At 64.2% G+C, this 115,090-nt stretch carries 98 protein-coding genes, 2 tRNA genes and 3 pseudogenes (2 of these 103 cut by a window edge); 63 read left to right on the top strand and 40 right to left on the bottom strand.

All coding sequences use genetic code 11. The features are described 5' to 3' along the window. On the bottom strand, window positions 1-258 hold the 5' end (the start) of the coding sequence (locus tag AQ611_RS12450; protein WP_069234697.1) for an MFS transporter. The gene continues 957 nt to the left of window position 1, outside the view; only the first 258 of its 1,215 coding nucleotides appear in the window; it begins with the start codon at window positions 256-258; the stop codon falls past the left edge of the window. A gap of 471 nt (window positions 259-729) precedes the next feature. Between AQ611_RS12450 and AQ611_RS12440 the strand changes: the two genes are divergently transcribed. The 3 genes from AQ611_RS12440 (at window position 730) to AQ611_RS12425 (ending at window position 3,575) form a co-directional block, all read left to right on the top strand. After that, window positions 730-1,461: an SDR family NAD(P)-dependent oxidoreductase gene (locus AQ611_RS12440; protein WP_069234695.1), complete on the top strand. Its 732-nt coding sequence runs from the start codon at window positions 730-732 to the stop codon at window positions 1,459-1,461. A gap of 423 nt (window positions 1,462-1,884) precedes the next feature. After that, the gene (locus tag AQ611_RS12430) at window positions 1,885-3,321 is read left to right on the top strand and encodes a YeiH family protein (RefSeq protein WP_069234693.1); all 1,437 of its coding nucleotides are present in this window, start codon (window positions 1,885-1,887) and stop codon (window positions 3,319-3,321) included. Continuing rightward, window positions 3,318-3,575, top strand: coding sequence for a hypothetical protein (locus AQ611_RS12425; protein ID WP_059513949.1), 258 nt, complete (start codon window positions 3,318-3,320; stop codon window positions 3,573-3,575). Before AQ611_RS12430 ends, AQ611_RS12425 begins: the two co-directional genes overlap by 4 nt. A gap of 26 nt (window positions 3,576-3,601) precedes the next feature. On the opposite strand, the gene AQ611_RS12420 is transcribed toward AQ611_RS12425, so the two are convergent. Together AQ611_RS12420 and AQ611_RS12415 are read right to left on the bottom strand one after the other, a co-directional pair. Next, a complete protein-coding gene (locus tag AQ611_RS12420; protein ID WP_069234692.1) occupies window positions 3,602-4,324 on the bottom strand; it encodes a DUF2239 family protein in 723 nt (240 codons plus the stop codon). 108 nt (window positions 4,325-4,432) lie between these two features. Continuing rightward, window positions 4,433-5,335: a LysR family transcriptional regulator gene (locus AQ611_RS12415; protein ID WP_069234691.1), complete on the bottom strand. Its 903-nt coding sequence runs from the start codon at window positions 5,333-5,335 to the stop codon at window positions 4,433-4,435. A 144-nt stretch (window positions 5,336-5,479) separates the two neighbouring features. Between AQ611_RS12415 and AQ611_RS12410 the strand changes: the two genes are divergently transcribed. Then, on the top strand, window positions 5,480-6,253 hold the full coding sequence (locus tag AQ611_RS12410; protein WP_059513939.1) for an SDR family oxidoreductase: 774 nt from the start codon (window positions 5,480-5,482) through the stop codon (window positions 6,251-6,253). Window positions 6,254-6,479: 226 nt separating this feature from the next. Here the strand turns inward: AQ611_RS12410 and AQ611_RS12405 are convergent, their stop codons facing one another. Next, window positions 6,480-7,769 (bottom strand): DUF2242 domain-containing protein, encoded by a 1,290-nt coding sequence (locus AQ611_RS12405; protein WP_083237312.1) that lies wholly within the window; start codon window positions 7,767-7,769, stop codon window positions 6,480-6,482. Window positions 7,770-8,360: 591 nt separating this feature from the next. On the opposite strand from AQ611_RS12405, the gene AQ611_RS12400 reads away from it, so the two are divergent. The 13 genes and pseudogenes from AQ611_RS12400 (at window position 8,361) to AQ611_RS12340 (ending at window position 22,422) form a co-directional block, all read left to right on the top strand. Continuing rightward, window positions 8,361-9,221 carry a WcbI family polysaccharide biosynthesis putative acetyltransferase gene (locus AQ611_RS12400; protein ID WP_335645233.1) on the top strand — a complete coding sequence of 287 codons (861 nt, stop codon included), beginning with the start codon at window positions 8,361-8,363 and terminating at the stop codon, window positions 9,219-9,221. Beyond that, complete coding sequence (locus AQ611_RS12395; RefSeq protein WP_069234689.1) at window positions 9,218-10,306, top strand: GSCFA domain-containing protein; 1,089 nt, start codon at window positions 9,218-9,220, stop codon at window positions 10,304-10,306. The genes AQ611_RS12400 and AQ611_RS12395 overlap by 4 nt, the downstream gene beginning before the upstream one ends. A gap of 567 nt (window positions 10,307-10,873) precedes the next feature. After that, window positions 10,874-12,739 (top strand): phosphoenolpyruvate carboxykinase (GTP), encoded by a 1,866-nt coding sequence (locus tag AQ611_RS12385; RefSeq protein ID WP_069234687.1) that lies wholly within the window; start codon window positions 10,874-10,876, stop codon window positions 12,737-12,739. A 369-nt stretch (window positions 12,740-13,108) separates the two neighbouring features. Then, on the top strand, window positions 13,109-14,026 hold the full coding sequence (locus tag AQ611_RS12380; RefSeq protein WP_069234686.1) for a 3-hydroxyacyl-CoA dehydrogenase NAD-binding domain-containing protein: 918 nt from the start codon (window positions 13,109-13,111) through the stop codon (window positions 14,024-14,026). Window positions 14,027-14,048: 22 nt separating this feature from the next. Continuing rightward, a pseudogene (locus tag AQ611_RS25555) lies at window positions 14,049-14,189 on the top strand (malonate transporter subunit MadM); the annotation flags it as partial. Between the two features lie 345 nt (window positions 14,190-14,534). Next, entirely contained in the window at window positions 14,535-16,181 is a 1,647-nt protein-coding gene (mdcA, locus tag AQ611_RS12375; protein ID WP_069234685.1) for a malonate decarboxylase subunit alpha, read from the top strand. A gap of 17 nt (window positions 16,182-16,198) precedes the next feature. After that, window positions 16,199-16,516 (top strand): malonate decarboxylase acyl carrier protein, encoded by a 318-nt coding sequence (mdcC, locus tag AQ611_RS12370; protein WP_059513918.1) that lies wholly within the window; start codon window positions 16,199-16,201, stop codon window positions 16,514-16,516. Continuing rightward, entirely contained in the window at window positions 16,513-17,634 is a 1,122-nt protein-coding gene (locus AQ611_RS12365; protein WP_231935847.1) for a biotin-independent malonate decarboxylase subunit beta, read from the top strand. The genes mdcC and AQ611_RS12365 overlap by 4 nt, the downstream gene beginning before the upstream one ends. Next, entirely contained in the window at window positions 17,621-18,346 is a 726-nt protein-coding gene (gene mdcE / locus AQ611_RS12360; RefSeq protein WP_059513915.1) for a biotin-independent malonate decarboxylase subunit gamma, read from the top strand. Before AQ611_RS12365 ends, mdcE begins: the two co-directional genes overlap by 14 nt. Next, window positions 18,321-19,169, top strand: coding sequence for a malonate decarboxylase holo-[acyl-carrier-protein] synthase (gene mdcG / locus AQ611_RS12355; RefSeq protein WP_069234684.1), 849 nt, complete (start codon window positions 18,321-18,323; stop codon window positions 19,167-19,169). The genes mdcE and mdcG overlap by 26 nt, the downstream gene beginning before the upstream one ends. After that, the gene (gene mdcB / locus AQ611_RS12350) at window positions 19,166-20,332 is read left to right on the top strand and encodes a triphosphoribosyl-dephospho-CoA synthase MdcB (RefSeq protein WP_083237311.1); all 1,167 of its coding nucleotides are present in this window, start codon (window positions 19,166-19,168) and stop codon (window positions 20,330-20,332) included. The genes mdcG and mdcB overlap by 4 nt, the downstream gene beginning before the upstream one ends. Beyond that, entirely contained in the window at window positions 20,329-21,264 is a 936-nt protein-coding gene (gene mdcH / locus AQ611_RS12345) for a malonate decarboxylase subunit epsilon (RefSeq protein WP_069234683.1), read from the top strand. Before mdcB ends, mdcH begins: the two co-directional genes overlap by 4 nt. 285 nt (window positions 21,265-21,549) lie before the next feature. Further along, complete coding sequence (locus AQ611_RS12340; protein ID WP_059513902.1) at window positions 21,550-22,422, top strand: alpha/beta hydrolase family protein; 873 nt, start codon at window positions 21,550-21,552, stop codon at window positions 22,420-22,422. 347 nt (window positions 22,423-22,769) lie between these two features. Here the strand turns inward: AQ611_RS12340 and proP are convergent, their stop codons facing one another. Both proP and AQ611_RS12325 read right to left on the bottom strand, forming a co-directional pair. Further along, window positions 22,770-24,281 (bottom strand): glycine betaine/L-proline transporter ProP, encoded by a 1,512-nt coding sequence (gene proP / locus AQ611_RS12335; RefSeq protein ID WP_069234682.1) that lies wholly within the window; start codon window positions 24,279-24,281, stop codon window positions 22,770-22,772. A 269-nt stretch (window positions 24,282-24,550) separates the two neighbouring features. Continuing rightward, on the bottom strand, window positions 24,551-24,820 hold the full coding sequence (locus tag AQ611_RS12325; protein ID WP_069234680.1) for a hypothetical protein: 270 nt from the start codon (window positions 24,818-24,820) through the stop codon (window positions 24,551-24,553). Between AQ611_RS12325 and AQ611_RS12320 the strand changes: the two genes are divergently transcribed. Then, window positions 24,819-25,151: a YnfA family protein gene (locus AQ611_RS12320; protein WP_059514174.1), complete on the top strand. Its 333-nt coding sequence runs from the start codon at window positions 24,819-24,821 to the stop codon at window positions 25,149-25,151. The two genes, AQ611_RS12325 and AQ611_RS12320, sit on opposite strands and share 2 nt — an antisense overlap. Window positions 25,152-25,472: 321 nt before the next feature. Here the strand turns inward: AQ611_RS12320 and dnaQ are convergent, their stop codons facing one another. From dnaQ to AQ611_RS12300, 3 genes are all read right to left on the bottom strand, one after another. Beyond that, the gene (dnaQ, locus tag AQ611_RS12315; protein ID WP_069234679.1) at window positions 25,473-26,216 is read right to left on the bottom strand and encodes a DNA polymerase III subunit epsilon; all 744 of its coding nucleotides are present in this window, start codon (window positions 26,214-26,216) and stop codon (window positions 25,473-25,475) included. A gap of 240 nt (window positions 26,217-26,456) precedes the next feature. Further along, window positions 26,457-26,903, bottom strand: a complete 447-nt coding sequence (rnhA, locus tag AQ611_RS12305) for a ribonuclease HI (RefSeq protein WP_059570555.1) — start codon at window positions 26,901-26,903, stop codon at window positions 26,457-26,459. Continuing rightward, window positions 26,900-27,712: a class I SAM-dependent methyltransferase gene (locus tag AQ611_RS12300; RefSeq protein WP_059513890.1), complete on the bottom strand. Its 813-nt coding sequence runs from the start codon at window positions 27,710-27,712 to the stop codon at window positions 26,900-26,902. Before AQ611_RS12300 ends, rnhA begins: the two co-directional genes overlap by 4 nt. A gap of 19 nt (window positions 27,713-27,731) precedes the next feature. Between AQ611_RS12300 and gloB the strand changes: the two genes are divergently transcribed. The 3 genes from gloB (at window position 27,732) to AQ611_RS12285 (ending at window position 31,692) form a co-directional block, all read left to right on the top strand. Next, entirely contained in the window at window positions 27,732-28,544 is an 813-nt protein-coding gene (gloB, locus tag AQ611_RS12295; protein WP_069234677.1) for a hydroxyacylglutathione hydrolase, read from the top strand. A 158-nt stretch (window positions 28,545-28,702) separates the two neighbouring features. Then, complete coding sequence (locus tag AQ611_RS12290) at window positions 28,703-30,289, top strand: transglycosylase SLT domain-containing protein (RefSeq protein ID WP_059513884.1); 1,587 nt, start codon at window positions 28,703-28,705, stop codon at window positions 30,287-30,289. Window positions 30,290-30,462: 173 nt separating this feature from the next. Further along, window positions 30,463-31,692 (top strand): MFS transporter, encoded by a 1,230-nt coding sequence (locus AQ611_RS12285; RefSeq protein ID WP_069234676.1) that lies wholly within the window; start codon window positions 30,463-30,465, stop codon window positions 31,690-31,692. 60 nt (window positions 31,693-31,752) lie between these two features. On the opposite strand, the gene AQ611_RS12280 is transcribed toward AQ611_RS12285, so the two are convergent. The 4 genes from AQ611_RS12280 to AQ611_RS12265 form a co-directional block, all read right to left on the bottom strand. Beyond that, on the bottom strand, window positions 31,753-33,069 hold the full coding sequence (locus AQ611_RS12280; RefSeq protein ID WP_069234675.1) for an SGNH/GDSL hydrolase family protein: 1,317 nt from the start codon (window positions 33,067-33,069) through the stop codon (window positions 31,753-31,755). 243 nt (window positions 33,070-33,312) lie between these two features. Further along, complete coding sequence (locus AQ611_RS12275) at window positions 33,313-34,254, bottom strand: glycosyltransferase family 2 protein (protein WP_083237310.1); 942 nt, start codon at window positions 34,252-34,254, stop codon at window positions 33,313-33,315. A 536-nt stretch (window positions 34,255-34,790) separates the two neighbouring features. After that, window positions 34,791-36,074, bottom strand: coding sequence for an SGNH/GDSL hydrolase family protein (locus AQ611_RS12270; protein WP_069234673.1), 1,284 nt, complete (start codon window positions 36,072-36,074; stop codon window positions 34,791-34,793). A gap of 231 nt (window positions 36,075-36,305) precedes the next feature. Continuing rightward, on the bottom strand, window positions 36,306-37,448 hold the full coding sequence (locus tag AQ611_RS12265; protein WP_069235281.1) for a DUF6670 family protein: 1,143 nt from the start codon (window positions 37,446-37,448) through the stop codon (window positions 36,306-36,308). 184 nt (window positions 37,449-37,632) lie between these two features. Here AQ611_RS12265 and AQ611_RS12260 point away from each other — a divergent pair, with 184 nt between their 5' ends. The 6 genes from AQ611_RS12260 to AQ611_RS12235 all read left to right on the top strand — a co-directional run bounded on the left by AQ611_RS12260 (window position 37,633) and on the right by AQ611_RS12235 (window position 45,289). After that, window positions 37,633-38,673, top strand: a complete 1,041-nt coding sequence (locus AQ611_RS12260) for an AraC family transcriptional regulator (protein WP_069234672.1) — start codon at window positions 37,633-37,635, stop codon at window positions 38,671-38,673. Between the two features lie 362 nt (window positions 38,674-39,035). After that, a complete protein-coding gene (carA, locus tag AQ611_RS12255; protein WP_059513866.1) occupies window positions 39,036-40,184 on the top strand; it encodes a glutamine-hydrolyzing carbamoyl-phosphate synthase small subunit in 1,149 nt (382 codons plus the stop codon). A gap of 33 nt (window positions 40,185-40,217) precedes the next feature. Further along, window positions 40,218-40,880, top strand: coding sequence for a leucine efflux protein LeuE (gene leuE, locus AQ611_RS12250; RefSeq protein ID WP_069234671.1), 663 nt, complete (start codon window positions 40,218-40,220; stop codon window positions 40,878-40,880). Between the two features lie 57 nt (window positions 40,881-40,937). Then, window positions 40,938-44,192, top strand: a complete 3,255-nt coding sequence (gene carB, locus AQ611_RS12245) for a carbamoyl-phosphate synthase large subunit (RefSeq protein ID WP_059513857.1) — start codon at window positions 40,938-40,940, stop codon at window positions 44,190-44,192. Between the two features lie 117 nt (window positions 44,193-44,309). After that, window positions 44,310-44,786: a transcription elongation factor GreA gene (gene greA, locus AQ611_RS12240; protein ID WP_038749766.1), complete on the top strand. Its 477-nt coding sequence runs from the start codon at window positions 44,310-44,312 to the stop codon at window positions 44,784-44,786. Continuing rightward, window positions 44,786-45,289, top strand: a complete 504-nt coding sequence (locus tag AQ611_RS12235) for a DUF4149 domain-containing protein (protein ID WP_069234670.1) — start codon at window positions 44,786-44,788, stop codon at window positions 45,287-45,289. Before greA ends, AQ611_RS12235 begins: the two co-directional genes overlap by 1 nt. A gap of 151 nt (window positions 45,290-45,440) precedes the next feature. On the opposite strand, the gene AQ611_RS12230 is transcribed toward AQ611_RS12235, so the two are convergent. Further along, entirely contained in the window at window positions 45,441-45,992 is a 552-nt protein-coding gene (locus AQ611_RS12230; protein ID WP_059513851.1) for a YhbY family RNA-binding protein, read from the bottom strand. Between the two features lie 204 nt (window positions 45,993-46,196). Here AQ611_RS12230 and AQ611_RS12225 point away from each other — a divergent pair, with 204 nt between their 5' ends. The 11 genes from AQ611_RS12225 to phoR all read left to right on the top strand — a co-directional run bounded on the left by AQ611_RS12225 (window position 46,197) and on the right by phoR (window position 58,270). Further along, window positions 46,197-46,859, top strand: coding sequence for an RlmE family RNA methyltransferase (locus AQ611_RS12225; RefSeq protein ID WP_059513848.1), 663 nt, complete (start codon window positions 46,197-46,199; stop codon window positions 46,857-46,859). Between the two features lie 166 nt (window positions 46,860-47,025). Beyond that, window positions 47,026-48,915 (top strand): ATP-dependent zinc metalloprotease FtsH, encoded by a 1,890-nt coding sequence (gene ftsH, locus AQ611_RS12220; protein ID WP_059513845.1) that lies wholly within the window; start codon window positions 47,026-47,028, stop codon window positions 48,913-48,915. A 99-nt stretch (window positions 48,916-49,014) separates the two neighbouring features. Continuing rightward, window positions 49,015-49,905, top strand: a complete 891-nt coding sequence (folP, locus tag AQ611_RS12215) for a dihydropteroate synthase (protein WP_059514168.1) — start codon at window positions 49,015-49,017, stop codon at window positions 49,903-49,905. Window positions 49,906-49,930: 25 nt separating this feature from the next. Continuing rightward, window positions 49,931-51,289, top strand: a complete 1,359-nt coding sequence (gene glmM, locus AQ611_RS12210) for a phosphoglucosamine mutase (protein ID WP_069234669.1) — start codon at window positions 49,931-49,933, stop codon at window positions 51,287-51,289. A 259-nt stretch (window positions 51,290-51,548) separates the two neighbouring features. Then, complete coding sequence (gene pstS / locus AQ611_RS12205) at window positions 51,549-52,580, top strand: phosphate ABC transporter substrate-binding protein PstS (RefSeq protein ID WP_059513840.1); 1,032 nt, start codon at window positions 51,549-51,551, stop codon at window positions 52,578-52,580. Between the two features lie 114 nt (window positions 52,581-52,694). After that, entirely contained in the window at window positions 52,695-53,681 is a 987-nt protein-coding gene (pstC, locus tag AQ611_RS12200; RefSeq protein ID WP_069234668.1) for a phosphate ABC transporter permease PstC, read from the top strand. After that, entirely contained in the window at window positions 53,678-54,571 is an 894-nt protein-coding gene (pstA, locus tag AQ611_RS12195; protein ID WP_059513832.1) for a phosphate ABC transporter permease PstA, read from the top strand. The genes pstC and pstA overlap by 4 nt, the downstream gene beginning before the upstream one ends. 15 nt (window positions 54,572-54,586) lie before the next feature. Continuing rightward, the gene (pstB, locus tag AQ611_RS12190; protein WP_059513829.1) at window positions 54,587-55,435 is read left to right on the top strand and encodes a phosphate ABC transporter ATP-binding protein PstB; all 849 of its coding nucleotides are present in this window, start codon (window positions 54,587-54,589) and stop codon (window positions 55,433-55,435) included. 21 nt (window positions 55,436-55,456) lie between these two features. Next, window positions 55,457-56,161, top strand: a complete 705-nt coding sequence (gene phoU, locus AQ611_RS12185) for a phosphate signaling complex protein PhoU (RefSeq protein WP_059513826.1) — start codon at window positions 55,457-55,459, stop codon at window positions 56,159-56,161. A 26-nt stretch (window positions 56,162-56,187) separates the two neighbouring features. Continuing rightward, complete coding sequence (phoB, locus tag AQ611_RS12180; protein ID WP_059513823.1) at window positions 56,188-56,889, top strand: phosphate regulon transcriptional regulator PhoB; 702 nt, start codon at window positions 56,188-56,190, stop codon at window positions 56,887-56,889. A 70-nt stretch (window positions 56,890-56,959) separates the two neighbouring features. Further along, a complete protein-coding gene (phoR, locus tag AQ611_RS12175) occupies window positions 56,960-58,270 on the top strand; it encodes a phosphate regulon sensor histidine kinase PhoR (RefSeq protein WP_069234667.1) in 1,311 nt (436 codons plus the stop codon). Window positions 58,271-58,514: 244 nt separating this feature from the next. Here the strand turns inward: phoR and ppk1 are convergent, their stop codons facing one another. Continuing rightward, a complete protein-coding gene (ppk1, locus tag AQ611_RS12165; protein ID WP_059513813.1) occupies window positions 58,515-60,578 on the bottom strand; it encodes a polyphosphate kinase 1 in 2,064 nt (687 codons plus the stop codon). A gap of 281 nt (window positions 60,579-60,859) precedes the next feature. Between ppk1 and ppx the strand changes: the two genes are divergently transcribed. Beyond that, window positions 60,860-62,374: an exopolyphosphatase gene (gene ppx / locus AQ611_RS12160; RefSeq protein ID WP_059513810.1), complete on the top strand. Its 1,515-nt coding sequence runs from the start codon at window positions 60,860-60,862 to the stop codon at window positions 62,372-62,374. Between the two features lie 102 nt (window positions 62,375-62,476). On the opposite strand, the gene AQ611_RS12155 is transcribed toward ppx, so the two are convergent. Continuing rightward, window positions 62,477-62,932 (bottom strand): hypothetical protein, encoded by a 456-nt coding sequence (locus AQ611_RS12155; protein WP_069234665.1) that lies wholly within the window; start codon window positions 62,930-62,932, stop codon window positions 62,477-62,479. Window positions 62,933-63,432: 500 nt separating this feature from the next. After that, a tRNA-Pro gene (locus tag AQ611_RS12150) sits at window positions 63,433-63,509 on the bottom strand. A 157-nt stretch (window positions 63,510-63,666) separates the two neighbouring features. On the opposite strand from AQ611_RS12150, the gene AQ611_RS12145 reads away from it, so the two are divergent. Continuing rightward, window positions 63,667-64,128, top strand: a complete 462-nt coding sequence (locus tag AQ611_RS12145; RefSeq protein ID WP_069234664.1) for a SixA phosphatase family protein — start codon at window positions 63,667-63,669, stop codon at window positions 64,126-64,128. Window positions 64,129-64,278: 150 nt separating this feature from the next. Next, window positions 64,279-65,097 carry a GNAT family N-acetyltransferase gene (locus tag AQ611_RS12140; protein ID WP_059513804.1) on the top strand — a complete coding sequence of 273 codons (819 nt, stop codon included), beginning with the start codon at window positions 64,279-64,281 and terminating at the stop codon, window positions 65,095-65,097. Window positions 65,098-65,408: 311 nt separating this feature from the next. Here the strand turns inward: AQ611_RS12140 and AQ611_RS12135 are convergent, their stop codons facing one another. Further along, the gene (locus tag AQ611_RS12135) at window positions 65,409-65,579 is read right to left on the bottom strand and encodes a hypothetical protein (protein WP_069234663.1); all 171 of its coding nucleotides are present in this window, start codon (window positions 65,577-65,579) and stop codon (window positions 65,409-65,411) included. A 174-nt stretch (window positions 65,580-65,753) separates the two neighbouring features. On the opposite strand from AQ611_RS12135, the gene AQ611_RS12130 reads away from it, so the two are divergent. Beyond that, a complete protein-coding gene (locus tag AQ611_RS12130; protein ID WP_069234662.1) occupies window positions 65,754-65,972 on the top strand; it encodes a lipoprotein in 219 nt (72 codons plus the stop codon). Window positions 65,973-66,140: 168 nt separating this feature from the next. Here the strand turns inward: AQ611_RS12130 and AQ611_RS12125 are convergent, their stop codons facing one another. After that, window positions 66,141-67,529, bottom strand: coding sequence for an MATE family efflux transporter (locus AQ611_RS12125; protein ID WP_069234661.1), 1,389 nt, complete (start codon window positions 67,527-67,529; stop codon window positions 66,141-66,143). 7 nt (window positions 67,530-67,536) lie between these two features. Then, a complete protein-coding gene (locus AQ611_RS12120) occupies window positions 67,537-67,857 on the bottom strand; it encodes a DUF2288 domain-containing protein (RefSeq protein WP_059513795.1) in 321 nt (106 codons plus the stop codon). Between the two features lie 752 nt (window positions 67,858-68,609). Here AQ611_RS12120 and AQ611_RS25550 point away from each other — a divergent pair. After that, on the top strand, window positions 68,610-68,756 hold the full coding sequence (locus AQ611_RS25550; protein ID WP_156789223.1) for a hypothetical protein: 147 nt from the start codon (window positions 68,610-68,612) through the stop codon (window positions 68,754-68,756). A gap of 84 nt (window positions 68,757-68,840) precedes the next feature. On the opposite strand, the gene AQ611_RS12105 is transcribed toward AQ611_RS25550, so the two are convergent. Both AQ611_RS12105 and AQ611_RS12100 read right to left on the bottom strand, forming a co-directional pair. Next, window positions 68,841-69,533, bottom strand: a complete 693-nt coding sequence (locus AQ611_RS12105) for a peptidoglycan DD-metalloendopeptidase family protein (RefSeq protein WP_059513786.1) — start codon at window positions 69,531-69,533, stop codon at window positions 68,841-68,843. Between the two features lie 372 nt (window positions 69,534-69,905). Next, complete coding sequence (locus tag AQ611_RS12100; RefSeq protein ID WP_069234658.1) at window positions 69,906-70,811, bottom strand: aldose epimerase family protein; 906 nt, start codon at window positions 70,809-70,811, stop codon at window positions 69,906-69,908. A 540-nt stretch (window positions 70,812-71,351) separates the two neighbouring features. Here AQ611_RS12100 and AQ611_RS12095 point away from each other — a divergent pair. Together AQ611_RS12095 and AQ611_RS12090 are read left to right on the top strand one after the other, a co-directional pair. Continuing rightward, window positions 71,352-72,182, top strand: coding sequence for an undecaprenyl-diphosphate phosphatase (locus AQ611_RS12095; protein ID WP_059513780.1), 831 nt, complete (start codon window positions 71,352-71,354; stop codon window positions 72,180-72,182). A gap of 168 nt (window positions 72,183-72,350) precedes the next feature. After that, a tRNA-Arg gene (locus AQ611_RS12090) sits at window positions 72,351-72,427 on the top strand. A 10-nt stretch (window positions 72,428-72,437) separates the two neighbouring features. Here the strand turns inward: AQ611_RS12090 and AQ611_RS26345 are convergent. The 3 genes and pseudogenes from AQ611_RS26345 to AQ611_RS26140 all read right to left on the bottom strand — a co-directional run bounded on the left by AQ611_RS26345 (window position 72,438) and on the right by AQ611_RS26140 (window position 73,890). Further along, a pseudogene (locus tag AQ611_RS26345) lies at window positions 72,438-73,493 on the bottom strand (tyrosine-type recombinase/integrase). Beyond that, window positions 73,403-73,744 (bottom strand): DNA-binding protein, encoded by a 342-nt coding sequence (locus AQ611_RS25545; protein ID WP_146011834.1) that lies wholly within the window; start codon window positions 73,742-73,744, stop codon window positions 73,403-73,405. The pseudogene AQ611_RS26345 and the gene AQ611_RS25545 overlap by 91 nt, the downstream one beginning before the upstream one ends. Beyond that, window positions 73,741-73,890, bottom strand: a complete 150-nt coding sequence (locus tag AQ611_RS26140) for a hypothetical protein (protein ID WP_180978184.1) — start codon at window positions 73,888-73,890, stop codon at window positions 73,741-73,743. The genes AQ611_RS25545 and AQ611_RS26140 overlap by 4 nt, the downstream gene beginning before the upstream one ends. A 56-nt stretch (window positions 73,891-73,946) precedes the next feature. Between AQ611_RS26140 and AQ611_RS26730 the strand changes: the two are divergent. Both AQ611_RS26730 and uvrA read left to right on the top strand, forming a co-directional pair. After that, window positions 73,947-74,069, top strand: a pseudogene (locus AQ611_RS26730) (tape measure protein); the annotation flags it as partial. Window positions 74,070-74,337: 268 nt separating this feature from the next. Next, complete coding sequence (gene uvrA, locus AQ611_RS12080) at window positions 74,338-80,247, top strand: excinuclease ABC subunit UvrA (protein WP_069234657.1); 5,910 nt, start codon at window positions 74,338-74,340, stop codon at window positions 80,245-80,247. A 181-nt stretch (window positions 80,248-80,428) separates the two neighbouring features. Here uvrA and AQ611_RS12075 read toward each other — a convergent pair whose 3' ends face one another. The 11 genes from AQ611_RS12075 to AQ611_RS12025 form a co-directional block, all read right to left on the bottom strand. Beyond that, window positions 80,429-81,691, bottom strand: a complete 1,263-nt coding sequence (locus tag AQ611_RS12075; RefSeq protein WP_059513774.1) for an APC family permease — start codon at window positions 81,689-81,691, stop codon at window positions 80,429-80,431. 37 nt (window positions 81,692-81,728) lie between these two features. Then, window positions 81,729-82,751, bottom strand: a complete 1,023-nt coding sequence (locus tag AQ611_RS12070; RefSeq protein WP_069234656.1) for a zinc-dependent alcohol dehydrogenase — start codon at window positions 82,749-82,751, stop codon at window positions 81,729-81,731. Beyond that, entirely contained in the window at window positions 82,748-83,608 is an 861-nt protein-coding gene (locus AQ611_RS12065; protein WP_083237308.1) for a thioesterase II family protein, read from the bottom strand. The genes AQ611_RS12070 and AQ611_RS12065 overlap by 4 nt, the downstream gene beginning before the upstream one ends. Window positions 83,609-83,647: 39 nt before the next feature. Continuing rightward, window positions 83,648-84,583 (bottom strand): SAM-dependent methyltransferase, encoded by a 936-nt coding sequence (locus AQ611_RS12060; RefSeq protein ID WP_069234654.1) that lies wholly within the window; start codon window positions 84,581-84,583, stop codon window positions 83,648-83,650. 1 nt (window position 84,584) lies between these two features. Continuing rightward, the gene (locus AQ611_RS12055; protein ID WP_059513762.1) at window positions 84,585-84,857 is read right to left on the bottom strand and encodes an acyl carrier protein; all 273 of its coding nucleotides are present in this window, start codon (window positions 84,855-84,857) and stop codon (window positions 84,585-84,587) included. A 62-nt stretch (window positions 84,858-84,919) separates the two neighbouring features. Next, window positions 84,920-85,750: an acyl-CoA desaturase gene (locus AQ611_RS12050; protein WP_197517118.1), complete on the bottom strand. Its 831-nt coding sequence runs from the start codon at window positions 85,748-85,750 to the stop codon at window positions 84,920-84,922. A 239-nt stretch (window positions 85,751-85,989) separates the two neighbouring features. After that, window positions 85,990-86,958: a LysR substrate-binding domain-containing protein gene (locus AQ611_RS12045; protein ID WP_059513756.1), complete on the bottom strand. Its 969-nt coding sequence runs from the start codon at window positions 86,956-86,958 to the stop codon at window positions 85,990-85,992. 207 nt (window positions 86,959-87,165) lie between these two features. Beyond that, complete coding sequence (locus tag AQ611_RS12040) at window positions 87,166-88,293, bottom strand: aminotransferase class I/II-fold pyridoxal phosphate-dependent enzyme (RefSeq protein ID WP_069234651.1); 1,128 nt, start codon at window positions 88,291-88,293, stop codon at window positions 87,166-87,168. Window positions 88,294-88,338: 45 nt separating this feature from the next. Next, window positions 88,339-89,298, bottom strand: a complete 960-nt coding sequence (locus AQ611_RS12035; RefSeq protein WP_069234650.1) for a C-terminal binding protein — start codon at window positions 89,296-89,298, stop codon at window positions 88,339-88,341. A gap of 56 nt (window positions 89,299-89,354) precedes the next feature. Then, window positions 89,355-90,344 carry a TauD/TfdA family dioxygenase gene (locus AQ611_RS12030; RefSeq protein ID WP_180978180.1) on the bottom strand — a complete coding sequence of 330 codons (990 nt, stop codon included), beginning with the start codon at window positions 90,342-90,344 and terminating at the stop codon, window positions 89,355-89,357. 115 nt (window positions 90,345-90,459) lie between these two features. Continuing rightward, complete coding sequence (locus AQ611_RS12025) at window positions 90,460-90,972, bottom strand: GNAT family N-acetyltransferase (RefSeq protein WP_059513744.1); 513 nt, start codon at window positions 90,970-90,972, stop codon at window positions 90,460-90,462. A 281-nt stretch (window positions 90,973-91,253) separates the two neighbouring features. Between AQ611_RS12025 and AQ611_RS12020 the strand changes: the two genes are divergently transcribed. The 12 genes from AQ611_RS12020 to AQ611_RS11965 all read left to right on the top strand — a co-directional run bounded on the left by AQ611_RS12020 (window position 91,254) and on the right by AQ611_RS11965 (window position 106,407). Further along, window positions 91,254-92,309, top strand: coding sequence for an acyl-CoA desaturase (locus tag AQ611_RS12020; protein WP_197517117.1), 1,056 nt, complete (start codon window positions 91,254-91,256; stop codon window positions 92,307-92,309). A gap of 6 nt (window positions 92,310-92,315) precedes the next feature. After that, window positions 92,316-94,079 carry a fatty acyl-AMP ligase gene (locus AQ611_RS12015; protein WP_069234648.1) on the top strand — a complete coding sequence of 588 codons (1,764 nt, stop codon included), beginning with the start codon at window positions 92,316-92,318 and terminating at the stop codon, window positions 94,077-94,079. A 71-nt stretch (window positions 94,080-94,150) separates the two neighbouring features. After that, window positions 94,151-95,449 carry an MFS transporter gene (locus tag AQ611_RS12010; protein WP_146011835.1) on the top strand — a complete coding sequence of 433 codons (1,299 nt, stop codon included), beginning with the start codon at window positions 94,151-94,153 and terminating at the stop codon, window positions 95,447-95,449. A 175-nt stretch (window positions 95,450-95,624) separates the two neighbouring features. After that, window positions 95,625-96,575: an N-acetyl-gamma-glutamyl-phosphate reductase gene (gene argC / locus AQ611_RS12005; RefSeq protein ID WP_069234646.1), complete on the top strand. Its 951-nt coding sequence runs from the start codon at window positions 95,625-95,627 to the stop codon at window positions 96,573-96,575. Between the two features lie 942 nt (window positions 96,576-97,517). Then, window positions 97,518-98,063 (top strand): Csu type fimbrial protein, encoded by a 546-nt coding sequence (locus AQ611_RS12000; RefSeq protein WP_069234645.1) that lies wholly within the window; start codon window positions 97,518-97,520, stop codon window positions 98,061-98,063. A 62-nt stretch (window positions 98,064-98,125) separates the two neighbouring features. Continuing rightward, a complete protein-coding gene (locus AQ611_RS11995; protein ID WP_059513712.1) occupies window positions 98,126-98,686 on the top strand; it encodes a Csu type fimbrial protein in 561 nt (186 codons plus the stop codon). A gap of 89 nt (window positions 98,687-98,775) precedes the next feature. Then, complete coding sequence (locus AQ611_RS11990; protein ID WP_069234644.1) at window positions 98,776-99,300, top strand: Csu type fimbrial protein; 525 nt, start codon at window positions 98,776-98,778, stop codon at window positions 99,298-99,300. Window positions 99,301-99,316: 16 nt separating this feature from the next. Then, a complete protein-coding gene (locus AQ611_RS11985; RefSeq protein WP_069234643.1) occupies window positions 99,317-100,153 on the top strand; it encodes a fimbrial biogenesis chaperone in 837 nt (278 codons plus the stop codon). A 65-nt stretch (window positions 100,154-100,218) separates the two neighbouring features. Further along, window positions 100,219-102,612 carry a fimbria/pilus outer membrane usher protein gene (locus tag AQ611_RS11980; protein WP_059513702.1) on the top strand — a complete coding sequence of 798 codons (2,394 nt, stop codon included), beginning with the start codon at window positions 100,219-100,221 and terminating at the stop codon, window positions 102,610-102,612. A gap of 13 nt (window positions 102,613-102,625) precedes the next feature. Then, window positions 102,626-103,591 carry a Csu type fimbrial protein gene (locus AQ611_RS11975; RefSeq protein WP_059513698.1) on the top strand — a complete coding sequence of 322 codons (966 nt, stop codon included), beginning with the start codon at window positions 102,626-102,628 and terminating at the stop codon, window positions 103,589-103,591. A gap of 86 nt (window positions 103,592-103,677) precedes the next feature. After that, window positions 103,678-105,774: an ATP-binding protein gene (locus tag AQ611_RS11970; protein WP_069234642.1), complete on the top strand. Its 2,097-nt coding sequence runs from the start codon at window positions 103,678-103,680 to the stop codon at window positions 105,772-105,774. Next, window positions 105,775-106,407 carry a response regulator gene (locus AQ611_RS11965; protein WP_059513693.1) on the top strand — a complete coding sequence of 211 codons (633 nt, stop codon included), beginning with the start codon at window positions 105,775-105,777 and terminating at the stop codon, window positions 106,405-106,407. It abuts the gene before it with no gap. A 93-nt stretch (window positions 106,408-106,500) separates the two neighbouring features. Here AQ611_RS11965 and AQ611_RS11960 read toward each other — a convergent pair whose 3' ends face one another. Continuing rightward, window positions 106,501-108,078, bottom strand: a complete 1,578-nt coding sequence (locus AQ611_RS11960) for an acid phosphatase (RefSeq protein ID WP_069234641.1) — start codon at window positions 108,076-108,078, stop codon at window positions 106,501-106,503. A 245-nt stretch (window positions 108,079-108,323) separates the two neighbouring features. Here AQ611_RS11960 and AQ611_RS11955 point away from each other — a divergent pair, with 245 nt between their 5' ends. From AQ611_RS11955 to AQ611_RS11945, 3 genes are all read left to right on the top strand, one after another. Next, window positions 108,324-109,712, top strand: coding sequence for a cytochrome-c peroxidase (locus AQ611_RS11955; RefSeq protein ID WP_069234640.1), 1,389 nt, complete (start codon window positions 108,324-108,326; stop codon window positions 109,710-109,712). Between the two features lie 266 nt (window positions 109,713-109,978). Next, window positions 109,979-110,365, top strand: coding sequence for a hypothetical protein (locus tag AQ611_RS11950; RefSeq protein WP_059514160.1), 387 nt, complete (start codon window positions 109,979-109,981; stop codon window positions 110,363-110,365). Window positions 110,366-110,378: 13 nt separating this feature from the next. After that, window positions 110,379-110,846: an NUDIX hydrolase gene (locus AQ611_RS11945; RefSeq protein WP_069234639.1), complete on the top strand. Its 468-nt coding sequence runs from the start codon at window positions 110,379-110,381 to the stop codon at window positions 110,844-110,846. A 167-nt stretch (window positions 110,847-111,013) separates the two neighbouring features. On the opposite strand, the gene AQ611_RS11940 is transcribed toward AQ611_RS11945, so the two are convergent. Then, entirely contained in the window at window positions 111,014-112,723 is a 1,710-nt protein-coding gene (locus tag AQ611_RS11940; protein WP_069234638.1) for a glutamine--tRNA ligase/YqeY domain fusion protein, read from the bottom strand. A gap of 253 nt (window positions 112,724-112,976) precedes the next feature. Here AQ611_RS11940 and AQ611_RS11935 point away from each other — a divergent pair, with 253 nt between their 5' ends. Continuing rightward, window positions 112,977-113,189: an ornithine acetyltransferase gene (locus AQ611_RS11935; RefSeq protein WP_082709859.1), complete on the top strand. Its 213-nt coding sequence runs from the start codon at window positions 112,977-112,979 to the stop codon at window positions 113,187-113,189. 423 nt (window positions 113,190-113,612) lie between these two features. Here the strand turns inward: AQ611_RS11935 and AQ611_RS11930 are convergent, their stop codons facing one another. Together AQ611_RS11930 and AQ611_RS11925 are read right to left on the bottom strand one after the other, a co-directional pair. Further along, window positions 113,613-114,422, bottom strand: coding sequence for a hypothetical protein (locus AQ611_RS11930; protein WP_059513677.1), 810 nt, complete (start codon window positions 114,420-114,422; stop codon window positions 113,613-113,615). Between the two features lie 93 nt (window positions 114,423-114,515). Next, on the bottom strand, window positions 114,516-115,090 hold the final stretch of the coding sequence (locus tag AQ611_RS11925) for a CaiB/BaiF CoA transferase family protein (RefSeq protein ID WP_059513675.1). It continues 646 nt past the right edge of the window; only the last 575 of its 1,221 coding nucleotides appear in the window; the start codon falls outside the window, past its right edge — the gene reads right to left on this strand; the stop codon is at window positions 114,516-114,518.

Genomic DNA, 115,090 nt, shown 5'->3' with positions numbered 1-115,090 from the left:
GAGCGCGAGCAAGCCGCGCACGAGTCGCTTCGGGTCCGCCCGGTCGGCGCTTGGGACGACGAGCAGGATGCCGAGCGCATAGCCGATCTGCGCGGCGGACGCGACCCTGGCCGCGGCGGACGGCGTGGTGTGAAAGCTGTCCGCCATCGCCGAGAGCAGCGGCTGACAGAGGTACACGTTGGCGACGGTGATCGCGCAAGCGGCGGCCATCGTGGGGATGGCCGCGGGGGAGGCGCTGGACGGCCGGTTTTCTGGCATGACGTTTCCTGAATGTGAAGGCCGATCGAGCCGGCGGAACGCAGGACATGGCGGCGATGCGCGCGGTTCGGCACGAGGTTCGTCGGGAAGGGCGCTTGGATAATTTTATACTGCACTGTGCAGTGCAATCTACGATATGATCCATCGAGCCCGCCGCGCGGGGCGTCGCGAACATGCTGGTGCATGTTCGCATCGATCCGTGCGATGGCAGACGAGCGGCAGACGAGCGGTAAGAAGCGTCCGGTCTCGTGCGCAAGTGCGTCAAGGCGTTCTCTGCGTGCGCAGCGTGCGGGTGAGTCCGAGCACGTTGCCGTCATTGCGAGAACGCGCCGCGTGGCGAGGCCGGAGGAGCATTTCGCATCGCCGCCGTTCGATTTTCACGACGCGGACCGCGCGTCGCCGGGGCGAATGCCGGCATGAGGCCCGCACGGGCGGCGCGGGCCTGACCTTACCCTATCGGAGAGCGGAGAAATGGAACGGTTGAACGGAAAAGTGGCGCTCGTCACGGGCGGCAGCAAGGGCATCGGCCGCGCGATTGCGCTTGCATACGGCGCGCAGGGCATGAAGGTCGCGCTCACCTATATGCGCGACAAGGCATCGGCCGACAAGGTCGTGGGCATGATCGAGGCGCTGGGCGGCCACGCGCAGGCATTACAGGTGGATGTCTCACGTGAATCGAGCATCGCCGGCATGATCGAGCAGGCGCATGCCGCGTTCGGGCAGGTCGACGTCGTGGTGAACAATGCCGGCATCACGCTGCCGAAGCGGTGGCAGGATCTGACGGTCGACGATTGGAACAATGTCATCGCGACGAACCTCTCGTCGGCGTTTCTCGTGACCAAGGGGCTGGTTCCGGGCATGGCGGCGCGGCAGTGGGGGCGCGTCATCATGCTGTCGTCTGTCGCGGCGCAGTTGGGCGGCGTGGTTGGGCCGCATTACGCCGCATCGAAAGCGGGCTTGATCGGCCTTGCGCATGGTTATGCGTCGGCGCTGGCGAAGACGGGCGTGACGGTCAACACCATCGCGCCCGCGTTGATCGACACCGGAATGCTCGCGGGCAATCCGAATGTCAGTAAGGAACTGATTCCCGTCGGCCGTTTCGGCAAGCCGAACGAAGTGGCCGATATCGCCGTGCTGCTGGCGGGAAACGGCTACATCACAGGGCAGACTTTCAACGCGAACGGCGGCTGGTACATGAGCTAGCGCCACGCGCCGCCTGAATCGACGCAGCGCGCCGATCGCGCTTGCCGCGTGCGTTTCGCGAGCCGGCTGTGGTTCACGCAACCGTAAGCGGTGAGGCCATTTGCTTCGGATATCGAATCAATGTTCGCCGGGCGGTTCGCCGCGCGCCGAGCGCGCGGGCTGTGCGAAATAACGCGACGGCGGGCGAAACGATCGGACCGTCCGATTTTGCCCGCACCGCACGCCGAGCACGCGCGCGAAGTCCGGCCGACGGGCGTCGCGCCAATGTCCGCGGCGGCGGCGCGCGAATCTTGCGCGATTGACGTGATATGCATAGTCGAAAGCGACCTTTCCATTTGCGAAGCCGTTGCCAATAATAAAAAACCGTCGCCGTCGCGCGCTCGACGGCAGGCGTTCGGGATGGCTTCGCAAGGAGGAGGGTTCATGGGCGGATCACAACGGGGTACGACGCCTGCGGGCGCGCTGGACAAACGCGGCGCCGACGGCCATCGTCCGGCGCGGCCCGGCTGGTGGCGCGCGCTGATTTCGAATGAGGACTGGTGGTCGATCTGGATCGGGCTCGGCCTGGTGCTGGCCGCCTATTTGCTGTTCGCGTTCGGCGGCAGCATCAAGGGCTTGGCGGTTGCGCCGGCGAAATGGTCGGACGTCGGCCAAGCCGCACGCGATCTCGGCACGCATTTGACGCGCTATGTCGCGTTGTTCGCGGTGTTCGGCGCGCTGTTTTCGATCAGCGTCGCGGCGCTTGGCCAGAAGCTCGCGCATTTCGTGCCGTCGTTTGCGATCGTGTTCGTCGCATCGGCGTTGATCTATGCGCTCGGCGCGTGGTCCGACGCCGCGAAGTACAACCTCGAGCCGCCGCTGGTCGCGCTGGCGCTGGGGCTCGTGTTGTCGAACGCGTTTGCGTTGCCCGAGTGGTTCCGCGCCGGGCTGCGCGTCGAGTTCTATATCAAGGTCGGCATCGTGCTGCTCGGCGCGACGCTGCCTTTCACGCTGCTCGTCTGGGCCGGCCCGATCGCCGTCGTGCAGGCGAGCCTCGTGTCGCTCGTTACGTTCTTCACGATCTTCGCGGTGGCGGGGGCGCTCGGACTCGACAAACGGTTTGCCGCGGTGCTCGGCGCGGGCGGCGCGGTGTGCGGCGTGTCGGCGTCGATTGCGATTGCGGGCGCGGTGCGCGCGAGGCGCGAGGACGCGGCGATCTCGATCACGCTCGTGATTCTGTGGGCGATCGTGATGATTTTCGCGTTGCCGTTCGCGTCGCGCGCGCTCGGCCTGCCGACCGGCATCGCGGGCGCATGGATCGGCACGTCGGAGTTTGCCGATGCGGCGGGGCTTGCCGCCGCGCAGGCTTATGGCGATTTCGCCAAACACGGCGCGGGCGCGATCGCCGGCGCGCCGGAGGCGGCGCTGCAGGCGTTCACGCTGATGAAGGTGGTCGGCCGCGATATCTGGATCGGCATTTGGGCGTTCGCGCTCGCGATCGTCGCGACGACGCGCTGGGAACGCGCGGACGGCGTGCGCGCGCAGCCGCGCGCAAGCGAGATCTGGGCGCGCTTTCCGAAGTTCGTGATCGGTTTTGTCGTGGCGTCGGCGTTCGTCACGTGGGTCGCGAGCCATTACACGCTCGCGGATTACCGAAAGATCGTCACGCCGGAGCTGGTTGCGCCGATCACCGTATTGCGCACCTGGGCATTTATTTTCTGCTTTTTCTCGATCGGCCTGACGACGCGGCTCAAGGCGTTGTCGGCAACCGGTGCGAGGCCGTTTGCCGCGTTCACCGCCGGCGTGGCCGTCAACGTGATCGTCGGCTATTTGCTGTCGGTCTATGTGTTCGGCGGCTACTGGGCGAGCCTTGGACAATGAGCGCAATGCCATCGTCGCGCGCGCACGCCGACGGCGGCGATCCGCCGGGCCGCTGCGCGCAATGCCGGTATTGGGACGCGGCGCGCGGCAGCCTCGAAGCGGCGATCGCCGGGCTGGGCGCGCTCGGTTCGGCTTATGGAGCGAGCGTGGCCGAGAGCCGGCTATGCAGACGATGCGAGCGGATCGTATCGCCCGGCGACGGTTGCCGGGCGTTCAGTCCGATCGAAGCCGGCGGCTTGGGCGACGCTCGCTGATGCGGCCGGCGAATACGGCCGGCCGATCAAGCACCGTGATGCGATGCGTCACTCGTGTCCTCACGATCGTATGCGAGCGCGATCGTATGGCTGCGCACGTCGTCGGGCCACGAGGTGATCGATGCGTGCAGACGGTCCGCATCGTTCGCGAAGAGCGCGCGCGCTGCTTCCTCGAAGCCGGGCAAATCGCCCGCGATGGCCGACATGAAGTGATAAGCGCGCTCCTGGGCCTGGCGGTTCCGATCTTGCTGCGCGTGGGTGCGCCGCGCTTCGTCGACGAGCTTTCGCAACGCGACCGACGCGCCGCCAGGCTGCGTCGACAGCCATTCCCAATGACGCGGCAGCAGCGTGACCTCGCGCGCGATCACGCCGAGCTTGGGCCGGCCGCGCCCGCGCGGCTCGTCGGTGGGCGGGCGTGTGGCGCCGCCGGTGTTCGAGCCGTGCGCCGCGCCCGCGCCGCCCCCGTGCATATCGGGCGTATCAGACGCCGGGTCCGTACCCTTGCCGGCACGGGATGCGTCGGCAGGCGCGGGCTGCACGCTGGCAAAGCGCGCGGCAATGTCGTCGTCCGAGCCTCGGGTGTCGATGTCGATCGAGCGGCCGGTCGCATTGTCGAAGATCAGGATCGGGCCGGCCGATGGGTTGCCGGCCGCGCGTTTGACTGCCAGCGCGACGCTTTGCAGCGAGCCCGACGTAAGCAGCCGATAGCCGTCAAAAGCCGTGTGAGAAGGAAGGGGAAGATGTGTCATCGCATGTGTCGAATGGCGGGAGAATGCGAATTTATACCCGGGTATAAATAGAGTGTCAATAATATCCGGGTAATAATTGTGCGACCATGCGGCGGATGCCCGCCAGCGCTACAGCAACACCTGTTCGCGCAGCAATGCGTCGAGCCATTCCGCAAACACCTGGAAGCGCCGCGACAGATGCTGCCGGTGCGGATACAGCAGCGCCATCGGCATCGGTGCGGCGCGATAGTCCGGCATCACCTCGACCAGTTCGCCCGCGCGCAAATGCGCGGCCACGTCGTATGCGGGAACCTGGATCAGCCCGAGCCCCGCGACACAGCACGCGATATACGCCTCCGCGCTGTTGACGGTGACACGCCCGCGCCGCGACAGGCGCCTGACTTCGTTGTGCTCGACCCATTCCCACGGAGCGATCCGCCCGTTGGACGGCGACGCGTAGTTGATCGGCTGATGATGCTCGAGATCGGCGGGCGTGGCGGGTATGCCGTGGCGCGCGAGATACGCGGGGCTCGCGACGTTGATCAGCGGCAAATCGCCGATGGGGCGCGCGATCAGCCCGGAATCGCTCAGCGCGCCGACTCGCAGCACGCAGTCGACACGCTCCTCGATCAGGTTCACCGCGCGGTCGGTGACGCCGAGATCGATGTCGATCTGCGGATACCGGTCGAGGAAGGCGGGCAGCGCCGGCGCGACGATCAGGCGGCCGATCCGGCCCGGCATGTCCACGCGCAGCGTGCCGCTCGGCCCGATGCTGGTATGGCGGAACAGGTTCTCGGTTTCCTCGACGTCGGCGATCAGGCGCAGGCAGCGTTCGTAAAGCGCCGCGCCGTCCTGTGTCACGGTGACCCGGCGCGTGGTCCGGTTGAGCAGGCGCGCGCCGAGGCGGCCTTCGAGTTCCTGCACGGCGGCCGATACCGACGAGCGGGGCAGGCCGAGCGTATCGGCGGCGCGCGTGAAGTTCGCGCATTCGACGACGCGTGCGAAAACGCGAAACAGATCGATCCGGTCCATGACCTTGGGCGCGACGTGATTGTCCAGAAATTCTGACGACTGATGTCAGAGAACATGGCTTTATGGGGATTTTCTGGAATATATCATCCGAAGACGCAAGAGGCGGCACCGGGCCGCTTCTGTCCAACAAAAGGGAGGGCCTTCATGGCTGACCACAGCATCCAGGGCAAGACTGTCGTGATCGCGGGCGGCGCGAAGAATCTGGGCGGACTGATCGCGCGCGATCTTGCCGCGCATGGCGCGAAGGCGGTGGTGGTTCACTACAACAGCGCAAGCTCGAAGGCGGACGCCGAAAAAACCGTGGCCGACGTGAAGGCGAAGGGCGCGCAGGCCGTGGCGCTGCAGGCGGATCTGACGACGGCCGGCGCGGTCGAAAAGCTGTTCGCCGATGCGGTGGCCGCGTTCGGCCGTCCGGATATCGCGATCAACACGGTGGGCAAGGTGTTGAAGAAGCCGATGGCGCAGATCAGCGAGGCGGAGTACGACGAGATGTCGGCGGTCAATTCGAAGGCCGCGTTTTTCTTCCTGAAGGAAGCGGGCAAGCACGTGAACGACAACGGCAAGATCCTGACGCTGGTGACGTCGCTGCTTGGCGCGTTCACGCCGTTCTACGCGGCGTATGCGGGGATGAAGGCGCCGGTCGAGCACTTCACGCGCGCCGCGGCGAAGGAACTGGGCGCGCGCGGAATCTCGGTGACGGCAGTCGGGCCGGGGCCGATGGATACGCCGTTCTTCTATCCGGCCGAAGGCGAGGATGCCGTCGCGTATCACAAGACGGCCGCGGCGCTGTCGCCGTTTTCGAAGACCGGGCTGACCGATATCGAGGATGTCGTGCCGTTCATTCGGCATCTCGTCAGCGATGGCTGGTGGGTGACCGGGCAGACGATTTTGATCAACGGCGGATATACGACCAAATAAGCGATCGAATCAGCGGTTGGATAGGTGGCCACGTAAGGGTGCCATTCGTCAACCGTCAGCGCAAAATCATCGCCGGGCAGCTTGCCGCAGTATTCGCCCGGGCTATGGCCCAGTGGCGCGCCCGGAGTGATCGGCGACGATCATTCCGGGCGCGTTTTTTTGTTTTCACGCGAGTGGCCGTGGCGGCGTGGCGGGGGCGCGATGGCGAAAGACTGGAGCGGGCGGTCTAATGCCCGTCGCCGGCAGCCGGCCGGCCCGCGATGTCGCTGGCCGTATCCGCTTGCGGCCGAGTGCCCGGCAACGATATTGCCGCGTTGGCGTCGGGCGAGACCGGCAAGCCTGACGGGACCGCCGAGACCGGAGCGCTCGTGGCGGGTTGGAGCGCCGGGGGCATCGAAATCGGTGCGCGCGGGTTGGCTGGCGCTGCCGCCGACACCGACGCGGCGGCGCCAGCCGGCGGCAGGGCTTGCGACGAAGGGGCGGACGCCGGCGACGCCGGCGCGGGGGATTGCGATGGCGCGGGCGCAGACGATGGAGCGGGCGATGACGATGACGCGGGAGCAGGCGCGGCCGACGGTGCCGCGTCGACGCGTGGCGTCGAGGCTCGCGGCGCAGCCGGCATGGAGGCCGCGTCTGGCGCCGGTTTCGACGCGGGCGCGAAAACGGCAGCGGGCATCGGCGCTGGCGGCGCCGCACGCATAGACGCCGGCGGCGGCGCGGGCGCCGGGGTAAGCGTCGAGGCCGGCGCGGGTGGATGCGCCGGAGTATCCGCCGGCGCCGGCGCCGGCGTGGACGCCGCAGCCGCCGGCGCGGCGTTTGCCGCGGCGTCCGACGCCGGCTCGTTCGAGCCCGCTGCCGCGGGCGGCGGGCTCGGCGTGTTCAACTTCATCGGCGTTTCATCGGCCGTCGCGGCGGGCTCGGGCAGCGGCGCGACGCGTTCTTTCTGCGCCGCGGCGACCGTGGCCTTGTCGCGCCGCGTCGGGTCGATCTTCAGGAAATGATCGACCAGGTTGAAGAAGCGCTCATAGAACATACCGGCCGGAATGGTTTCGCTCGCGATCTTGACCATCGCATCGTCGCTCGAGCCGATCGGCAGCGACAGCGAGCCGAACACGCTCAAGCCGACGCTCGCGGACGTGTTGGTTTTCTTCAGCGAATAGCGATCCTGAACCGCGTTCACGTAGGCGACGCTCGATGCGCCGTCTGCATCGGCGTCCGCGCACACGACATGGAATTCGATGACGACGTGTGAATCGTTGCTCGGCTGGAAGTTCTTGCTCCCGTCGATCGCGTCGGGGCGCGTCGCGCTCGCCATATAGCCTTGGCTGAGCAGCGCGCGGCGCGCGGCCTCGCACGTGGCGGCCGATTTGTCGTGGAACGTGCGCGCATACGGGCTGGCGGCCGCGTCGAACTGCTCCTGCTGATACAGCGGTTTCTGCGTGCTCGAGCACGCGCAGAGCAAGGCCGCGGTCGCCATGGCGCACGCAACGGGGAACGGTCGGATTCGATTCTGCATGGCGTCAGTCAAAGGGGGCGCCCGCCGTGTCGGGCGCCGGATATCGCGTGGCAAGCCGGTCATTATAGTTTTTCCTGGTGCAGGGCAGCATGACGCGCCGCCGTGCAGTCACGCCGCCTGCCGCGCGGCGGAATCGGAAAATTCCGAAATTACGGCATTTCGCCAATCGCGGCGATTATTCGGGAGAACATTTGTCGAATGTTTTCTTGGGGATTTTCAATCTTCCGGAATTTAAATCTTATAAATATGATGATTGACGCTTTGAGGCGATGAATGGTTTTGGTCCCATGTTCTTGGGATTTTCAATCTTCCGGAATTTAAATCTTATAAATGTGATGATTGACGCTTCGATGTGGTGAATGGTTTTGATCCCGCGTTTTAGAAAAAATTACCTGCAAAGCAGGAAAATACCGCGATTGCCGGGGAAATTTATTCCGGATAGGCGCGCCGGGAGCGATTCCGCTTGAATTGATTCCCCGCCTACGCTTCTATTCGCATTCTGGCGATTTGTATAAAAACTGATTATCTTTCTGCTACGCTATGCGCAGCCAGATAGATTGATTCATTAACAGTATTTCAATCGAGAATGAAATGACCGTGAAAGAAAGATGGCTGGTCATGTCGAATTGCCAGGTTGCGGGGATGACTCATTCGCTATCGCTGATCTGTCCTCACGCGAAAGTCGAATCATGTGATTATTGGGGTTTTCAGCACAGCGCCGATTTCTGGCGCCAGCATATTCGCGTTTACGATCATATTATTGCGATTCCCGAATTTCAGCGCCTCGGCATCGTGGATCTCGAAGCGATGCCGAACGTGCTCATGATGCCCGCGGTCTACTTCCGCGCATACCATCCCGATCTGCAATACGTGTTTCACGCCGGCAAGCCGGTTAAAAGCCCGCTCGACGATTATCATTCGACGATCGTTTTTGCCGCGTACCAGCATGGGTGCTCGGTGGCCCGGACCAAGGCGCTCTTCAACGAAAAAACTTACGACGCGCTTTGTTACTTTTCCCAGTGGGAGCGCGAGAAAAAAGACTTTCTCGACCGATATGCCGAGTACGACCTCGATTTCTCGCCCGAACTGAGCAGATGGACGCGTGCCGGCGCGTTCATGCACAGCGTCAATCATCCGAAGGCGCATGCGCTGCATGACGTCGCGTTGAAAGTCGCGAAGAAGGTGGCGGGCGACGCGGTGGTCGAGTCGGGCATCGTTCCTCACGACACGCTCGTGCGGCTGCCCGTGTTTCCGATCTTCCCGGAGCTGGCCGAGCGTTTCGGCGTCGAGCATGGCAGTTATCTGTTCAAGGGCGCCGATTACGATTTGCTGACGCTCGACGAATTCATCGAAGCGTCGTTCGCCGCATATGCGAACTTCGACAAGAGCGAACTGTACGGAAACAGCCCGCATCTCACCCGAGCCTTGCAAATGATCGGGGGCGAACTATGACGAATCCCTACAAGCATCTTCCCGCGCATCAGTTTTGGCGCAAGGCCGTCGCCAACACCGAGATGCATGCGTTCGATCCGGTGGTCGCGCCCAAATTCACGATCAGCGCGCAGCAGAAGGTCGGCACCGCGGGCAGTTGCTTCGCCCAGCATATTTCGCGGCGTCTGGCCGGAATCGGATTCAATTATTTCGTGCCGGAATCGGGCGCCGATTTTTCAGAAAGCGAGCGCAAGCGCCTTGGCTACGGCGTATTTTCCGCACGGTTCGGCAACCTTTATACCGTGCGGCAGCTGTTGCAGCTGTTCGAGGAATCGATGGGACGGCGCACGAAGACCGAGACCGTTTGGCGGCGGCCGGACGGACGCTACGTCGATGCGTTCCGCCCGGCGGTCACGCCGGAAGGCTACGGCAGCCCGGACGCGGTGCTGGCTGCGCGTGCCGAGCATCTGCCGCATGTGAGGAAGATGTTCACCGAGATGGACGTTTTCGTATTTACGCTCGGGTTGACCGAGAGCTGGTCCAATCGCGCGCACGGCGAAGTGTTTCCGCTCGCGCCGGGCGTGGCCGGCGGCGCTTACGACGAAGCCGCATACCGCTTCACGAACTTGACCGTGTTCGACGTGATGAGCGATTTGCGCGCGTTCCTGCTTCAGCTCAAGCAGGTGAACCCTCGCGTCAACGTGCTGCTGACGGTCTCGCCGGTGCCGCTCATCGCCACCTACGAGAACCAGAACGTGCTCGTCGCGACCACCTATAGCAAATCGGTGCTGAGAGTCGCCGCGCAGACGGCATGCAACGAGTTCGACTGGGTCGACTATTTCCCTTCCTACGAAATCATCACCGGCCACTACAACGCCGGGCGCTACTACGAAAGCGATCTGCGCGAAGTCAACAACCTCGGCGTGAGCCACGCGATGCGCTGTTTTCTCAAGCACTACACGACGAGCGGCGCACGGCCCGCCGCGGAGTCCGCGCAAGCCGTGCAGCCGGCGCTCCCGGATGCGCTGCTCGACGACGCGCACGCGGCGCCGTCGATCGGCAGCGTCATCTGCGACGAGGAATTGATCGAGCGGGTTTCCCGCTGACCGGGGGCCGTGCGCGCGCGCCGGCAGCGCCGGCGCGCGCTTTCTTGCCGGCAGCCGATGGAGGCCCGGCGCGGCCGATCGCGCCACCCGCGCACGCGCCGAAAATCGGCCGCGCCGGATCAAATCCGCGTATCCGGCGCGCGCATCCGGTTAAGCCATGCTTGGGCCGCCGCGTTCGCACACAGGCGTCGGTGAAAACCCTCGGCTTCGAGCAGTCCGCCGATGCTGGATTGCACCCATTGCGGATCGTGAATGCGCCGCCACAAGCCTGTCACGTCGGGCCCGCGTGCCCGGCCTGCCGGGCCGCGCGTTGCTGCGGCGCAGCGCGAGCGGCATGCATTGCGATGGTATGCTGGATTACCTTGATCGTATGGCAGGCGTATCAGCAAGCATGTCGGAGCCGTTGTTCCATTACTCTAAGAAGAACGAATGCGAATGCTCCGGCGCCTTCGGCGCCGAAATGGCGGGCGCGCTGCCCGCCGCGCGCGCGTCCCGCCTGCGGCCCCGCTCCCGTTGCGGCGGCGCACCGAACACGATATTCCGATTCAACAACCTGGAGACATGCTAATGACCCGAAGCAACGTGGTCGCGGCCACGCGCACCGTTTCGCTCGATGTACCCGAATACGTCAAACATCGCGGCCTGATCGACTGGGTCGCGCGCATCGCCGAGCTGACCGAGCCCGAGCGCGTCGTCTGGTGCGACGGCTCGCGGCAGGAATACGATCGCCTCTGCGACGAGATGGTCGCGCAGCGCACGATGATCCGCCTGAACCCCGCGAAGCGGCCGAACTCGTTTCTCGCGCTGTCCGATCCGTCGGACGTCGCGCGCGTCGAGGACCGCACGTTCATCTGCAGCGAATCGCGCGACGACGCCGGCCCGACCAATCACTGGATCGCGCCCGCCGAAATGCGTGCGACGCTCGACGGCCTGTTTCGCGGCGCGATGCGCGGCCGCACGCTGTACGTGGTGCCGTTCTCGATGGGGCCGCTCGGCTCGCCGATCGCGCATATCGGCGTCGAGCTGTCCGATAGTCCCTATGTCGCGGTGAACATGCGGATCATGACGCGCATGGGCCGCGACGTGCTTGCCGCGCTCGGCGAGCACGGCGATTACGTGCCGTGCGTGCACAGCGTCGGCAAACCGCTGGCCGCCGGCGAGAAGGACGTGCCGTGGCCGTGCAATCCGACCAAGTACATCGTGCATTTTCCCGAATCGCGCGAGATCTGGAGCTTCGGCTCCGGCTACGGCGGCAACGCGCTGCTCGGCAAGAAGTGCTTCGCGCTGCGCATCGCGTCGACCATGGGCCGCGACCAAGGCTGGCTGGCCGAGCACATGCTGATTCTCGGCGTGAGTTCGCCGGAGGGGCGCAAGTATCACGTCGCCGCCGCGTTCCCGTCCGCGTGCGGGAAGACCAACTTCGCGATGCTGATCCCGCCGCAGGGCTTCGAAGGCTGGAAGGTCACGACGATCGGCGACGATATCGCATGGCTCAAACCCGGCCGCGACGGGCGCCTGTATGCGATCAATCCCGAGGCCGGCTTCTTCGGCGTCGCGCCGGGCACCGGCGAGAAAACCAACCCGAATGCGATCGCCACGCTCAAGGAAGGCGTGATTTTCACCAACGTCGCGTTGACCGAAGACGGCGACGTCTGGTGGGAAGGGCTGACCGACACGCCGCCCGCGAAGCTCACCGATTGGCAAGGCAACCCGTGGACGCCCGAGATCGGCAGGCAAACCGGCAGGAAAGCCGCGCATCCGAACTCGCGCTTCACGGCGAGCGCGTCGCAATGTCCGTCGATCGACGCCGATTGGGAGAACCCGGCCGGCGTGCCGATCGACGCGTTCATCTTCGGCGGCCGCCGCTCGAACACGGTGCCGCTCGTGACCGAGGCGCGCGATTGGGTGGAAGGCGTCTACATGGCGGCGACGATGGGCTCGGAGACCACCGCGGCGGCGGTGGGCCAGCAGGGCGTGGTGCGGCGCGACCCGTTCGCGATGCTGCCGTTTTGCGGCTACAACATGGGCGACTACTTCGCGCATTGGCTCGCGCTTGGCGAGAAACTCGCGGCGGCGGGTGCATCGCTGCCGAAGATCTATTGCGTGAACTGGTTCCGCAAAGATGCGAACGGCAAGTTCGTATGGCCGGGCTTCGGCGAGAACATGCGGGTGCTGAAGTGGATGCTCGAGCGGATCGACGGCCGCGGCGCGGGCGTCGAGCATGCGTTCGGCGTCACGCCGCGCTATGAGGATCTGCATTGGGACGGTCTGGCGTTCTCACCCGAGCAGTTCGAGCAGGTGACGTCGATCGACGCGGACGAATGGCGCGACGAGCTTGCGCTGCATGCGCAGTGGTTCGACAAGCTGGGCGCGCGGTTGCCGCGTGCGCTTGCCGAGACGAAGGCGAAGCTTGACGCGCGCTTCGCGCGCTGATACTGGCCGGGCCAGTACGCGGGCGGTGCTGCGCGCGAAGCGCCGGCGCCGCAGCCGGATCAGCGGCAACGCCGCATCACGCGATTAGCGCGGATGCGGCGTTTTTGCGTCGGGTGCGCGCGTGCCGACGCTCAGGCGCAGGGCCGCGATTCGATGCGGAATCGCTCGGGGCCGCGATTGCGGTGGCGCGGCGTGCGCATTTGCCGGGTGCAGTCAGCCGCGTCATGACGGCTGGGCGGTTCGCCAGCGGGCCGTCGCCTGCCGGTGCAAGCGCGGGTTGACGGCGGGCTTGGGCGGCGACGGTTCGGCGGCTTGAATCGAATCAAATCAAACCAAACCAAACCAAACCAAATCAAAGGAGACCTCAAGATGGACGCACAACGGATCGCCGTGATCGGCGCGGGCGTGATCGGCGCGAGCTGGACGGCGTTTTATTTGTCCAAAGGCTTCGACGTGACCGTGACCGACCCCGCCCCCGATGCCCGCGCGCGGCTCGATGCCGCGCTGGTGAGGTTCGCCGGCGAGCGCGCCGCCGAATTCGCCGCGCGGCTTGCATTCGAGCCGCAACTCGATGCGGCGCTCGACGGCGCCGATTTCGTGCAGGAGAACGGCCCGGAGCGGCTCGACGTCAAGCGCGAGTTGTATCGCCGGATCGACGCGCGGCTGCCGGCGCATGTGCTTGTCGCGTCGAGTTCGTCGGGGCTCAAGATGTCGGACATCCAGGGCGCGTGCGAGCGGCATCCGCAGCGCTGCCTGATCGCTCATCCGTTCAATCCGCCGCATCTGATTCCGCTCGTCGAGCTGGCCGGCGGCGCGGCGACGTCCGCCGATGCAATCGCACGGGCGAAGCGCTTCTACGACGAACTGGGCAAGGTCACGATCGTGCTCAACAAGGAGATGGCGGGCCACGTCGCAAACCGGCTCGCGGCGGCACTGTTTCGCGAGGTGTATTACCTGGTGGGCGAGGGCGTGGTCAGCGTCGAGGACGCGGACAAGGCGGTGTCATGGGGGCCGGGCCTGCGCTGGGCGTTGATGGGGCAGAGCCTCATCTACCATCTCGGCGGCGGAGACGGCGGAATCGCTCATTTCCTCGAACATCTGTCCGGGCCGATGACGACATGGTGGGACGATCTCGGCACGCCGTCGTTTTCGCCGGACGTCGATCGCAAGCTGATCGGCGCGCTGCGCGAGATCCAGGGCGAGCGTTCGATCGAGGCGCTCGGCGCGGAACGTGACCGCCTGCTCGTCGAGCTGATCGACGCGCGGCGCAAGAGCTTTTTGCCGTGAGGGCGTTGCGTTGCGCGATGCGGTGGTTGCGGGCCTAGCGGCGGCCGGCCGGCGGCTCGTGCCATACGGCGCGCTGATCGTGACGTTTCATACCGGCGTGGGTTGCCTGCTCAGGCCATTGTCGCTGCGGTGTTTCGCGACGGACGCAGTGGTCGGTGGCTAAGTGGGGCGGCGCGATGGCGGAGGGCGCGCGATGCCGGGTGCTTGCCGGATTTCGCCCGCGCGCGAGTGCCCTCGGCCTGACCGGCGCGCGAGGCGTGAACCCTGCATCCCGCAGCCATAAGCGGCCGAACGCAGCGGCTGCGTTGCGGCAGGCGGCGCGGCCTGTTCGCGTGACACGGCGCTTGCCCGCGTCGACCGAGACTGGCTCGGCAACGCGGCCTGCGTGCGAACGCGCTGTTCATTGCCTGCATCACTGAGTTATATCGCGCAATATCATCAATTGCCGCGACGCTCCGGCTTACAATGCTGCAAACTCCATCGAACGGTTCGACGCAGGAGACTCCGTATGACGGGATGGAACCATGCCCGCGCGGCGCGCGCCGCGCGCGTTGCCGAGGCCGCGCCGCTGGCGCGGCGCAAGCGGGTCGACGCGCGCGATGCGACCGCGCTGCTCGAGGCAGTGCTGCGCCCGGGCGACCGCGTCTGCATCGAGGGCGACAACCAGAAGCAGGCGGACTTGCTCGCCGCGGCGCTCGCCGCCGTCGACCGCACGAAGGTGCACGATCTGCATATGGTCCAGTCGGGCGTCGTGCTGCCCGAGCATCTCGACGTATTCGAGCGCGGCATCGCCAAACGGCTCGATTACGCGTACTCGGGCCCGCAGTCGCAGCGCATCGCCAAGCTGCTGTTCGGCGGCAAGATCGAGCTGGGCGCGGTGCATACGTATCTCGAGCTGTTCGCGCGTTACTTCGTCGATCTCACGCCGAATGTCGCGCTCGTCGCCGCGGTGAGCGCCGACGCCGACGGCAATCTGTACACCGGCCCGAACACCGAGGACACCCCGACCATCGTCGAGGCCACCGCGTTCAAGGACGGCATCGTGATCGCGCAGGTCGAGCGTATCGTCGAGCGCGTGCCGCGCGTGGACATTCCAGGCGATCGCGTGCATTTCGTGGTCGACGCGGGCCGGCCGTTTCATGTCGAGCCGCTTTTCACGCGCGATCCGGCGGGCATCACCGAAACGCAGATCCTGACCGCGATGCTCGCGATCAAGGGCATTTATGCGCACTATGGCGTGAAGCGGCTGAATCACGGCATCGGCTTCAACACGGCGGCGATCGAATTGCTGCTGCCCACCTACGGCGAGCGGCTCGGCCTGAAGGGCCGGGTCTGCACGCACTGGGCGCTGAATCCGCATCCGACGCTGATCCCGGCGATCGAAGCGGGTTGGGTCGAGCAAATCCATTGCTTCGGCTCCGAAGTCGGGATGGACGACTACATCCGCGCACGCTCCAATGTCTTTTTCACGGGCGCGGACGGCTCGCTGCGCTCGAACCGCGCGTTCTGCCAGATGGCGGGCCTCTATGCGTGCGACATGTTCATCGGCTCGACGCTGCAGATCGATCTCGCGGGCCACTCGTCGACGGTGACGGCCGAGCGGATCGCGGGCTTCGGCGGCGCGCCCAACATGGGCAGCGATGCGCGCGGCCGGCGCCATCCGAGCGGGCCGTGGCTCGCGGCGGGCGCGCAGGCCGATCCGGCCACGCCCGCCGCGTTGCGGCGCGGGCGCAAGCTCGTCGTGCAGATCGGCGAGACGTTCGGCGAGAACAACGCGCCGATGTTCGTCGAGCGGCTCGACGCGCTGCGTCTGGCCGACCAGCTGTCGCTCGATCTCGCGCCGGTGATGGTGTACGGCGACGACGTCACGCACATCGTGACCGAGGAAGGCATCGCGAACCTGCTGATGTGCCGCGACGCCGACGAGCGCGAGCACGCGATCCGCGGCGTCGCGGGCTACACCGAGATCGGCCGCGGGCGTGATCGCAAGCTGGTCGAGCGCTTGCGCGAGCGCGGGGTGATCGTGCGCCCCGAGGATCTGGACATCGATCCGCTCGACGCCGACCGGCGTCTGCTCGCCGCGCGCTCGATCAAGGATCTGGTTCACTGGTCGGGCGGGCTGTATGCGCCGCCGTCCCGATTCCGCAATTGGTGAAGAGGAGCAGGGGAGCGATGGAACAGCTTTATTACCGCCATGCGGCGCGCGAACGGGCCAAGGGCGATGCCCCGTGGGCGATCGTCGGCGTGGTCGCGTCGGGCAATCTGGAGGTGCTCGTCGAGCGCGTGCTGCCCGACACCGAATGCGAGGTCGACATCCGGACCGCCGCCGAGGGCTTCGGCGAGGTCTGGCGGGCAGTGGTCGCCGATTTTGTCGAGCGCCGCTCGCCGGGCGGGCTGCGGCTGTCCGTCAACGACGGCGGCGCGCGGCCGGACATGGTGTCGCTGCGGCTCGCACAGGCGGTACGCGCGATCGAGGGAGGCGAGCGATGAGGATCGGCACGGCGGGTGGGGCAACGCTCGAAGCGGCGGACGAGCCGGCCACGGGTGGCGCCGGCGGCACGGTGAGCCGGGCGGCGGGCGCGCCGGCGAGCGCTGCGGCAGGTGTGGCAGGCGTGCCGGCAGGCGCCGCAACGGGCGCGACGGCCGATCCGCCCGCAAACGCCGCAACCCGTCCGCCAATCGGTTCGGCCAATGCCGGGCGCTTGGCCGCCGGCACGAGCTGGTATGAAGCATCGGCGCGGCAGCGTCTCGCGGGGTTGGTCGACACGGGCACGTTCAGCGAGTTTGTCGGTCCGCGCGAGCGTATGACGAGCCCGCATCTGCCGCTGTTCGAGCTGCCTGGACAATTCGACGACGGCATGATCGTCGGCCGCGCGCGGCTTGCGGGCCAGCCGGTGCTGGTCGCCGCGCAGGAAGGCCGTTTCATGGGCGGCGCGTTCGGCGAAGTGCACGGCGCGAAGCTGACCGGGTTGCTACGCGCCGCGCGGGACGTGCGGCAGCCCGTCGTGATCCTGTTCGATACCGGCGGCGTGCGGCTGCAGGAAGCGAATGCGGGCGAAATCGCGGTCTCCGAGATCATCCGCGCGATGCTCGATGCACGTGCGGCGGGCGTGAGCGTCGTCGGGCTCGTCGGCGGGCGCGCGGGCTGCTATGGCGGCGGCGGCATCATCGCCGCGTGCTGCTCGGCGCTTGCGGTGTCGGAGGCCGGGCGCATCGGCGTGTCCGGGCCGGAGGTGATCGAAAGCCGGCACGGCGTCGACGAATTCGATTCGCGCGACCGCGCGCTCGTGTGGCGCACGATGGGCGGCAAGCATCGGCGCTTGAGCGGCGGCGCCGAGCGTTTCGTCGACGATACCATCGACGCGTTTCGCCACGCGGCGATCGAACTCGTGGCGCAGACGAGCGCTGTCGCATTCGACACCGCGACGCTCGAGGCGGAACACGCGCGCCTCGCGAAGCGCATCGAGCGCTTTCGCGGCTGCCACGACGCGCTCGATATGTGGCACGCGCTCGGCGCGAGCGACGCGGCCTCGATTCCCGCACTCGATTACCCGGCGTTCACGGCGCTTGCCGATCGACTCTCGGAGGTGAGCGATGGTGCTCGATGACGTGCTGGCGTCGCTGTTTCCGGCCGGCCACGATATCGATGTCGATGCGCACGGTCTGCTGTCCGGGCGCGGCGCGGCCGCGTTCGGCGCGATCGACGTGATCGGCGTCACGCAAGGCGCGGCGCTGGGCGTGCACGGCGCGCTCAAGCTCGCCGCGCACGTGCTCGCGACGATCGCGCGCGGCGGCGCCACGCCGATTCTCGTGCTCGTCGACGGCGACAGCCAGCGCATGAGCCGACGCGACGAACTGCTCGGCCTGAACGAATATCTCGCGCATCTCGCGAAATGCCTGCAGCGCGCGGACGCACTCGGCCATCGGACGATCGGACTGCTTTACGGGCATGCGGCCGCGGGCGCGTTCATCGCGACCGCGCTGGCGACCCGCACATTGGTGGCGCTGCCGGGTGCCCAGCCCGAGGTGATGGATTTGCAGGCGATGGCGCGGGTGACGAAGCTGCCGTTGGACGTATTGAGCGACAAGGCCCGCTCGACGGCGGTGTTCGCACCGGGGCTCGACAACTTCGCGAAGACGGGCGCGATTGACGAGGTGCTCGATCCGTCGCGTTCGCTGGCCGAGCAACTGGCCGAACTGATCGCGCGGCCCGTGGATCGCACGGACCGGCGCGGCAGAGTGGGCCGCGAACGCGGCGGCCGGCCGGTTGCGGCCGACGTCGCGCAACGCGTGTATGAACTGGCGCGCGCCGGCGGCTGACGCGCCGCTGCGCCGCCATACGCTCGTGCGCGTGCGCGCCGATGCGTGGCCCGGCTTGCTTGCCGCGCACGGCGATGCGGCGCATCTGCCTGATGTACGGCACTGGGCCGCGCGCGGCTGGCCGCTGATCGTGCGGCGCGGCATGCCGGGCGAGGCGGGCGTTGCGCTCGGATTGCCGTTGCCGCCGTCGGCGGGCAAGCGGCGTATCGCGCTGACCGCGGCGCCCGCGCAGATCGCCGCCATCCGCGCGTTGCCGACGCTCAAGGAGGTCGAGCGCGATGCGCCGCCTGCGTGGCGGCCGACGCTCGCGAATTTGCGCATGCTTGCCGACGCGCATTGGGTCGATTGCCGCGTGTTCGGCAGCCTTGGGTGGCAGGCGCTCACGGGACTGCGTTATCTGCACGGGCAATCGGATCTCGATATCGTGCTGACGCCGCGCGCGGCACGGCGCGCGTGCGACACGGCGCGCGACGCGGCGGCCCGGCCTGTCGCGCACGGTCCGTGCCGCCGCGGGCGGGAATCGGGGTGGCCGGCAGACGATGCCGAGGCGGCGTGCGGGCGTGACGCATCGGCGGGGGAGTCGCAGGAGTCGTCGGATTGGGCGGATTCCGCGGAGACCGGCGCATCGATCGCGGCACTCGTCGCGGCGCTCGCCGACCTCGATACGCGCGCGCCGATGCGCATAGACGGCGAGCTGTTACGGGCCGACGGCGCAGGTGTGAACTGGCGCGAGCTGCATGCGCGCGCGCGCGAGGTCGCGGTGAAAACGGCGGACGGTGTCGTATTGTGCGCGCCGGACGTTTTTCTGGAGACGTGGCGATGAGCGCATGCCGATGCTCGGCGCATGCCGGGGTCCGTTTGCACGACACGCAGCCGGACCGGATGCCGGCAACGCAACCGCTTGACGGCGCGGGCAGCGCGTATGCGCTGACGAGCCCGTCGAGCCCGGCCGCCGCATTGCGCGACGCGCCGCAACGCCCGCTTGCGGCAACCGCGTCCGTTTCAGCGGAAATCGCCGCGCAGGCGACACGCTGCCTGCTCGTCGAAATCGACACATGGCCGAAGCCCGGCCTCGTGAGCCATGTCGACTCCGGCAGTCACGACGATATGAGTGCCGATACATTCCGCCGCAGCGCGGCGGCGTTACGCCCATTCTTCGCCGAGCTGGCCGACGCGGGCGCGCGCGACGCGAACATGGCCGCGCTGCGCCGGATCGGCTTGCGCGCGGAGTCTGCGATGCTCGACGCGACCCATGGCGTGAACACGCATCGCGGCGCGATCTTTGGGCTCGGCCTGTTGTGCGCGGCGGCGGGCTTGCGTGCCGCATCCCATGTGCCGCATCGCGCCGCCGCGCCGCTCGGCGCGATCGTGGCCGAGCGCTGGGGCGCCGCAATTGTGCGCGGGCCGCGCGCGCTCGACAGCCACGGCGAATGCGCGAGCCGCCGCTATGGCGTCGGCGGTGCGCGGGCGGAGGCGGCGGGCGGTTTTCCGAGCGTCTATACGCTCGGCGTGCACGCGCTCGCCGACGCCGCGCAACTGGCGCCCGGCAACCCCGAGGCAGCGCGCGTGCACGCATGCTTCGTGTTGATTGCCGGCATCGACGATACGAATCTGCTGCATCGCGGCGGCCTTGACGGGCTCGTCTTCGCGCAGCGCACCGCACGCGATTTTCTGGCGCGCGGCGGCGTGGGGGCGATCGATTGGCATTCGCGCGCGGTGGCCGCCCACCGCGCGTTCGTCGCGCGCCGCCTGAGCCCGGGCGGCGCGGCCGATCTGCTGGCGATGAGCCTGTTCGTCGCCGCTTATGATGGCAGCCGTTTGCGGGCAGCGCCGCCCATCGAGCCTCCATGGCCAACCCGCGCGAATCGACGGCAGCCTGAACGCAGCGCGACGGTTCGCACGCCGCCGGATCGGGCGCGGGGCGTGCAGGCCGAAGTCAGTGCGGATCGGCGGCGGCCGCAACGGCGCACGGAGCCTTCGCGGTGACGATCGCGATTCTCTGCGCCGGACAGGGCGGGCAGTGCGCGGACATGTTCGAATTGACGGCGGACCTGCCGCAAGCGGCGCCGCTGTTCGCGCACGCGGCGAACTTGTTCGGTGTCGATCCGCGTGTCTGGGTGCGTCACGCCGACGCTGAGGCGCTGCACGGAAATTTTGCCGCCCAACTCGTCTGCACGCTGCAGGCCGTGAGCGCGATGACCCGGCTCGATGCGCTGCTGCCGCGCCGGCGTTGCGTGGCAGGCTATAGCGTCGGCGAAGTGGCGGCCTGGAGCGTCGCGGGGTTGATCGACGCGCGCGCGGCGCTCGATCTCGCCGCGGCCCGCGCCCGCGCGATGGACGCCGCGAGCCATGCCGATGCGCGGATGTTGTTCGTGCGCGGCTTGCGGCGCGACGCGATCGACGCGCTGTGCGCCGCGCACGCCGCCGCCGTGGCGATCGTCAACCCAGGCGACGCCTACGTGCTGGCCGGTTCGCCCGCGGCGCTCGATGCGCTCGCGCGCGCGGTGCGCGCCGAGCACGCGCAGCGCGTCACGTCCCTCGACGTTCGCGTGGCGTCCCATACCCGCTGGCTTGCCGACGCCGTGCCGCGTTTTCGCGCGGCGCTCGCGCACGCACGAGTCGCGCGCTCGCCGACAGCCGGCACGCGGCTGCTGGGCGGGCTCGACGGCTCGCCCGTGCTCGACGTCGGCGCCGGTCTCGACAAGCTCGCGCGCCAGATTGCCGAGCCGATCGACTGGGCCGCATGCGTTGCGGGGTGCGTGGAGGCGGGCGCGCGCGCGTTCGTCGAACTCGGGCCCGGGCGCGCACTCGCGCAGATGGCCGCCGCGGCGTATCCGGCGCTGCCGGCGCGCAGCCTTGCCGATTTCCGGTCGTGGGACGGCGTGCAAGCGTGGCTCGCGCGTGTCGATTTCGTTTAGCGTTCGCCTGGGAATTGATTCGATTGCCGCAAGCCGCACGATAGCGGTACAGCGCCGGTGGCAGAAGCGGCCGCCCCGGCCATCACATTGATCGCCCGGACGATCCGGCAGACGACCCGGCGGTTCGCGCCAGCGCCAGGCGGCCGCCGCCACGTCCATGCTGCGATATCTTTTCGCGGCATCTTTTCTTATCGAACGTGGGGAACCTCCGACCATCCAAGTACCGTGCTGCTGGCGAACAAACGTATTCGCTTGCACAATAACCGTAAGACAAAAGGATGGTGCATGCACGAACGACAGCCAATCACCGCCGAAACGACACGCTTTGCGGCGCTGGACGGCAGATTGCTGACTGGGACTTTCTATTTGCCGGCGGCCAGTAACGGCCGCAGCGTGCTCGTGAATGGCGCGCTCGGCGTGCCGCGCGCTTACTACGAGCGCTATGCGCGCTTTCTCGCCGCCGCCGGTTTCACAGTGCTGACCTACGATTATCGCGGCATCGGCGATTCGCGCCTGCGTTCGCGCACCGCCGACACCGCGACGTTGCGCGACTGGGGCGAGGCCGATTTGCCCGCCGCGCTCGATCATCTTGCGCGGCGCGCGCCGGCCAGGCGGCTCGTCGCGGTCGGCCATGGCGCAGGCGGGCAGATGTTCGGCCTCGCGCACAACAACGGCCGCGCGGCGGCGCTGCTGTCGGTGTGTTGCGGGAGCGGCTACTGGGGGCATTGGACGTGGCCGCGGCGTCTGATGATGGCGCCGCTGTGGCTCGGCGCCGCGTGTGCGTTCGGCGCGCTGCTGCCGGTTCGGCCGGGACGTCATCCGGGGCTCGCCGCGCTTTGCTCGCTGCCGTCGGGTGTCGCGCACGAATGGGCGCGCTGGTGCCGTCATCCCGACTACCTCGTCGATAGCGGCGGCTTCCCGTTGCGCGATCATTTTCGCGGCTATCGTGGACGCATCCTCGCCTACACGGTGAACGACGATTGGATTGCGCCGCCTACCGCGGTGCAAGCGCTGCATCGCTTTTATTCGAGCGCACAGATCGAATTCCGGGAGATCGATCCGTCCGACGGGCAGCGACCGATCGGCCACTTTGGTTATTTCCGCGACGACAACCAAGGGCTGTGGCCGCTCGGTGCGGCTTGGTTGTGCGAGCAGTGATGCGTCGCGCGGCGTAGAGAAGGATATGCCGTGCCGTCGCGCGTATCGATTCGGCGCGCTGTCCGGCGGCCGCCGCGCTGCGCTTACGGGCTGGCGCGTTGCCGGAATTCGAGCGTGCGGCGCAGGATGGCGCGTGGCGGTCGCGGTGGAGAGTGACCGGGTTTGGCGCTGACATCGGCGGGGATGAGCCGATAAGAAACAGATCGGCGGGCCGGCTGGCAGAGCCGGCCCGATTGCCGAACCGGCGGATCGATCGGCCGCCGAGCCGGTCGGGACAGTCGAGCTAGTCGAGCTAGTCGAGTGCGCCCGTTCCGTGCCGGCACGGCCCCGCTGATTCCGATAACGATTTATGCCCGCAGTGTCACCGCCGCAGCGTACCTTCCATCGTCATCCTGCTTGCGCGCGTGGCGCTCGCGTTCGAGTTCGCGCGCCAGCGCGCGCGCCTCGTCATGTGACGCGACCGCGGGCGGCGATCCGTTGAGCGGCCGGCGCGCGCTCTCCGGCAGCGCGAACACCGAAATCGCACCGATTACGGCGGCGCCCATCAGGTAGTACGCGGGCATCATCAGATCGCCCGTTCGGTCGACGAGCCAAGCGGCCGCGAGCGGCGTCGTGCCGCCGAACAGCGACACCGACACGTTGAAGCCGATCGCGAGCGCGCCATAGCGGATCTTGGTCGGAAACAGCGCGGGCAGCGTCGACGGCATCACGCCCGTGAAGCACGACAGCAGCGCGCCGAGCATCAGCAGGCCGCTGAACACGAGCATCGCGTCGCCGGTGCGGATCAGCGTAAGCGCGGGGATCGACAGCGCGAAAAGCCCGATGCAACCCGCCATCATCACCGGCCGGCGGCCGACCGCGTCGGACAGACGGCCCGCCGCGAGCGTCATCGGCATCATCAGGATCATCACGATCAGGATCAGCGCGAGGCCGTGCGCTTCGTCGAAATGCAGCGTCGACGACAGATAGCTCGGCAGATACGACAGCGCCATGTAGTCGGTGACGTTGAAGATCAGCACGAGACCGACGCACAGCAGCAGCGCGCGCCAGTGGCGCATCAGCTCGCGGCGAAAGTGCGTCTTCGGCACGGCCTTGTCCTGCGCTTCGCGGGCTTCGGCCTCGCGCTTGAACGCAGGCGTTTCCTCGAGCCTCGTGCGGATGTAGAGGCCGATCAGGCCGAGCGGGCCCGCGATCAGAAACGGCACGCGCCAGCCCCACGACAGCAGCGCGTCGCGCGACAGCGTGGCTGTCAGCAGCGCGACGACGCCCGCGCCCATCACGTAGCCGATCAGCGTGCCGAACTCGAGGAAGCTGCCCATGAAACCGCGGCGCTTGTCGGTCGAGAATTCGGCGATGAACGTTGCCGCGCCGCCATATTCGCCGCCCGTCGAGAAGCCCTGGACGAGGCGGGCGACGAGCAGCAGCACGGGCGCCATGATGCCGATGGAGTCGTAGCTCGGGATCAGGCCGATCGCCAGCGTGCCCGCCGCCATCATGATCATCGTCATCGCGAGCACGCGCTGGCGGCCGATCCGGTCGCCCAGCGGGCCGAACACCATGCCGCCGAGCGGGCGCACGAGAAACGCGGCGGCGAACGTGCCGAAGGTCGCGAGCAATTGCGCGGACGGGCTGCTGGACGGGAAGAATACCTGGCCGAGCGTGACGGCGATGTAGCTGTAGACGCCAAAGTCGAACCATTCCATCGCGTTGCCGAGTGCCATCGCGCCGACGGCGCGCTTCAACAGGCTGCGGTCGACGACGGTGATCTCGGAGCGCTCGGACGTTGCCGCGCCATGGGCCGGCGCGGCGAATCGACTGGGAGACGGACTGGAAGACGAATTGGCGGATGTTGCGGTCAAGGTCGAAAGCTCCTGTGACGGCGGCCAAATCGCGCGGTGATTCGCGCGTTTTGCCACGGTTTGCCGACGAGTGCGGGGCGAGATCGACGCCAATCGACGCGCATGAGCGCAACAGACGCGGCGGCGCTCGCTTTGCGGCGCAGCGGATCTGGCGCGAACCGGTCGATGCCGTCGCACGCTCGCACTCGAGAGAAGTCCGTCGCGCATCTCGCGGGACGGACGGCGCACCGGCGCATCGCGTGGTGTTTGCGGCCGGCGGTATGCCCTAATCAAGGGCGTTGAAACGAAAAAAGCAGCGCGGAGGCGCGCTTTCTTGTGAACGAAATTTCGAGGGCCGGCAGGCGACAGTATGCCTCGGCGGTCGAAATGAAATGACGGCAATAGCCTGTTGAAAGATGCGACATGATAGCACGATGGCTGAGGATCGTGCAAATTGCCGGAATAGCCCCAGCCGCGCGGGCGTTGCGTCGGGCATAATCGCGCTCGTTGCCGTGGCGTTTCGCGGCGTTTTCGACGCGCGCTTCGCGCGCTTGCGCCATGCTTTCGATCGTGAAAATCGCCGTGCTTTTCGTGCTGACCGCGCTTGCTGAAATCGCCGGCTGCTACCTGCCTTGGCTCGTGCTGAAGTCGGGCAAGCCGGCGTGGCTGCTTGCGCCCGCCGCGCTGTCGCTCGCGCTGTTCGCGTGGCTGCTGACGCTGCATCCGGCTGCCGCCGCGCGTACCTATGCGGCGTATGGCGGCGTTTATATTGCGGTGGCGCTTGCGTGGCTGCGGCTCGTCGACGGCGTGCCGCTGTCGCGCTGGGATGTCGCTGGCGCGGCGCTTGCGCTTGCCGGGATGTCGGTGATCGCGTTGCAGCCGCGAGGCTGAAAAGCATGCGCAGAGGCCGCGCGGCTCGCGCGAGGGCTTGCGCTGCTGGTTAGGGCGGCGGGGCGGCGGCTGGCGAGCCCAAGAGCCCAAGAGCCCAAGAGCCCAAGAGCCCAAGAGCCCAAGAGCCCAAGAGCGCGGCAACAAAACGCCGGCTGACTTACGCGCGCGAACGTGTGCCCGAGCGCGTTCGCAGCGCGGCCCTGGCGGGCTCGAATAACCCGAAAGGCTGGGGTAGAGCGGATGAGCCGGATGCCGCGGCTTGCCGGGCCGCGCGCTGGCCGCTATTGGCAGGGAAGCAGGCCAGCAGGCCCGCGCGCGATTTTATGCGCCGCTGCTTGCGGCCGCGTCGCCGGCCGCTGCCGCGCTGCGCCAGATGCAGGCGCCCTTGACGGCCTTGTCGAGCGCATCGAGCTGCGCGTCGTGTTCGGCGAGTTCGTCCGCCGTCGCCGCGAGCACCGGCAGATCGAGTCCGCTGAACGTCACGCGCGGCGCGTTGCCGTTGTGTTGCGCGTGACTGCCTTCGTCGAGCATATCGATGACGAGACTTTCCTGGCCCCGCGTCATCGCGAGATAGACCTCGGCGAGCAGTTCCGAGTCGAGCAGCGCGCCATGCAGCGTGCGGTGCGAGTTGTTGATTCCGAAGCGGTCGCAGAGTGCGTCGAGCGAATTACGCTTGCCGGGGAACATCTGCTTGGCCTGCACGAGCGTGTCGATGACGCCCGCGCAGTCTTCGGTGATCGGCGGCAGGTTGAGCCGGTCGAACTCGGCGTTGAAAAAGCCGATGTCGAACGGCGCGTTGTGGATGATGAGTTCGGCGCCGCGGATGAAGTCGCGCAGCGCATCGACGATCTCGGCGAATTTCGGCTTGTCCCTCAGGAATTCGGTCGTCAGCCCGTGCACCGCGAGCGCGGCGGGATCGCTGTCGCGCTCGGGGTTGATGTAGAAGTGCAGGTTATTGCCGGTGAGCCGCCGGTTCAGCAGCTCGACGCAGCCGACTTCGAGGATGCGGTCGCCGGCGCGCGGGTTCAGGCCGGTGGTTTCGGTATCGATGATGATCTGGCGCATGGAGGAAGCGAGGTTCGGGTTAATCGTGAAAGCAAGGGCGCGCGAGCGGTTTGTGAACGGCTCAGGCCGTCAGCGGATCGCTCGCGCGCTGGGCCGCCGGCGTGGCGGCGCGCGGCCGGCCTGCTCGTGCGCATGCCGCGCTCGGCAGGCGGCCGCGGCGCGCGAACCGGCCGGCGCCCGGGCGCGGCAGGGACGGCCGGCGAGAGCCGGCGGCGAGGCGCGCAGCGCGGCCAGCCGGGTTCATGCCGATTCGAGCGATGCGACACCGCGGTTCGCGAGCGCGTCCGCGCGTTCGTTTTCCGGATGGCCGGCATGGCCCTTCACCCAGCGCCACTCCACGTCGTGCTGCGCGACGAGCGCGTCGAGTTTCTGCCAGAGGTCGGCATTTTTCACCGGCGTCTTCGCGGCCGTCACCCAGCCTTTTTTCTTCCAGCCGTGAATCCATTCGCTGATGCCTTTTTGCACGTACTGCGAATCGGTGTGGACGATCACCTTGCACGGCCGCTTGAGCGCTTCGAGCGCGGCGATGACCGCGGTGAGTTCCATCCGGTTGTTGGTCGTGCCGGCTTCGCCGCCGAAAAGCTCCTTCTCCTGCGTGCCGTGGCGCAGCAGTGCGCCCCAGCCGCCGGGGCCAGGATTGCCTTTGCAGGCGCCGTCGGTATAAATGTCGATGATTTGCTGCGTCATGAATGTTCTTGGTGGGTGGTCGGGGTGGCCGCGGGCGCGAGGCCCGGCTTCAGCACCGGTTTCTTGACCTTGATCGGGCCGACGAGCCGCATTCCCCGCACGCGCTTGATCGCCGTCACCATGTAGACGGCGCCGAAAATCGGCCACCAGCGGTCGCCCGCGGCCTCCATGAATGCGTAGCGGTTGAGCCACTTGTCGGTCGACAGCGGCGGCCGGTAGCAGCCGAAGCGGCCGCGTTCGAGATCGAAGCCAAGCAGTTTGATCCAGTCCTTCAGCCGGATGAACGTGATCCGCTCGAGCGTCGCGGGCACGAACGGCCGGTTCGTCATCTTGCCGACCGACTGCCTCGCGCCCCAGAGGCTCAACGAATTAAAGCCCGTGATCACGAGCTGGCCTTCCGGCATCAGCACGCGTTCGACCTCGCGCAGCAACCGGTGCGGATCGGAGGTGAACTCGAGCGTATGCGGCATCACCACGAGATCGACGCTTTGCGATTCGAACGGCAGATCGAGCAGATCGCACCAGACCGTGCTGCGTCCGGCGGGCGCGTGCTCCGGGCTATGCGCTTCGCGCGCCCACGGGTAGTGGTACGGCGCGCTCGCACCGCTGGCAGGGTCGAGCACGAGCCCGCGGTACGGCATCCGGTTCTCGCGCAGCGCGTCCAGTTGCGGCAGCCCGAGCTGCAGCGCGTGGAAGCCGAACACGTCGGACACCATGCGGTCGAGTTGCGCCTGCTCCCAGCCCAGCACGTAGCGTCCGGGCGGAGAGGCACTCCAGGCGGGCCAGTCTATAATCGAACGGTCAGACATATATGGTGAGTGCGCGCCCATGAACGAGCTGGAATACGTGCCGGTGCCGGCATTCGACGACAACTACGTCTGGGTCGTATCCGACGGCCGCGATGCGCTCGTCGTCGATCCGGGCGAAGCCGAGCCGGTGCGCCGCTATCTCGACGCTCGAGGCTGGCGGCTAAGCGCTATTTTACTCACGCACCACCACGGCGACCATGTCGGCGGAGTGGCCGAGTTGAGCGCGCTCGCTCGAGATCGCGAAATTGCCGTGTTCGCGCCCGCGAACGAAGCGATAGAGCACGTGACGCGGCGCGTCGCGGGCGGCGAGCGTGTGCGGGTCGAGCTCGCGTCGGGCGTGGCCGTCGAGTTCGACGTGATCGACGTGCCGGGCCATACGCGCGGGCACATCGCGTATTTCCAGCCGGCGGGGCCGGCGAATGCCGCGCCGCACCTCTTTTGCGGCGATACGCTGTTCTCGTGCGGCTGCGGGCGCCTTTTCGAGGGCACGCCCGCGCAGATGCTCGCGTCGCTCGACGCGCTCGCCGCACTGCCGGGCGACACCCGCGTGCATTGCGCGCACGAATACACGCTGTCGAACATCCGATTCGCGCTCGCCTGCGAGCCGGACAACGCCGCGCTCGCGGCCTGGCGCGACGACGCGCTCGCGCGCCGCGCGCGCGGCGAGCCTACGTTGCCGACCACGATCGCCCACGAGCGTGCCGTCAATCCGTTCCTGCGCGCGGACAGCGCGTCGATCCGCGCGACGCTCGCGGCCGAGTTGCACGAGCCGGTGCCGGACCGGCTCACCGCGTTCACGTTGATGCGCGAGTGGAAAAACCGGTTTCGGTAATCCAACCTACTTTCGAGTGGGGGGATGCTCATCCGAAATCTAGAGAATCGGCCCCAAATATCCGAATTAGCAGGTTTTTTCGGTGTTTTTATTGACGCGAACGGCGCACTTTCGTACTATCGCCTGCAATTTCCAGCAGTTGGAAGCCGAGATTTTTCATGCGATTCTTCATTAGCGCGCTGTTGGTTCTGATGCTCGCCGCGTGCGCGGGCACGGGGCCTACCGCTCAAGGTCCGGCGGCAGCGTCCGATGCGCAGGCCGCGTCGAATTTCATCCGCAAGTCCGCCACCGCGAAAGAAACCGTCGACGTCGACAAACAATCGGTCGGCGATCTGACGACTTCCGACAGCGATCTCTGGGCGCGCATCCGCCGCGGTTTCCAGATTCCCGATCTCCAGACCGACCTCGTCGACATGCAGGCGCAGTGGTATGCGCAGCGTCCCGACTACGTGCAGCGGATGACCGAGCGCTCGCAGAAGTATCTGTATCACATCGTCGAGGAGCTCGAATCGCGCCACATGCCGACCGAGCTTGCGCTGCTGCCGTTCATCGAATCCGCGTACAACCCGCAGGCGCTGTCGGTCGCGAAAGCCGCGGGGATGTGGCAATTCGTGCCGGGCACGGGCCGCACGTACAACTTGCGGCAGAACATGTGGCAGGACGAGCGGCGCGACGTGCTGGCCTCGACGAGCGCCGCGCTCGACTACCTGTCCAGGTTGCACGACATGTTCGGCGACTGGTATCTCGCGCTTGCCGCCTACAACTGGGGCGAGGGCAACGTGCAGCGCGCGATCGCGCGCAATCAGGCAGCGGGCCTGCCGACCGATTATCAGAGCCTGCGGATGCCGAACGAGACGCGCAACTATGTGCCGAAGCTGCAGGCGGTGAAGAACATCGTGACGAACCCGAAGCAATACGGTCTCACGCTGCCCGAGATTCCGAATCACCCGTATTTCGTAACCGTGACGACGTCGCGCGACATCGATGTGAAGGTGGCGGCGAAACTCGCGAACCTGCCGCTCGACGAATTCAAGTCGCTCAATCCTTCGTTCTCGAAGCCGGTGATTCTCGGCGCGACGCAGCCGCAGATCCTGCTGCCGTTCGACAACGCCGCCGCGTTCGGCAAGAACCTCAAGTCGTATGACGGTCAATTGTCGAGTTGGACCACGTACACCGTAACCGAGCGCGAGCGGCCGGCCGCGCTCGCGGAGAAGATAGGCGTCGACGCGGACACGCTGATGCAGGTGAACAAGATTCCGGCCGGCATGCGGCTGAAGCCGGGCTCGACGATCGTCGTGCCGCGCGGCGACGACGATGACGAGGACATCAGCGCCGATGTCGCGGAAAACGGTGTGCTCGCGATCGAGCCGGATGTGCCGGATACGCGCAAGATGCTGATTCGCGTGCGGCGCAAGCAGTCGATGGAGATGGTGGCGAGCCGCTACGGCGTGTCGGTCGCGCAATTGCATGCATGGAACCGCACCCGCCGCTCGGTCGTGATGCCGGGCCAGACGCTCGTGCTGCACGTGCCGGTCGGCCGCGCGGTGCCGGCCGAGCCGGGGCCGCAGCGGATCGCGACGGCGGCATCGGGCGGCCGGATCGAGCGTGCGAGCCTGCATACCGGCGGCCGTGCGACGGGCCGGGGCCGCAAGGCTGAAGCGAAGGCGCCGGCCAGAAGCTCGGCCAAGGCTGCGGCGAAAGCTGCGCCCGCGAAGGCGACGGGCCGCAAGGGCAAGAAAAAGTAAGACGAAAGGGCGCGCGCGCGGCAGGGGCTTTCGGCGCCGCGGCCAAGCGTCGACTATCATCGGAAAACGCCGTCACCTGGGTGACGGCGTTTTTGTTTGTGCCCGGCCGCCGTGCTTGTGTCCGCTCTTGCGCCGAGCGCCGTCGGCCCGGCGTTTTTCCGTCGGTGACCACCATGTCCTTCGTGCAGTTCCGCGTATTCGCGTTGTTCGCGATCGGCTATTTCGTTTCCTATGTCTATCGGGGCGTGAATCTCGGTTTCGCGCCTTTGATTACCCATGATCTCGGCCTGTCGGCCGCCGATCTCGGGCTGTTGACGAGCCTCTATTTCCTGGGTTTCGCGCTCGCGCAGATTCCAGCGGGCGTGTTGCTCGACCGTTATGGCCCGCGCCGCGTCTGCGCCGCGCTGCTGTTGGTCGCGGCGGCGGGCGCGTGGGTGTTCGGGGCCGCGCACAGTGTCGGCGCGATGATGGCCGGGCGGCTGATGATCGGCATCGGTGTATCGGTATGCCTGGGCGGCGCGTTCAAAGCGCTCGCGCAGCATTTCCCGATCGCGCGGCTGCCGCTTTTGAACGGCTTCGTAATGGCGGTGGGCGGTTTGGGCGGCGTGGTGGTCGGCTCGCCGCTGTCGTGGTTGTTGAGCTTTTCCGGCTGGCGTGCGGTATGCGTGGGGCTCGGCGTGATGACTGTCGCGGTGGCCGCGGCACTGTGGGCGTTCGCACCCGATGCGAACCAGGAGCGCCGCGATGCGGGTATTGCAAGCCAGTTCGTCGGCACTTGGCGGATCATCACGAATCGCGCGTTTTGGAAAATCGCGTCGTTCTCGGTCGTCACGCAAGGCGTGTTCTATGCGATGCAGTCGCTGTGGGTCGGTGCGTATCTGCGCGACGTCGGCGGCTATGCGCCGCACGATGCGGCCGCGCTCGTGTCGGTGCTCGGCTTCGCGATGATGGCGGGGTGCGTCGGTTTCGGCGCGGCTGCGCGTGGCCTCGAGCGGCGCGGCGTGTCGTTGTATGCGTTCTGCGGGATCGGAATGATGCTGTTCGTCGCGACCCAGCTCGCGATCATGCTGCGCGCGCCGTTACCCGCCGTGCTGCTATGGTCGGCATATGGCGTGTTCGGCGGAGTCGGCATCCTCAGCTATGCGGTGCTCGCCGAATATTTTCCGGCGCACTTGATCGGCCGTGCGAATACGACGCTCACATTGGTCATTTTCGTGCTGATTTTCGGGTTTCAAATCGGCGTCGGCGCGGTGCTGTCGCAGTGGCCGACGCAGGCGGCGCACTATCCGGTGCACGCGCATTTGACTGCGTGGGGTTTGCTGATCGCGCTGCAACTCGCAAGCGCGGTCTGGTATGCGTTGCCGGATCGCACGCCCGCCAAGCCGGCGCGCGAGGTCGTGTGAGGATCGGGTGACCGGCCGCGGGCCCGGCCGCGGCGCGCGCCGGCGGCCGGGCCCAATGGCTTAACGGCGATAGCGCAACGATTGAATGATGACTTCCCAGAGGGGCACGGCATTGGCCACTGCCGCATAGCCCGCATCATTCGGATGCAGGCCGTCGCTGCTGAGATAGCGCGCCTGAATGACCGACGGATTGGCGGGATCGCGCAACGCGGCGTCGAAGTCCGCGACGCCGTCGAACGCGCCCGACGTCCGGATCCATGTATTCACCTGTTGGCGGGTTTGCTCGAGCGGCGCGGGCGACAGCAACGCCGGCGCGAGCGTTGCGCCGATCACCGAGATGCCGTGCTGGTGCGCGACAGCGATGATCCGCTGATAGCCGTCGACCAATGATTGGAAGTCGCCCTGTTTGTGCGGCGCGAGGCAATCGAGCCCGGGCTGCGGCTGCGCCGCCGCGAAGCCGATGTCGTTATCGCCGGCTTGCAGGATCACCACCTTGACGCCGGGGTGCGCGAGCACGTCTCGTTCGAAGCGGTTTTCCACGGCCGCGCCGTAGCACACGGAATCGTTCAGCAGCCGGTTGCCGGTGAGGCCGAGGTTGAGAACGCCGATCTCGCGCGCGCCGACTTTCGCGAGACGCGCCGCGAACGCATCGGTCCAGCGCCGGTTCAGATTCACGCTCGAGCCTTCGCTGTCGGTGAGCGAATCGCCGATGGCGGCAACCGTCGAGGCGAATGGCAGATGCTTTTGCACCGCCAGCTCCGTCATCCATGCGTAATGCGTGATGCCGTTCTGATATGCGTCGGCTGCCGCGTCGCTCGTGTGATCGCCGACGTCGGACACGTAATTGACCTGGTTCGACACACCGTGCCACACCGTCATTTTCTGCTGATCGCCCAGATACAGACTGAGCGCATACGGCACGCCCGCCTTCACGGCATATGGAATGGGGTCCGTGTCCAGTTCTTGACCGGGCGACAGCGTGACCTCGGTCGCGCCGCTGAACGTCGCCGCGACTGAACTGTTGGCGGTGAGCGCCGCGCCGCCCGCCGACTGGCCGATCCTCAACGCTTTGACCACGAGCGGCGCATTGCTGTAGGCGTTGCTGACGCGGATGCGCACGGCCTGCCCGGAGAGCGTCGGGTAGACGATCTGTCTGAACGTGCGTCCTCCGACATCGGGCGTCGGGAAGATGGCCTGCGAATTATCGGGGATGGGCTCGAGCGCTGTCGCCCATGCGGAGACCCAGTGCGGCGCCAGTAGGTTGGTATTCGGTGAAGCTGCGCTGGCCGCGTGCGATGCGCCTAGCGCAATGCCGACGCCATAGACAACTGAGTAGAACCAATGCCTGAGTGCATGCCTGTGTGCCGTCGGTTTCATTCTTCTATTCCTCTCACAAAAGGTCGCCGAGCGCTCAGGGTATTGGATTGCGTCAACCGTTCTGTGCGCATGCTTACTCAAACCGGAAAGGGATGAAACTTTTCGTAGGCCGAAAGGATTGGGAAAGCTTGACGAGGCTGCGCCGGCAGCGTTTCATCTTTTATTGCTGCCGCTCGCGGGCGCGAGGGGCGTTGGCTTTCGATGGCGGAGGACCGGCATTTCGGGCGCTCGCGCCGGCGGCATTCAGCTCGATCCGGCCGCCTGCAACGCTTCGATGCGCGCGCACGCGCTGTCGTACCAATACTGAATATATATAATCAATGCCGATGGATTTTCTCCATAATAAGACGTCGTTTTGCGATGCATGCGACGCAGCAATTCGATGCATGCATTTAATTGCCGGATATCGGTCAAATGCTCGACGCCATATTGCTGGCATTCAATGAGCGGAAGCAGCGTGTTGCATTCGGTTTCCGTAAGTTCCGGATAAAAGGCATGCAAAATCAATTCTCTATTTTGATGCACGGCAATACGCATCGCGCCTATGTCGCGGCTGATGTTGGTTTCGTGCAGCCGGTAAAGTGCAAGCACCCGGTCGATATTTGCGAAGTGTGCGCCGGCCAGCATCGCGTCGATCCAAAAACGATGATCGCGAGCGGACGGCAGGGCCGGATTCCACCAAATATTCCGCGCCATGAACCAGCATCGGCGCCACATGGTCGTCGACGTAATAAAATGGCCGCCGCCGTCGAGTAGCGCGCACTTGATGTCCGCATCCGCCAGCATGACGCTGGACCGATTATCCTGACCGAGGATATTCACGTTGCCTCCTGTCAGCGTGACGTGCGGATTGTGATCCAGCACGTCCACCTGATAGGCCAGGCGCTCCGGCAGTGCAACATCGTCGGCATCGAGCCTGGCAATGTACGTCCCGCGCGCCGCGGCTATGGCGACATTGGTGGCGACGGCCTCTCCTTGGTTGGTTGCAAAGGTAATCACCCGAACGCGGGGATCGCCGAGAAATTGATTGAGTAGATGGGCTGTGTTGTCGGTCGAGCCGTCATTGACGACGATTACTTCAAAATCTTGGTACGTTTGCGTCAAAATGGATTCGACAGCCTCGCCAATAAAGCGTGCTGCGTTGAATGCCGGAATGATGACTGATATCCGAGGGTAAGCTGGCATGGCCTGCTCATTATTTGGTGGATTTTATTTTTTCAATAAAACTGGATAAATCTATGTTTACCGCCGCCGATGGCCGAAAGGCGCGGAGAGCCGTGCCGCCGGCTCGCGTGCCGACCGGCACAGGCGGTTTTGCGGAAAGACGCCAAAATCTAATTGGTGTTTGACGCATGCTCGGGCGTTGAATCCATTGCCTGTTCGCCATGCAAGTGTAGGCGATTGTAGCGGCTCGCAATTGCCGGATGATCGGAGTCGGGCCTGCGTGCGATCATGATGCGGCGATTTTTGATGCAGCACCCGTGCTTGTCAAAAAAATAATGACAAGCGTAAGCGTCTAATCCATGAAAAGCGCGATATCGACGAGACGCGGATGACTGAATGGCGCGGCGAATAAAACCGGTTGCGTGGCGAGCGCGTTGCGCGCGCGCATGAATGGACACGGCGGCGCAAGGGCGGTGCGCGCCGAGCCATCCGGACGTTTCGATTTGGGCGGCCGTCCGACGCGCACGTTTGCCGCGCGTCGCATGACGGCGCGGGGTTCACCGCGCCTCGGCGCGGGCCGTGATTGGGTCGATCGGCACGGCCTTGGCCATCGCCGCATAACCCGCATCGTTCGGGTGAATGTCGTCGCCGCTGTTGTAATTCGGCAGGAGTGACGATGGATTCGCCGGATCGCGCACCGCGGCGTCGAAATCCACGATTCCGTCGAATGCGCCCGAGCTCCGGATCCACGCGTTCACTTTTTGGCGCACAGCTTCGCGTTCGGGCGGCATTGACGTCGGTGTCAGCGTGCCGCCGAATATCGCAATGCCGTGCTCGTGCGCGGCGGCGATCATGCGCCGATAGCCGTCGATCAGCGCCTGGGCATCCGGTTTGATGCGCGGGGCGAAGCAATCGACGCCCGATAGCGGCACGGGCGCGGCGATGAAATTGATATCGTTGACGCCGATCATCAGGATTGCAACCTTTACGCCGGCGCGCGCCAGCACGTCGCGCGCAAAGCGCTTTTCGAGCGCGACGCCGAGGCAGCGCGAATCGGTGAGCAGGCGGTTGCCGCTGATGCCGAGATTGACGACGCCGAGTTCGCGCTCGCCCGCTTGTGCGAGGCGCCGGGCAAACTCGTCCGGCCAGCGGCGATTCAGATTCGTGCTGGAGTGCAGGCCGTCCGTGAGCGAATCGCCGACTGCCGCGATCGCCGCAGCGCGTCGTGACGGCGGCGCGGCGACCGCGAGTTCCGTCACCCAAGCGGAATTCGTGATGCTGGTCGGATAGGCGCGCGCATTCGCATCCGATGTATGGTCGCCCGGCTCGGACACGTAATTGACCTGCATGGCGGTGCCGTGCCATGCGCGCATCGTCTGCCGCTCGCCGACATACAGGCTGAGCGCGTAAGGCTTGCCTGCGTCGATGTCGAATTCGATCGGATCGCTCTGCGCATCCTGACCGGGCGGCAGTTCGATCGCACGCCGGCCGCCGAACGTCACGACGGCCGAATGGGGCGCCGCGAGCGCGGCGCTGCTTCCTGTCGAAGGCGCGATGCGCAGCGCGTTGACCACGAGCGGCGTATCGCTGTATGCGTTGCTCACGCGAATGCGCACGGTGCGGCCGGAAAGCGTCGGGTAAACGATCTCACGAACGGTGCGGCCCGCGACATCCACTGCGCCATACGACGGGGCCGGAATCGCGTGCAGCGCGCTCGCCCATGCGGCGACCCAATGCGGTGCGGCGTCAGAAGCGGTGTGGCGTTGCGCGAGCGCGGCGGCGGATGCGGCGAATGCGATGCAACACGCGATCGCGACGAGCCGTTGCTTGATCGTTTTCATGGGACGGACCCTACGATGAGGATTCCGGATTATATGCACGGGCCGCTTCCCGTCGTGCTGCGGGGCGGGCTTTACCGTCGGGCGTCTCAATCGGACCGGGCAAGCGAAACCGCGCCGGTCCGCTGTATTGTCCGGGCGGGTTGCGGCGGCAGCGCGGGCGCGGCGCGCGGCCGGTTCGCACCGTCGAGCCGGGGTCTGCTGGGCACGAAGCGCTGCGCCGTGCCGCACCGCTCATCGACGTTGATCGACGTACTCGATGTAACCGCGCCCGCTGATCGGCTCCGCGCCACGCATGCCTTCCCACCGGTAGCCGCCGACGTAGCCGGTGCCGACGCCAAACAGCATCGGCGTATCGACGGTCCCTTCGATCACGAACAAGTCGTTGCCCTGCGTATCGCGCAGCGTCCAGATGAACTGCCTGGGCAGCGGCATCGTCGAGCCGTCGGGCGCGACGGCCGGCTCGGATTGCAGGCTCAGCACCCGGAAATGGACGTCGGCATCGAGCCGATGCGCGCATTCGCCCAGGATGCGCAGGTGCGCGTAGGTTGCCGGATGACCGTCGAACTGGACGTGCGACAGCAGAAGTTGCGTCTCCGCATCGAGATCGATCACGTGATAGCTGAGCACGTCCCACGGCAGTTTCGCGGCTTTCGGCAGAAAGCGGTTGTACAGCAGGTACGGTGACGAGCCGCGCGCATATTCGTAGGTGCAGAGCCCCGCCACGCCGATCGACGTGCCGTTGTGCTCGATCCTGCCGCGATAGCGGGTGACGAGCACGATATGGTCGAAGAGCGGACCTTTCGCAAGCCAAGTGATGTCGCCCGTCGCGTGCAGCCGCAGGTCGACCGCGAAGCCCGCGCGCCGGCTCTTCAATTGGAAATCGGGATAGCGGCCGGCAAGCAGCAGCTCGTTGCCGAAGCGCAGCAGGCTGCCGTCGTCGCGCAATTCCACGTCTTGCGGTATCGAATAGCGTGTGAAGTGGCCGTCGACGGCCGCCGCCGTGCCATGCACGAGCGTCGCGGTGCGCAGCGGGCCGTCGCCCGGCTGGGCTGCGAAATCGGTGTCGAATGCGCGCATGCCGGCGTTGCCGAGTATTGCTCTGCAAGCGAGAAATTGATGCGGGGCTGGCAGATTCGAAATCGTCACGCCGTAATGCGTGAGACCGAAGCGGCACGAGCCGCCGTTCGGCGGGAATATCAACGGTGCGGGCGGCGCGGGCCGCACGGACGGCTTCACGGGCCGCAGCAACAGCTCGGCCGCCTTTCCCATCAGATGGCTGCGCAGGCCGCGCAGGCCGTGCGGGCGCCGCCTGCTGTCGATCAGCGGCGGGCTCGGCGGAGCGAGGAAATCGCGCGTGTCGAGGAGGGTGTCCATGAGTTTCCTTGTGTCGGCCGGATGCGCCCGGCGGTGCGGCGCACGGGTATCGCCGTCGCGGAGCCGCTGCCCGCTGGCATGACGGCCCGCAATTCGCGATCCGGGTTCGATGAGGGAAAGATCGCATTGAACGTAACATTGATCAATGGCAAATTGGGCGAATTTCGAACATTTGAGGCCACTCATGACGACTGCGCGTGCACATTGGAATTCGGCGTTTCCGGTCGGCCGGATCGACGTGCTGCTCGACATCGGCGCGCAGCAGGGGGTGAGCGCGCGGGATTGCCTGGCGGGCAGCGGCGTGGCGCCGGATCGTCCGGGCGATGCGGCCGTGGCGTCGACGGCGGCGCAAGAGTTGCGCATCGTGCGCAATCTGAAGCGGCTGCTGGGGCCGGACTTTCCGCTCGGCATCGAGATCGGCCGGCGCTATCACGCGACCGCATACGGCATCTGGGGCCTGGCGCTGCTCAGCAGCGCGACGCTCGGCGACGCGATCGCGACCGGCCTGCGCCATCTGCGGCTGACGTCGACCTTCTGCGGCATCCGCACGGCCGGGCGAGGCGGTGATCCCGGGCTGATCGTCGATGACCGCGATTTGCCGGCGGATGTGCGCGACACGCTGGTCGAAATGACGATCGCCGCGCTGATCACCCTGCAATTCGATCTGGACCCGGCGAATCTGCCGGTCAAGGGCATTGCGCTCAAGATGCGCAGGCCCGCATACGCGGATCTCTATGCGGCGCTGTTCGGTGCGATGCCCGAGTTCGGCGCGGCGCAAAACGCGCTGACGGTCGACGCGCCGTGTCTGGGCTCGAAACTGCCGCAAAGCAACGCGCTGACGTGGCGGGCGTGCGACGACGAATGCCGCCGCATGCTCGAGCGCCGCAGCCGCGGCGACGATGACGGCCGCGGTCACGGCTGGGCCGAGCGTGTGCGCAGCCGCGTTGCCGGCGATCCAATGCCGTGCCTGACGATGGTGGCGCTCGCTGCCGAGTTCGGCATGAGCGCGCGCACGTTGCGGCGGCGTTTGGCCGATGAGGGGACGGATTACGAGACGATCGTCGGTGAGATGCGCGAGCGCCTGGCCGGAGAACTGCTGGTGACGACGGCGTTGCCGATTCCTTCGGTGGCGGAGCGGCTCGGCTATGCGGAGCCGTCTTCGTTTGCGCGGGCGTTCCGGCGCTGGAAGGGCGTTTCGCCGCTCGCGTACCGGCGCTCCGCTTGACGCGCGCGCCTTTCGTCGGCCGCCGGCCTGGTTCGGGTACGCGGAATTTTCATCCGCAGGCGCTGGGGGAAAGCTGTCCGGCGATTGAGGATAATGATTGTTTCACGCTATAATTCGAAAGTTTGTGCTAATCAACCTCGCACCCTAGCGCCTACCTCCATCACCCCTTCATCCGCCGCACGCCGCTTGACGCGGGCGATGCCGCGAAACCTGCGTGCGCCATCGAGTCCGCGCGGTTTCGCGTTTTGCCCCGGCCGGTAAGCGAGCGCGCTGCCGCCGCGTGCGGCTCGCGCGCCGGCGCGCAAGTCAGTGCGCGGCAGGAAGACAGGTCGGCGGCAAGGGTGTCCCCCAAGGAGTCTCCCGTGTTGCCGTCTTTTTCTCCCGCTTTGCTCGCACTTGCCGACGGCACGGTTTTTCGCGGTTATTCGATCGGCGCGTCTGGCCAGACGATCGGCGAAGTCGTGTTCAACACCGCGATCACCGGCTATCAGGAAATCCTCACTGATCCGAGCTACGCGCGCCAGATCGTCACGCTGACCTACCCGCACATCGGCAACGTCGGCGTGAACGGCGAGGACGTCGAAGCGACCAAGGTGCATGCGGCCGGCCTCATCGTGCGCGACCTGCCTGCGCTCGCGTCGAACTTCCGCTGCACGCGCGCGCTCGGCGACTATTTGCGCGACGAGGGCGTGGTTGCGATCGCGGGCATCGACACCCGCAAGCTGACCCGCATCCTGCGCGACAAGGGCGCGCAAAACGGCTGCATCCTGACGGGCTCCGACGACGAAGCGAAGGCGCTTGCGTTCGCGCGCTCGTTTCCGGGCCTGGCCGGGATGGATCTCGCGAAGGTCGTCTCGACGACGAAGCCGTTCGAATGGAAGCAGACCGAATGGCGTCTCGGCAGCGGCTACGGCATGCAGGAAACGCCGCGCTACCGCGTCGTCGCGTATGACTTCGGCGTCAAGTACAACATCCTGCGGATGCTTGCCGAGCGCGGCTGCCATGTGAGCGTGCTGCCCGCGCAGTCGAGCGCGGCCGAAGCGCTCGCGCTGAATCCGGACGGCATCTTCCTGTCGAACGGCCCGGGCGACCCCGAGCCGTGCGATTACGCGATCGCCGCGGCGAAGGAATTCATCGAGCGCGGCGTGCCGACGTTCGGCATTTGCCTCGGTCATCAGATCATGGGCCTCGCGGTCGGCGCGAAGACGCTCAAGATGAAGACGGGCCACCATGGCGCGAATCATCCGGTGAAGGATCTCGCGAACGGGCGCGTCGTGATCACGTCGCAGAATCACGGTTTCGCGGTCGATGCCGACTCGCTGCCCGCGAACGCGCGCGCGACGCACGTATCGCTGTTCGACGGCACGCTGCAGGGCTTCGAGCTGACCGACAAGCCCGCGTTCTGCTTCCAGGGCCACCCGGAGGCGTCGCCCGGTCCGCACGACATCGGCTATCTGTTCGACCGCTTCACCGCGCTGATGGATGCCGCGAAGGCGAAGAGCGCAGCCTGACGGCGGCGCCGCATCGATCAAGGAGGCGCGCTCATGATTGGCCACGCACTCGGCATCACCGATCTCTGGACTTACGTGTTCGGCGTGATCTTCATCGTCCTGTTGCCGGGGCCGAATTCGATGTATGTGCTGTCGATCGCCGCGCAGCGCGGCGTGAAGCTCGGCTATCGCGCCGCGTGCGGCGTGTTTGCCGGCGACGCGGTGCTGATGGTGCTGTCGGCGGCAGGCGTCGCGTCGCTGCTGAAAGCGAATCCGTTGCTGTTTTCGGCCGTCAAGTACGGCGGCGCCGCATACCTACTGTACCTCGGCATCGGCATGCTGCGCGGCGCGTGGCGCAAGCTGCGCGCGCCGGCCGCGGCCGATAGTGCGCCGCCCGGGCGCGCCGTCGACGGCGCGCGGCCGTTTCGCAAGGCGCTGGTCGTGAGCCTCTTGAATCCGAAGGCGATCCTGTTCCTGATCTCGTTCTTCATTCAATTCGTCGATCCGGGCTACGCGCATCCGGTGCTGTCGTTCATCGTGCTGGGCGCGATCATGCAGCTCGCGAGCTTCCTGTACCTGAGCACGCTGATCTTCGCCGGCGCACGCCTTGCCGCCGCCTTTCGCCGCCGCCGCAAGGTCGCGGCAAGCGCCACGGGCGGCCTGGGCGGCTTGTTCGTCGGTTTTTCCGTGAAGCTCGCGTTCGCGACGCTGAGCTGAGCGGCGCGCGCACGCTAAGACGCGCATTAACGAATCATTTTTTGAATCCCGAAAGCCATGCCAAAACGCACAGACATCAACAGCATCCTCATCATCGGCGCCGGCCCGATCATCATCGGTCAGGCGTGCGAGTTCGACTACTCGGGCGCGCAGGCATGCAAGGCATTGCGTGAGGAAGGCTACAAGGTCGTTCTCGTCAATAGCAATCCGGCGACGATCATGACCGATCCGAATACGGCCGATGTCACCTACATCGAGCCGATCACGTGGGAGGTCGTCGCGCGCATCATCGAAAAGGAGCGCCCGGATGCGATCCTGCCGACGATGGGCGGCCAGACCGCGCTCAATTGCGCGCTCGATCTGCATCACCACGGCGTGCTCGAGAAATTCGGCGTCGAATTGATCGGCGCGTCGCCCGCCGCGATCGACAAGGCCGAGGATCGCCAGAAGTTCAAGGACGCGATGACGAAGATCGGCTTGGGCTCCGCGAAGTCGGGCATCGCGCATTCGATGGAAGAAGCGTCGAAAGTCCACGCGGAAATCACCGCCGCGACGGGCGGCAGCGGCTATCCGGTGGTGATCCGGCCGTCGTTCACGCTGGGCGGCTCGGGCGGCGGCATTGCGTACAACCGTGAGGAGTTCGAGGAAATCTGCAAACGCGGCCTCGACCTGTCGCCGACGCACGAGTTGCTGATCGAGGAATCGCTGCTCGGCTGGAAGGAGTACGAGATGGAGGTCGTGCGCGACCGCGCCGACAACTGCATCATCGTCTGCTCGATCGAAAACCTCGATCCGATGGGCGTGCATACCGGCGATTCGATCACGGTCGCCCCGGCGCAGACGCTTACCGACAAGGAATATCAGATCCTGCGCAACGCGTCGCTCGCGGTGCTGCGCGAGATCGGCGTCGACACCGGCGGCTCGAACGTGCAGTTCGCGATCAACCCGCGCGATGGCCGGATGGTCGTGATCGAAATGAATCCGCGCGTATCGCGCTCGTCGGCGCTTGCATCGAAGGCCACCGGCTTTCCGATCGCGAAGGTCGCCGCGAAGCTCGCGGTCGGCTACACGCTCGACGAGCTGAGAAACGAAATCACGGGCGGCCAGACGCCGGCATCGTTCGAGCCGACGATCGACTACGTGGTCACGAAGATTCCGCGTTTCGCATTCGAGAAATTCCGCGAGGCCGATTCGCGGCTGACCACGCAGATGAAGTCGGTCGGCGAGGTGATGGCGATCGGCCGCACGTTCCAGGAGTCGTTCCAGAAGGCGCTGCGCGGTCTCGAGGTCGGCGTCGACGGCCTCGACGAGAAGACCACGGATCGCGACGAGATCGTGCGCGAGATCGGCGAGCCGGGGCCGGACCGGATCTGGTATGTCGGCGACGCGTTCCGCGCGGGCATGTCGCGCGAGCAGATCTTCGAGGAAACCGCGATCGATCCGTGGTTCCTCGCGCAGATCGAGCAGATCGTGCTGAAGGAAAAGGCGATCGCCGGCCGCACGCTCGCGAGCCTGACCCATGACGAGCTGCGCTATCTGAAGCAAAGCGGTTTTTCCGACCGCCGTCTCGCGAAGCTGCTCGGCGCGACGCCTGCCGACGTGCGCGCGCGCCGTCTCGAGCTGAACGTGCGCCCCGTCTACAAGCGCGTCGATACATGCGCGGCGGAATTCGCGACGAAGACCGCCTACATGTATTCGACGTATGACGACGAATGCGAGGCGCAGCCGACGGCAAACAAGAAGATCATGGTGCTGGGCGGCGGCCCGAACCGGATCGGGCAGGGCATCGAGTTCGACTACTGCTGCGTGCACGCGGCGCTCGCGATGCGCGAGGACGGTTACGAGACCATCATGGTCAACTGCAATCCGGAGACTGTATCGACCGACTACGACACGTCCGATCGTCTGTACTTCGAACCATTGACGCTCGAGGACGTGCTCGAAATCGTCGACAAGGAAAAGCCGGCCGGCGTGATCGTCCAGTACGGCGGCCAGACGCCGCTGAAGCTCGCGCTCGATCTCGGCGCTCACGGCGTGCCGATCGTCGGCACGTCGCCGGACATGATCGATGCGGCCGAGGACCGTGAGCGCTTTCAGAAGCTGCTGCAGGATCTCGGCCTGCGCCAGCCGCCGAACCGCACCGCGCGCGCCGAAGGTGAAGCGCTCGCGCTTGCGGCCGAGATCGGCTATCCGCTCGTCGTGCGTCCGTCATACGTGCTGGGCGGCCGCGCGATGGAGATCGTCCATGAGCCGCGCGACCTCGAGCGCTACATGCGCGAGGCGGTGAAGGTGTCGAACGATTCGCCGGTGCTGCTCGACCGCTTTTTGAACGACGCGATCGAGTGCGACGTCGATTGCATTTGCGACGGCGAGGCCGTGTTCATCGGCGGCGTGATGGAGCACATCGAGCAGGCGGGCGTCCACTCGGGCGATTCGGCGTGCTCGCTGCCGCCTTACTCGTTGTCGGCGCAAACCGTTGCCGAACTCAAGCGCCAGACGGCCGCGATGGCCAAGGCGCTGAACGTGGTCGGCCTGATGAACGTGCAGTTCGCGATTCAGCAGGTGCCGCAGCAGGACGGCTCGAAACAGGACATCATCTACGTGCTCGAAGTGAACCCGCGCGCGTCGCGCACGGTGCCTTACGTGTCGAAGGCGACGAGCCTGCCGCTCGCGAAGATCGCCGCGCGGGCGATGGTCGGCCAGACGCTCGCGCAGCAGGGCGTCACGAAGGAAGTCGAGCCGCCGTACTTCAGCGTGAAGGAAGCGGTGTTCCCGTTCATCAAGTTTCCGACCGTCGATCCGGTGCTCGGGCCGGAGATGCGCTCGACGGGCGAGGTGATGGGCGTCGGCCAGACGTTCGGCGAGGCGCTCTTCAAGTCGCAGCTCGCGGCGGGATCGCGCCTGCCGGAATCGGGTACGGTGCTGTTGACCGTGATGGATGCCGATAAGCCCAAGGCGGTCGAGGTCGCGCGCATGCTGCACGATCTCGGCTATCCGCTGGTGGCGACGAAGGGCACGGCTGCCGCGATCGAGGCGGCCGGCGTGCCGGTGAAGGTGGTCAACAAGGTCAAGGACGGCCGCCCGCACATCGTCGACATGATCAAGAACGGCGAGATCGCGCTCGTGTTCACGACGGTCGACGAGACGCGTGCGGCGATCGCCGATTCGCGCTCGATCCGAATGAGCGCGCAGGCACAAAAGGTCACGTATTACACGACCATGTCCGGCGCGCGCGCGGCAGTCGAAGGGCTGCGCTATCTGAAGAACTTGGAAGTCTATGATTTACAAGGCCTGCATGCTCGCCTAAACTAAGCCTCCAGTTACCTGTCGAAGCAACACGTGCCGCGGTTGAGCGGCGTTTCCGGTGTTTCGGAAATGCGCTTAATCGCGGTGATTTTTTTTATAGCCGTTTTAGCTATTGAGTCGTTTATGAGCACCATTCCGTTGACGAAGCGTGGCGCAGATCAACTGCGCGATGAATTACAGCGCCTGAAGTCGGTCGAGCGGCCGGCTGTGATCAACGCGATCGCCGAGGCGCGTGCGCAGGGTGACTTGTCCGAAAACGCCGAATACGACGCCGCGAAGGAAAAACAAGGCTTTATCGAGGGCCGGATCGCCGAAATCGAATCGAAGCTGTCGGCCGCGCAGATCATCGATCCGACCGCGCTGGATGCCGATGGTCGCGTGGTATTCGCGGCGACGGTCGAACTCGAGGATCTCGAGTCCGGCAACACGGTCAAGTATCAGATCGTCGGCGACGACGAAGCCGATCTCGATCACGGCCTGATTTCGGTCAGCTCGCCGATCGCGCGGGCGTTGATCGGCAAGTCCGAAGGCGATGTCGCCGCGGTTCAGGCGCCGAGCGGCGTGCGTGAATACGAAATCATCTCGGTGTTGTATATCTGATGGCCGGTTCTGCGGCGCCGCATCGCTTCTTTCGCCTGCTGGCGACGATCTGGGTCGGCAGCCTGCTGACGATCGGTTATGCGGTCGCGCCCGTGCTATTTGCGACGCTCGAACGGACGACGGCAGGCTCGGTCGCCGCGCGGTTGTTCAGCATCGAGGCAACGCTGGGCGTGGTGTGCGGCGTGTTGCTGATTGGTTTGTCGAACCTGCTGGTGCGGCGTGGTCATGATGGTTACCGTTCGCTGCGCTGGTTGCTTGCCGCGATGCTCGGCTGCGTGCTCGCCGGCTATTTCGCATTGCAGCCGTTCATGAACGCGCTGCGCGTCGCCGCGCTCGAGGCGGGTACGGACGTCGGCCATTCGGCGTATGCGACGCGCTTTGCGATATTGCATGGCGTATCGAGCGCGTTTTATCTGATCGAGAGCCTGCTCGGCCTCGCGTTGATCTGGCGATTGCCGGTGTGGGACGAAGCCGCGCCATTCGGCCGCGCGCCGCAGCGCTGATCCAGACTCCGGCGAGGGCGCCGCGAGCGAGCTTTGGCGTGCGCCGCGAGTGCGCTACGAAAACGCATCGAATACCTCATGCGTGAGCGCGGCAGGCCCGATGCGGCGCGGTGGGCCGCATCGGGGCGATCCGGACGGCCGCTTTTCGCGATTATTTTTCGTTTTGGTGTTGGCGTTTCGCGCTCGACTGACGTTTTTTCGCGCGCTTGACATTACCGCCCGCCGTCACGCGCTCGTTGCCGAGCACGCGTACTTTTTGCGGTTTCGGCCGGCGCACCGCGGGCGCGTTCGGCGATTGCTTGACCACCTTGACGACGCGCGGCGCACGCCCTTTCGGCGCACGGCCTTCGCTGTCCGCGCCGGCCGCGTTTGCGGCTTCGCGGGCGCTCGGCAGAGCGCGGCGGCCGCGCGCCGGCGCGGCTTGAACCTGTTCGGGGCGCCAGATGACGAGCAGCTTGCCGATATGCTGAATTGGCGCGGCGTTCAGACGGTCGCAGATTTCGTCGTAGATCGCGATGCGCTCGTCGCGTTCGTCGCCGAATACGCGGATCTTGATGAGCTGATGGGCGGCGAGGTGGACGCGGATCTCAGTGAGCACCGCCTCGGTCAGCCCTTCGGCGCCGATCAGGACGACGGGCTTGAGCGCGTGGGCTTGGGAACGCAGCGCGGAGCGCTCGGCGGGGGAAAGCGAAAGGGCTGGCATCGGAATGACGGAATCGAATCAAATTGACGGCGTGCTGCGCGCGAAGAAGAGCAGCCAAGCGGCCGGGCTTTTCTGCGGCGGAGCGCCGAAACCACGTAAAATCGCGGCTTGGGCCTGTTGGGGCCGAAAGCCGCGCCAATAAACCCCGCATTATCCGCTAAAAGTGCGGCTTCACGAAGCAATCGGCAGCAATCTCTCATTCGCATGGCAAAGAATCGCTTTAACCAATCCTGGCTGCATGACCATATCAACGATCCCTACGTCAAAATGGCGCAGCGGGAAGGCTATCGCGCGCGCGCGGCGTACAAGCTCAAGGAGATCGACGAGCAGGACAAGTTGATTCGCCCCGGGCAGGTGATCGTCGATCTGGGCGCGGCGCCGGGGAGCTGGAGCCAGTATGCGCGCAACAAGCTCGCGCAGGGCAAGCGGCGCGATGCGGTGCGCGAGGGCGGCATCGACGGCACGATCATCGCGCTCGACATGCTGCCGATGGAGCCGATCGCCGACGTCCATTTCATCCAGGGCGATTTCCGTGAGGACGATGTGTTGCGCCAATTGGAGGAAGTCCTCGCCGGAAGCCCGGTGGATCTTGTAATTTCGGACATGGCCCCCAACCTGTCCGGCGTCGCGGTCGCGGATGCCGCGCGCATCGAACATGTTTGCGATCTGGCGCTCGAATTCGCGCAGCAACATTTGAAGCCGGATGGAGCCCTTTTAGTGAAATGCTTTCACGGCAGCGGTTACAGCCAGATTGTCGAGAAATTCAAGCATCAGTTCAAAACGGTGGCGCCGCGCAAGCCGAAAGCGTCGCGCGACAAATCGTCCGAAACGTTTATTTTGGGTCGGCATCTAAAGCATTCTCGTTGAAGGTGACAATGCGTGTCGGTTTCAGCCTCGGCCTTGCCGGTCGCGCCCCGCGCCTATTGGCGGGGTAGCGAATCCTTATGGCGACGGGTTGCGGACTGGATTAGAATGCCTGAGGAGCGCCGCAAGGCAAATGTAGGCGCTCGTCTATGAGTGAAGGAGTGGTGCTTTGAACAACAATATGTTTTCGAAGGCGGCAGTGTGGCTCGTGATCGCACTGGTGCTGTTTACGGTGTTCAAGCAGTTCGATAAGCCCCGCGTCCAGGAAGGCGTCTCCTATTCGCAGTTCATGGATGACGCGAAGAACGGCAAGATCAAGAACGTCGTCGTGCAGGGGCGCAACCTCACCGTCACTCCCGCAGATGGTCAGAAGTATCAGATCGTATCGCCGGGCGACATCTGGATGGTTGGCGATCTGATGAAGTACGGCGTGCAGGTCAGCGGCAAGGCTGACGACGAGCCGAACGCGCTCGTCTCCGCGCTCTACTATCTCGGCCCGACGCTGCTCATCATCGTGTTCTGGTTCTACATGATGAGGCAGATGCAAGGCGGCGGTAAGGGCGGCGCATTCTCGTTCGGTAAATCGCGCGCACGGCTGATCGACGAGAACAACAACGCGGTGAATTTCTCCGACGTCGCCGGTTGCGACGAAGCGAAGGAAGAGGTTTCCGAACTCGTCGATTTCCTGCGCGATCCGCAGAAATTCCAGAAGCTTGGCGGCCGCATTCCGCGTGGCGTGCTGCTCGTCGGGCCGCCGGGTACCGGCAAGACGCTGCTTGCTCGCGCGATCGCCGGCGAAGCGAAGGTGCCGTTCTTCAGCATCTCGGGTTCGGACTTTGTCGAAATGTTCGTCGGCGTCGGTGCGGCCCGCGTGCGCGACATGTTCGAGCAGGCGAAGAAGCATGCGCCCTGTATCGTGTTCATCGACGAAATCGATGCGGTCGGCCGCCATCGCGGCGCCGGCATGGGCGGCGGTAATGACGAGCGTGAGCAGACGCTCAACCAGATGCTCGTCGAGATGGATGGTTTCGAGGCGAATTCAGGGGTGATCGTGATCGCCGCGACGAACCGCTCCGACGTGCTCGACAAGGCGCTGCTGCGCCCGGGCCGCTTCGACCGCCAGGTCTATGTCGGCCTGCCGGATATCCGCGGCCGCGAGCAGATCATGCGCGTGCATCTGCGCAAGGTGCCGATCGCGAACGACGTCGATGCGGCCGTGATTGCGCGCGGCACGCCGGGTTTCTCGGGGGCCGATCTCGCGAACCTCGTCAACGAGGCGGCGCTCTTTGCCGCCCGCCGCGGCAAGCGGATCGTCGAAATGCAGGATTTCGAGGATGCGAAGGACAAGATTTTCATGGGGCCGGAGCGCAAGTCGGCGGTGATCCGCGAAGAGGCGAAGCGTGCGACCGCGTACCACGAATCGGGCCATGCGGTGATCGCGAAGCTGTTGCCGAAGGCTGATCCGGTTCACAAGGTCACGATCATTCCGCGCGGCCGTGCGCTCGGCGTCACTTGGCAGTTGCCGGAGCACGACAACGAGACGTATTCGAAGGATTATCTGCTCGATCGCCTCGCGATTCTGTTCGGCGGCCGCGTGGCCGAGGAACTGTTCCTGAATCTCGTCAGCACGGGCGCGTCGGACGATTTCAACAAGGCGACGCAGACCGCGCGCGCGATGGTCGCGCGTTTCGGGATGACCGACGCGCTCGGGCCGATGGTCTATGTCGATGACGAGAATGACAGCGGTCCGTTCGGCCGCGGCTTCACGCGGACGATTTCGGAGGCGACGCAGCAGAAGGTCGACGCTGAGATCCGCCGTGTGCTCGATGAGCAGTACAGCCTTGCGCGCCGGCTGCTGGAAGAAAACCGCGACAAGGTCGAGGCGATGACGGCCGCGCTGATGGAGTGGGAGACGATCGACGCCGATCAAATCGACGACATCATGGAGGGGCGTCCGCCGCGCTCGCCGAAGAGCGTGCCGCCGTCGGCAAGCGATCCGTCGTCGGGCGGTTCGCCTGGCGCAGAGGTCAAGCCGGGCAACGCCACCGCACCGGCATAAGCGGTTCCGGCTTTCGTCCACGGGCTGGTGTGGCTGTCACACCGGCCCGTTTTGCATTCTCGCGACGGTTTCGTCGCGCTCGATCCCGCGCCATTGTTCGTGTCCAGCTCAACTCCCGTCTATCCGATTCCCGACCCATTGCAGTGCGGCCGTTTCACGCTGACTTTCGAACGGCCCCTCGTGATGGGGATTCTCAATGTGACTCCCGATTCGTTCTCCGACGGCGGCCGCTATATCGACCGTCACGCCGCACTCGCGCAAGCGCAGCGAATGCTTGCCGAAGGCGCGGATCTGCTCGATATCGGCGGCGAATCGACGCGCCCCGGTGCGCCGCCCGTGCCGCTGGACGAGGAACTCGAACGCGTGATTCCGCTCGTCGAAGCATTGCATGGGCTCGGCGTGCCATTGTCGATCGACACGTACAAGCCGGCGGTGATGCGCGCGGCGCTTGCCGCCGGCGCGGATCTGATCAACGACATCTGGGGACTGCGTCAGCCGGGCGCGATCGACGCGGTGCGCGATAGTACGTGTGGCCTATGCGTGATGCACATGCTGGGCGAGCCGCAGACGATGCAATTGCACGAGCCCGCGTATCGCGACGTCGTCTCGGACGTGCGGTCGTTTCTCGCCGAGCGTGCCGATACGCTCGTGCAGGCGGGCGTTGACCCCCGGCGTATCAGCGTCGATCCGGGGTTCGGCTTTGGCAAGGCGGTGATAGAACACAATTACGCGCTGCTTGCGCATCTGCGCGATACGGCGCCCGCGCGGCCCGGCGGCCGCGCGTACCCGGTGCTGGCCGGCATGTCGCGCAAATCGATGTTGGGCGCGCTCATCGGCCGGCCTGCCGGCGAGCGCGTGGCGGCGAGCGTGGCCGCGGCGGTTTGCGCAGCGGAGCGGGGCGCCGCGATCGTGCGCGTGCACGACGTCGCGCCGAGCGTCGATGCGCTCAAGATATGGGGCGCCATGCGCGATGCCGCGCGGCGCGAATAAGTCGAAACGAGGAGGAAGATTCTACATGGGACGTCGTTATTTCGGTACGGACGGCATTCGCGGCGAAGTCGGGGCGGCGCCGATCACGCCCGATTTTGTGTTGCGGCTCGGCTACGCAGCGGGCAAGGTGCTCGCAAGCGCGCCGGGGCGCGCCGCGTCGGGCGCGCGTCCGACCGTGCTGATCGGCAAGGACACGCGGGTGTCCGGCTACATGCTCGAGGCCGCACTCGAAGCGGGCTTCTCGGCGGCGGGCGTCGACGTGATGCTGGCCGGGCCGATGCCGACGCCGGGCGTGGCGTATTTGACCCGCGCGCTGCGTCTGTCGGCGGGCGTCGTGATCAGCGCGTCGCATAATCCGTATCACGACAACGGCATCAAATTCTTCTCCGCCAGCGGCAACAAGCTGCCGGACGAGACGGAGGAGGAAATCGAAGCATGGCTCGACAAGCCGCTCGACTGCGCGCCGTCGGACGGGCTCGGCAAGGCGCGCCGTCTTGACGACGCGGCGGGCCGCTACATCGAATTTTGCAAGAGCACGTTTCCGGCGGAATTCGATCTGCACGGGATGAAACTCGTCGTCGATTGCGCGAACGGCGCCGCATATCAAATCGCGCCGCACGTGTTTCACGAGCTTGGTGCCGACGTGATCCCGGTCGGCGTCGCGCCGAACGGCTTCAATATCAACGACGGCGTCGGCGCGACCGCACCGGACGCGCTGATGCGCTCGGTCAGGGCGAATCATGCGGATCTGGGCATCGCGCTCGACGGCGACGCGGACCGGCTGCTCGTCGTCGACCGGGCCGGCCGGTTGTACAACGGGGACGAACTGCTGTACGTGCTGGTCAAAGACAGAATCGCAACTCATGGCCGCGTCGAGGGCGCGGTGGGTACGTTGATGACGAATCTGGCCGTCGAAGTTGCGCTGAAGGCGGCCGGCGTGCAGTTCGTGCGTGCGCCGGTCGGCGATCGTTATGTGCTCGAGCAATTGCATGAGCGCGGCTGGCAGCTTGGCGCGGAGGGGTCCGGTCACATTTTGTCGCTCGATCGGCATTCGACGGGCGACGGGATCGTATCGGCGCTGCTCGTGCTGGCGGCGATGAAGCGCAGCGGCAAGACGCTTGCGCAGATGCTCGATGGCGTCAGTCTGTTTCCGCAGAAGCTGATCAACGTGCGGATGAAGCCGGATGCGAACTGGCAGGCGAGCGAAGCGATCCGGCGTGCGATCGCCCGTGCCGAGACGTCGCTCGCGGACGGCGGCCGCGTGCTGATTCGCGCATCGGGGACAGAACCGGTATTGCGGGTGATGGTCGAGGCGAGGCAGGCAGCGGATGCCGATCATTACGCGCAAGCGATTGCCGACGCGGTCAAGCAGGCGACTGCATAGGCACGGCGATACGCGAAGCCGTCGGCCGACGCTTGGGGACGAGATTGCCCCGCGTCGGCTTTTTCATATTTGTGTGAATTTTTTCCTACGCGCGGCGCGCAGGGGAATGAAGCGCGCTCGAGGCCCGGACGCATGGGAAGTTTGCCTTTCAATCAGTCATGTTACTGTCACACTAGGTTCATCGATTGTCACATGACTGTCATGTAGAGCCCCTAATCTTCGCGGTGCCGTAGTTATCCGCTCACACACTGGAGGTCTCATGAAATTGATGCAAACCGCGTTCGCAGGCTTGGCCGGCGCGCTTTTCGCGGTCGCCGCGCACGCTGCCGACATCACCGGCGCGGGTAGCACTTTCGCCATGCCGATTTACACGAAATGGGCAGCCGACTATCAGCAGTCGGGCGGCGCGAAGGTCAACTATCAAGGTATCGGATCGTCGGGCGGCTTGAAGCAGATTGTTGCGAAGACGGTCGATTTCGCCGGCTCGGATGCGCCGCTGAAAGACGACGAACTCGCGAAGGAAGGCCTGTTCCAGTTTCCGACGGTGGTGGGCGGGGTTGTGCCGGTCATCAACGTGCCCGGCGTGAAGGCGGGCGAGATCACGCTGTCGGGTGCGGTGCTCGGCGATATCTATCTCGGCAAGATCAAGAAATGGAATGACCCGGCGATCGCGTCGCTGAACCCGAAGGTCAAGCTGCCGGATACCGACATCGCGGTGGTGCGCCGCGCGGACGGTTCGGGCACGAGCTTCATCTGGACGAACTATCTGTCGAAGGTCAACGACGAGTGGAAGTCGAAGGTCGGCGAAGGCACGACCGTCAACTGGCCGACTGGCACGGGCGGCAAGGGCAACGACGGCGTGGCGGCATTCGTCCAGCGTCTGCCGGGCGCGATCGGCTATGTCGAATGGGCTTACGCGAAGAAGAATCACCTGGTCTACACTGCCCTGAAGAATTCGTCTGGCACCGTCGTCGAGCCGAAGACCGAGACGTTCAAGGCGGCCGCGGCCGGCGCGAACTGGTCGAAGTCGTTTTACCAGATCCTGACGAACCAGCCGGGCAAGGAAGCGTGGCCGGTCGTCGGCGCGACGTTCGTGCTGCTGCACGCGAAGCAGGAAAAGCCGGAGCAGGGCGCCTCGACGCTCAAGTTCTTCGACTGGGCGTTCAAGAACGGCGCGAAGGCGGCCGACGATCTCGACTACATCACGCTGCCGGCGTCGGTCGAGACGGAAATCCGCAAGCAGTGGAAGGAAAAGGTGACGGACGCATCGGGCAAGACCCTTGCCGAGTAAGCTGACGGCAGCGTTCCAAGCGGTTTGCCGCCCGGCCGATTGATCGATCGGCCGGGCGGCGTGTGCAGTGCCGGCGGGCGGTTTGTGCCGCCCGTCTTTGAAAAACAGGCTCCCATGTCTGACTTTCCTCTTGCGTCGTCCCGATCCGGCGGCCAGCCGCAGCAGCGCGCGCCGAGCCCGTTCGGCGACATCGTGTTCGGCGGCCTGACGCGGGTCGCGGCGATCGTGACCCTGTTGCTGCTCGGTGGCATCATCGTTTCGCTCATCGTCGCGTCGATGCCGACCATCGAAAAATTCGGTCTCTCGTTCCTGTGGCAATCGGAATGGGACCCCAATTCCGATATCTATGGCGCGCTCGTGCCGATCTACGGGACCCTCGTCACGTCGATCATCGCGCTCGTCATCGCGGTGCCCGTGAGCTTCGGCATCGCCCTCTTTCTCACCGAGCTTGCGCCCGTCTGGCTGCGCCGGCCGCTCGGCGTCGCGATCGAACTGCTCGCCGCGATTCCGTCGATCGTCTACGGGATGTGGGGGCTGCTCGTGTTCGCGCCGATTTTCGCGACGTATTTCCAGAAGCCGGTTGGGGCGCTGCTGGGACCGATTCCGGTGATCGGCGCGTTGTTCCAGGGCCCGCCGATCGGCATCGGCATTTTGTCGGCCGGCGTCATTCTGGCGATCATGATCATTCCGTACATCGCGTCGGTGATGCGCGACGTGTTCGAGGTGACGCCCGTGCTGCTCAAGGAGTCCGCGTATGGCATCGGCTGCACCACTTGGGAAGTGATGTGGAAGATCGTGCTGCCCTATACGAAGACGGGCGTGATCGGTGGCGTGATGCTCGGCCTTGGCCGCGCGCTCGGCGAGACGATGGCCGTGACCTTCGTGATCGGCAACACCAACCTGCTCGACAATGTATCGCTGTACTCGCCGGGCAACAGCATCACGTCGGCGCTCGCGAACGAGTTCGCCGAAGCCGCGCCGGGCCTGCATACGGCCGCACTGATGGAACTCGGCCTGATCCTGTTCGTGATCACGTTCATCGTGCTCGCGATCTCGAAGCTGATGCTGCTGCGCCTCGAGCGCTCGGAGGGGGGCAAATGAGTTCGCCGCATCTCAACATGCCCGGCCCAAGCGGCGCGGCGCTCGACGCGATGCGCGCGCGCCTGCAGCGCCGCCGCAAGGCGACCAACGTGGTCGCGCTCACCGCGTCGCTCGCCGCGATGGCGTTCGGCCTGCTATGGCTCGTCTGGATTCTCTACACGACGCTGCATCTCGGTATAGGCGGCCTGTCGCTGTCGCTCTTCACTGAGTCGACGCCGCCGCCGAACACCGCGGGCGGCGGTCTGGCGAACGCGATCGTCGGCAGCCTGTTGCTGGTTGCGCTCGCGACGCTCGTCGGCACGCCGGTAGGCATTCTGGCAGGCGTCTATCTCGCCGAGTACGGCCAGAAGAGCTGGCTCGCGAGCGTGATGCGCTTCATCAACGACATCCTGCTGTCCGCGCCTTCGATCGTCGTCGGTTTGTTCGTCTATGCGCTCGTCGTCGCGAAGGCCGGGCATTTCAGCGGTTGGGCGGGCGTCGTCGCGCTCGCGCTGTTGCAGATCCCGATCGTGATCCGCACGACCGAAAACATGCTCAAGCTCGTGCCGAACGCGTTGCGCGAAGCGGCGTTCGCGCTCGGCACGCCGAAGTGGCGGATGATTCTGAAGATCACGCTGCGCGCGTCGGTGGGCGGCATCGTCACCGGCGTGCTGCTCGCGGTCGCGCGGATCGCCGGCGAAACCGCGCCGCTGCTCTTCACGTCGCTGTCCAATCAATTCTTCTCGGTCGATATGAACCAGCCGGTCGCGAATCTGCCCGTCACGATCTTCAAGTTCGCGATGAGCCCGTTCGCCGAATGGCAATCGCTCGCATGGGCGGGCGTGTTCCTGATTACGCTGGGCGTGCTGGGGCTCAACATCCTCGCGCGTTCGGTCTTTTCGAAAAAGTAACGGCGGAGCAATCCGATGAACATGGCAGAAAGCCACCTCGATTCTTCTCTTCGCGCGGCGCAGCCTGCAGGCACGGGCGCCGCGACGGGACAGCGTCCGCTCGCGCCGTCGACTCCGAAGATCGAAGTCAAGAATCTGAATTTCTTCTACAACAAGTTCCACGCGCTGAAGAACATCAACCTGCAGATTCCCGAAGGCAAGGTGACCGCATTCATCGGTCCGTCGGGGTGCGGCAAGTCGACACTTTTGCGCACGTTCAACAAGATGTACGCGCTTTACCCGGAGCAGCGGGCCGAAGGCGAGATCGTGATGGACGGCGAGAACCTGTTGCAATCCAAGCTCGACATTTCGCTGCTGCGCGCACGCATCGGCATGGTGTTTCAAAAGCCGACACCGTTTCCGATGTCGATCTACGACAACATCGCGTTCGGCGTGAAGATGTTCGAAAAACTTACGCGCTCGGAGATGGACGATCGTGTCGAGTGGGCGCTGACGAAGGCGGCGCTCTGGAGCGAAGTCAAGGACAAGCTGAACCAGAGCGGCTATGGGCTGTCGGGCGGCCAGCAGCAACGTCTTTGCATCGCGCGCGGGATCGCGATCCGGCCCGAGGTGCTGCTGCTCGACGAGCCGTGCTCGGCGCTCGACCCGATCTCGACGGGCCGCATCGAGGAGCTGATCGCCGAACTCAAGAGCGACTACACGGTCGTCATCGTCACGCACAACATGCAGCAGGCGGCGCGCTGCTCGGACTATACCGCGTACATGTATCTCGGCGAGCTGATCGAATTCGGCGAGACGGAAAAGATCTTTATCAAGCCGGCGCGCAAGGAAACCGAGGATTACATCACGGGCCGCTTCGGCTGATGCGGGGGCGAGGAGAAAAATATGTCGGATAAGCATTTGTCGAGCCAGTTCGATGCCGATTTGAACGCGGTGTCGTCGAAGGTGCTCGAAATGGGGGGCCTCGTCGAGGCGCAGATCACCGAGGCGATGCGTGCGCTCAACGAGTTCGATCGCGCGTCGGCCGAGCGCGTGATCGCGGCGGAAGACCGTCTGAATCACATGGAAGTCGAAATCGACGAGGAATGCGGCAACATCATCGCGCGCCGGCAGCCGGCCGCGCGCGATCTGCGTCTTCTGATGTCGATCTCGAAGACGATCACCAATCTCGAGCGCGCGGGCGACGAGGCCGAGAAGATCGCCAAGCGCGTGCGCCGCCTCGTCGACGAGCCCGCCGCGCGGGCGGTGAATATCGCCGAGATCAAGGTGTCGGGCGAGATGGCCGTGACGATCCTGCGCCGCGCGCTCGACGCGTTCGCGCGTCTGGATGTGGTCGCCGCCGTGCAGATCGTCAAGGACGACAAGGAGATCGACCTGGAATTCCGCGCGTTCGTGCGCAAGCTCGTGTCGTACATGCAGGAGGACCCGCGCACGATCTCGGTCGGCCTCGATTATCTGTCGATCGCGAAGGCGATCGAGCGCATCGGCGACCACGCGAAGAACATCGCCGAATTCATTATTTACATCGTGAAGGGTACTGACGTGCGGCACCAGCCGCGCGACACGCTCGATCGCGAAGCCAATAGTTAACCGTCGTTTGAAGGACCGAGGTGCCGATGCCCAGCAACATTCTTGTCATCGAAGATGAACCCGCGATTTCCGAATTGATTTCGGTCAACCTTCAGCATGCGGGACATTGCCCGATTCGCGCCTACAACGCGGAGCAGGCGCAAAACCTGATCAGCGACGTACTGCCCGATTTGGTCTTGCTCGATTGGATGCTGCCGGGCAAATCCGGCATCGCGTTCGCGCGCGATCTGCGCAACAACGAACGGACCAAGCACATTCCGATCATCATGCTGACCGCGCGCGGCGACGAGCAGGACAAGGTGCTCGGCCTCGAGATCGGCGCGGACGATTACGTGACCAAGCCGTTCTCGCCGAAGGAACTGATGGCGCGGATCAAGGCGGTGCTGCGCCGCCGCGCGCCGCAATTGACCGAGGATGTGGTGTCGATCAACGGGTTGCGGCTCGACCCGGCGACGCATCGCGTCGCGGCACAGGCCGACGGCAGCGAGATCAAGCTCGATCTCGGTCCCACGGAATTCCGTCTGCTGCATTTCTTCATGACTCATCCGGAGCGCGTGCACAGCCGCACGCAATTGCTTGATCAGGTGTGGGGCGATCACGTGTTCGTCGAGGAGCGCACGGTCGACGTGCACATCAAACGATTGCGCGCCGCGCTCAAGCCCGCCGGCTGCGATGCTATGATCGAAACCGTCCGCGGCAGCGGCTACCGCCTCGCGAAACACGCGTAATGACCGTGTGGCATCTGCGTGGTGAGTCGCGCCGCGCGCATGTTTTCTTTTTCTTCGTCGGGCGACGATCATGAATATCATTTGGGCGCGCTTTCTAGTGTCGCTCGTATTGCTTGCGCTCGTCGGCGTGCTGATCGCCGTCTTTGCCGGCGTTGCGGCGGCTCTCGCGTTCATGCTCGTGATGCTTGTCGTGCAAGGCTTCTTCAGCACGTTCCATACGCAGCGCTTGTGGCGGCTGCTCGATGCACCCGTCTACGGCGAAGTGCCGAGCGCGCCCGGTATCTGGGGCGAAATCTACTATCGGCTGCACAAGCTCGCGAAACAATGGCATGCACAGGTGCGCCAGGTCGAGCAGCAGCACTCGCGTTTCATTCAGGCGATCCAGGCGTCGCCGAACGGCGTCGTGATGCTCGACGATCACGACCAGATCGAATGGTGCAACGCGATCGCGGAAGTGCACTTCGGGCTCGACACGAAGCGCGATCTGCGCCAGCACATCACGCATTTGGTTCGTCATCCGGATTTCGTCCGCTATCTGAACGACCAGCGCTACGATGAGACGCTCGTGATGCGCGCGATGGGCGGCAGCCGGCAGAACGTGCTCGCGGTGCAGGTGTTTCCGTATGGCGAGAACCGCAAGCTGCTGCTTACGCAGGACATCACCGAACTCGAGCGGACCGACGCGATGCGGCGCGATTTTGTCGCGAACGTGTCGCACGAGCTGAAGACGCCGCTCACCGTGCTGTCGGGTTTTCTCGAAACGCTGCGTGAACTGCCGCTTGCCGACGACGAGCGCGCACGCTATCTCGAACTGATGGAGCAGCAGGCGTCGCGGATGCGCTCGATCGTCACCGATCTGCTCGTGCTCGCGAAGCTCGAAGGCGAAACCAATCCGCCTGCCGATCGCGCAGTCGATATGCAAGCCGTGCTCGATCACCTGAAGGACGATGCGCAGACGTTGTCGAACGGGCATCACGACATTATGTTCGACATCGACGAGACGCTGACCATCACGGGCTCGCAAACCGAAATTTTCAGCGCGCTCGGCAATCTGGTGACCAACGCGGTGCGCTATACGCCGGAAGGCGGGAAGATACGCGTCGAATGGCGGCGCGACGGCGCGCAAGCTGTATTTTCCGTGACGGACAGCGGGCTCGGGATTCCGGCCGCCGATCTGCCGCGGTTGACCGAGCGCTTTTATCGTGTCGACCGCAGCCGCTCGCGCGACACGGGCGGCACGGGGCTCGGGCTCGCGATCTGCAAGCATGTGCTGCAACGCCACGATGCGCAGTTGCTGATTCAGAGCGAGGAAGGGCGTGGCAGCACGTTTAGCGCGCGGTTCCCCGCACATCGGACGATCGGCCGCCGGCACGCAGCATAACCACCGGGCCGTGCGCGCGACGCTTCGTTGCCCGTGTCGCGCTTCGCAGCGTGCAGCGGCGGGCCAGCCGGGCTGCCGTGGGCCGCGTCGACAGCGCGTAAGCGATTGCGATGGCTTGTCCCGCGAGCGCATCGACGATACGCCGCCAGCCCGCCGCCAGCCGAGACGGCAGGCCGCCCGCCGGGCAGGCCATCGGCAGCGCCCCGCCTGCTCGCGTTGCTTGCCGCCGCTTGTTGGCGCTTGCCTATGCGCAGAATTTCGCGAGCAGCCCGAGCTGGGCGCTGCGCTGCGTTTTGCCCGTGCGGCGGCGGCGATAGTGACCGTCGCTTTGCATGAGCCACGCGGACTGATTGTCGCCGAGAAACACCGACAGCCCTTCGGCGATCACCCGGCGCTTGAGCTTGCGCTCATACACCGGAAACGCGACTTCGACGCGGCGGAACAGGTTGCGATCCATCCAGTCGGCGCTCGACAGGTAGACGAGTTCGTCGCCGTCCGCATGGAAGTAGTAGATCCGGTGATGTTCGAGAAAGCGCCCGACGATCGAGCGCACCGTGATGTTTTCCGACAGCCCCGGCACGCCCGGTTGCAGCGCGCATACGCCACGCACGATCAGATCCACCTTCACGCCCGCCTGCGACGCCTCGTAAAGCTCGGCGATCACGGTCGGCTCGAGGAGCGCGTTCATCTTCGCGACGATCCTCGCCCGTTTGCCGGCACGCGCGTTCGCCGCTTCCGCGCGGATATGCTCGACAAGCTTCGGATGCAGTGTGAATGGCGATTGCCACATCTGATGCATCGTCAGCTCGCCGCCGATGCCGGTCAGCTGCTGGAACACGTGATGCACATCCTCGCAAAGCGCGGGCTCGGCCGTCATCAGCCCGAAATCGGTATAAAGGCGCGCGGTACGCGGATGATAGTTGCCCGTGCCGAGATGCACGTAGCGGCGCAGCACCGTCTTGCCGTTGTGCGTCACGCGCCGCACGATCAGCATCATCTTCGCGTGGCATTTGTGGCCGACCACGCCGTACACGACATGCGCGCCGACCGATTCGAGCCGCGCGGCCCAATTGATGTTCGTCTCTTCGTCAAAGCGCGCGAGCAACTCCACCACGACCGTCACTTCCTTGCCGTTGCGCGCGGCTTCCATCAGCGCGTCCATCAGCGGCGAATCGGTGCCCGTCCGGTAAATCGTCTGCTTGATCGCAACGACATTCGGGTCCTGCGCCGCTTGCTGCAGCAGCTCGAGCACCGGCTGAAAGCTCTCGTATGGATGATGCAGCAGGATGTCGCCGCGGTCGATCGCATCGAACATCGACGGCGCATTCGTGATCGCGACGGGAATCGAGGGCGTGAACGGCACGAACTTGAGTTCCGGCAGATCGACGAGTTCCGGCAGCTGCATCAGCCGCACCAGATTGACGGGGCCGTTGACGCGATAGCAGTCCTGGTCCGATAGCCCGCTTTCGTCGAGCAGGCGTCGCACGAGATGATGCGGCGTATCGGCCGATACCTCGAGACGCACCGCGTTGCCCAGATGCCGCGCGGGCAACTCGCCTTGCAGCGCGACGCGCAGATTGGTGATTTCGTCCTCGTCGACGAAGAGTTCGCTGTTGCGGGTAATCCGGAACTGATTGCAGCTCTTGACGGCGAGCTTCGGGAACAGTTCGCCGACGAAGTGTTGCATCAGCGAGCTGAGCAGCACGAAGCCGTGCTGGACGCCCGATAGCTCCTGCGGCATGCGCACGAGGCGCGGCAATGCGCGCGGCGCCTGCACGATACCCATTACCGCTTGGCGGCCGAACGCGTCGCGGCCTTCGAGTTCGATCACGAAGTTCAGGCTCTTGTTCAGCACGCGCGGGAACGGATGGGCAGGGTCGAGGCCGATTGGCGTCAGGACCGGCAGCAGCTCGTCGACGAAGCAATTGCGCGCCCATTCGAGCTGCGCATCGTTCCAGGTCTCGGGACCGTGGAAATGGATGCCTTCCTGTTCGAGCGCGGGCAGGATCGTGTCGTGCAGCATCGCGTACTGCCGGTGCACGAGCCGTTGCGCGCGCTCGACGACGAGGTCGTACACGTGCTGTAGCGACATGCCGTCCGGTGACAGCGCGCCGGGATTGTCGCGCATCTGCTCGAGCAGCCCGGCCATCCGGACTTCGAAGAATTCATCGAGATTGCTGCTCGTGATGCAGATGAAACGCAGGCGTTCGAGCAGAGGGACATGCGGATCGGCAGCTTGGGCGAGCACGCGCTCGTTGAAGCCCAAGATACCGAGTTCGCGATTGAGAAGCGGGTGGCGGACGGACATCGGCACAGAATTTGAAAGGTCGGGCGCAGACTCGAAAGGTCGCTCGGAAAGTCTCACGGTGCGATGACGTCTTGATGACAATTTGATGTTGATCACTAAATAATACGCTGGAAACCGAGGATTTCATAAAACCGGCGGCCGGATAGAATGAAAGCGGTACCGCAAGTTTTATCGGGGTCGCCACCGGGCGCCGCGCAGCGCTTAAAATGGCGCCTTTGAACCTTTCGGTACGCGCGGCAATCCGCTGCCGCGCGGCCAGGCGAGAACGGAGCCCACTCTCGATGGTTACATCCCCGCATTTACTGGCTGCCGTCGATCTCGGCTCGAACAGCTTCCGGCTCATCGTCGGCCGTGTCGAGGAGGCGTCTGCCGGCAGTCAGATCTATCCCGTCGATGCGCTGCGCGAACCGGTGCGGCTCGCGGCCGGCCTGTCGCGCGACAAGATGCTCGATCGCGCCTCGCAGGAGCGTGGCTGGGAAGCGCTCAAGCGCTTTGGCGAACGGCTGCGCGATTTTCATCCCGAGCACGTGCGCGCGGTCGCGACGAACACGTTGCGAGTCGCGAAGAACGCCGGCGAATTTCTTGCCGAGGCCGAAGCGGCGCTCGGTTTTCCGATCGAAGTGATCGCGGGCCGCGAGGAAGCGCGGCTCATCTATGCGGGCGCCGCGCATTCGGTGCCGGCGAGTGCGGGCAAGCGGCTCGTCGTCGACATCGGCGGCGGCTCGACCGAATTCATCATCGGCCAGCACTACACGCCGCTCGTGATGGAGAGCCTGTACATCGGCTGCGTGAGCCATAGCCGCACGTTTTTTCCGGCGGGCAACGTCGACGAATACACGATGAGGCAGGCCGAACTCGCGGCCAAGCGCGAGATTCAGATCATCTCGAGCGAATACAAGAAGGCGGGGTGGGATCAGGCGATCGGCTCGTCGGGCACCGCGCGTGCGCTCGCGGAACTGGTCGAGGCGAATGGTTTCAACGATGCGGGCGTTGCGCACGGCATTTCGCGCGGCGGCCTCGAGCGTCTGAAGCGCGCGCTCATCAAGTCGGAGAACGTGAACCGGCTGAAGCTGGTCGCGTTGAAGCCCGATCGCGTGCCGGTGCTCGCGGGCGGGCTGTCGATCATGCTCGCCGTATTCGAGGAACTGGGCATCGACTATGTCGACACGACGGACGGCGCGCTGCGCTTAGGTGTTCTATACGATTTGCTCGGCCGCACGCAGCATGAGGACATGCGCGCGGTGACAGTGGACGGCTTCATGCGCCGCTACGGCGTTGATCGCGCGCAGGCCGCGCGCATCGGTACGCAGGCTGCGCGTTTCTATGATCAGCTCGACGTGCCCGACGGCGAGGCGCGCGAGGAGAGCCGGATGTTTCTGGCCTGGGCTGCCGCGCTGCACGAGATCGGGTTGTCGATTTCGCACAGTGCCTATCATAAGCATTCCGCATATATCGCCAGCAACGCGGATATGCCGGGCTTTTCGCGCACCGACCAGGCGCGGCTCGCGGCGCTGGTGCTCGGTCATGCGGGCAAACTTGGCAAGTTGTCGCAGGCGCGCGAAGTCGAATGGCCGCTGCTGTTCTGTTTGCGTCTTGCCGCGCTGCTGTGCCGGCGCCGGACCGATGCGGGTTTGCCCGAAATTCGCGTCGCGCAGATGAAGAAGGGCGGCTACGAAGTGCATTTGCCGAATGCGTGGGTCGCGCAGAATCCGCTGACTGATTACAGCCTCAGCCAGGAAGCGGCGGAGTGGGAGAAAATCGGGATTCCGTATCGTGTCGTGTATACGGGGGCGTGATTCGACGGCCGCCGGATTCGCCTGCTTTCGTCGGTTTGACGCCGCACTCACGCGCGGCGCATTGGTTTCGCGGGATCGCGCCGCGGTGGATTCGCGGTGCGCTTATCGCGGCGTGCAGACGATCGCCGTCAAAAACGGCAGTGCGGTCTTGACCGTTGCTTGGCTGCCGGCCGCGCGCACCTTTTCTTCTACTTCGCTTTTCGTTCCTCTGACGACGACGCCGTATGCCCATGCGCCAATCGGTTCGCCGTCGCCCTGTTTGAAGAGCGGATCGTCGGCCTGATAGCCGAGCACGACGAAAACCGGGAAGCCGTAGGCGGTTAGCGGGCTGTTCGTGCGAAACGCATTGACCGAATTCGCCTCGACATGCATGGGCTGTGAGCGGATCGCCTGGCGCGCGAGGAGCGGTGCGATAAATGCGTGGCCTGTCGACGAGCAGTCGAGCGCGGAGTCGAGTGCCGCGCCGGGCGTTGGCGCGTCGGCCCACGCCGATGCCGCATTCGCGAGCGTCGCGACGAAAATCAGGAGTCGGGCGATGAAGCGGATGGAATGATTCATGTAATCGAAATCAGCCGCAAGGGCGGCAGGGTATGGGCGGCCTGTGGCAGCAGCCGATGGGCACGTGCAACACGCGGTGATGCTGGTGCTGCGGCTTTCCTCGCCGCTTTCGCCTTTTGCCCGGCCGGGGCTTGGGTATCGGGCCCTGGCCGCGCAGGCGGCTTGCGGGGGCAATGCCGATGATAGCGAAAACTGCAGCCGCGCGGGCAATGGGGCGGGGCGGTTGGAATCGAGGTTGTCGACGGACGAGCAGGGCCGATGGACGCGCAACGCGCGTCCGTTAGGGGCGATGCCGATGTTATCGAGGTCGCGCGCGATGTTGCAGCTATATCCGGCTGAGAAAATGGGGGGCTGATTTGTTCCCGGTCAGGAGTGATCACCGTCGGCGCATGACCGCCGCCGGCGCATTTTGGGAGAACAGGGTTTTAAAATTCGAGGTGGTTTGCGGCGGCTCTTCGTGAACCGTCCATCCGCAAACCGTTATACAGCGCGGGTGTTCGTGGTCGGAGCGATAGGATTCGAACCTACGACCCTCTGATCCCAAATCAGATGCGCTACCAGGCTGCGCTACGCTCCGACGAATCAATAATTCTATCCCTCTTTTCGAGATCAGGTCAATCATTGCGCGCAGTCAAAATGGACTTTCGGATCTGCGCGCTGAACCGATGCAAGAAAATGGACAATGAGATGTTGTCGTCGCGGCGCGTCGCCCTAATGCGTTTCGGAGGTTGCTTGTGACAAACCTGATTCTCTGGCGTCATGCCGAAGCCGAAGATTACGCGAACACCGATCTCGGCCGCCGCTTGACCGAGCGCGGTCACAAGGATGCGCAGGCCGCGGCGAAATGGCTGCGTGCGCGCATCGAGCGCAACGCGACGGTGCTCGCAAGTCCTGCGGCGCGGACATTGCAGACGGCCGAGGCGTTGACTGATCAATACCGGATCGTCAACGAGCTTGCGCCAGGCGGCGCTGTCGACGACGTGCTCGTCGCGGCGGGTTGGCCGGACGGGATCGAGTCGACGGTCGTCATCGTCGGACATCAGCCGACGCTCGGCAGTGTCGCCGCCTGGTTGCTCGCCGGCTCGCGCGAAAGCTGGAGTATCAAGAAGGGCGGCCTGTTATGGCTCACGAGCCGCGTTCGCGACGGCAATGGCCAGACGGTGTTGCGTGCGGCGATTGCGCCAGATCTAATCTGATCGCGTGCAATCCAGCGCTATTTCCGGCTTTCTGCTAAAGTCAAATCGGCGACACGTCACCGAATGGACACCGTTTTGCCACATAAGCGTCACGGCCGGTTACTACATTGGCGGGCATGTCGTTCCCTTCCTTACGACCAGGAAAGCCTAATGCGAGAACTGCCGACGCCTACGCTGCCTTTTGCCTCGCTGCCCCTTGAACTGCCGCGTCGCCGTTTGCCACGCGCGGCCGAAACGGTTACGTCGGAATTCCGGCTGCGCGCCGTCTGGGCGCGCACCGAAGACGAGCTGCGCGAAGCGCAGCGCCTGCGCCATAGCGTGTTCGCCGAAGAAATGGGTGCCCGCTTGGTCGGCCCGGCCGGCCTCGATGTCGATTCGTTCGACCAGTACTGCGATCACCTGCTGGTGCGCGATCTCGATACGCTGAAGGTTGTCGGCACATACCGCGTGTTGCCGCCGCATCAGGCTGCGCGAATCGGCCGCCTGTACGCGCAAGGCGAGTTCGATCTGTCGCGTCTGGCGCACCTGCGCTCGAAGATGGTCGAGGTCGGCCGCTCATGCGTGCATCGCGACTATCGCAGCGGCGCGGTGATCATGGCCCTGTGGGGCGGGCTTGGCACGTATATGCAGCAAAACGGCTACGAGACGATGCTCGGTTGCGCGAGCGTTTCGATGGCGGATGGCGGTCACTATGCGGCGAACCTTTATCGGTCGCTCGGCGATGCGTTGACGGCGCCCGAATATCGAGCGTTTCCCCATACGCCGCTGCCGGTCGACGATCTTCAGACCGGTGCAAAGGTGGCACCCCCTCCGCTCATCAAGGGTTATCTGCGGCTCGGCGCGAAGATTTGCGGCGCTCCTGCGTGGGACCCGGATTTCAATTGTGCGGATTTTCTGACGCTATTCCGCTTGTCGGACATCAACGCCCGATATGCGCGCCACTTCCTGAGCGATCCGATGCCGCGCTGACAATGCGCGATGCGACGATACGACAGCGGCCCGGCAAGTTGATTGCCGGTCCGTGTGTTTTGGAGCGGGCCGCCTGCGACGGCGATGCACGCAACGCGGGCACGAAGCCGGCACGCCTGCCGTGCCGGTAGCTGGTAAGCCACCGGCACGGCAGGCGTGCGTCGGCATGCGAACAACTGTCCGCCCGCTTCAAGCGGGCGCTGCTGTGTTGCTGAAAGAATTCAGCCGCATTTTCGCGAGCCGTGCGATGCGCATAGCGCGTCGCGGCGCGGTCTGCGTGCCGAAAACGTCATGAGCGGAGCGCGGGGGCGCTAGTGTTTGCGCCGCCAATCGAGCAAGTGATGCTCGGCCATCCAGTGATGGATCATGCCCTCGCCGTTGTGCGTCCGTTTGTACTCTCGCGATTCGTAAACGGACAGGCCGATGAGCACCATCAGTCCAATACATAGGCCGATCAGGCCCGCAATCGATTCGGTATCCATGGCAGCCCTCCTTTCAAACCGGCATAGCGCCACGCTTTCATAGTAGAACATGCATGCGCGGTCCGAGAAGCCGCGCGATCGAGCCGCGTCGTCGCGTGCCGATTTCCAGTAGACTCGCCGGGCGCTGCTCGGCGGAACGGGCGGCGCGGCCGTCAATCCGTTCGAAGGAAAATCATGAACCGCATCATCGTCGCCGCGCTGGTTGCGGCCGTGCTGGCCGGCTGTGTGAGCGACCCCCGGCAAACGCGTCGCGGCACGCCGCCGCAAGATCCTCCCGATTACCAAGGGGTGCCGACCGATATGACGCCGCCGTCGATGCTGGAAACGCCCGACGCGAAAGCGCCCGCTCCAGGGAGCGCGGCGCCGATGCACGGCCCCGCGTCTGCACGATAGTGGGGCCGGTGCGCAACGCGTAGCTGGCCGACGCGCGAACGGTTGGATACGCCGGCGCGCTGGAGCGGCGAGGTTGTGGTGCGCCGTGTTCCGGCGGCGGATGCCGCGAAGCGCGGCGTATCGGGCGGTATGAAGTGCCGCACGCAGCGGGCGTTGGCGTGCCGGGTGTCAGTCGGCGACGGCGGCGAATCCGCGGGAAGGCGGATCATCGGCAATTGCTCTCGTCAGGGCCGGGAGGTACCGGGCGAGCGTCATGCCGCGTGCGCCCATGAAAATCAGCAGCGCGGCCCAGAGCCCATGATTGCCGAATGGGCCGACTAGCGCGAGCGTTGCCGCGACGAACAGCGCGAACGATATCGCCATCGCACGCATCAACGCTCGGGTGTACGTCGCGCCGATGAAGACGCCGTCGAGCATGAAGCCCCATACCGAAATCACGGGCGACAACGCTGCCCACGGCAGATAGCGCCCGGCCATGTCGCGAATCGACGGTTGGTCGGTCAACTGGGCGACGATCCATCCGCCAGCGCTCCAGTAGACGAGCGCGAATCCGGCTGCACCCAGCCCCGCCCAGACGAACGTCGTGCGCAGTGCGTGACCGAACGCGCCGCGATCGCGCGCGCCCGCTGCCGCGCCTACCAGCGCTTCCGCGGCATGCGCGAAGCCGTCCAGGCCGTATGCCATGAAAGTCTGCAGATTCAGTAGCAGTGCGTTTGCGGCGAGCGTCGTGTCGCCTTGCCGCGCGCCGAGATGCGCAAACCAGCCGAACGCCGACAGCAGGCATAGCGTGCGGATAAAGATGTCGCGGTTGAGTGCGACGAGCCGCATCAACGCTGCACGGTCGAACAGCTGCGCGCGCTCGATGCGCGGCAGGCCGGGCGGGCTCAGCCGGCCAAGCAGCAGCGCGCCGAGCGCGAACCCCGCGATGTCGGCCGTCGCCGTCGCGGCGCCGATGCCTGCGACGCCCCAATCGAAACGGTACACATAGAGCAGCACTGCGCCGATGTTGACGACATTGACGAACACCTGGATGGCGAGCGCCAGCCGCACGCGCTGCATGCCGAGCAGGCAACCGAGTATCGCGTAGTTTGCGAGCGCGAACGGAGCAGCCCAGATGCGCGCATGTGTGTATTCGAGGGCTGTCGCGCGCACGGCGTTGCTGCCGCCGAGCGCGGCGAACGCGAACGTGACGAGCGGCGTTTGCAGCGCGAGCACCGCTGCGCCGAGCGCGAATGCGAGCAACAGCGCGCGTAGCACGTCGATGCGGATTGCCGCGAGATCGTTGGCGCCGTATGACCGCGCGACAAGCCCCGTCGTGCCCATGCGCAAGAAACCGAAGCCCCAGTACACGAAATTGAAGAAGAGCCCGCCGAGCGCGACGCCGCCGAGATATTGCGCGCCATTCAGATGGCCTGCGACGGCCGTATCGACCGCGCCGAGGATCGGTTGAGTAAGATTGGCCGCGATGATCGGCAACGCGAGGCCGAGCACACGGCGGTGCCAGTTTGCCCCGGTGCGAGGGCCGAGGCCGTTGCCGGGGCGGGCGGGGGCGGACATTGCCGCGTTACCCGCGCTCTTGTACGCACACCCAGGGCGACACGACGACCGCCCACAGCTCGGGGGTGCGCGCCGCGTAATCCTGCGCGGTGTCCGTCTGCATCCGTTCGACATGGCCCGCGGCGAGCCAGCGGGCGACCTGATCCTTATCGTCGCGGGCAATCGCCTCGGCGATGCTCACGAGATCGAGATCGCGCGCCACGGACAGCAGCTTGCCTTGCGCAAAGAAGCGTTCGAGATCGCACCAGTCGATCTTCGCGGTTTCGCCAAGAAGTTTCAGATAAAGCGGACTGTGTTGCGCGTCGGCGGACGAAGCGTTTGAAGACATCGGATGGAGATTGAACTGACTACGGTGAGCGCCACTATAAACCATTCGTGCGGGGCTCGAGAGTCGGCCGTTCGGTCAGTCGGGCGGTTGCGTTTATCGGCAAATCGTCGGCACCCGCAATTTCGCATGGATGCTGATGTGCGGGGCGAGTCGAGCTTACGTACTTTCTGCATCGACGCAATCGATCGTCGCGGGAGACGGTGGCGATGCGCGCGGCGCGCACGGTTTTCTGACGGTCGGCGCGAGCGGTAATAGGCGCGGCCGCGCAGTTGCTGCCCAGACGCAATGCGGGCGCGCGCGCCGAACAGCGCGCACGACATCACCAGCAAGGCTGCTATCGCATCGATCTGATACGCCGACCGGTGCGCGATTGCCGTTTGAGTGCGCCGCGCGCGGAATGCCGATCCGCTTGCTGCGTTTCACGTCCGCGCGAGCAAAGCCGTTTGCGAAACGATTGGAGGCATCCTTCGGTTCGTCGCGCGTCCGGCGCGTGGACGGTGCAGGCGGTCGCGTCGCCGCGCGGCACGATGCGGCCGCTTTCGTCGGTTCATTGGCGCTGGTATCGATGCGATGGCGGGCAGGCGCGGGACGAAGCGTGCGACGGGATCGGCATGGCGGCCGGCACGGGCGGCATCGTGGATTTCCGATTGCGCGGACTGTGCGCCATGTCAGTGCACAGGACAACGAAACGATGGATCAGGCGCCATCTTTCGCGCCGTTACTGGGGAAACACCTTCATGCGAAAACCATAAATGCTGCGTATGATCGACTTACCAACAATAGATACGATCATGGACCTGATTCTGATAGCTACGGGGCTCAGCGTAGTCGGGATTGGCGCGCTGGTGGCGTTTGCTTGCCGTGTCGATCCGCTTTCCGGCCGGTTGCGCAAACGCTGAGCTTTTTTCGATCGCCTTCATCCGGCCGGCGCACGCGGCGGCCGTTGCCGCGCGCGGCGTTGCATGTATGCGCATGCGGGCGCGTCAGCGCGATGGCAGATAGCGCGCCGGATCCACCGGACGGCCGCTGTAGCGCAGCTCGAAATGCAGCGCGACGCGGTTGTTGTCGGTATCGCCCATCTCCGCGATCTTTTGCCCTTGCGCGACCGTTTCTCCTTCCTTCGCGAGCAGTGTGCGGTTGTGCGCGTAGGATGTCAGAAAATCCGCATTGTGTTTGATGATCAGCAGGTTGCCGTAGCCGCGCAGCCCGTTGCCCGCATACACGACCGTGCCGGCCGCTGCCGCGACAACCGGCGTGCCCGCCGTGTTCGCGATGTCGATGCCTTTGGACTGCGAGCCGTCGAATGAGCGAACCACGTTGCCAGCCGCGGGCCAGACGAGCGAGATGCTCGATGGGGGCTTGACCGCTGACGCAGATGACGAAGCCGATGCCGTGCGGCCCGAACTTCGGGCCGTGCCGCCTGTAGCGGCCTTCGACGCGGCGCCCGATGGCGGCGCAACACGCAGCACTTGGCCGACTTCTATCGCGTCCGGATTCGAAATCTGATTCCAGCGGACGATGTTCGCGACCGATTGCCCGTTCGAACGCGCGATTTTATTCAGCGTGTCGCCGCGCTCGACCCGATAGAAACCGGGGCCGACAGGGGCAGAACCGCAAGCGGCAAGCAGCACGGCAAGCGATGCGACGACGAGCCGTCTCGTTGTTTTCACCAACATTGAACCTCGCAAGCACTGCCGCGACGGCGCGACAGCAGGGACAAAAACATCTGATTTTAACGGGTTCGGCAACGGGTACGCGGCTTTGCGTTCGATATGCGCGGGCGCTGACATACGGCCACGGGGGTTTGCATGGGTCGAGTGGAGAGACGCACTTGCGAGGGCGCGGGGGCGGGCGCGTATGGGCGAGCAGGGGCGCGGCGCCAGCGGGGCGTCCCATACCGCGAGCGTGGCGGGTGGCTCTTCGATCGATGCACGCTGTTCGCTGCTTGGCAGGTGTGCCGCCGCCGATCGTTGTGAGCAGGGCGCATGCCCCGCGGGCGGCCTGATGCGAATGACGCGCCCGGACGGCGCAATATGCGCCGTGTCAACTCAACGCGTGACGCGGATACGCAACGCCGCGGTTTCGGTCGCGCCGGGCGCGACGGTGCGAAGACCAAGACCGTTGTGGATCGCGTCCGGCAGGCCGAGCCACGGCTCGACGCAGTAGAAGTCCGATTCCGGCGCTTCGGTCCATGTCGTGACGGCGTACCACGGCACCGAGCCGGGCCGGTTCAGATCGATCTCGATCGTGTGACGGCCGGGCATCGCGATGCGAACCGGCTGGACGGGCGCGCGATCGGGCTCGACGCAGTGAAAGCGGTCGATGATGCTCGAATCGTCCAGCGTATAAAGCGGCGCGCCGGGCTCGGGCGGGCTGATCGAGCCGTCGTCGAGCTGACGGCGAATCTGTGCGGGCGGCAGCGCGAGTGTCGTCGACGCGCGTTCGCCATGCGGCAGCGCAAAGTAGAAATGGTGGCCTGCGTAGTACGGCAGCGGCGTTTGACCCAGATTGGACGTCGTCAAGGCGACGTCCAGCGTGTGCGCATCGGCGAGCCGGTAGCTTGCCTCGAAACGGAATTCGAACGGATAACCGTCGCGCGTGGCGCTGCTGCTTTCGAGCGTCAGCGTCACGCCGTGGCCGTCGGCATCGGGATGCGCGCTGAACGGCAGGTCGCGAGCGAAGCCGTGCATCGGCAGATCGCGCACGATGCCGTCGCGGTCGCGCCACCGGCCTATCTGGCCGTCTGCCCGATGGCGGCCGAGAAACGGGAACAGCAGCGGATTGCCGCCGCGGACCTTGGCGGGGCGCGACCAATCTGCCGATTCGGGCCAGAACACGACGCTTTCGCCGTCGACGCTCCAAGACAGGAGCCGTCCGCCTGCCTGAGGCGCGATGCGCGCGAGCGATGCGCCGTCGGCAAGTTCAAGAATGGGTTGATTCTGGAAAGTGGGCATGATGACGCGCGTTGACGCTTTATTGGGGGTTGGATTACTAAGAATAGCGGATCGTGCGGGGTTGTTGGGCGAGCTGTCGGTACGGCGGATGACGGGAGGCGATGTACGGGAAATCGAGAATGTCAAAGAACGTCATCCGTAAGGACAATGACGTCAACCGGTCATCTTTATATCGTGCCGTATCAAGATTTACCTTGGAGAACTCACTATGGATCTGGCAACTGCGATGGCTCTCACGCTTTTCGGGATGTTCACCGGCAGCACGGTGCTGTTCTTCTACAAAGTCGGCCGTTGATTTGACCGTTTTTGTGCCTGGAAGCAGTCACTTTGATTGATATGTGCTTTCGAGGTGCTTTCAAATCATGTGAGAATGTATCCGGCTGTTGGCTGGATGCCTGATTTGCGCCAAACGCCTTGGCGCAGTCATTCACGCTCGGCATAATCGGGGCGCGGTTTTCTGGGGTGGTGCGGCGTCGAGTGCATGCTACGCCGTTTCCGCCGGTTTTCCTCGCTTAATCTCTCCGATAAAAGGACCGACGCGTGAGCCTTTGGTTTCTGGTATTTCTGAGCGTCCTGCAGGGCGTAACCGAACTCTTTCCTGTCAGCAGCCTCGGGCACACATTGCTCGTGCCCGCCATCTTCGGCATGCATATCGACAAGCATGCGCCACAGCTGCTGCCATTTCTCGTTGCGCTGCATTTGGGCACCGCATTTGCGCTTCTCTGGTATTTCCGTGACCGCTGGCTTGCGCTGATCGCCGGTTTTTTCGCTTCGCTCAATGGGCGCAAGAACGACGATGGCCATATGATGTGGGCGCTCATCATCGGCACGATTCCGGCAGGGCTCGTCGGATTGCTGCTTGAGAAGCGCATCGAGCGGGTGTTCCACGATCTGCGGATTGTCGCGATTGCGCTGATCGTCAACGGCATCTTGCTGTGGATTGGCGATCGGGTGCAGCGGGCGAGCGTACATCGCCCGCCCGAAAAACTGACGTTTAAGCAAGCATTTTTCGTTGGCCTAGCGCAGGTGGGAGCGCTGATTCCGGGTTTTTCCCGCAGCGGCCTCACGATGATCGCCGGCAATCTGGCGGGGCTGACGGCGGAGAAGGCGGCGGAATTCTCTTTCCTGCTTGGCACGCCGATCATCTTCGCGGCCGGCGTGCTCGAACTGCCGAAGCTGCTTCATGCGCCCGGCCAGCTTGCCGACGCGCTGTTGGGCGGCGTGTTGACGGCGATCGCCGCTTATCTGAGCGTGCGGTTCCTGATGCGCTACTTCGAAGGGCGCGGGCGGCTTGCCGCATTTGGTCTTTATTGCGTGCTGGCCGGGTTGTTCTGTCTTGGCTGGTTCCTGTTCCATCCGCAACCGGTTTAATGCACCCGTAACAGGGTGGCCCCGATTGTCGTGGCGATCGGGTATAATTTCGGGCTCGGTTTTACCGGGCCCGAGATGCGTCTGGATAGAGGGTTTTTGTTCTCGCGCCGCGCGCTTCTTGTTGTTTCTTCTGGCGACTTCGATTTCAACTGCGTTGTCGTTCTCCGACCGCCCTTAGCTCAGTTGGATAGAGCAACGGCCTTCTAAGCCGTAGGTCACACGTTCGAATCGTGTAGGGCGGGCCAGCTAAAAGCCTTATGCAGCAAGGGATTGCGCCGCTTCCGACAGCGGCGTTTTTTGTTGCTCGACACCCAACTGTGCCCAAAACGTGACCGTCCCGGCGTGCTGCGCCAGGTGGCTGGGCGCAAGGTGCGCGTACTTCTGCACCATAGCGATCGTCTCCCATCCGCCCAACTCTTTTAGCACCATCAGCGGTGTTCCCCGCTGTACGTGCCAGCTCGCCCACGTGTGCCTGAGGTCGTGCCAGTTGAAATCCACCATCCCGGCGGCTTGACACGCGCGCGCGAAATCTCGCTTGTCAATCTGTCGGATAAGCTTCGGTGGTCCGTCGCCGCGCGTGTACTCCCGCGTGAAGACGAGATCCGTCGCCGTCTGCATGCGCCGCTCGAGCACGCTCATCGCGTCCTGGTTGAGCGGCACTGATCGCGCTCGCTTCGACTTCGCTTCGGCGTGTGTGATCCATGCATTGCATTGCGCGAGATCAACCTGCGAAACTCTCAAGCCGAACAACTCAGACTCGCGCATGCCGGTTGCCACGGCGACGATCGCGGCGTCGCGCATCCACGGTAGGCGCAACGCGTTGATCATCTTCATGATCACCTCAGGTGGCTCCCACCGCACACGTACATCAGGCTCTTCGAACCGCTGAAGCTTCGGCACACGGTCCAACCATTCCCACTCAACGCACAGGTTCAGCATGCGCCGTATGGTGTTGACGTAGCGGTTACGCGTGCCAGGCTCAAGCGGCCGCGCCGGTTTGCTCTTGATCAACCGATGCGTTGGCAGCGCATCGAAGATCTCATCTGCCGTGATGGTCCGGATCGAGCGCCCAGCAAATTGCTCTCCCCAGTACGTGACGTGCCGCAGCTTCCCGGCGTAGTCGCGCTGTCCCTCGCACAGCTTCAGAAACCGCATCGCCGCTTCTTCGAAAATACGATCTGGCACCTCGCCCAGCTTGTCTTGCCGCTACAGATCGGCCTTCAGCCGGTCGTGGTATTCCTGCGCTGCCCGCCTGTCCGTTGTTTCAGCAGAGCGGCGAATTCTTTCGCCGCTTGGCGTGCGGAGGTCGATAAACCAGACCCCGGAGCCTTTACGTCTGCGGATTGACATCCATTTTCTCCACCGACCCGCAGCGATAGCCGGGTCAGATTGTTGCGTTTTTCTGTTAGTCCGGCAAGCTGCGACGGCCAGACACGCCAAACCCGGGAACCCGGCAGGCGAAACCCGATTTGCTTGCGCATCGCGAACACGGTGCTGTACGACAGCTGCATGCGTTCTGCGACTTGCTGAAGGGTGAGTGCGGTCTCGTCGTGTTCGCTCATCCTCCGATCCTCCTGAATTCGAGAACCCAGGCCCACGGGTTGACGTCCCAGCCGTAGCCGCGCGCCTCGTTGATGCCGTCCCACAGGCAGCGGAACAGGCCGCGTGCGTCGAGCGTTTCGTCGGCATCCGGAACGCTGCGCAGCAAGTCGATGCCCTCGGCTTCGGCGTCGGACTCGCAGATCTCCTGCAGGCGCTCGACGCGCAGGCGTCTCGGCAGACACGGCGCGACTCGGGATTATCCAACTTGGTCAGGCATTCGCCGCTGGCCAGTTGCGCGGGCAAGATTTGCGCAGCGTGCTCGAAGAACTGCCGGGCGTTGCCGATCCTCGGCATTCCATTCCCGATTGTGTTGCCGTTGGGTATGGGATGCGCCAGCGGCGCGCGCCGCTGGCGCGGCAACCGGATACGAAATAGCGCCGTACCGGCTCAGTGTCTGAATGCCGAGATGGAAAGCTGTATGAATGTACAGTATAGTGTACGTCGAAATTGACCGCGCCGGTGTTCCATTTCGGCGCGCACGCTATTCCTTCAGGCGTCTTGCGGCTTTCCGGCGCGGTGGACGCCGATCAACTCATTCAGACGGGCAGGCAAATTGTCAGCTAATAATCTGATTCGCATTCGTGGAGCGCGTCAGCACAACCTCAAGAATATCGATCTCGACCTGCGCACCGGCGAGATGACGGTCGTCACCGGCCCGTCGGGTTCGGGCAAATCGAGTCTGGTGTTCGATACCTTGTACGCGGAAGGTCAGCGACGCTATGTCGAGACTTTTAGCGCGTATGCGCGGCAGTTTCTCGACCGGATGGACCGGCCGCAGGTGGACCGCGTTGACGGCGTGCCGCCCGCGATTGCAATCGATCAGACCAATCCGGTGCGCAGCTCGCGTTCGACCGTCGGCACGATGACCGAACTCAACGATCACTTGAAGCTCCTTTACGCCCGCGCTGCCGAATTGTTCGACCGCAAGACCGCGCAGCCGGTGCGGCACGATACGCCGCAGACTATCTATGCGGACCTCGTCGCGCGCACGGCGGATCGGGACCCGCGGCTGGTGGTCACGTTTCCGGTCGAATTGCCGGAAACGGTGACTGCCGACGAAGTCGAGCAATGGCTGTCGGCAAGCGGTTATACGCGGGTGCAGGCCCAGCGTGAAGTCGCGTCGCCCACCGGCCCGCGCAAGGTGCTCGACGTGGTGGCCGATCGCTTCCGTCTGCATCAGGTGGACAAGGTGCGTGCCATCGAGGCGATCGAAGCGTCGCTGAAGCGCGGTGGCGGGCGGGTGAACGTCTATGTGCTCGCGCAGCCGTCTGACAATCCGGACGATGCGGCGCCGGCGCCCGAGGTGTGGCGTTTTTCCACCGGCCTCCATCATCCGGACAGCGACTTGCGCTATGCGGAGCCGCAGCCGGCACTGTTCTCGTTCAACTCGGCCTACGGCGCGTGCGAAGCGTGCCGCGGCTTTGGCCGCGTGATCGGCGTCGATCTCGGCCTGGTGATTCCCGACGGGCGCAAAACGTTGCGCGGCGGCGCGATCAAGCCGATGCAGACGCCGGCCTGGAAGGAATGCCAGGACGATTTGATGCGCTATGCGGCGAAGGCGAACATCCGGCGCGATACGCCGTGGGCCGAGCTGACGCCTGCCGAGCGCGATTGGGTGATCAACGGGTCACCCGACTGGAGCGGCAAGTGGCAGAGCCAGTGGTATGGCGTCAAGCGCTTCTTCGGCTATCTCGAATCGAAAGCGTACAAGATGCATATCCGCGTGCTGCTGTCGAAATATCGCAGCTACACGCCATGCGAAGTATGCGGCGGCGCGCGCCTGAAGACAGAGTCGCTGCTCTGGCGGCTCGGCACGAAGGAGAACGCCGACGCGGTGCTCGCGGGCGCGAAGCGTTTCATGCCGCGCGGTGTCGACTGGACCCGTGCGCAACTCGAAGCGCTGCCGGGCCTGACGGTGCACGATCTGATGCTGTTGCCGATCGAGCGCATCCGCCGTTTCTTCGATGCCATCACTTTGCCGAGCACGCTGCTCGACGATGCGTTGAAGCTGCTGCTCGCCGAAGTGCGCACACGGCTGAAGTATTTGTGCGATGTGGGGCTGGGTTATTTGACGCTCGATAGGCAGAGCCGCACGCTGTCGGGCGGCGAGGTGCAGCGGATCAATCTGACGACGGCGCTCGGCACCTCGCTCACGAAGACGCTGTTCGTGCTTGACGAGCCGAGCATCGGGCTGCATCCGCGCGATCTGAACCGGATTGTCGAGGCGATGCAGCGCTTGCGCGATGCGGGCAATACGCTCGTCGTCGTCGAACATGACCCGTCGGTGATGCTCGCGGCCGACCGCTTGATCGACATGGGACCGGGGCCGGGCGAGCGCGGCGGCACGATCGTCTACGACGGTGCGCCCAGCGCGATCCGCTCGGCCCGCACGCTGACGGGCGAGTATCTCGGTGGCCGCAAGCACGTGGCCGATACGTCAAGCTGGTTGCGCCGCGCGGTGGATGCGCACACGCCGCGCATCGTGCTCGAAGGCGCGAGCGAACATAATCTGCGCGACGTCACGCTCGAGATTCCGTTGCAGCGCTTTGTCTGTGTGACGGGCGTGTCGGGTTCCGGCAAATCGACGCTGTTGCAGGACGTGCTCTATCCGGCGATGGCGCGGCATTTGGGCCGCGCGACCGAGTCGCCGGGCGCGTACCGCCGCTTGACGGGCGCGGAGCAGGTAAGCGATGTGGTGTTTGTCGATCAATCGCCGATCGGCAAGACCACGCGCTCGAACCCGGCAAGCTATGTCGGCGCGTTCGACGAGATTCGCAAGCTGTTCGCGAAGGCGCCGCTCGCGTTGCAGCGCGGCTATGGCGCCGGCACGTTCAGCTTCAACTCGGGCGACGGCCGCTGCCCGACCTGCGGCGGCAGCGGCTTCGAGCACATCGAAATGCAGTTCCTGAGCGACGTCTATTTGCGTTGCCCGGACTGCGACGGCCGGCGCTACCGCGCTGAGATTCTCGAGGTGCGCATCGAGCGCGGCGGCCGCGCGCTCAGTATTGCCGACGTGCTCGATCTGACTGTCAGCGAGGCGGCGGCGTGCTTTGCCGCTGACGCGGAGGTGTTGCGCGTGCTGCAACCGATCGTCGACGTTGGGCTCGAATACGTGAAGCTCGGCCAGCCGGTGCCGACTTTGTCGGGCGGCGAAGCGCAACGGTTGAAGCTCGCGGGCTTTCTCGCGGAATCCGCGAAGGCCGGCAGCGCCCGCGGTGCCGCGGCGAAGCAGGCGCGCGACGCCCGTCTGTTCATGTTCGACGAACCGACCACGGGGCTGCATTTCGACGATATCGCGAAGCTGGTGCAGGCGTTCGGCAAGCTGCTTGCGCTGGGGCATTCGCTGATCGTGATCGAACACAATCTCGATGTGATCCGTGCGGCCGACTGGCTGATCGATCTCGGCCCGGAGGGCGGCGATGGCGGCGGCCTCGTGCTGTGCGTGGGCACGCCCGATGAAGTCAAAGCATGCGCTATCTCGCATACCGGCGCGGCGCTGTTGCAGTACGAGCGCGCGATCGGCGCTCAAGCGCAACCCGCCGACGCGGGCGTGCCACTGCAGGCTGCGTGGCGTGCGGCGCGTGCGCGGCGCGCGGTCGAAGGCGAGGACGTCGTGCGGATCGTCAACGCGCGCGAGCACAATCTGAAGGCGCTCGACGTCGATATTCCGCACGGCAGGTTCAACGTGATCACCGGCGTATCCGGTTCGGGCAAATCGACGCTCGCATTCGACATTCTTTTTCACGAAGGCCAGCGCCGCTACCTCGAATCGTTGAACGCTTACGCGCGCTCGATCGTGCAGCCGGCGGGGCGTCCGGAAGTCGACGCGGTGTACGGCATTGCGCCGACCGTCGCGATCGAGCAGCGGCTGTCGCGCGGCGGCCGCAAGAGTACGGTTGCGACGACGTCCGAAGTGTGGCACTTCCTGCGGCTGTTGTATGTGAAGCTCGGCCTTCAGCACTGCATTCATGACGGCACGCCGGTGACGTCGCAAAGCGTCGAATCGATCGCCGCGCAATTGTTGCGCGATCATCGCGGCGAGCATGTCGGGTTGCTCGCGCCGCTCGTCGTCAACCGCAAGGGCGTTTATACGGATCTCGCGAAGTGGGCGAAGGCGCGCGGCAACACGCATCTGCGCGTCGACGGCGAGTTCGTGAGCGTCGATTCGTGGCCGAAGCTCGATCGTTTCCGCGAGCATACGATCGAGTTGCCGGTGGCCGACCTCGTCGTGTCGCCGGATCGCGAGGATGAGCTGCGGCAGCGTTTGAACGAGACGCTCGAACTGGGCAAGGGCGTGATGCATCTGCTTGCGCCGCTCGACGGCTTGCAACAGGCGTTGGCTCATGGTCAGTCGAGTGCGCGGATCGGCACGCTCGAAGTGCTGTCGATCAAACGTGCGTGCCCGGTGTGCGGCACGAGCTATCCGGAGCTGGACCCGCGGATGTTCTCGTACAACAGCAAGCATGGCTGGTGTACGACCTGCGTGGGCACGGGCCTCGCGCTCACGCGCGAGCAGCGCGCCGCCTATGACGACACGGTGTTTGCCGAGGACGGTCGAGGCCGCGAGCAGACGCTGCCTTCGGACGAGCAGGAACCGGAAGGCGTCGGCGACGAGCCGTGTCCGGATTGCGGCGGCACGCGTTTGAATCCGTTCGCGCGCGCGGTGACCTTCGATGGCCATCCGATCGTCGACGTCGCGCAATGGACCGTGTCGGATACGCGCCGCTGGATCGGCGGCTTGCAACTTACCGGCCGCGATGCGCAGATCGCACGCGATATCGTCAGCGAGATCGGCAGCCGTCTTGCGTTTCTCGAGGAAGTCGGGCTCGGCTATCTCAGCCTCGATCGCGCGGCGCCGAGCCTATCCGGCGGCGAAGCGCAGCGCATCCGGCTCGCGGCGCAACTCGGCAGCAATCTGCAAGGGGTGTGCTACGTGCTCGACGAGCCGACGATCGGCCTGCATCCTCGCGACAACCAGATTCTGCTGAATGCGTTGCGCAAACTTGGCGATAAGGGCAATACGCTCGTCGTCGTCGAACATGACGAAGACACGATCCGCCGCGCGGATCACATCATCGATATTGGCCCGAGCGCCGGCAAGCGCGGCGGCAGACTGGTTGCGCAGGGCGGGGTGGCGGACTTGTCCGCGCAGCCCGAATCCGTGACGGGGCGCTTTCTCGCACAACCGATCGCGCACCCGCTGCAGCCGCGCCGCAACGTGAATCCGCCGGGCGCGAGGAACGGCGCGGCGGTGCCGCAGAATTGGCTGACGGTGCACGGCGGCAAACTGCATAACCTGCGCGACGTCACGGTCGACATTCCGCTGGCAAGGCTTGTCGCGGTGACGGGCGTGAGCGGGTCGGGCAAGTCGACGCTCGCGCGCGACGTGCTGATGACCAACCTGCTCGATGCGGTGGGCCGATCGGTGCTGTCGTCGCCGGCCACCCGCCGCGCGCGCAACGCCGCGCAGCGCGACACGCCGCGCGCGTCGCAGACGGCGGGGCGCCGCGCGAGCGTGCTGGCGCGCAGCGCGCCGAAGCCGTCGCTCAATATCACGCATGTATGGCAGGGCTGCGAGTCGATCAGCGGCTGGGAGGCCATCGACCGTGTGCTCGAAGTCGATCAGACACCGATCGGCAAAACGCCGCGCTCATGCCCGGCGACCTATATCGGCGTCTGGGACGCCATCCGCAGGTTGTTCGCGGATACGCTGGAGGCGCGCGCCCGCGGCTATACGGCGTCGCGCTTCTCGTTCAACACCGGAGAAGGACGGTGCCCGGCATGCGAAGGGCAAGGCGTGCGCACGATCGGCATGAGTTTCCTGCCCGACGTGAAGGTGCCGTGCGATGTGTGTCACGGGCAGCGCTTCGATCCGCAGACGCTGGCGGTCACGTGGCGCGGCAGGAACATCGGCGACGTGCTGACGATGGAGATTGACGAAGCGGTGGAGTTTTTCGCGGCGATTTCGAACATCGCGCATCCGTTGCAACTGATGAAGGACGTCGGCCTGGGCTACCTGACGCTCGGCCAGCCTTCGCCGACCTTGTCCGGCGGCGAGGCGCAACGCATCAAGCTCGTTACCGAACTCAGCAAGGTGCGCGACGACATCACGCGGCGCGGCCAGAAGGCACCGCATACGCTTTACGTGCTCGACGAGCCGACCGTGGGGCTGCACATGGCGGATGTCGCGAAGCTGATTCACGTGCTGCACCGGCTCGTGGATGCGGGACATAGTGTCGTCGTGATCGAGCATGACCTCGACGTGATCGCGGAAGCGGATTGGGTGATCGACCTCGGCCCGGAGGGCGGCGTCGGGGGCGGTTCAGTCGTGGCGGCGGCGCATCCGGAGGGGCTCGTGAAGGTGAGCGCGAGCCATACGGGGCGCGCGCTCAAGCCTGTGTTGGCGCGCGGCGGCGTGGACCGAGGCGAACAGGTGCGGCGGGAGGAGGCAGACTTCGGCTGAACGACGCGCTTTTGACGAGCACCCCAGTGCAGAGTTGGGCATTGGGGTGTGACGAGAAACTTGCGGGCCAGTGCCTGCATATCGTGCTTGCGTATCGTTGGTTTACCGGCGCGCGTTCAGCTTGTGCCTGCGCGGCGAAACGTCCGTCGATTCGCTGACGCGAGACAGTGATCGGCATTGCTCAAACCGACAGGCCCGGACGTTTCGCGCGGTATTGCTGATACAGCATGCCGGCGATGAGCAGCGCGATCGGATACAGCATCCTGTAACTGAAGCCAGCGAGCAGGAAGGCGCATGATGCCGAGCCGAGCACCATCAGCGGCCAGCGGCTGGGGCCCGTCTCTATTTTCCAGAAGCAATAGAGGCATGCGACATAGAGCACGAGGAAATTCTGGTTGGCGATCAACACGAGATCCTCGATCTTGAGGTGGAAGATCGCCGATGCGAGCAGCACGGCCGCGAAGCAGCCGGCGAGCAGCAGGAGCGCATTGCGCGGTATGCCGCGGCGGTCCAGTTTGCCGAATATGTCGGGCAGCAGGCCGTTGCGGCCCGCCGAATAGAACAGGCGGCTCGCGCCAAATACCCACGCGTTCGCGTTTGCCAGAATGATGACGAGTGTCGCGATCGAGAAAAGCTGCCGCCATTGAGCAGGCACGAGGTGAGCGATGCCTTGCGTGACATTGACGTTCGAGTCATGAATCGATGCGCCGTTCATCGTTGCGGCAAGCGCGAAGTAGAGCGCGACGACGGTCACGAAGCTCAGGAAATAAACCTGCTTGATCGTTTTATTCGGATTCTTGAATTCCTCCAGGCCGAACGACATGTTTTCCCAGCCCAGATAGGCCCAGAAAATCAATACCGTCACTTTCCAGAGCGACGCCGGACGTATCGCGGTGAAATCGGGGGCTGTCCACAGCCGGCCTCCGGTAATCAGATCGGGCAGGCGCAGCGCGGCAAGGATAAGGACGGTCGCGACGATCAGCAGCAGCGATACCTTGTTGATCAGCGTGGTGGTCCGCACTCCGCTCAGATTGAATAGCACGGCGCTCAGCAGGAACAGCGCCGACACGACGAGAAGCTTTTCCGGTTCGATACCGAACGCGGTGAGCGCGTAACTGCCGCCGATCATCGCCAGTGCCGGTACGGAAAGCGGAAACGTGCCGCAAAGCACGGCCGTGACCCCATATTCGGCGCGTTGACCAAGTGCGGCCTCTACATAGCGTGAAATACCGGCGGCGGATGCGAAGCGCGCGCCCAGAACCGCGAAAATCCAGATCAAGGGTACGCACGCCAGTGTGCAGATCAACCATCCCCACGCCGCGGTTTGGGGGGAACTGATTTGAAGCGCAAGGCCGGGCAATCCGAACAGGCCGGAGCCGATTACCATGCCTACCGCGAGCGCGATCCCGCTCGAGAGCGAAATTTGTCGGCGCAGTGTCGTCATCGAACAGCCCTCTCGAACGTTTGCGCCGTGGCCGGCGCTAGTTAAGATCTAGCACGATCCGCCCTCTTATTTGCCGTTGAAGAATATCATCAATTGCTTGATTCACCTTATCCAAAGGACGCACCTCGATTTGTGCCGATACAGATCCCGACGAAACGAATTCGAGTGCTTCTTTTAAATCCTGGCGGCTGCCGATAATCGAGCCGCGTGTTGTCAATCCTTTCACAACGGTATCGAAGATCGACAGCGCAAAGCTGCCCGGAGGAATTCCCACCAATACGCACGTGCCGCCCCGGCGCAACATGCCGAGGCCCTGTTCGAAGGCTTTCGGCGACACGGCGGTAATGAGCGCGCCATGCACGCCGCCCGTCACGCGCGTCACCCGGCTGACGGGAAATTCGGTTTGCGCATTGACGACGATGTCTGCGCCGAGCTGAGTCGCAAGGCGCAGGCGGTCGTCGTCGATATCCAGCGCCACGACTTGAAGTCCTAATGCTTTCGCGTATTGAACGGCAAGATGTCCGATACCGCCGACACCGGAAATGGCGATCCATTCTCCTGGCTTGACGCCGGTTTCCTTGATTCCTTTATAAGTCGTCACACCGGCGCACATGATCGGCGCCAGTTTGTACGGGTCGCCTTGCGGTAGCGGCACGGCGTAATCGCCCGAAACGACGCAGTATTCGGCGAATGTGCCGTTCAGAGAGTAGCCGGTATTTTTCTGCTTCAGGCAGAGCGTCTCGCGTTTGCTGGTGCAGAATTCGCAAATGCCGCAGGCGCTGTTCAGCCAGAAGACGCCGACTCGGTCGCCTTCGCGCAGATGCTTGACGTTTTCTCCGCACGCCGAAACAAAGCCGACGGCTTCGTGCCCTGGAATCAGCGGCAAGCGGGGTTTGAGCGGCCATTCCGCGCGAACGGCATGGATATCGGTGTGGCACACACCGCTTGCGGCCAGCCTGACGAGCACCTGATCCGGGGCTGGCGTCGGAATCGGAACATCGCAGATTGTCAGAGGCTGATTGAATTGTTCGGCAACGGCGGCTCTCATCAGATGGTTCATGGTGTCATGCTCACGTTGTCCAACGCGCGAATGGCTCCGTCGGACGTTGGTATCGTGGGCGGCTTGTCGACGCGCAACGGCAGCGAATCCAGGATTTCCGCGATGCGCGCGACGAGCAATGCTTGCACCGGAAGCGAAAAAATATGCCCCCCCGGAAGCAGCGCGCGCTCGAAATGGCCGGCGGCCTGATCGATCCAGGATTCCCAGTCCTCACGATACATTTCGTGATCCTCTTCGCCGAGGAATGCATAGAGCGGGCATGCAAGCCTGGGTTCGTCGCGGTAGTCGTAGATGTCCGATAGCTGGAGATCGGCACGCATCGTCGGCAGAAACCGGTCTCGCCACTTGGGTTTATCCAGCAGGTCGGTCGATGTGCCGCCCATGTTTCGAAGGTGCGCAACCAGGTCGGCATCGCAGAGCCGGTGAAGGAACGGATGACGAAGCGGCTTGTGCGGCGCGCGGCGTCCGGAAACGAATAGCGCCACCGGTTGCACGTTGCGATGGCGGCGCAGCGCGCGCGTGATCTCGAATGCGACAAGCGCGCCCATGCTGTGCCCATAGATGGCGAGGGGGCGATCAAGCAGGGTGTCGAGCTGCGGCAGCAGATGCGCGATCAACGGCTCGATCTCGGTGAAGGGCGGTGTCGCGTTGTTGTCCTCTCGTCCCGGAAGTTGGGCTTTGACGAGATGTATGTCGGGACGCAGATATTGGGGCCAACCGTTGAATGACGATGCACCGGCGCCGGCATGCGCAAAGCACAGCAGGCGCACGCGCGCAATGCCCTCGGAGGGCGCGTGCCGTAGCGACGGCGACGATTCGCTCATGGCATCCGTCCCGAAAGAAGTGCGCAACGCCATGCTCCGATGCCCGGTTCGCGCATGGCGTTGCGGGCAAGCTCAAGCCAGCTTGAGACGGGCAGGCCCCCAGATTTCGCTGCCGGTCACCGTCCAAGAATCGGTGATCGGGCGCAGCGTGAAGCGCAACAGGTTGAGTTTTCCCATCCGGAAACCGACGGAGCCCAGCTTGAAGAAACGCTCGAAAGTCCGCACCTGCTCTTCGCCAACCATGGCGACCGCCTTGTCGCGGTCCCGGCGCAGATTGGCGGCCCATGCGTCGTAGCTTCTCGCGTAATCGAGCCGATCGTTGCGCACGGTAACGATTTCGAACAGACCGTCGACGGCTTTGACGATTTCGTTCAGATACGGAAGATCGGAGTCCGGATAAATTTCCGTATTCATGAAGTCGCTCGCTTCTTCGCGTTTCATATTGCCGTATGCGATGGTTTGCAGTGACATTCGCCCGTTCGGTGTGAGCCAGCGGCGGCAGCGCTCGAAGAAATCACGGTAGACGCTCAGTTTTTCCGATTCGGTTTCCTCATGTTTGGCGAAGTGCTCGAATGCGCCGATCGAGATGATCGAATCATAGGGCTCGGGCGGTTCGTGAACCGCCCAGTTTTCGACGCGCACGCTCACTTTCGGCAATTCGAGCGAGCGAAGGTAATCGGCTTGCGCATCGCTTAGCGTCAGACCCACGACCCTTTCGATATGCGGCATGTTCGACAAGCGCCGAAGGATCGTGCCCCATCCGCATCCGACTTCGAGCACGGAGCGAGCCTCGTGCGCGCCGGAGCTGACGAGGTGCCAATCGATCTTGCGATTCTGGGCCGTGTCGATATCCTCGTCGGGCTGGGAGAAAAGCGCGGCCGAATAGGTAAAAGTCGGGCCCAGCATCAGCCGCCAATAGTCGTTGCCGATGTCGTAATGGTGGCGGATGCCTTCGGGCGAGCCGCCATATTTTTCGCCTTCGCGATCGCGTAAGCTGATTGCATTCATGTCAGGCCACCTGTTTGGAGGAAAGGCGCGATGCCAGATGTTGGGAGAGCGAACGCAGCGTCGGGTATTCGAACAGCAACTCGGGGGCGAGTTCAACGTTCAGCGTCTCTTCCAGCTCCATGATCAGCGACACGGCGGTGGCGGAATCGAGCCCGAATCGATCGACCGCGACAGTCGGATCGATTTTCGATTTCGATAAATTGAGCGTGTTCGAGATGAAGTCGACACACCATGTTTCGATCGACGATGCATCGTTGAGTACGGGCGTTGTCATAGTTGAAGCCTCCGTGTCGATAGGACGGGTGAGGATGCGACTTTCGGATGAAGCGGCGTAGATCAGGTTTGAATCGCTTCGGCGGTTCGCTTTGCCATGCTTTCCGGCGTCGGCAGCTTGACGTCCCATGCGAGGCCGAGCGCCTTGAGCGTCGCGATGAACCAGTACGCAATATCGGCGCGATACCAGGCAAGGCCGAACGATGCGGAGAACGGGAACGCATGGTGGTTGTTGTGCCAGCCTTCTCCCCAGGCGAGCAGACCCAGTACCCAGTTGTTGCGGCTGTTGTCGTTCGGATTTTCGCGTAACCGGTAGGGGCGCGCGCCTATGGTGTGCAGCACCGAATTGAGCGCCCACATCGAGTGGCCGACGACGAACATGCGCACGACGCCGCCCCACATCAGGCCGGTGAGCGCGCCATACCGGCTTTGCGTGACGAGGCCGCCGATAGCGGCCGGAATCGCCAGGCCCAACAGAATCCACCAGCTGTAGAGCCGGCCGGTCTTGACGATTGCGCGGTCGCGCAGCAAATCGGGCGTGTAATGCGCGACATTCGGATATTCGTGCTTGATCATCCACGTGTAGTGCGCATGAATGAATCCGCGGATGCGCTGCATGACCGATGTGCCGTGCAGGTTCGGCGAATGCATATCGCCGTCGCGATCGGCGCGCTCGTGATGCCGGCGGTGCATGGCTACCCACGAAATCACGGCGCCTTGCCCGGCCATGCAACCGAAGATCGCCAAGGCGACGCGCACCGCGGTCACGGTCTTGTACGAACGGTGCGTGAAGAGCCGGTGATAGCCCGCAGAAATGCCGAGCCCGGTCAAAAGCCACATGACCATGAACAACGCGATATCGACCCAGGTAATCGGCTGATAAAAAGCGAGCACAATGGCTGCTATCGTGCCGAATAACGGAAGAACGTCGAACAAGATGAAATGCCGGCGTTGCAAGCGGTGGAGAAAGGGCGCGTCGATGGCCAGCCGGCGTCCGGGAACAGCATGTGATTCCTTGAAAGTCTCATCGATGACTAATGACATGACGTGCTCCAATCGACCATGAAATTCTCGACAAAAATTTTGGATGCCGAAATTTATCGAATGAGGCGACACATCTCGGTTCGAGCAGATTAGCGCGCGCTTGGGCTCGCAACAATTGAGTTTTGTGAGAGATCGGTTAATTCGAATGCAATGGAGTCGCGATTGAGCGCACGCGCTTCATCGAGCAGCCAGTGAATAAAGGTCTGGACTTGTATCCGATCGCGATCCTTGGGGCGAACCAGTGCGTAGAATTTGCAATCGGGAATGAAGGGCCGTTCCGTCAAGCGGATCAGCTTTCCGTTTCTGATATATGGATCGATCAGGACATCGAAGCCGGGCGCGATGCCGAGCCCGTTCGTGGCGGCCTCGTAGACGAGCGAGAGATCGTGCAGAAAGAGTGTCGATTCGCGGGCGTCGTCATCGTGTTCGACAATGCCGAACGCTTCTGCCCAACTGGACCAAATGCCGTCCAGATGCCGGCAGCAAAGCAATTTCCCGGACAAAATGTCGATCGGGCTTCGCGCATGCAGATGCTTGTATGCATATTGCATGCTGCATACTGGGAACATCGCGACATTCATCAACGGCGTGGCTTCGAGCGAACTCCATTGGCCGTCGCCGAGCCGGATCGCAATGTCGAAATTGTCGCTGACAGCATCGAGTTCTTGCGTGGACGTTTCGAATTCCAAGCCGATGTTGCCATGGCGCTCGGCAAACCTATGCAGCCTCGGAAATAGCCACGAAATCGCAAATGCCGGGCGCACGCTGATCCGGAGGCTGCTCTTGCGAGGGGCGACGCGCACCCCTTCGCAGGCCACGCGTATCGCCTCGATCGCAGGGGTCAGGCGCTGTGCATATTCGCGCCCGGCCTCGGTCAATTCGAGCGAGCGGTGTTCACGCTGGAATAGCGAAATACCGAGTTCGACTTCGAGCGCTTGAATTCGTCTGCTGACGGCGGGCACGGTGATGTGCAGGACGGAGGCCGTCGTCGTGAAACTGAGCGACTGGGCAGCCACGACAAAGGCTTCGATCGATTTGAAAGGGGGAAGGCGAGCCATGGCCGGATTCTCGCAATCTACTTCTTAAACGCATGCCAGTTATGGCGGTTTCCCGAAATTCGTCAGCAAACCTTAAGGATTGCGCCTCGCGACTGAGATCGGGGTTGGCTGTTACAGCGTAGCAAGTTACGGCATCAAAAAAAAGAAAAATGAATTTTGGCAGCGTTAATTGGCCGTATTAAACCTTTGCTGAACCAGGACGCTCTTTCAGGAGCTTTGCTTGAGTGCGTGAGCAGCGGGGCGGTTTCGCATGCCGTCCAGGATCACGTCCTGAAAATAGCGGCGCGTCTCCAGCGGCGCGGCCGTTACGCGGATCAGTCGATTCAAATGATCAACCGGTGGCCGTCTGACAAAGATGTCGTGGTTTTCGAGCCAGTTCGCGAAGTAAAGCGCATTTTCCGGCGTACCAAAATCGAAGGCGACAAAATTAGCCGATGAAGATAGTGCGGGAACGCCGAGTTGAGCCGCGATCTCATAATAATGTCGATTAGCTTGAATCGTCTCGGATACGACATGTTCGACGAACACCGCATCTCGATATGCAGCGAGCGCGGCTTCCTGCGATGCTTTGGCGACGCCGAAATGCAGCCGAATCGAATCGAGCGCTTGTATCAGCTCGGGGGCGCCGATCAAATAACCGACTCTTGCGCCCGCGAGTCCGTAAGCTTTGGAAAACGTGCGTAGGCGAACCAGATTGGGACGCTCGAGTGCGCGCGGCAGCAACTTTTCAATAGGAGCGAATTCGGCATACGCTTCGTCGAGCACGACCACGCAATCGCCGGGCATGTGATCAATCCAGCTCAGCAGTGCGTTCGCGTCGAAAAAGGAGCCAGTCGGATTGTCCGGATTGGCAAGATAAACGAGCTTGGGACGGTGACGCCAGGCGAGCGCTTGGATGCCGTCGAGATCGTTGACGTAATTCGGGAGATACGGTTGCCGGATCAGCCGGACGCCGAAGCCGGCGGCATGGTAATCGAAGGTGGGATATGCGCCGAGTGAGGTGACGACGCAGTCACCGGGTTCGATGCAGGCCCTGAATAGCAGTTCGAGCAGACTGTCGATTCCTTCGGCTACCGAAATATGGTCGATGCCGATTTGCCAGCTTTCGGCGATGCCGGTTCGCAGATCGTAGTGCGTGGGGTCGTTGTAGTAGCCGCATTCCGCGAGACTTTTCTCCCACGCCTGCTTGACGGAATCGCTGACACCGAACAGCGATTCGTTCGCACCAAGCCGGGCGCGGTACGGGCGGCCTCGTAGACGCTCGAGCGCCTTTGCACCTAAAAAGGGGGACCGGTTGTCGAGACTCGCGACGATTCGGTTGAGTGGTGGACGCATGATCTGTCTCGTGAAAGGACTTGCGTGAAGGTTGCTCGGCTTATCTCAATTCACAACGGTCCGCACTTCTTCGCCACGGTAAAAGCACTTCGCGGTCAGGGCGGATTTTCGGCGCATTTCCATCAACGATGCATCGGAGTAAAACGCCGAATGCGCACTCAACAGCACCTGCGTGCTGTCGCTTATCGCGGCGGGAACGGCGGGCTCGCCGGATAGCACGTCAAGCCCCGCGCGGAATTCGGCATGGGTCTGCAGATGCTCGATCAACTCTTCCTGGCGGATGACGTCTCCGCGCGACGTATTGATTAGAATGCCGTCGCGCGGCATCAGCGATAGTTGTTTTGCGCCGATCAGGCGGCGTGTCGCCGGGCTGCTTGGCGTATGCACGGAGATGATCTGGGAGCCGGAAAACAGCGTATCGAGATCGTCGACGCGTTCGACGCCGAGCGATTTTTCGACGCCGGGCGTGAGCCACGGATCATAGAAGGTGCAGATCATGCCGAATGCGCGTGCGCGCATCGACAACGCGGTTCCGATCCGGCCGAATCCGACCAGGCCCAGATGCAGCCCGCGCAGGCGCGGTACGGGGCCGATGTCGCGCCAGTCCCAAGCAACGCGGGCGGTCGCATTCGTCGTGCCGAGATTGCGAACGATGTAGAGCAGCATTGCCATCGCGTGATCGGCGACTTCCTCGGTGCCATAATCGGGAACGTTGGCAACCGGTATATCGACGCTGCGCGCGAATGATACGTCGATATTGTCGTAGCCGACTGCCGCGCGCACGACGCCGCGGCAACGCTTCATACGGCTGAAGCTGCTGGCGCCAAGCGGCACCGGATGCCATGAGATGACGACGTCCGCCTCCTCGAGGCGGCCGTCTATTTCAGCCTCGTCGCGCACGCGGCAGAGTTCGACCGTATGTTCGCTGCCGAATACGTCGCGCTCGATATCCAGCCCTTCGAGATAGGTGGATTGCGGACCGTCGATGACCAATACGTTGCCCATGTCGCACTCCTAGCTTGGCGAAACCGCTTGGCACTACTGGAAAGCAGGGGCGCGGTTCAATGCGTGACGACGGTGTCGCGGATCAGTGCGGCCAGGATTCGGCGCTGACCTCGATAAGCGAGCCGGCCGTGCATCGCCAGAACGTTGTCGAGCAGCAGCAGGTCGGATGCTTGCCATTTCAGCGGCACTTCCATTGCCATCAGCGTTTCCCAGATGTGCTCGGAATCGTCGCGGGCGACGGCCGAACCGTCGCGATGAAAAACGTTGTCGAGCATCTCCGGATGATCGGCCATCGCCGTTCGTATCAGTTCGCAATGGTCGGTGCGGCCATCGCGCTGCGCCCACTTCAGCGTGCAGTCCGGTGTATGGTAGTGCGCCTGATTGAACCACACGCGCTCGCCTGTCAACGGATGGGTTTTGAACGCGGGCAGCATTTCCTGCCAGAGCTGCAGGCAGCCGTTGGGCAACCAATGGATATCCCAACCCTTGTCGTCGGCGATTCGCTCGACCTCCGAAGGATCATGTGTTCCGAAGACAGCCGGCCACGCCTTCGGAATGCCGGGGCGCAGGTGTAGCATATCGGGCGTCGGCAGCGTGCGCCTTACCCGCAGGCCTTGCCGCTCGAACCGTTCCCTGATATCGGGCGATAGCCGCCGCGTGATCTCGCGCGCATCGGCTATCGTCGTTTCTCCGCCTTCGGTTGGAGGGATGTCGCAAAAGAACGCGACGCGATCGGGGGGATTGGCCGTGTAGGCCATTTCCTGATGCAGTGCGAGCGTGTATTCGCGCGGCAGATCCGTGGCGGTCAGGATATTGCCAAGCACGGTATGCCGGGGCGCGGTTCCGCCGATATAGTCCATCAGGTGGGCAGCGAGCGCACCGAGCGCGCGGCTGAACGGCTCGGCGCCGTTGAGCGCGTCGAATCCGCGCAGCAGCACAGCGCCGTGTGCCGACAGATGCGCATCGATCAACGGACGATGCTCGGCGAGCCACGCAGCGACGCTGTCGATGTCCGCGTCGCGTCCCGACGTGATCCGTATCGTCATCGGAAGCATTCCTTCATTGACGAACGTTTCTTCGAACCGAATCAAGTTGCGCCTCCGTTCGATAGAAGTGAGCGTGCCTTCGCCCGGTGATCCGAGCGCCGGGCAACGGGACGTGTCAGCGTCTGCTGCTTTCGTAGTCCGATTGCAGAATGGACATGACGAGCGCATCCGGATGATGTCCATCTCTAAATGCGTTCCTGCGTTTCATGCCTTCCCGCACGAATCCGACGCTGTCATACAGACGGATGGCCGGTTCGTTGTCGGCATAGACGACCAGCTCGATCTTGTGCAAATCGAGATAGCGAAAGCCTAGCCATAGCGCGGCATTCAGCAGCTTGCGGCCGGCACCTTTTCTCACGTGTTGGTCCGCGACGCCGATCGCCAGCATCGCGATATTGCGCCATCTTCCTTTGCCCCATTCCAGGTAGACGTAGCCGATCGCTTGGTCGTTCAGCGCCGCGATGATCCAGTGGCGGGTATCGCTCGGCTCGACGAGGCGTTGCACGTCGTACTCGCTGATATAGGGAAGCACGGTCAAACCGTGGATGAAATTGTTTCCCGACATGAATTCGACGAGGCTGGCGGTGTCATTTCGCCGGAGTCCGCGAAGCTGGATTTCGTCGCGCATAGGAGGCTCATCGAACGGGGAAAGATGCCGGGAGCTTCAGGTTAAGGGCTGGTTTTGAGATGAACAATTGCATTTTGAAATTTGACGATTGATTTTTTTTCAACGTTGATCGAGCCAACAGGCGTGCGCGAAAGACGCTTGCATGTCGAACAACGATGGCGCCGAAAAGATCAATTGTCGAACGGCGCTCGGCTGGATAGCCTTGGTAGGGCCGAGCGGTCGATTGCCGGACCGCGTGATCGAGCTATTCGATTCGATTTCCATTTCAGAAGGAGCCGTTCATGTCGACGCCTGCCAGCGACCTTCATTCTTCGGCCGAGCTTGCCGGCTCGGCCGCCTCTTACCGAAAAAGCGAGCAGGCGTTGGATGAGCCGGCGCCGGTGCGTCGCAAACGAGACCGCACGGCGATCAGCAGTCCATATCTGCATCGGCTGCAACGGCGGCATTTCCTGTTGTTCGATGTGTTGCCGTTCGTCGGAACTTTGTGTGCGGTTGGCCTGCTTTATTATCAACCGCTCACGGCGGTCGATGTCGGCCTGTTTTTTCTGATGTGGGCATTGACGGGTTTTGCGCTGACGGTCGGATTTCACCGCTTGTTTACGCATCGGGCATTCAAGACCAGCGCGCCCGTCAGAGTGATCTTCACGATTCTTGGTTGCATGGCCGCGCGCGGACCGATGATCTCGTGGACGGCGATGCATCGCCGCCACCACGAATTGGCCGATCACGAAGGCGACATGCATTCGCCGAACATGCATGGCACGACGTTGACCGGCCGCTTGCGCGGCTGGTGGCATGCGCATGTCGGCTGGATGATTCGACATGAATATCCGAATGTCGCTCATTACGTTCCCGATCTGCTCGCGGACAAACCTGTCGTTAAAGCCGACCGTATGTACCACTTATGGATTGTGGCAGGTCTTGCCGTACCCGCGTTGCTCGGCGGATGGCTGACGCACAGCTGGATTGGCGCGTTGACCGGATTTCTGTGGGGCGGCGTAGTCCGGATGTTCGTCGTCGAGCAGTCGGTGTCGGCGCTGAATTCGCTATTGCATTTGTTCGGTTCGCGGCCGTTCAAGATGCAGGACAACCGCAGTCACAACAATCCGCTGCTCGCGATACTGACTTGGGGTGAAGGCTGGCATAACAATCATCATGCGTTTCCGGCGTCGGCGAGCTTCGGGCTGAAGTGGTACGAGATCGATTTCGGCTATTGGGTGGTGCTCGCGCTGGAGGCTTGCGGGCTCGTATGGGATGTACGGCGTATCGAGCCCGAACGGATCGAGGCACGCAAGGCGGTTTTGAATGCGCGCATGGCCGACGCTCTCGATCGGTGATGCGCGATGGCGGACGAACAACGATATGCATCGCTGGTCGATGTGCTGGCTCAAAAGGCGCGCGATCAGCCGGCCGACCGCGCGTATGTATTTGTCGACGATTCGGGGGCCGAACAACAGGCGCTGACGTTCGCGGAACTCGATGCATTAGCCGGCAAATTGGCGGTGCGGCTCGCGGGGGCCGCACCGTCGGGCGAAAGGGCGCTGCTGGCGTTTCCCCCTGGGCTCGAATTCATCGTCGCTTTTTTTGCGTGCTTGAAGGCGGGATTGATTGCCGTGCCGATCATGCCACCCAAGCAGACGCGCATGCGCGACGCAACCCGAAGCATCGTGCTCGATTGCGCGCCGGCTCTGTGTCTCAGTACGGAAAAACTTGCCGCTTCGCTCACGCAAGTGCTGACGGATACGGCGGTCAGTCCTCCGGCGGTCATGACAGTCGAGCTGGACGAGGTTCGTGCGGCGCAGAGGCCCGAGCCGTGTGCCGTTTCATTCTTGCAGCCGATCACACGCGAATCGCTTGCCTTCCTGCAATATACGTCCGGCTCGACTTCGTCTCCCAAGGGCGTTCAGGTATCGCATGGCAATCTGCTGGCGAACCTGCAAATGATTCTCGAGACGTTTCGCAACGATCGTTACTCGACCTACGTAAGCTGGGTGCCGTTGTATCACGACATGGGGCTGATCCTCAACGTGTTGCAGGCCCTCTATGCGGGTGCGCTATGTGTGTTGCTCGCGCCCGTCGCATTCATGCAGCGGCCGCTGGCGTGGATTCGTGCGATCGATCGCTATCGGGCGCAGATCGCGGGCGCGCCCAACTTCGCGTTCGATCTTTGCGTCGAGCGCCTCAAGAAGGACGCGCTCGACGGCATCGATTTGTCATGCTGGCGCGTAGCGTTCAACGGAGCAGAGCCGGTGCGGGCGGATACGCTCGACAACTTTGCCAAAGCGTTCGAGCCATTCGGGTTCCGGCGTGAATCGCTGTATCCGTGTTACGGAATGGCCGAAGCGACGTTACTGATCAGCGGCGGGATGCCGGGGAGCGGCGCCGTCACCCGGCCCGTCAGTGCGGCCGCGCTCAGCGATGGGCGCGTTCTGCCGCCGTCGTGCGCTGACGATACGAAGCGTCTGGTCGGATGCGGGCGCGTGCTGCGGGCAGAGGAGATCGCGATCATCGATCCAGTTGCTTTCACGCGCGTTGAGCAGAACCGCACGGGCGAGATATGGGTGAGAGGGCTGCACGTGAGCCGCGGTTACTGGAATCGGCCTGACGCGAACGTGCAGACGTTCGATGCGCATATTCACGGCGAAGCGCGCGGAAGATGGTTGCGAACCGGGGACCTCGGTTGCATCGACAGCGCCGGCGAACTTTACATCACGGGGCGACTGAAGGATCTCGTGATCATTCGCGGAGTGAATCACTATCCTCAGGATATCGAACTGACTGTCGAGCGCAGTCATCCCGCGCTCCGCACGCATTGCAACGCGGCGTTTTCGGTCATGCTTGATCAGCAGGAGGTGTTGGTCGTCGTTCAGGAAGTTGAACGGACTTGGCGCAACAATCTCGACTTCGACGAGCTGATCGGCGATATCCGGCAGGCGCTGGTTCAGCAGCACGAACTGTTCGCACACGATATCGCGTTGATTCGTCCCGGCACGATCCCGAAGACCACGAGCGGTAAGATACGACGCGCGCTGACGAAAGAACTATGGTTGAGCGGCGCGCTGGAGCGGGTCAACGGCACGCTGACGAACTCTCAGATTGACGATTAGAATAGGCGCGACCGGCTGGTTGCGCCTGCCATGGCCGCTGCGGCTCGACAGCCCGGATTCGGGAGAAAATCTTGGCCGAGCCTACGATGCCGTGCATTGCGGCGCGCGAGCGCGCACGCTGGCGAATTGCTGCATGGGCGCTGTTCGCCGTCGCGTATGCGATTGCCTTCGGGCAGCGCGTATCGCCGCAAACGCTCGTGGACGTGCTGCGGCGCGATTTCGCGACGGACGGCACCGGCATCGGCCTGCTGGCATCGGGCTATTTCTACGGATATATGGCGATGCAGGTGCCGACCGGCATCCTCGTCGATACCCTTGGCGTGCGGCGAGTGATGCTGATCAGCCTCGCCGTATCGGCTGCAAGCACGCTGCTGTTTTCGCAGGCGCCGACGCTGGGTGTCGCGTTCGCCGCGCGTCTGTGCGTTGCTTGCGGCGACGCGATCGTATTTGCCGCGCTGATCAAGTTCGTCGCGCAGCAGTTTCCCGAGCGGCGTTTTGGTTTCGTTTCGGGCGTGTCCCAGGTATCGGGCTATCTCGGCGGCATCGTTGCCACCATGCCGCTCGCCGCCGGCGTCGCTCACTGGGGATGGCGGCCGATCTACACGGCACTTGCCGGCTTGATCGTCGTTGATGCGCTGCTGATCGCACTCGTTGCGCCCGATGCGCGCCGCGCGCGCGGGAGCGTATCCCGCGCCGGTGCGTTGAGCATGGAGATTCGCGATGGCATCCGGATCTCGCTCGCGGAGATGGGCGCGTTTCTGCGCACGCGCGATGCTTGGGGCAGCGCGACGAGTTTCGTCGCCTATTTCGTCGCGGCGATGAGCCTGTCCGGTGTCTGGGGCATGCCGATCCTGTCCGACGGGTTCGGCATGGCCAAGCGCGATGCGGCATCGGCGATGTCGCTCGTGCTGGTGGCAACGGTAATGGGTTCCGTGGTGGGCGGCTTTCTCGTCGATCGATACGCGCGCCGGCTGCGACGCGCTTTGTCGATCAGCAGCCTGGTGCGGGCGCTGTGTCTGTTGCCACTGGCTCCGTCGATCGGGCAGGCGGCCGGCATGGCGACCGTGATCGCGGGTCTCGTCGGTTTCGGCTTCGTCGGCGGCGCGACACTGCCGCAGATTTTCATGAGCTTGAAACGCATCTACACGAGCCAGCACATCGGCATCGGCACGGCCATCAACAGTACGTTTGCCGGTGTGGTCGCGGCATCGATCCAGCCGCTCATCGGCGCGATTTTCGATTGGTCGTCGGCGCAAGCGGCCCAGCGCCCGGCGGCGGGATATGATTGGATCGTGCTGACGCTGGTGGCGACGTCGCTGCCTGGAATCGTCGCGCCGTATTGGATGGACAAGCGGCGCGTGGATGTTTAGAGTGAATCGGCTGTCGGCGCGCGCCGAATGTGCTGGCGTGTCAGGCTGGCCGGCTGCTTGAATGGATTTTTCGTCGCGCCAATGCAGGTTTCGAACGGATCCGCCGAATGGTGCGAACGGCGCATGCCGGCGAATCGATCATCGTGCATTCGACATCAGCAAATCGGAGTGACCAATGATGAAGCCGGTCGTATTCATCGATGGCGAGGCGGGCACCACGGGCATTCAGATTCGCGATCGCCTCGCCGGCCGTGACGATATCGCGTTATTGTCACTGCCGGATGCCGAGCGCAAGCGCGTCGAACGGCGTGCCGATGCGCTGAATGCATGCGACGTCGCGATTCTATGTCTGCCAGACGATGCGGCGCGCGAAGCCGTTTCGTTGATTCGTAATCCTGCCGTTCGAGTAATCGACGCAAGCACCGCACACCGGACGCATCCGGACTGGGTGTACGGGTTTGCCGAACTGACGGCCGGACATGCGGGCAGGATCGCCGCAAGCCGGCGCGTCTCCAATCCGGGATGCTACGCGACAGGAGCGATCGCGGTGTTGCGCCCGCTTGTCGAGCGCGGACTGGTAAGTGCCGATTTTCCGGCGTTGATCCATGCAGTATCCGGCTATTCCGGCGCCGGCGTAAAAATGATCGATGCATATGAGAATCCCGTGAACCCCTGTTACATCGACACGCCGGTGAGAGGATACGGATTTGCATTGAAGCACAAGCACGTGCCCGAGATTCAATTGCACTCGGGATTATCGGCGCGACCGATTTTCCTGCCGATGATCGGCCGTTATCGGCAGGGCATCCTGCTGTCGGTCGGACTGCATTTTTCCGCGATGGCGGCCGGTATGAGCGGCGAGCGCGTGCATGCGGAGCTGACAAAGCATTACGCGCGCGCGCCGCATGTTGCGCTCGCACCGCTGCATCGCGATGCGAGCTTCGATTCGCTCGAGCCGGAATCGCTGAACGGCACCGACGATCTGCATATTCATGTATTCGCGAACGATGCTGCCGGGCAATGCGTGATCGCCGCGGTGTTCGACAACCTCGGGAAAGGCGCATCCGGCGCCGCGGTTCAGAATCTCGACTTGATGCTGACGGGTGCAGTGTATAGCGAGCGGTAGATTCGCGTTGGCGCGAGATTTTATTCGACGCGCCCTTTGCTTGCGGAGACGGGGGGCGGATTGACGCCGTTCTCGCCGCGAGGCCGGCCGTGCAATACCAAATCCAGCATCGATACGCATGCGCCGTGGGCCGGTAAACGAACTGCCATCAATTGACGCAGCCGTGGCCGTGATGAGCGCTGCGTTGTTCACGCGCGTCGTTCCGGTCGCATAAACGGCGATACCGGTAACGGGCAATAGACACGTTATCCCGCTGGCCGGGAATCAATGCGCATCGTCGAGCGCCATGGGCGTGACCATGGGCGCCATCGTTTTACATACAGATACGACCTTGAGGCAAACCAGCGTCGGCTGGAATGTGCAAGCCATATGAAAGTGGTTTGCGATCGTATAGAAAGTTAAATCACCTTGTCGCAACCTTTTATGCTGCCGATGCGCCTCATCGAGACGGGTGCCGGCCAATTGGCGGATTGCTAATAAAAAAAGCCGACTGCGATCACGAATGATTTAATCCGAACCCCATAAAAACTCAAAAATTGTAAATTAATGATAAAAATTAAAACCTCGAATTCGATCTTTAAATTTTGTAAATTTAACAAAAACTCGGATTATTCCGATAGTGAATATTACAAGAAACATTCATCATCTATCTCATTATTTGGGGCAAAATGGAGATTTGATTCGAAAGTGATCTATTTCAAATGCTCAATCTAATTTGTTTATTCAATTAAAATCAGGTCGGTTTAATTCGGTTTTCAATCCTGTTTGTCTTGGCGGCACGTTTCATGTCGTCTGGCCTCGGCTTATTTGTCTGACATGATGCGTAATTGCGGAAAGTGCCCGTGTGGCACGGGATCGCAGTGCATGCATGAGCCAGCTAGGCGGGGCAGGGAATAAAAAAAATAAAAATGGAAACCGAGGGCCGGTCACGCGGAGAAGGAAATGGGCAAGCGTGTATGGCAGTTGGCGGCGGGGGCCGCATCGATGCTGTGGTTCACAGCTGTTGCGGCCGGTCAATTGACCGGTGCGATGCAAGTCAATTTGCAGGTCAACCGCGGTTGTGAGATCGCCGGCATCGCGGGGCGCACCGATTTCGGCCGCCTTGATTTCGGCGCGCATGGCCCGGTCTGGAGCGATTATCTGACCGCCGACGGCAATGCGACATCGAATGGCGCAGTGCGCATCGTTTGCAGTCCCGATGTGCGGGGCTTCCTGGTATCGCTCGACGCCGGCCGCAACGGTGATCAATCGAGTCGCTATCTCGTTCAGCGCGACGCGGGCGGACGCGTCGTCGGCCGGATTCCGTACAACGTGTACCGCGATCCGGCACGTAGTGTTCCCTATGTTCCAATGCTACCGCAATCGTTTCTTGTCGACGGACGGCAAGACGACGTGACGCTGCCGATCTTCGGCGTCGTCAACGGTATGACCCGCGCGGTGCCGTCCGGCAATTATGAGGATTTGCTCGGAATCACGCTCGATTGGTGATTCGGAGCAGGTAAAGCAGTAGCAGTAACTGTTCATTTTTACTACCCAGAAGGAAAAACCACATGAAAGCTCACTGGAAAGCTTGGGCGGCCGTCGCCTGTCTGTCTGCCTGCGCGAGTGTGCAAGCCCAAACCAGCCAGCTCACCGGTACGGTCAATGCAAAGCTCGTGCTGACGACGGGGTGTGCGGTCGATGCAGGCGGCGGTTCGGTCAGCGGGACGAATTTCGGCACGCTCGATTTCGGCACGCAGCCGAGCGGCTTCACCGGCTCGCTCAACGCGAGCGCCACGGGCGGCGGCTCGACGACGGCGCAGGTGACGTGCTCGCCGGACGTCACGTCGATTCAAGTCACGGTCGACGGCGGCCAAAACGCATCGAAGGGCACGGGCATCGGCTCGGGTACGCGTGCACTCGCGAACGGCACGAGCTATGTGCCTTACGAGGTTTATGCGGACGCGGGTCATTCGAAGCAGTACATCGCGGGCACGGCGCAAGCGGTTGCAGTGCCGACGCCGGGCGCGGCGTTCCAACTGCCGGTGTATGGCGTCGCGAACAAGACGAGTACGTCTGCGCTTGCAGCAGGCACTTATACCGATGTGCTGAACGTCACGCTCGGCTGGTAAGCGGCGACTCGTCATCCAGCCAAGCCTTGCGGCTCGCGAGCGAGCCGTAAGGCAATCCCAGTTTTCCCGATTTCGGTGTCCCGATCGTCATGTCGACTCTACAACGCGCGATTCTCCTGTTAGGCATTGCAACACTGCCCGTCGGTGGCAACGCCGATACGCTGCTGCCCAGAACCCAGACCTTCACGGTCAGCGCGCAAATCGTCGCGGGTTGTGGCGTCGCGGGCGGTGGCGCATCGAGCGGGTTGAATTTCGGCACGCTCGACTTCGGCACGTATCCGGCCGTCGCGACCGGTCAGGCGACAGCGTCGGTCGGCAGCGGCGCGGTGCAAATCGAATGCTCACCTGGTTCGACGCTAAAAATGACGATCGACGGAGGTGCGCATGCCAGCACGGGCAATACGCAACGCAATCTTGCGAGCGGCAATGCGCGGATCGCATACCGGTTGTATTCGGATCCGGGCCGCACACAGGCGATTGCGATTGGGCAGGCGGTATCGGTGCCCGTCTCCGGAACGATCACGTTGCCGATTTATGGTGCGCTGACACTTCCGGGCAATGGTGTTCCGGCAGGCACCTATACGGACACCGCACAGGTCACGCTCAGTTATTAATAATTAGGAATACGTGATGAATGTTTCGATATCGCCGGGCGGACCGGCGCGCTTCGGCGGCTTTTTACGTCGTGCGGCGCTTTGCGCGGCGATGGCGATGGTTTTCACCGCCGGTCACGCTTACGCGGCCGCGTCCGTGATGATCTGGCCGATCGATCCCGTGATCGATAGCGATCAGAACGCGGCGGCGCTCTGGCTCGAGAACCGCGATCGGCAGCCGGTGACGCTGCAGGTGCGTGTGCTCGGCTGGCGCGAGGAGAACGGCGAAGACCTCTACGACGAAAACCAGACACGTATCGCGGGTAGCCCGCCGATGGCGACCGTGCCGCCGGGCAAACGGCAGTTGATTCGTCTGACGCGCACCGCCGAGGTTGCGCCCGGCACGGAAGAGGCTTATCGCGTACTGATCGACGAGATTCCACAACCCGAGGATACGCAAGCCGCATCGAGCGGCTCGTCGCTCGGCGTCAAATTCCAGATGCATTACTCGGTGCCGCTCTTCGTTTACGGCAATGGCTTGTGGGCGAAAGAGAACCCGGAGAAGCGCCGCGATCCTGCAACGGCCGGCCGTCCGAGCTTGAGCTGGCACGTTGCGCAGGATGGCGGCAAGCGCTGGCTCGTCATGTCGAACCGTGGCCCGGTGCATGCACGGCTTACGCATGTGACGTTCGAATCGAACGGCGTGCGCTCCGATTTTGCGCGTGGCCTGCTTGGGTACGTGCTACCCGGCGCTCAGATGCGTTGGGTGATTCCGGAAGGCATGAAACTCAATTCGGAATCCAAACTGGCCGCCACCGTCAACGGTGTGGCCGATCTTGCGATCGATGTGGATAGCGCGGCGGCAGGCCGGTGATTTGCATTACGACACAAGCGACGACGTCGATACGGGGATATGCGTTGAAGCGTACTTACACACGAATGACCGGAAGACAAAGGCCGCCGCGCTTGCGCTCGGCAGCATGGGCGGTCGGCCTGGCGTTTGCGGCGGCAACCGGCGCGCGCGCGGATGAGCCGGTGACGCTCGCGGATAATTTCAGCCGCGCATTGCCACCCGCATCGGGGGCGGCGAAGCAGGGCACGCTGTACCTGGAGCTCGTCGTCAATGAACTGTCGACGGGCCGGATCGTTCCAGTTCGCTATCGGGATGGCATGTATTTCGTGCGCGCGGGCGATCTTGCGCAGGCTTCGGTGCGCACGAACGCCGATCCGGATACGCTTGTCGATCTCTCGAAACTCGATGGCGTGGAAGTCGAATACGAAAGCGCCGAACAGCGCTTAAAACTCACCGTTCCGGCGGATTGGCTTCCGTCGCAAACGATTGGTTCGCGGCGGCTCTATGATCGCACGCCCGCGGCGGTAAATTTCGGCATTCTATTCAATTACGATATTTACACGAGTTCGCCGACCCTCGGCACGAGCTATACGTCAGCCTGGACCGAAGCGCGCATGTTCGACAAGTGGGGCACGGTGACGACCACAGGCGTTTATCGGCGCGATTACGGCGGCAACGGCGGCATCGCGAGCAACCGCTATCTGCGTTACGACACCACCTGGCGCTATTCGGACCAGGACCGGATGCTGACCTATACGGCGGGCGACTTGGTCACGGGAGCCCTATCGTGGAGCAGCGCGGTGCGATTGGGCGGCGTATCGATCGAGCGCAACTTCAGGGTGCGGCCCGACATCGTGACGTACCCGCTGCCGCAGTTCTCCGGACAGGCCGCAGTGCCCACCGCCGTCGATCTTTTCATCAACGGCAGCAAAACGACGTCAGGACAGGTCAATCCAGGGCCGTTTACGCTGAACAATGTGCCGTTCATCAACGGGGCAGGCGAGGCGACTGTCGTGACCACCGATGCGCTCGGCCGTCAGGTTGCGACGACGATACCGTTCTACGTGGCGAATACGCTGCTGCAAAAAGGATTGTCGGATTATTCGCTATCGGTCGGCGCAATGCGGCGCGATTACGGTATTCGTTCGTTCTCTTATGGAAAGTTCGCCGTGTCCGGTACCGCACGCTACGGCTTGACTGACTATCTGACGATCGAAGGGCATGCCGAAGGCGGCGAGCGCCTCGCGCTCGGCGGCGTGGGCTTCGATCTCGGCGTTGGCATGTTCGGCGTGTTCAATTTCGCGGCAACGCAAAGCAGCTTCGCGGGCGCGTCTGGCCAACAGTACGCCTTCGGCTACAGCTATTCGTCGCAGCGTGCGAGCTTGTCGTTGCAACGAATCCAGCGCACCGGAAATTACGGCGATCTGTCAGTTTACGATTTGCCCTCCGATGTTCGCTATCGGCTCGTGCGCAGCAGCACGCAGGCGACCGGCGCGTTGAATCTCGGCGCGATCGGCGGCACGCTCGGCGCCGGATATTTCGACGTGCGCGGGATGGACGGCTCGCGCACGCGGATCGCCAATCTGTCGTATACACGGCCGATTTTCAATCGCGCGACGATTTACGCATCGCTCAACAAGACGATCGGCGAGCGCAGCGTCGCGGCGCAAGTGCAGCTCATTTTGCCGTTCGGCGACAAGGGCGTCGTGACCGGTTCGGTGGCGCGCGACGAGCGCAACAATTGGAGCGAGCGCGTGCAATACAGCCGCAGCGTGCCAAGCGACGGTGGTTTCGGCTGGAATCTTGCCTATGGAGGCGGCAATTCGCATTATCAGCAAGCGGACGCGACCTGGCGCAACCGTTACTTCGAGGTGCAGGGCGGTGCTTACGGATACGGCGGCGGACAATCGTATACGCGCTGGGGCGAGGTGCAGGGCTCGCTGGTTGTGATGGACGGGGCAGTCATGCCCGCGAACCGGGTCGACGACGCGTTCGTGCTGATCAGCACGCAAGGCCGCAAGGGCGTGCCGGTGCGCTACGAGAATCAGCTCGTCGGGGCGACGGACGGCAGCGGTCACCTGCTTGTGCCTTGGGCGCCTTCGTACTATGCCGGCAAGTACGAAATCGATCCATTGGGATTGCCAAGTAATATGCGGGTGCCTGTCGTCGAGCGTCGCGTTGCCGTGCGCGAACGTGCCGGCGCACTGGTGTCTTTCCCGGTCGAGAAAATCGTATCGGCGCGCATCGCGCTCGTGGATGGCAGCGGCAAGCCGATCAAGGTCGGCGCGCGCGTGCTGCACGAGGAGAGCGGCCAGACCGCGCTCGTCGGCTGGGGTGGCGAAACTTATTTCGAGGGCTTGTCGGCCGTCAATCATCTGCGCGTGACGCTGCCGGGCGGCGGTCAATGTCGGGCAATGTTCGACACAGACGTGAATGCAGCGCAGATGAACCGCGTCGGTCCGCTCGGTTGCAGTGAATAACGATCAGTTACCGATGAATATGTTTAATAAATTTCTCCGTCACCTCGCAATCTCGATCGTTGCGCTCACCATGCTCGGACCCTTGCGGGCGATCGCGGCAGACTGCTCGCTCGTCGCCGCGACTCCGGCATCGTTCGGCTCGGTTACGTCGTTCAACGTCGCGAATCAGCCGCAATCGACGTCGACTACGAACGTCGGCATGACTTGTCCCGGCGCTTTCCTCGGGCTGATTTCGCTCGGCAACAGAATCAGCGGGACGGTGATGTCGGCGAACGGGTTGAAGCTGGTCAGTTCGACCGGCGATTCGATTCCCTATTCGCTGTATCAAGACTCTTCATACAGTAAGCAGATTACGTTGGGCACGACCTACGACTGGTATAGCACTCAATGGATCAGCATCGGTGGAAGCTCGTCGTCGTCTTCGGCGCTGCCGCTTTATTTCCGAACCGCGCCGGGCAGCAACGTCGCCGCGGGGACGTATACGGACACGCTGACGATCAACTGGGACTGGCACGTGTGCACAGGCATTTCCATCTTGATTTGCCTCGGATGGAGTAATGGCAGCGGCTCGACCGTCGTACCCGTGACGCTGACCGTGACGAACGACTGCGTGATCGTCGCGCCGAACGTGAACTTCGGCTCCGCGCCATCGGTCGGGAGCTTCCAAGCCGTCACGGGCAATCTGTCGCTGACCTGCACGAAGGGCATGGTCTATACGGTTGGTTTGAGCCCGGGTGCGAATCCGGCCGCGAACGGACGCCGGCAAATGGCCAATGGCACGAACCGATTGCAATACGACATCTATAGTTCGGGCGGCAGTACTGTATGGGGACAAGCGACGAATCGTGTCGGCAGCGGTACGGCAGCTAACGGCCAGGCCGCGCAGCAGTTTCCCTACACCGCGAAAATCTATACGGATCAATCGACTCCTGCTGTCGGGACGTATACCGATAGCGTGATCATCGACGTGCGTTATTAGCTTTGGGTACACCGAAGCGGTGATGAATGAATGTTCAGTGACCGAAGAGATGCGTATTCCGGCCAGGTTCCAGGTGAGATAACAACATGAGAAGCGACGGCTTTTGCAGGCGCAAATTCTGCCGACGCATCCTGATGGGCGTCGTGACCGCTCTGCTCGCGGTGTGGACGTCATCGCAGGCTTCGGATCCGATCATGGTGTCTTCGGCGAGCGTGAAAACGCCCTGCGAGAAAACGTTGCTTCACCCTTGGCTATGGTGGAGCAGCAATCTATTGATCGTACTGTTGTGTTTTGGCTGGACACAGCACAATTTGCGGCGTTTGCGGGCTTCGTTGAATGCGAGCCGCGGCGCGCTCGCGGTGGCGAGCCACGAACTGCGCGGCCCCGTCGACAGCGTGCTCGCGCTCGTCGACGTACTGACGGCTCGGCCGCCGGCAGCCGAGCAGCAGCGCCTGCTGGGGCTGATGCAGGAGTCCGGGCAATCGCTTGTGCGGGTGTTGAACGATTTGCTCGATCACGCGAATCTCGAGGCGGGGCAGTTTGCGATCGAACCGGTCCATATCGATCTGCGCGAGCTGACTGACAGCGTGACCGCGCTGCTGGCGGCGCGGGCGCGCCGCAAGGGCTTGCGTATCGGCTTGCATATCGACGAGGACGTGCCGGCCGTGGTGCTGACGGACGGCAATCGGCTGCGGCAGATTCTCGTCAATCTCATCGGCAATGCCATCCGGTATACGGAGCGTGGCAGCGTGTCGGTGCGCTTGAGCGTGACGGACGATTGCGGTGATGCCCTCACCATCGTCGCGGCCGTGGTCGATACGGGCATCGGGATCGCCGCCGAAGATCTGCCGAAACTTTTCACGCCGTTCGTGCGTGGCACGAGGGCGCATGATGCGCAGCCGGCCGGATCTGACGCCGAGCAGGGGTCCGGGCTCGGACTCACGATCGCACGCAAGCTCGCGCGGCTGCTCGGCGGAGAGGTCACGCTGACGAGCGAGGTGGGGCGCGGCACGGTCGCGACGATGAGCATCCGTTGCGGGGTCGTTGCGCGCGGCTATCAGCCCGATGCGTTGACGGGGCGCATCTTGGCGATCGATGTCGCCGATGCCGGGCTCGCGGCGGCCCTGAGCGCATATGCGCGCGCGGCCGGCATGCGGCTCGCGGGGTGTGGCACCGGAGGCGTCGATGCGGTGCTATGCGACGACGCCCGCATGGCCGCTTGGCCGCCGTCCATTGGCCGGATCGGCGTGATGATGTCGGCGGCCCCAGAGGAGGAGGCCGAAGGCAGTGCGCCGGTGCGTCTCGATTGCAATCCGCCCGGCTGGCGCGCGTTCGTCGCGAGCTTGCGCGCGGTGCTCGACGCGCGCGACGTGGTGCGCATACACGCTGCGCCTGCGCGGCCCGCGGCGCTTTCGTATCGGGTGCTGGTCGTCGACGATCAAGCGATGAACCGTCTCGCGATGCGCTACCGGCTCGACGCATTGGGCCATCATGCGCACTTGTGCAGCGATGGCGATGAAGCGCTGCGCACGCTCGAGAAGCAGGCGTTCGACATCGTGCTGACCGACTGCCGGATGCCGGGCCTCGACGGCCTGGCGCTCGCCGAATCGATCCGCGCGCATCCGGATCCGCGGGTGTGTGCGACACCGGTGGTCGGCATGACGGCGCTGGCATCGCAAAGCGATGCCGCGCGTTGCGTGGACGCCGGCATGGTGAGCTGCATTGGCAAGCCGGTGACGCTCGAGCGGCTCGAGCGCGCGCTTGTCGAGGCGATCGAACCGGCTCCCGCATTGCGCTTCGATCCGGCGCTGATCGAGCGCAACACCTTGCTGAAGGTATTCGGTGCATCGCGTGCCGATCGTCCCGCGTTCGAAGCAATTGCGCGCGCATGCCACGATTCGCTCGAGCGTGATCGCGACACGCTGATGCGCCATCTTGGAGACGGTCTGTCCGAACAAACGTTGCGCGCGTGGTGCCACGCGGCGCGCGGTACGTTCAGTCTGTTTGGTCAGGCGCATGTCGACGAACTGCTGGACGTATTTCATCAACTGCTCGCAGCCGACGATGCACGCGCGGTGCGCAGCGAGGCGCGGGAAGTGCTGGCGATGGTGGGTTATCTGCTGAGCTGTGTCGAGTATCCTGCACAGTGGCGCGATGACGATGATTCAAAAGGAGAAAATTGAATGAGCGTTCAAGTGTTGATCGCGGACGACCATCCGCTCGTGCTGCTCGGTATTCGCCATGCATTGGCGGAGGGGCTCGACGTGTCGATCGTAGGCGAGGCGCACGATCCGGCCGAATTGTTTGCGTTGCTCGAGCGCACGCAGTGCGATGTCGTCGTCACCGATTTCGCGATGCCCGACAAGCCGGCCGCCGACGGGCTAGACATGCTGAACGCGATTCGCGAGCGCCATCCGTCGGTTCGCGTCGTCGTGCTGACGATGCTCGACAATCCGCGCTTGATACAGACGATGCGGCAGGCGGGCGCGCTCGCGGTGCTGAGCAAGCGCGGCGATCTGGACGAGCTGCCGCGCGCGGTCGCCGCCGCGAGCGAGGGGCGGCCGTATATCGGCCCGCAGGCGGCCGCCACGGCGGGTATCGCGTTGCGCGAAGCGGATGCCATGCGGCCGTTGAGTCCGCGCGAGGTCGAGGTGGTGCGCCTGTGCGCGGCGGGCATGACGATGACCGCTATCGCACACCGCTGCGGCCGCAGCATCAAAACCGTCAGTACACACAAGCACAATGCGATGGGCAAGCTCGGCCTGCGCTCCGACGCCGATCTGTTCATGTATGCGTCGGAGAACGGGCTGGTGTAGCGGCGGGCCGGTTTGCGCGCGGCGCCCGCGTTGCCGCGCAAAAAAAGGGCGGCCGAAGCCGCCCGGTTCAGCGATACAGCCCTGCCGAATCGCTCAATTGCCCGTCGACAGCGTCAGCGCGTTCGTCAGATCGCCCATCGCCTTGCCGCCGTTTGCGACGAGCGCGGCGTCGCGCTGTTGCAGGCCCGGCAGCGTCGGCAGCGAGAAGCGCCGCGTGATGAAACGCAGGATCGATGCGGTGTCGTACTGCGTATGATCGACGAAGCCCTGCTTCGCGAACGGTGAAACGATGATCGCCGGAATCCGCGTGCCCGGGCCCCAACGGTCGCCCTTCGGCGGGCCAACGTGATCCCAGAAGCCGCCGTTCTCGTCATACGTGACGATGACGACCATGTTGTTCCACTGCGGGCTCTTTTGCAGATGCGAGATGACATCGGCGATGTGCTGGTCGCCCGATGCGACGTCCGTGTAGCCCGGGTGCTCGTTCAGATTGCCCTGCGGCTTGTAGAACGTCACTTGCGGCAGCTTGCCCGAATCGATCGCCTGGAGGAAGGCCGCGCCGTTCTGGCCGCCGTCGAGCAGGTGCTGTGCGCGGCTCGCGGTGCCGGGAGCCTGGTTCGCATAGTAGTTGAACGGCTGGTGGTGCGGCTGGAAGTTCGGCGCCGACAGGTTCGGGCCGTAGATCACGTTCGACTGGCCGCTTTGCGCGGCTTGCAGTGCCTGGTTCCAGGCGCCGCCGTACCAGGCCCACGAAATGCCGGCGTTGGTCAGCAGATCGCCGATGTTCTGCTGCGTCTGCGGCGGCAGCGTCGACGGGTTCGACGGATCGGCGAGATTCGGATCGCCGCCCTTCGCGGCCGCGTTGCCGCTCGGCTGGTACGGCGGCTGCATCGTGTTGACCGCATAGAAGTCAGGCGTGAGGCCGCCCGATTTCACGAACTTCGGCGGGCCCGACAGCGCGGAGGCAGGCGAGTTCGCGGCGGTGGTGAGCGTCACGCCGTCCGGGTTGACGACGGAGATCTGGCTGGCGGCCGGGCTCTTGTCGGCGTTCGGGTAGTACGGCGCGCACGCGCAGATCAGATATTGGTGGTTCAGGAACGAGCCGCCGAACGCGCCCATGAAGAAGTTGTCGGCGAGCGTGTACTGCTGCGCGAGCTTCCAGAGCGGCAGCTTCGACGGGTCCGGCGTGTAATGGCCCATGACGAGGCCGCCCGCATCGGACCACGCGGCGAACTTGTCGTTCTTGCCGCCGTCGATCTGCATCTGGTTTTCGTAGAAGCGGTGGACGAGGTCGCGCGTCGTCACGCTCATCGGCGTGTTGAAGCCGTTGGGATCGTCGATCGCGAACGGCTGGTTCGGCAGGTTGGCCGTCATCGCTTCCGTGATCGTGGGCGTCACGCCCGTCGCGGTCAGACCGCCCCAGACCTTCGGCAACGTGGCGAGCTTCGTGCCGTCGCGGTCGAGCTGCGTGGCGGCCGACGCATTCTGCAGGCCGTTGGCGCCCGGGAAATTGCCGTACAGGTTGTCGAAGCTGCGGTTTTCCGCGTAAATCACGACGACATTCTTAACCGCCGACAGGCCGGGCGACGTGACGTCGTCTCCACCGCACGCGCTCAGCCCGAGGGCAACCGCAAGCGCGATCGGGGTCACGCGAATCCAGTGCTTGTTCATCTGCTTTCTCTCTTGTCGCGAGGTGAGGGTATTGATGTGGGGCGGGCTGGCGCGATGAGTCCATCGCAGTGAGTGCATCGCAGCGTCCGGCATGAACGCCGATCGACAGCCGGCGGCCAGAATTGTGTAAGGCGCATTTGACAACCACATGTTGTACCGCTTTCTTTAGGCTTTCATTTAACGTCATCGAAGCGTCATTTTCATGACATACGCTCGCGCCTTTGTCACTTGCTACTGCCGAACCGATGATGCGCCATCCGCTGCGATCTGTTTTACCGAGCCACCGGTTGTTCGCCGCGCTTCGCACGGTGGCCGCAGCCGGGGTGATCGCGGCGGGCGCCGCGGGGTGCGATGCGAACGGCCCCGCGGCGACGGGCCCGGCCGCGGCGGCGAGCGGGGCGTTAGCCGCTTCGGCCGGCTCGGGTGCGCCGGCGGCGCGCTCCGATGCGCCCGTCGTCGTCGACGGCCAGCCGCAGACACGCGCGCAGGTGTACGAAGGCGTGAAGCAGATGACGGAGCTTGGCCGGCAGATCTTCTTCGATCCGTCGCTGTCGGGCTCCGGCAAGCTGGCTTGCGCGTCGTGCCATAGCCCGCAGCACGGCTTCAGCGCGCCGAACGCGCTCGCCGCGCAATTCGGCGGCGACGATATGCGCCAGCAAGGTTTTCGTTCGGTGCCGACGCTGAAGTATCTGCAAGCGGTGCCCAAGTTCAGCGAGCATTACCACGAGTCGGACGACGAAGGCGACGAGAGCGTCGACGCCGGCCCGACCGGCGGCCTGACATGGGACGGCCGCGCCGACAGCGGCGCACAACAGGCGCGTGCGCCGCTCACGTCGCCGTTCGAGATGAACAGCACGCCCGCGAAGGTCGCGCGGGCGGTGCGCGCGGCGCCCTACGCGCAGGCGTTTCGCACCGCATTCGGCGCGCAGGTATTCAACGACGACGACGCCACGTTCGCGGCGGTACTCAAGGCGCTCGAGACATTCGAGCAGAAGCCCGAGGTGTTCTATCCGTACACGAGCAAGTACGATGCGTATCTCGCAGGCCACGCGAAGCTGACCGATGCCGAGTTGCGCGGCCTCAAGGTGTTCAACGACGAGACGAAGGGCAACTGCGCGAGCTGCCACGTCAGCAAGCGCGGGCTTGACGGCACGCCGCCGCAGTTCAGCGATTTCGGCCTGATCGCGTTGGGCGTGCCGCGCAACCGCGAGCTTGCGGTGAATCGCAATCCGAAGTTCTACGATCTCGGCGCGTGCGGGCCGGAGCGTCAGGATTTGAAGGGCCGCGACGAGTTTTGCGGCCTGTTTCGCACGCCGACGCTGCGCAACGTCGTCCTGAAGAAATCGTTCTTCCACAACGGTATCTATCATTCGCTCGAAGACGTGCTGCGCTTCTATTCGGAGCGCGACACGAATCCGGAGAAGTTCTATCCGGTAAAGCACGGCGTCGTTCAGAAATTCGACGATCTGCCCAAGCGCTACTGGAAGAATCTGAACGACGAAGCGCCGTTCGACCGCAAACGCGGCGATGCGCCGGTGCTGACCGACGCGGAAATCCAGGACGTGATCGCGTTCCTCGGCACGTTGACCGACGGCTACGATCCGCATGCGCCAGCCGCGCCCGGCGGCCACTGATTCGATGCGACGGGGCGCAAATGCAGCGGCGCCCGGCGAACCACGCCGGGCGCCCGGCGCAGCGCTCGGATAGGCGGCGCGTGCGGCCGATCGCCACGCGCGCTGCCGGCGCGCGCCGAATGGCGCGGCGTTGCGCGCCGTCGATAAACGTCACTTCCTGTCAGATCGGTTTCAAATGCGTGTGGTTGCAGTTATCCTTGAGCGCTTGTCCGGCGCGCGGCCGTGCTCGCACGCCGGCACTCGATCGCTTCCCTAAGGAGAACACCATGACGATGCGAGCCTCTGTCTCGATTTTCGCGCGCGCACTGGCGAGCGCCGTATGCGCAACGGCCGCGTTTGGCGCACACGCGCAGAACAACCTGAACTTCTTGACCGACACGCCGATCAGCTATTTCAGCAAGGCCGACACCGCATCGTTGGGCAAGGCCGTGCAGAAAGTCCGGGATGAAGGCAAGGACGGCGAGACCGTCGATTGGCAGAACGACGGCAGAGGCACGAAGCTCGCGGCGAAGCTCACGCCGAGCACGACCGAGCAGGGCGCACGCACGTGCCGTGAGATCACGACGGTCATCGAGGCGAAGGGGCAATCGATGACGCTCAAGCCGCTGTTCTGCAAGAGCGCGGCGGGCAAGTGGCTGCTGCAAAAGCGTTGACGCGCCGATCGCGATGAAGCCGCTTGCCCGGCCGCGCACCGTATCGTGCGGCGTCGTGCTGCTCGATTCGGCCGGCCGTGTACTGCTCGCGCACGCGACCGACACGACGCACTGGGATATCCCGAAAGGGCAGAGCGAGCCCGGCGAGACCGAGCAGCAGGCGGCGCTGCGCGAGCTTGTCGAGGAGACGGGCATCGTGCTCGCGCCTGGGCGGCTGACGGATCTCGGCCGCTTCGTCTATCGGCCCGACAAGGATTTGCATCTGTTCGCCGCGCGCGCGGCCACGCACGAAACGGATCTATCGCGCTGCGTCTGCACGTCGATGTTCCCGAGCCGTCGCGACGGCTCGATGATTCCCGAGATGGACGCCTTCCGCTGGACTGAGCCCGGCGAGGTGAGCGCATATGCCAGCCGCAGCCTTGCGCGGCTGTTTCGCACGACGCTGTCGCTCGAACAGTTGCATGGGCGGCTGCCGCGCTGAAGCAGGCGTGCGCAGCACACTGTGCTATCGGCACGCCGTTGCCGCAGTCGTTTGCGAATCGTTCGTCCGGTGGCGTCATGCGGCGCGGGCGAACCTGCGCCGCAAACGGCAACGCCCGGCTGCCGAGCCGGGCGTTGCTTATCGCATGCAATGCGAATCGGCTGCCGTCAGGCCGGCTTGCCCCAGCTGTCGCGCAAGCCGACGATCCGGTTGAACACCGGCTGGCCCGGCTTCGAGTCGTGGCGATCGGCGACGAAGTAGCCGTGGCGCTCGAACTGATAGCGCGCCTCCGGCGCCGCCTCGCGCGCACCCGGCTCCAGATATGCGCGCACGATCTTCTTCGAATTCGGATTCAGCGCGTCGAGGAAGTTGCGTCCGCCCGCGTCCGGGTGCGGTTCGTTGAACAGACGGTCGTAGATCCGCACTTCAGCCGCGTAAGCATGCTCGGCGCTGACCCAATGGATGTTGCCCTTGACCTTGTAGTTGTTCGCGCCTTCGGTGCCTGACTTGCTGTCCGGGAAGTAGTTGCAGTGAACGGCGATCACGTTGCCGTGCTCGTCCTTGTCGAAGCCTGTGCATTCGACGACGTAGCCGTAGCGCAATCGCACCTTGTTGCCTGGGAATAGCCGGAAATAGCCCTTCGGAGGATGCTCGGCGAAATCCTCGCGCTCGATCCACAGCTCGCGCGAGAGGGGGAAGGTGCGCTGCCCGCGCTCCGGATGATGCGGATGCACGGGCGCCGTGCAGGCTTCGGTCTGGCCTTGCGGGTAATTGTCGATGACGAGCTTGAGCGGATCGAGCACGGCCACCGTGCGCGGCGCCTTGTCGTCGAGATCGTCGCGCAGCGCGCCTTCGAACACGCTCATGTCGATCCACGAATCCACCTTCGTCACGCCGATGCGCTCGCAAAACAATTGGATGCTCTGCGGCGTGAAGCCGCGGCGCCGCACGCCGACAATCGTCGGCATGCGCGGATCGTCCCAGCCGTCGACGTGGCCTTCGGTCACGAGTTGGAGCAGTTTGCGCTTGCTCGTGACCGCATAGGTGAGATTGAGCCGCGAAAATTCGATTTGCTGCGGCAGCGGGCGCGTAAACACGCCGGCTTGCGCGAGCTCGTTCAACACCCAGTCGTACAGCGGCCGATGATCTTCGAATTCGAGCGTGCACAGCGAATGCGTGATGTGCTCGAGCGCGTCCGAGATGCAGTGCGTGTAGTCGTACATCGGGTACACGCACCACTTGTCGCCCGTGCGGTAGTGATGCGCATAGCGGATCCGGTAGAGCACCGGATCGCGCAGGTTCATGTTCGGCGAGCCCATGTCGATCTTCGCGCGCAGCACGTGGGCGCCTTCTTCGAATTCGCCCGCCTTCATCCGGCGGAACAGGTCGAGGTTTTCTTCCGGCGTGCGCTCGCGAAACGGCGACGGCTTGCCCGCCTCGGTCAGCGAGCCGCGGTTCGCGCGCATTTCGTCGGCGCTTTGGCTATCGACATAGGCGCGGCCGCGCTGGATCAGCAGTTCGGCGAATTCGTACAGTTTGTCGTAGTAGTCGCTCGCGAAATATTGATGATCGACGCCGTCCTTGCTCCAGTCGAAACCGAGCCAGCGCACCGCGTCGATGATCGAGTTCACGTACTCGAAGTTTTCCTTTTCCGGATTCGTGTCGTCGAAGCGCAGATGGCACACGCCGCCGTAATCGCGCGCGACGCCGAAATTCAGACAGATGCTCTTCGCGTGGCCGATATGAAGATAGCCGTTCGGCTCGGGCGGAAAGCGCGTCTCGACCCGGCCGCCCCATTTGTTCGTGCGGTTGTCGTCGTCGATGATGTTGCGGATGAAATTGGCTGGCGCGGCGGCGTCGTTGTGTTCGGTGCTCATGCGAAACGGGACAGAAAAAGGAAGGGCGCGCGTGGCATGGCGCCCGAATTTGTCAATTCTACCTGACGGAGGTCGCAGCGGCGCAGCGCGCAAGGTGAGCGCGCCGCGCCGCCGGCGTATCGAGGCTGTTCGGGGCTGTAACAGGAGGTAAATCGCTTTGCCGAGCGGATTCGGCTTTTTTAAGATGCGCTCACTCGGAATCATCCCGCCGCGCGGTGCCACGCGCGGCAGTGCCAGCAGAGATCCACGCATCATGAAAACCAACAAGACCCGTCTGTTCGTGCGCGCCACTGTGATCGCCGTTGCGATTGCCAGTCTGAGCGCCTGTGCAATGAATCGCACGCAACGCAATGCCGGCATCGGCGCGGCCGCGGGCGGCGCACTCGGCTATCTGATCACGGGCGGCCCGCTCGGCACGGTCGCGGGTGCGGCCGCGGGCGGTCTCGTCGGCGCGGGCGTGCGCTGAGCGGGCGTCGCGGCGCGCCTTATCGACCTCTGACGACTGCCGGCTCCCGTGGCGGTGCGCCGGCTTTCCGGCAGGCCGACGCGCCCCTCGGATGGCGCGCGGCGTGCCGGTGACAGCCGGCGGCGTCGATGCGCCCGGTGGCACGATGCAACGCAGCGGTGTTGCCGTGGGCATATCGGCAACGGCTCGTCATTGCCTATCGGCTGGCCGTCGATAGGGCGGATGAATCTCCCGAGCCCGAGCCCGAGCATGCCGGAGCGCCGTTCCCGGCGTATCCCAGCGTATCCCGCGCGGCGCTGAGGCGCTGCCCGTCGAGCAGACGTATTCGCTTTCGGATCGACACATCCGAATCACGCCCTTCGAGCGCCGCCTCCGGATCGGCGTTTCAACCGGCTTTTCGGCCGGCCGTTCACGTTCGATCAATCAGCCGTTCGGATAGGCCGCCGCGAGCAGGTTCGCGCGCAGCGCGCCGAACTGCGCGTACATGTCGTGCACGAGATACAGATCGCGGCGACGGGTCCAAGCCTGGCCGGACTGGGGATCGTACAACGTCGGCAGCGCGACTTCGGCCGCCGCGGCCGCGTTCATTCCGCGTGCGCGCGACGTCTGGATGCAGCGCTTCGCATGGTCGCGGTGGCCGACCACTGCGACGCTGCCCATCGCGGCGGCATTGCCTTCGAGCGCGACGATCGCGGCCGCCACGCCGTCGGTGCTCAGATACGAGACGGTGCCATCGGCCGCGATCACCGGCTCGATCGAATGCACGTCGGTCATTTGGTATTTCGACGCGAGAAAGCGGGCGATTTCCCACTGCGCATAGACCTTGACCGGCTTCAATTGGCGAATTCTGTAGACGGCGTCCGCGAGCGCTTCGTTGACGGGGCCGGGGTCGGGCAGCGCGTTCTGGCTGCCGCCGTTGGCCGGCGTGTTGCCGCTCGCCGCGTTCGGACGATTGCCGAAGCTGTACGCGACGATCCGGTTGATCTGCGCGGCGGGGACCGTCGGCAGATCCCACGTGAAACCGATGTCCATCAAATACGGCTCGACGGTCGCCGCGCTCGCCGCGTCGTTCAGCTGCGCGGTCAGCTTGCCGAGCATTTGCCGCTTGAGTTCGGCGTCGCTGGGCGCGGCTTGCGCGATGCTGTCGTTGCACGCGCTGAGGATCGTGCTGGCGAGCGGCAGCGCGGCGGCGGCGGATGATGAAGAAAGCAGGAAGGTGCGGCGCGACGGCATCGAAATACCTCGAATTGGCTGTGGAAAGGGCCCCTTTTTACCGTCGGGTTATGACGGCAGAATGTTCGCGATGCCCGGCGCGCGCCGCAAGCGTCAGACGATCCCCTTGTCGCGCAGCGCGGCGATTGCCGCGTCGCCATAGCCGAGCAGCTCGCGCAACACCGTGTCGGTATGTTCGCCGAGCAGAGGCGGCGCGGTGCGCGCATCGGGCGGCGTCGCGCTCATGCGGATCGGATTGCGCACGAGCCTGGCCGTCGCGCCGCTCGGGTGCGGCAGCTCGATCTGCATGCCGCGCGCGCGGATCTGCTCGTCGTCGAACACTTCGGCCAGATCGTTGATCGGCCCGCACGGCACGCCGGCCGCTTCGAGCGCGTCGAGCCACGCGCGCTTGCTGCGCGTCTTCGTCATCTCGGCGAGGATCGGCACGAGCGTGTCGCGGTGCTGCACGCGCGCGGGATTCGTCGCGAAACGCGGATCGTCGGCAAGCTCGGCGCGGCCGCCCGCGTCGACGAACTTGCGGAATTGGCCGTCGTTGCCAACCGCGACGATGATCCAGCCGTCGCTCGTCTCGAACGTCTGGTACGGCACGATGTTCGGATGCGCGTTGCCCCAGCGCACGGGCGGCTTGCCGCTCGTGAGGAAGTTCGTGTTCATGTTTGCGAGCAGCG

Source organism: Burkholderia singularis (assembly GCF_001718875.1).
Lineage (GTDB): Bacteria > Pseudomonadota > Gammaproteobacteria > Burkholderiales > Burkholderiaceae > Burkholderia > Burkholderia singularis.
Note: the sequence above shows the minus strand (reverse complement) of the source record. Positions and strands in the feature narration are given on the sequence as shown.

Bases quoted from the DNA above. Each gene is read 5' to 3' on its own strand.
- AQ611_RS12440 (WP_069234695.1), top strand. From the start codon at position 730: ATGGAACGGTTGAACGGAAAAGTGGCGCTCGTCACGGGCGGCAGCAAG.
- AQ611_RS12430 (WP_069234693.1), top strand. From the start codon at position 1,885: ATGGGCGGATCACAACGGGGTACGACGCCTGCGGGCGCGCTGGACAAA.
- AQ611_RS12425 (WP_059513949.1), top strand. From the start codon at position 3,318: ATGAGCGCAATGCCATCGTCGCGCGCGCACGCCGACGGCGGCGATCCG.
- AQ611_RS12420 (WP_069234692.1), bottom strand. From the start codon at position 4,324: ATGACACATCTTCCCCTTCCTTCTCACACGGCTTTTGACGGCTATCGG.
- AQ611_RS12415 (WP_069234691.1), bottom strand. From the start codon at position 5,335: ATGGACCGGATCGATCTGTTTCGCGTTTTCGCACGCGTCGTCGAATGC.
- AQ611_RS12410 (WP_059513939.1), top strand. From the start codon at position 5,480: ATGGCTGACCACAGCATCCAGGGCAAGACTGTCGTGATCGCGGGCGGC.
- AQ611_RS12405 (WP_083237312.1), bottom strand. From the start codon at position 7,769: ATGCAGAATCGAATCCGACCGTTCCCCGTTGCGTGCGCCATGGCGACC.
- AQ611_RS12400 (WP_335645233.1), top strand. From the start codon at position 8,361: ATGACCGTGAAAGAAAGATGGCTGGTCATGTCGAATTGCCAGGTTGCG.
- AQ611_RS12395 (WP_069234689.1), top strand. From the start codon at position 9,218: ATGACGAATCCCTACAAGCATCTTCCCGCGCATCAGTTTTGGCGCAAG.
- AQ611_RS12385 (WP_069234687.1), top strand. From the start codon at position 10,874: ATGACCCGAAGCAACGTGGTCGCGGCCACGCGCACCGTTTCGCTCGAT.
- AQ611_RS12380 (WP_069234686.1), top strand. From the start codon at position 13,109: ATGGACGCACAACGGATCGCCGTGATCGGCGCGGGCGTGATCGGCGCG.
- mdcA (WP_069234685.1), top strand. From the start codon at position 14,535: ATGACGGGATGGAACCATGCCCGCGCGGCGCGCGCCGCGCGCGTTGCC.
- mdcC (WP_059513918.1), top strand. From the start codon at position 16,199: ATGGAACAGCTTTATTACCGCCATGCGGCGCGCGAACGGGCCAAGGGC.
- AQ611_RS12365 (WP_231935847.1), top strand. From the start codon at position 16,513: ATGAGGATCGGCACGGCGGGTGGGGCAACGCTCGAAGCGGCGGACGAG.
- mdcE (WP_059513915.1), top strand. From the start codon at position 17,621: ATGGTGCTCGATGACGTGCTGGCGTCGCTGTTTCCGGCCGGCCACGAT.
- mdcG (WP_069234684.1), top strand. From the start codon at position 18,321: ATGAACTGGCGCGCGCCGGCGGCTGACGCGCCGCTGCGCCGCCATACG.
- mdcB (WP_083237311.1), top strand. From the start codon at position 19,166: ATGAGCGCATGCCGATGCTCGGCGCATGCCGGGGTCCGTTTGCACGAC.
- AQ611_RS12340 (WP_059513902.1), top strand. From the start codon at position 21,550: ATGCACGAACGACAGCCAATCACCGCCGAAACGACACGCTTTGCGGCG.
- AQ611_RS12320 (WP_059514174.1), top strand. From the start codon at position 24,819: ATGCTTTCGATCGTGAAAATCGCCGTGCTTTTCGTGCTGACCGCGCTT.
- AQ611_RS12325 (WP_069234680.1), bottom strand. From the start codon at position 24,820: ATGGCGCAAGCGCGCGAAGCGCGCGTCGAAAACGCCGCGAAACGCCAC.
- dnaQ (WP_069234679.1), bottom strand. From the start codon at position 26,216: ATGCGCCAGATCATCATCGATACCGAAACCACCGGCCTGAACCCGCGC.
- rnhA (WP_059570555.1), bottom strand. From the start codon at position 26,903: ATGACGCAGCAAATCATCGACATTTATACCGACGGCGCCTGCAAAGGC.
- AQ611_RS12300 (WP_059513890.1), bottom strand. From the start codon at position 27,712: ATGTCTGACCGTTCGATTATAGACTGGCCCGCCTGGAGTGCCTCTCCG.
- gloB (WP_069234677.1), top strand. From the start codon at position 27,732: ATGAACGAGCTGGAATACGTGCCGGTGCCGGCATTCGACGACAACTAC.
- AQ611_RS12290 (WP_059513884.1), top strand. From the start codon at position 28,703: ATGCGATTCTTCATTAGCGCGCTGTTGGTTCTGATGCTCGCCGCGTGC.
- AQ611_RS12285 (WP_069234676.1), top strand. From the start codon at position 30,463: ATGTCCTTCGTGCAGTTCCGCGTATTCGCGTTGTTCGCGATCGGCTAT.
- AQ611_RS12280 (WP_069234675.1), bottom strand. From the start codon at position 33,069: ATGAAACCGACGGCACACAGGCATGCACTCAGGCATTGGTTCTACTCA.
- AQ611_RS12275 (WP_083237310.1), bottom strand. From the start codon at position 34,254: ATGCCAGCTTACCCTCGGATATCAGTCATCATTCCGGCATTCAACGCA.
- AQ611_RS12270 (WP_069234673.1), bottom strand. From the start codon at position 36,074: ATGAAAACGATCAAGCAACGGCTCGTCGCGATCGCGTGTTGCATCGCA.
- AQ611_RS12265 (WP_069235281.1), bottom strand. From the start codon at position 37,448: ATGGACACCCTCCTCGACACGCGCGATTTCCTCGCTCCGCCGAGCCCG.
- AQ611_RS12260 (WP_069234672.1), top strand. From the start codon at position 37,633: ATGACGACTGCGCGTGCACATTGGAATTCGGCGTTTCCGGTCGGCCGG.
- leuE (WP_069234671.1), top strand. From the start codon at position 40,218: ATGATTGGCCACGCACTCGGCATCACCGATCTCTGGACTTACGTGTTC.
- carB (WP_059513857.1), top strand. From the start codon at position 40,938: ATGCCAAAACGCACAGACATCAACAGCATCCTCATCATCGGCGCCGGC.
- greA (WP_038749766.1), top strand. From the start codon at position 44,310: ATGAGCACCATTCCGTTGACGAAGCGTGGCGCAGATCAACTGCGCGAT.
- AQ611_RS12235 (WP_069234670.1), top strand. From the start codon at position 44,786: ATGGCCGGTTCTGCGGCGCCGCATCGCTTCTTTCGCCTGCTGGCGACG.
- AQ611_RS12230 (WP_059513851.1), bottom strand. From the start codon at position 45,992: ATGCCAGCCCTTTCGCTTTCCCCCGCCGAGCGCTCCGCGCTGCGTTCC.
- AQ611_RS12225 (WP_059513848.1), top strand. From the start codon at position 46,197: ATGGCAAAGAATCGCTTTAACCAATCCTGGCTGCATGACCATATCAAC.
- glmM (WP_069234669.1), top strand. From the start codon at position 49,931: ATGGGACGTCGTTATTTCGGTACGGACGGCATTCGCGGCGAAGTCGGG.
- pstS (WP_059513840.1), top strand. From the start codon at position 51,549: ATGAAATTGATGCAAACCGCGTTCGCAGGCTTGGCCGGCGCGCTTTTC.
- pstC (WP_069234668.1), top strand. From the start codon at position 52,695: ATGTCTGACTTTCCTCTTGCGTCGTCCCGATCCGGCGGCCAGCCGCAG.
- pstA (WP_059513832.1), top strand. From the start codon at position 53,678: ATGAGTTCGCCGCATCTCAACATGCCCGGCCCAAGCGGCGCGGCGCTC.
- pstB (WP_059513829.1), top strand. From the start codon at position 54,587: ATGAACATGGCAGAAAGCCACCTCGATTCTTCTCTTCGCGCGGCGCAG.
- phoU (WP_059513826.1), top strand. From the start codon at position 55,457: ATGTCGGATAAGCATTTGTCGAGCCAGTTCGATGCCGATTTGAACGCG.
- phoB (WP_059513823.1), top strand. From the start codon at position 56,188: ATGCCCAGCAACATTCTTGTCATCGAAGATGAACCCGCGATTTCCGAA.
- phoR (WP_069234667.1), top strand. From the start codon at position 56,960: ATGAATATCATTTGGGCGCGCTTTCTAGTGTCGCTCGTATTGCTTGCG.
- ppk1 (WP_059513813.1), bottom strand. From the start codon at position 60,578: ATGTCCGTCCGCCACCCGCTTCTCAATCGCGAACTCGGTATCTTGGGC.
- ppx (WP_059513810.1), top strand. From the start codon at position 60,860: ATGGTTACATCCCCGCATTTACTGGCTGCCGTCGATCTCGGCTCGAAC.
- AQ611_RS12155 (WP_069234665.1), bottom strand. From the start codon at position 62,932: ATGAATCATTCCATCCGCTTCATCGCCCGACTCCTGATTTTCGTCGCG.
- AQ611_RS12140 (WP_059513804.1), top strand. From the start codon at position 64,279: ATGCGAGAACTGCCGACGCCTACGCTGCCTTTTGCCTCGCTGCCCCTT.
- AQ611_RS12135 (WP_069234663.1), bottom strand. From the start codon at position 65,579: ATGGATACCGAATCGATTGCGGGCCTGATCGGCCTATGTATTGGACTG.
- AQ611_RS12130 (WP_069234662.1), top strand. From the start codon at position 65,754: ATGAACCGCATCATCGTCGCCGCGCTGGTTGCGGCCGTGCTGGCCGGC.
- AQ611_RS12125 (WP_069234661.1), bottom strand. From the start codon at position 67,529: ATGTCCGCCCCCGCCCGCCCCGGCAACGGCCTCGGCCCTCGCACCGGG.
- AQ611_RS12120 (WP_059513795.1), bottom strand. From the start codon at position 67,857: ATGTCTTCAAACGCTTCGTCCGCCGACGCGCAACACAGTCCGCTTTAT.
- AQ611_RS25550 (WP_156789223.1), top strand. From the start codon at position 68,610: ATGCTGCGTATGATCGACTTACCAACAATAGATACGATCATGGACCTG.
- AQ611_RS12105 (WP_059513786.1), bottom strand. From the start codon at position 69,533: ATGTTGGTGAAAACAACGAGACGGCTCGTCGTCGCATCGCTTGCCGTG.
- AQ611_RS12100 (WP_069234658.1), bottom strand. From the start codon at position 70,811: ATGCCCACTTTCCAGAATCAACCCATTCTTGAACTTGCCGACGGCGCA.
- AQ611_RS25545 (WP_146011834.1), bottom strand. From the start codon at position 73,744: ATGAGCGAACACGACGAGACCGCACTCACCCTTCAGCAAGTCGCAGAA.
- AQ611_RS12075 (WP_059513774.1), bottom strand. From the start codon at position 81,691: ATGACGACACTGCGCCGACAAATTTCGCTCTCGAGCGGGATCGCGCTC.
- AQ611_RS12070 (WP_069234656.1), bottom strand. From the start codon at position 82,751: ATGAACCATCTGATGAGAGCCGCCGTTGCCGAACAATTCAATCAGCCT.
- AQ611_RS12065 (WP_083237308.1), bottom strand. From the start codon at position 83,608: ATGGCGTTGCGCACTTCTTTCGGGACGGATGCCATGAGCGAATCGTCG.
- AQ611_RS12060 (WP_069234654.1), bottom strand. From the start codon at position 84,583: ATGAATGCAATCAGCTTACGCGATCGCGAAGGCGAAAAATATGGCGGC.
- AQ611_RS12055 (WP_059513762.1), bottom strand. From the start codon at position 84,857: ATGACAACGCCCGTACTCAACGATGCATCGTCGATCGAAACATGGTGT.
- AQ611_RS12045 (WP_059513756.1), bottom strand. From the start codon at position 86,958: ATGGCTCGCCTTCCCCCTTTCAAATCGATCGAAGCCTTTGTCGTGGCT.
- AQ611_RS12040 (WP_069234651.1), bottom strand. From the start codon at position 88,293: ATGCGTCCACCACTCAACCGAATCGTCGCGAGTCTCGACAACCGGTCC.
- AQ611_RS12035 (WP_069234650.1), bottom strand. From the start codon at position 89,298: ATGGGCAACGTATTGGTCATCGACGGTCCGCAATCCACCTATCTCGAA.
- AQ611_RS12030 (WP_180978180.1), bottom strand. From the start codon at position 90,344: ATGACGATACGGATCACGTCGGGACGCGACGCGGACATCGACAGCGTC.
- AQ611_RS12025 (WP_059513744.1), bottom strand. From the start codon at position 90,972: ATGCGCGACGAAATCCAGCTTCGCGGACTCCGGCGAAATGACACCGCC.
- AQ611_RS12020 (WP_197517117.1), top strand. From the start codon at position 91,254: ATGTCGACGCCTGCCAGCGACCTTCATTCTTCGGCCGAGCTTGCCGGC.
- AQ611_RS12015 (WP_069234648.1), top strand. From the start codon at position 92,316: ATGGCGGACGAACAACGATATGCATCGCTGGTCGATGTGCTGGCTCAA.
- argC (WP_069234646.1), top strand. From the start codon at position 95,625: ATGATGAAGCCGGTCGTATTCATCGATGGCGAGGCGGGCACCACGGGC.
- AQ611_RS12000 (WP_069234645.1), top strand. From the start codon at position 97,518: ATGGGCAAGCGTGTATGGCAGTTGGCGGCGGGGGCCGCATCGATGCTG.
- AQ611_RS11995 (WP_059513712.1), top strand. From the start codon at position 98,126: ATGAAAGCTCACTGGAAAGCTTGGGCGGCCGTCGCCTGTCTGTCTGCC.
- AQ611_RS11990 (WP_069234644.1), top strand. From the start codon at position 98,776: ATGTCGACTCTACAACGCGCGATTCTCCTGTTAGGCATTGCAACACTG.
- AQ611_RS11985 (WP_069234643.1), top strand. From the start codon at position 99,317: ATGAATGTTTCGATATCGCCGGGCGGACCGGCGCGCTTCGGCGGCTTT.
- AQ611_RS11980 (WP_059513702.1), top strand. From the start codon at position 100,219: ATGACCGGAAGACAAAGGCCGCCGCGCTTGCGCTCGGCAGCATGGGCG.
- AQ611_RS11975 (WP_059513698.1), top strand. From the start codon at position 102,626: ATGAATATGTTTAATAAATTTCTCCGTCACCTCGCAATCTCGATCGTT.
- AQ611_RS11970 (WP_069234642.1), top strand. From the start codon at position 103,678: ATGAGAAGCGACGGCTTTTGCAGGCGCAAATTCTGCCGACGCATCCTG.
- AQ611_RS11965 (WP_059513693.1), top strand. From the start codon at position 105,775: ATGAGCGTTCAAGTGTTGATCGCGGACGACCATCCGCTCGTGCTGCTC.
- AQ611_RS11960 (WP_069234641.1), bottom strand. From the start codon at position 108,078: ATGAACAAGCACTGGATTCGCGTGACCCCGATCGCGCTTGCGGTTGCC.
- AQ611_RS11955 (WP_069234640.1), top strand. From the start codon at position 108,324: ATGATGCGCCATCCGCTGCGATCTGTTTTACCGAGCCACCGGTTGTTC.
- AQ611_RS11950 (WP_059514160.1), top strand. From the start codon at position 109,979: ATGACGATGCGAGCCTCTGTCTCGATTTTCGCGCGCGCACTGGCGAGC.
- AQ611_RS11945 (WP_069234639.1), top strand. From the start codon at position 110,379: ATGAAGCCGCTTGCCCGGCCGCGCACCGTATCGTGCGGCGTCGTGCTG.
- AQ611_RS11940 (WP_069234638.1), bottom strand. From the start codon at position 112,723: ATGAGCACCGAACACAACGACGCCGCCGCGCCAGCCAATTTCATCCGC.
- AQ611_RS11935 (WP_082709859.1), top strand. From the start codon at position 112,977: ATGAAAACCAACAAGACCCGTCTGTTCGTGCGCGCCACTGTGATCGCC.
- AQ611_RS11930 (WP_059513677.1), bottom strand. From the start codon at position 114,422: ATGCCGTCGCGCCGCACCTTCCTGCTTTCTTCATCATCCGCCGCCGCC.